Here is a 115,343-nt window from a genome sequence, read left to right as displayed (position 1 = left end):
GGCGGTGCCGCGCTGATGGCGGTCGAACACGCACCGCTGAACAAGCGCGGCCTGTTCGGCGCCTATCCGCAGATTGGTGTTCCCGTGGGCATGATCCTGGCCACCGGTCTGCTGTTCTTCCTCAACAGCAGCATGTCCAAGGAGGACTTCGCCGCCTGGGGCTGGCGGGTGCCGTTCCTGCTGTCCATCGTCCTGATCGTGGTCGGATACCTGATCCGCCGGGCCGTGGCCGAGAGCCCGGTCTTCAAGGAGATGGCTGCCCGCAAGGAAGCGAGCAAGGCACCCCTCGGCGAACTCATTCGGAAGCACAAGAAGGCTGTCCTGTACTCCACCATGATCTTCATCGGCAACAACGCCGCCGGCTACCTGCTGATTGCCTTCTTCATCTCCTACGCCACAAGGATCCTGAAGATGCCCACCCCGCAGGTCCTGCTGGCCACCACGCTGGCGTCCTTCGGATGGCTGATCTTCACCCTGGTCGGCGGCTGGCTGTCTGACCGGATCGGCCGGGTCAAGACCTTCCTGATTGGTTATGGCATCGTCTTTGCGTGGATGATCCCGATGTTCGCGCTGATCGACACGAAGGACATCATGCTCTACGGCGTGGCATTGTTTGTCCTGACCATCGGGCTCGGACTGTCCTACGGTCCGATGTCCGCCATGTATGCCGAAATGTTCCCGGCCAACGTGCGCTACTCGGGCATCTCCATTGGCTACGCTTTCGGTGCCATCCTCGGCGGAGCGTTCGCTGCCACCATCGCGGAGTCGCTGCTGCTGAGCACCAAGTGGACCGGCTCGATCGGTATCTACATCATGATCCTGTGCGTGATCTCGGCCGTCGGCGTCCTGCTTGCCAAGGAGACCAAGGGCCGCCCCCTGGGAATCAGCCACCACTAGGGAGAAGGCGCCGCATCAGCGGATCTTTCGATGGCAGGCACGGACCGAAGGGTTCCGTGCCTGCCGTCCCTGTCGTGAAGGCCGGCGGGCTATTGCTCCAGCTGGCTGATGGCGTCCTCGTCCGTCAGCTGCTCGAAATGGCGGTAGAAGCTTCCCACGGCGCGGAACTTGCCCGGCAGGTGCAGGCAGAGGACAGCATCACAGACGGCGGACACGGTAGCCTCCGCCTCCACTGAACCGACGGGCGCCGCGGCCACCACGTGGGCTGCGCCGCCGGAACGGACCGCTTCGACCGCCGCCCTCATCGTGGCTCCAGTCGCGAGGCCGTCGTCGACCAGCAGGACCGTTTTTCCCTTGAGGTCATGCTTGATGGCCGGGTAGGTTTCAACCCGTCGGAGAAGCTCTGCGCGCTCCCTCTGCTCCACTTCATCCAGCCACTCCTGCCGGACGCCATGTTCCAGGACGCGGGACATGAGGGGCCTGTTGAGCAGGCGCACAACGCGCCCGTCTGACCACGCCAGGGCTCCGTACGCGGTCTCGTCATGGCCCGGGATTCCGAGCTTCCGGACCAGCACGGCACCGAGCGGCAGGTACAGGGCCTTCGCCGCGGCCGCCGCAACCGGGATTCCGCCGCGGGCGAGCCCCAGGACAATCGCGTCGGGACGTTCCCGGAACTGCGTCAGCACCGCAGCCAGACGCTCACCGGCATCCGTGCGGTCTTCAAAACGCGTGCTCATTGTTCCCTCTCCCGGCTGACTCCGCCCCGCTTCCAGCCTACCGTCTGCGGTGGCAGCACCGGGAAGTACCGGCCCGTTCCAACCCGGCAGGCCACAAGCATTCAGCAGCCTTCGGACGTGGTGCGGACGGGAGTTATGAAACCCCTGCGGGTCAAACCGCCAGGAAGTCTATGGCGCCCTGCTTGAAGGCCCTGCTGGTAATGGCGTTGGTGTGGTTTCTGCCCGGAAGCAGCAGTTGCTCGGCCATGGAACCTGCCGTCCTGGCCAGCTCGGCCAGTTGCGGCATGGTTGCGGCGCGCTCATCCTTGTCGCCGGCAACCAGGAGCATGGGCATGTGCGGGACGGCCTCGGCAGGATCGTAGGGCTCGTCCTTGATCGCTTCAACCAAGGAAAGCAGGGCAAAAATGTTGTTGCTGGGCAGCAGCATGGCCATCTTGAGCAGCCCCGCGGTGGACTCGTCCGCGATGGGAGTCCCGTCTGCAAGGTATCGCTGGGCCGCCACGAGGTCGAAAGCGGCCAGCGGGTCCGCGACGTTCGGACCGCCCAAGACCAACCGGTGGACGATCTCGGGCTGGGTGGCGCCGAATTCCCAGGCGAGCCTGGAGCCCAGCGAGTAGCCCACAACGTCCATCCCGCTGGCAGGGTCGCCGTCGTGCAATGGCCGGACGCCGGCGTCGAACGCGATCTGGAGCAGGTCAGCGCGGATGCGGCTGGGGGAGTAGGAATCCCGGTCCTCCGGGGCGCCGCTGCGGCCGTGTCCCGGCAGGTCCACGGTGATGACACGCCGGCCCGCCTCCAGCAGGGCCGGCACCCACCCGGTGTCCTCCCAATTGAGCTTGCTCGAGGAGGAAAATCCGTGGAGCAGCAGGATGGGCCGGAGTCCGGCGTCCTGCGCGGGATCGTGCACCCGCACGTACAGCTGGGGATCGGTGCCCTCAACGGTGTGGGAATGCATCTCGCCTGTGTGCCTGCCGCTCATGGTGTCAGTCCTCATCAAGTACGGCGCTCAGGCGGACCCGGCGCTTCGGTGCCTCGTCCTTCGGGACCGTGCCAACAATTCCGGCGGTGTTATCCGGCACCTCGAACACGATCAGGGGGTCGCCGACATTGATCCTGTCACCTGCCCCACCGAAGGTACGCACCACTTTACCTGCCTGCGGACTGGGCAGTTCAACAGCGGATTTGCTGGTTTCGACTTCCACCAGCGGCTGGTTCCGCTCCACGTGGTCACCGGGGGAAACCAGCCATTCGAGCACGGTTGCTTCAATGAGGCCCTCGCCCAAGTCGGGGAGCGGGAACGAGATTTCAGCCACGGCGGTACTCCAATACGCGTTGGATCCCGTTGAGGATCCGGTCGACATTGGGGATGTATTCGTCTTCGAGGTCGCCGGAAGGGTACGGCACGTCGAAACCGGTTACCCGTTCCACGGGCGCCTTGAGCGTGTCAAAGCAGCCCTGCGTGATCAGTTGCGCCACCTCCGCGCCGAGGCCGGAAGTCAGCGGTGCTTCATGGACGACGACGGCGCGCCGCGTCTTCGCTACGGATGCCACCAAAGCTGGCGCGTCGATGGGCTTGAGCCAGCGCAAATCCAGGACTTCGATGTCCACGCCGTCCTCAGCCGCCAGTTCCGCCACCTGCAGGCAGCGTGCCACCATCGCACCCCAGGCGACCAGGGTGAGGTGCCTGCCTGGCCTCATGACCTTCGCAGCGTCGGGAGAGCCGCCGTCGGCCTCGGCATTGGCGATATCAACCTCGCCCTTTTGCCAATAGCGGGACTTCGGCTCCATAAAGATCACCGGGTCCGGCCGCGTGGCTGCGTACTTGAGCAGGTGGTAGGCCTCGTGCGGGTTCGACGGAGACACCACCTTCAGGCCGGGAACGTGGGCGAACAGCGCCTCGAGGGATTCGCCGTGATGTTCGGGGGCGCGGATCCCGCCGAAGCTGGGAACGCGCAGGGTGATGGGCATCGGCAAGGTGCCGCGGCTGCGGTAATTCAGCCGGGCGATCTGACAGACGATCTGGTTGACCGCCGGGTAGGCGAAGCCGTCGAACTGCACCTCGGGGATGGGATGGAAACCAGCCATGGCCAGGCCCACGGACATGCCCAGGATGCCTGATTCCGCCAGCGGCGTGTCAAAGACCCGCTGCTCGCCGTGCTTGGCCTGGAGACCGTCCGTGATTCGGAAGACTCCGCCGAGCCGGCCGCAGTCTTCGCCAAAGACGACTGCCCTGGGGTTGTCCGCGAGGATCTCGTGAAGGGCCCGGTTCAGGGACTGTTGCATGGACAACTGCACAACTTCGTGTCCTGGATTTCCCTGACCCATGGAGGCCTCGCTTTCAAGGATGGAGTTAGACATGCTCCGACTCCTCCCGCCAGTTGGCAGCCTGGGCCTGCAGGGCAGGTGTGGTTTCCTGGAACACCAGATCGAACATTTCGCTGCCAGGGCGTGGTTGCAGCGCCTGAAGGCCTGAGCGGACCATCTCTTCTTCCGCTTTGGCCTTGGCGAGGGCTGTGGCGAAAAATGCCTCGCCGGCGATCCCCCTGGTGAGCAGGACCTGACGGAACCGTTCCAGCGGGTCCTGGCCGGCGTCGTCGTGCTCTTCCTGAAGTGAGCGATAGCGGCCGGGGTCATCGGACGTGGAGTGCGGGCCGCGGCGGTATGTCATGGCTTCGATGAGGACAGGGCCGTTGCCGGCACGGCAGTTCGCCAGCGCCTTCCGCGTCGCGTCCACTACTGCCACGACGTCGTTCCCGTCGACCTGGCTGGCGGGGATGCCATAACCATCCGCCCGGGCGGCCACGGAGCCGCCCGCCACCTGCCGTTCGGTAGGGACTGAAATGGCCCAGCCGTTGTTCTGGACGAAGAACACCACCGGCGCCTTCAGGACCGCCGCGAAGTTCATGGCCTCGTGGACGTCGCCCTGGGATGAGGCGCCGTCCCCGAAGTAGCTCAGGGCCACGCCGTCCTTGTGATCCAGGGTCTGGCCGTGGGCCCAGCCGACGGCGTGAAGCACGGAGCCGGCCACCACTGCCTGGATCGGGGCAAGCCGGGATTCGAGCGGGTTGTATAGGCCGCCGTGCCAGGTGGCCTTGTGCGTGGCCATGTAGGAGACCATATCCACCCCCATGGCACGGGCAACGCCCATTTCGCGGTACGTGGGAAACACGAAGTCGCGGGACAGGTCCACGGCGTACCCGCTTCCCACCTGGGCTGCTTCCTGGCCCAGTTCGGGGGCATAGCCGGGGATGATCCCTTGCCGCTGCCACGCGACGGCGGATGTGTCCAAGTGCCTGACCGTGACCATGAGGGAGTACAGCTCGCGGAGTTCGTCCGGGGTCAACGGCGCAGCGGGTTCACCGGGAGGCGGTGGAGGAAGAGTGCCCATGCCTGTGACCCTAGTCACCGTCGAAAGCCTAAACAATCAGCTCACATTCCACTGACCAAACTGCCAAAAGTTGCCGCCCTGTTGACCATGTTGCCTAGCAACTTGCTCATGTTGCGGCGCTCCCGTCGGCCCGCCCAACTGGGTAGCAGTAAGTGTCGTTATGAGCGTCCATAACGACATTTAGTGCTACCTACTTGGGCTGCCGTTCGCGGCTGGAGAGCCGGGCGCCGATCCGGCAGGCCGCGGCGAGGCAGGCCACCAGGGCGAACGTGCTGAGCAGCTGTGCACGGCTGCTTTCCGCACTGAAGCCGACGGCGAAGATCAGGCCCAGGAGAACCAGTCCGAGGATGGTCAATCCCGGATAGCCTTTCATTCGCAAGGGCAGCGCAATCCCGTCACGGTCTGCCCTGCGGCGCAGGATGAGCTGCGAGACAAGGGCCGTGCCCCACACCACCAGGCAGGTGGACCCCACCAGCTGGAAGAGGGCCGGGAGGATGCGTTCAGGGAACAAGAGCTCCAGCACCGTTGCGGCAAAACCAAAGGCCACGGAGACGCCAACAGCGAGCGCGGGCACGCTCGCCCTGCTCAGCCGGGACAGGAAGCGTGGTGCCTCGGCGCGTTCGGACAGCGAGTAGACCATCCGGGAGGCGCCGTAGAGGTTGGCATTCAGGGCGGAGAGAAGCGCGACGACGGCCACCAGCGTGATTGCCGTGCCGGCACCCGGGATCCGGGCGGCATCGAGAACGCCCGCGAATGGCGACGCGAGGCCCTCTGAGGTGGCAGGCAACACTGCTGCAATAACAAAAACCGAGCCGATGTAGAAGACCAGGATCCGCCACACCACCGTCCGGATGGCCTTGCCCACGCTGTGTTCGGGGTCCTCGGTCTCGGCTGCGGCAACGGAAACGATCTCCGTGCCACCGAAGGCGAAGATCACCACAAACAGGGCGGTGGCCACTCCGCCGAGGCCCGCCGGAGCGAAGTCTGTTGTGATGTTGGCCAGCCCCGGCGATGTGACGTCGGGAAGGAGGCCCAGCAGCAGGCTGGCGCCGACCACCAGGAAGAGCACGATCGCGGCGACTTTAAGGATGGCGAACCAGAACTCGAACTCGCCGAAGTTCTTGACTCCGGCGAGGTTGATGGTGGTGAACACAATCATGAAGATCAATGCAAGGGCCCACACGGGGATGATCGGCCAGACCGAGAAGAGGAGCCCTGCCGCGCCCAGGGCTTCGGCGGCAATCACGACGACGAGCTGCAGCCACCACAGCCATCCCACGGTAGCGCCCGCTGTCTTCCCCAGTGCGCGTTCGGCGTACACCGAGAACGCGCCGCTTGTGGGGTTGGCGGCAGCCATTTCCCCCAGCGCCCACATGACGAGGATGATGAGCGTCCCGGCCACCAGGTATGAAACAAGGACGGCAGGCCCGGCAGCCTGGACTCCTGCGCCGGAGCCCAGGAAGAGGCCGGCGCCAATCGCGCTTCCCAGCCCCATCATGGTGAGCTGGCGGGGTTTCATGGTGTGGCCGAGGTGGGTTTCCGGCCGCACGTGCGCGGACTTCATTGTCATGCCTTTTGAACCTTCTTGGGGTGTAGGTGGTGGTCCTCGTGGGACCACTCGAATTTACCGCCTCGCCCGCCGGCCAGCGTGCGGCCGTCGTGCCATCATGGACTCAGTTTGATTAGTCATCACGGCAAGGGGCTCACAGGTTGCCTTTTTCCGCTGGCCCCAGAAGGAAAATTGTATGAACGTGGACGCCTTAGACGCCAAAATTGTCCGATTCTTCACTGACTCGCCGCGGGCGTCGGTGCTCGAGGCCTCCAGGGTGCTGGGCGTGGCCCGCGCGACGATCCAATCGAGGCTGGACAGGATGACGGAGGCAGGGGTGATCAGTTCCTGGGTGCCGCAGCCCGATCCCGCCAGCTTTGGCTTCCCGGTGGTGGCCTTCTGCTCCCTGACCATCAATCAGGACCTCGGCCATGACGCGGTAGCGGAAGCGCTGGCTGCGATACCCGAGCTCATTGAAATCCACACGGTTTCGGGGAGCTCGGACCTGATGGCAAGGATCGCCGCGCGCTCCAACCCGGATCTCCAGCGAGTGCTCGATGCCATGATTGCCACGAAGACGATCCTCCGCGCCTCCTCGGTAATAGTCCTCAACACGCACTTCCAAGGGCGGACGCTCAACTTGCTGGAAGCGGCGGCTTCGACCGCCCCGGCCCGATAAGACGACCAGACGGGCTGCGGACCCTGCGGGCTGCGGACCCCGCGTGGGTCCAAGTTGCGAAACATTTTGATAAGCGCCCCGCTGGCCTTAGAATCAGTTCTAGTCATTATGACTTTAACTACCGTGGAGAGAGTGGGTGGAAAGCATGTACACCAGCGCAGCCAATGTGGCCGAACGCCGTACCGCGCCGCCGTCGCTCGCCATTTCCACGGTCATTTTCGCCCTCCGCCCCAGTGAGAAGTCCGGGCGCCCCACTTTGTGGATCCCGCTGGTCCGCCGCATCCGTGAACCATTCAAAGGGCTGTGGGCACTGCCCGGGGGGCCGCTGACCCATTCGGAATCCTTGCAGGACGCGGCGTCGCGCAACCTGCAGGAAACCACCGGCCTGGCGCCGAGCTACTTGGAGCAGCTCTACGCGTTTGGCGGTCTGCACCGCTCTCCAACCCAGCGTGTTGTCTCCATCGTCTACTGGGCCCTGGTACAGCCAACCGAGGCCGCCCTCGCCGACGAATCCGAAAACGTCAGGTGGTTCCGCGCCGACCGGCTCGGCGACCTGGCCTTCGACCACAACGCCATCGTCGACTACGCCCTCTGGCGGTTGCGGAACAAGCTGGCGTACGGCTCAATTGCCTACCACTTCCTGGGTGAGTACTTCACGCTGGCCCAAGTCAGGGAAGTCTACGAAGCGGTCCTGGACCGCCAACTGGACCCGGCCAACTTCCGCCGCCAGATCATCTCCACGCCGGAGATTGAAGAAACCGGCGAATACCTTCAGGGCGGAAAACACCGCCCGCCCCGCCTCTACCGCTTCACCGGCCGCCCCGGCCTTGACCCAGATAACAGGAGCACCCCATGAGCAGCGTCAACACAGCAATCCAGCTGATCACGCGCGAACAGGCCGAAAGCGCCGCACGCACCGCGTCCGCAGGCAAATCAACGTGCAGCCCGGCACTCGCCAAGGGGCCCTGGGACTACGATCTCGCCGAGGCCCTGGCCGGTGTGCCCGCCTACGGCCCGGGAGCATCCAGCGCCGACGTTGCCCCCGCCGCTACGCCCCGCCAGGGTCAGCTGCCCGAAGAATACAAGCTGGCCACCGACGCCGAACTCGACCAGCGGATCCGCGCGGCGAAAGCCACGCTGGGGGACCGTGCCGTGATCCTGGGGCACTTCTACCAGCGCGACGAGGTCATCCAGTACGCCGACTTCGTGGGTGACTCCTTCCAGCTGGCCAACGCCGCGCTGACCAGGCCCGACGCCGAGGCAATCATTTTCTGCGGTGTGCACTTCATGGCGGAAACCGCGGACACGTTGTCCCGGCCCGAGCAGGCCGTCATCCTGCCGAACCTGGCAGCCGGCTGCTCCATGGCTGACATGGCGGACACGGACTCCGTCGAAGAATGCTGGGAACAGCTTGAGGAAATTTTCGGCACCGAGCCCGACGCCGACGGCCGCGTACCGGTCATCCCCGTCACCTACATGAATTCCTCCGCAGCCCTGAAGGCTTTCTGCGGCGAGCACGGCGGCATCGTCTGCACGTCCTCCAACGCCCGCACCGTCCTGGAATGGGCCTTCGAACGCGGCCAGCGCGTCCTGTTCTTCCCGGACCAGCACCTGGGCCGCAACACTGCCAAGGCCATGGGCGTACCGCTTGAGCAGATGCCCATGTGGAACCCCCGCAAGGAACTCGGCGGCAACGACGAACTGGCCCTGCTGGATTCCCGTGTCATCCTCTGGCACGGATTCTGCTCGGTCCACAAGCGCTTCAACGTGGCCCAGATCGAGAAGGCCAGGATCGACTTCCCCGGCGTCAACGTCATTGTCCACCCCGAGTGCCCCATGGAAGTCGTGGACGCAGCCGACTCCGCCGGGTCCACCGACTTCATCAAAAAGGCCATCGCTGCGGCTACCGAACCCACCACGTTCGCCATCGGCACCGAAATCAACATGGTCAACCGGCTCGCCGCCGAATACCCCCAGCACACCATCTTCTGCCTCGATCCGGTGATCTGCCCCTGCTCCACGATGTACCGGATCCACCCTGGCTACCTCGCCTGGGTTCTGGAGGAGCTTGTGGCCGGCCGGGTGGTCAACCGCATCACCGTCGCGGACGCCGTGCAGGCGAACGCCAGGACAGCGCTCGAGCGTATGCTCGCCGCCAGGCCGTAATGACCGCCATCCCAGCCGTCGGACAGACCCCGGCCGCTGCCGACCGCAGCTCTGCCCCGCAGAAGCTGATCGTCGTCGGAAGCGGCATCGCCGGCCTGTACGCTGCCCTCCTGGCAGCGGACGCGGGCGTCGATGTAGTAGTGCTGACCAAGGGTGCGCTCGCAGACAGCAATACGTTCTACGCGCAGGGCGGGATCTCAGCGGTGCTGGACGAACCTGCGCCGGGCGACACCGTTGCTTCCCACATCGCAGACACCCTGACCGCAGGTGCCGGGCACTGCAATGTCGAAGCTGTGCGCGTGCTCTGCACTGAGGCGCGCAGGGACATCGCAGGCCTGGTGCGGTTCGGTGTGCGTTTCGACCAGGATCACGACGGCGGGCCCTCCCTTGGCCTCGAAGCCGCCCATTCCGCTCCACGGATCCTCCACGCCGGCGGCGATGCCACCGGCGCGGGGGTGGTCCACGCCCTCATCAACTCCGTGCTGTCGCAGCAGGGAACAGGAAAGATCAGGATTGTCGGGCAGGCTCTGGCAACCGAACTGATGATGGACGGCCACACCGTGTGCGGTGTCAGGTACCTCCACGGTGGCCGGAGCCTGAGCGTGCAGGGAGACGCTGTTCTGCTGGCGACGGGCGGCGCCGGCCAACTGTTTGCCCAAACCACCAACCCCGCTGTTGCAACCGCCGACGGACTGGCCCTCGCATGGCGTGCAGGCGCTGCCGTGGCTGACCTTGAATTTTTCCAGTTCCACCCCACCTGCCTGGTTCCGGCCCGGACCCAAAGCCCTGCGGACTCGGACCCGCTGTTGATCTCGGAGGCCGTCCGCGGGGAAGGCGCCATCCTGCTGGACGCCCTGGGCAGGCGCTTTATGCCCGAATACCATCCGGACGCCGAACTGGCGCCCCGGGACGTCGTGTCCCGCAGCATCGCCCTCCACCTGGCCAAGCTCGGGGATCCCAACGGCCACGTTTACCTTGACGCAACCGTCATCGAGGCTGCCAAGGGTGCAGGATTCCTCGCACGACGGTTCCCAACCCTCAGCCAGCGCACCAGCGAAGCCGGCGTCGACTGGACCCGCGAGCTTGTACCCGTGGCCCCGGCGGCGCACTACTGGATGGGCGGCGTCGCCACCGACCTCCACGCCAGAACCTCAGTTGCCGGGCTTTATGCCGCCGGTGAAGTTGCCTGCACGGGCGTCCAGGGTGCGAACCGGCTCGCCAGCAACTCACTCCTGGAGGGTCTTGTCTTTGGCCGGCGTGCTGTTGAGGCGTTTCTTGGGGGCAGCGCTGCCGTGCCTCCTTGGGAGTCGCCTGACGGCACTCCTCCGCGTGCTGTCTCGGCCGCTGGCGGCCTCCCCTTGACGCACGCTTCCGGAGCACCCTCAGGCGACCTTGAACAGTCCAGTTTGGGTGCTGGTCGGGAAATGCTTCCGGCCGACGCGTCTGAGTGGGGGACTGTCGTGCCCGAGCCAGAGCCGTTTTCGCGGGACGCGCTGCGGCGGTTGATGACTGCCAAGGCCGGGGTGCTTCGGAATGGCGTGCTCCTTGAGGAGGCGGGGGGCTTACTGGAGGCTTGGGCCGGCGTCGTGCGTCCTGAGGTGGTTCCCCGTGACGGGGACCCGCGGGCGCACGAGGACGCCAACCTGTTGCTTGCCGCCCGGCTGCTCGTGGCTGCGGCGCGGGAGCGCACCGAATCCCTGGGCGCCCACTACCGCAGCGACAGCCCTGCCGAAGCCGCCGACCTGCACGAAGAACTTGAAGAGACCTACACCCGCCCGAAAGCGAGCCTCGTCCATGACTGAATCCACGGTGTTTGACCTGGCCCTCCCCACTGCGCCGGTGCGGGAGATCCTGGAGCGGGCGTTCGCCGAGGACGCCCCTGCCGGTGACATCACCTCGCAACTGCTGATCCCAGCCGAAGCCAAGGCAACTGCCGTCCTGAACGCGCGTGTCCCCGGCGTCTTCAGCGGCGCCACCGTGTTCCGGGACGCCATGCTGCTCATCGACCCGGATACCGACGTCGAGCTCCTGCTCGCCGACGGTGACACGTTCGACGCCGGAACGCACCTTGCCCGGGTCAGCGGCCGGGCACGCTCTGTGCTGCTCGCAGAACGAGTCGCCCTCAACCTGGTGCAGCGCATGTCCGCCATTGCCACCAAAACGGCAGAATTCGTGAAACTCACGGAGGGCACCACTGCCCGGATCACCGATACAAGGAAAACCACCCCCGGGCTGCGTGTCCTGGAACGCTTTGCCGTCCGGTGCGGGGGAGGGGCGAACCACCGATACAGCCTGTCGGACGCCGTCTTGGCCAAAGACAACCACCTGGCGGTCATGACCGGCGGCGATCCTGCCAAGCTGACCGTGCTCCTGGCGGCAGCCAAAGCCCAGCTCGGCCACACCACACATTTCGAAGTGGAAGTGGACAGCATCGACCAGATCGAGCCGGTCCTGGCAGCAGGGGTGGACACAATCATGCTGGACAACTTCACTGTGGAAGAACTGCGTGCCGGTGTGGCACTGGTGGGCGGCCGTGCACGCGTTGAGGCAAGTGGGAACGTCAACCTGCAGACGGTGGCCGGAATTGCCGCCACGGGCGTGGATGTCATATCCATTGGAGGGCTGACCCACAGTGTGGCGGCGCTGGACCTGGGCCTGGATGTTGAGCTAAGCGTCGGATGAGTGCATCGTGATTTTCCTCGACGCCGCCGCCACCACCCCGGTCCGCCGCGAGGTGCTCGATGCGATGTGGCCTTACCTTACCGGAGAATTTGGCAACCCCTCCAGCCATCATTCACTGGGCGAAGCTGCCGCCGCGGCGCTCGCGGACGCCCGTGCCGCCGTCGCCAGTGTCCTGGGCTGCCGGGCCGGGGAGGTGACTTTTACCTCGGGCGGTACCGAGGCGGACAACCTTGCCGTGAAGGGGATAGCCCTGGCACGGCAGGCCTCGGATCCCCGGCTCAACCGTGTGGTGGTCAGCGCCATCGAACATCCAGCCGTGGAGGAGTCGGCACGCTACCTTGAGCGGTTCCACGGGTTCGCCGTCGACGTGGTTCCCGTTGATGCGACGGGACTGGTCACGCCCGAGGCGCTCGCCGCCGTGCTCGGCCCTGAGACCGCTTTGGTCAGCGTGATGTACGCCAATAATGAAGTGGGTACCGTCCAGCCGATTGCAGATTTGGCAGCCCTGGCACGGGCACACGGCATCCCGTTCCACACTGACGCTGTCCAGGCCGCAGGCTGGCTTCCCCTGGACGTCAAAGGGCTGGGGGTGGACGCACTGAGCATTTCAGGCCATAAGCTCGGGGCGCCGAAGGGCTGCGGCGTGCTTTACGTCCGAGGCCGGACCCGGATTGAGCCGCTGGTCCACGGCGGCGGACAGGAACGCGGACGCCGCTCGGGCACCGAGAACGTGGCCGGAGCCGTGGGGCTGGCCACAGCCCTCACTCTGGCCCAACGGGACCAGGTCGGCCTTGAGGAGCGCGTGGCAGGGCTGCGTGACGGCTTCGTCGGCGCTGTGCTCGACGGCGTGCCGGGGGCCGTCCTGACTGGCCATCCCACCAAACGCCTGCCTTCCGTGGCGTCATTCTGTTTCCCCGGTACCAGCGGGGAGTCCGTCCTTCTCGAACTGGAACGGCAGGGCGTGGTGTGTTCCAGCGGTTCGGCGTGCGCTGCCGGCTCGGACGCGCCGTCGACGGTCCTGACCGCGCTGGGCATCCCTGCCGAGGTGGCGCAGACGGCGGTGCGGTTCAGTTTTGCCTCATCCGTCAGTGCCGCGGACCTGGAGGCCGCTGCCCAAGCCGTGCTGGCCGCCGTCGCGAGCGTCCGGACCCTGGGCCGGGCCTAGGCTCCGCCCCCAACTAAGTAGCAGCAGATGTCGTTTTGACCGCTGAAAACGACATTTGCTGCTACTTAGTCGCCAGGGCGCGACGCGGTTCAGGGAAAGCGTCAGATGTGCCGGGCGCGGCGGAAAATCCAGTGCCGGAGCATGGTGAACCTGACGGCCGTCGCCAGGAAACCGGACAGCGTGGTGGTCCAGAGTTCGTCGGCAACGCTTGCCTCCGGTTTCAGCCAATGCAGGACGCCCAGGCTGCTGCCCGTGATGAACAGGGCTACCGCAATAACGATGAGACCGTTCAGGTGGTCCCGAGCCATCCGGCGTTGCCCGGTGATTTTGAACGTCAGCCTGCGGTTCATGGCCGTGTTCAGCAAAGACGTGGCGACCAGCGCTGCGGCATTGGCCAGCTGTGGGCCCAGCCAGGGGCGTAACAGGGCATAGAGCCCCAGCGAAGCGGCCGTGCAGACGATGCCCACTCCGGTGAAGCGGATGAGTTGGCGGACGACCGGGAACCGTAGAATCCCCCGGTAATGCCTGGTGGCGGGAGCCCGACGGCCTTCGTGAACGCCCGGCTGCTGCGTCTGCGGGGCGGCGGGCGCAGCAGGGGATTCCATGGGTCAAGCCTGACACATCAGGCCGCGGAACCCTCCCAAGGCGCTGCCTTCACAGGGTTGGTGAGTTCGCCAATGCCCTCCACCCGGCAGGTGACCGTATCGCCGGGAGCGATGGGCGCGCACTCTGCCGGGAAGCCGGTAAGGACCAGGTCTCCCGGGTGCAGGGTCATGAAGGATGTGAGGTAGACGAGTATCTCGTCAACCTTCCAGCCCAGGTCCGCGCTGCTGGCGGCTCCCAGTGCCTCGCCGTTGTGGACGATGCTGATGGCTGCATCGGCGTCGTCCAACGCGGTAACGATCCACGGTCCCACAGGCGTGAAGGTGTCCTGGCTTTTGGCGCTGATCCAGAGCTCGTCCGAGTTTTGCAGGTCCCGGGAGGTCACGTCGTTGCCGATAGTGAATCCCAGCACTGCGGCGCGCGCATTGTCCGGAGTCAGTCCCCGCACCTTGCGGCCGATGACGATGGCCAGCTCCGCTTCGGGGTCTACGTGGCCGGCATCCGTTGCCAGCTCGATGGCGTCGCCGGGGCCGATCACGCTGGTGGCGGCTTTGTGGAATGCCTGCGGGGGCAGCTCACGGCCCGCACTGCCCGTGTTGTGGGCCATGCCCAGCACATTGGCCGGGACGCTGGGCGCAAGGAACTCGAAGCCCTCCTGGTGCACCCGGTCTCCGGGCTCCCATCCGGGGCGCGGAGTGCTCGACGCATTCGCCGGGGAACCCGGGAAGGGAGTGTCCACCACCGTCCAGGTGGCTCCGGCATCGCTGGCGAAGTCGGCAGCACTGTTGGCTACAAAGAACTGCTCGCCTGGTGTGGCGGGGGAGGCCGGACGGACTCGGGCAAGTCGCAGCTGGGTCATGGGCATTCCTTGAGAGATGTGCGACGGCGGCAGGCGCCTGCTTGCTGGACAGTCAGGTCAGTACAGTTCGCCGGCCGGGATCTCGACGGCGAGGCGGTTCGAGGGGCCGGCCAATGGGCACGCCCACGCCTCGTTGTAGGCGCAGGAAGGGTTGTATGCGAAATTGAAGTCAAGGACGAATTCCGCACCGGGTCCGCTGCCGTGAACACCGTGGAAAGCGCCCTTGATGGTGTCGATCAGGTAGCGTCCTGCACCGTAACTGCCTCCGGGCTGACCTGCCGTTGCGTCACGGAACGGTACAAAGATGCCGCCGCCGTACCCCACAAGCTTCCACACGGCGAGCTGCCCCATCTCCGGAAGGTCGAACGTTCCCAGCCGGACAAAATTGATGACGCCATCCGTGGCGGTTTCCACTGACATTTCCCGGCCGGCGCCCTCCAGCGTCAGCGGCACATGGAATCGGTAGATGGGATCGTAGTCTGCCGTCCTGAGCCCTGAGAAGCGTGCCTTGTCCTGGGCTGTCAAAGCAGATGCGGGATGCGTGGCGAACATCCGGTCGCGTTCGTGCCGCCAATACGAATGGGCCTCCGCAGGGCTCTCTACCGAAATCTTCCGGACCATTTCATACAAAGCGAACGTCCGCAGGCGCCAATCTGCAATGTCGATGGCGGAGATGTCCGCCGGGCTGTCATCCGCCACGCCATACTGCTCTTCCGCCATAGCCACCAGCCTAGTGCCTCGGAGCGCGCTTCCGTCGCGGCGGCGGCACCCGGCGCTACGCTGGCTGCATGACGCGCAAGAGGACAGTGTTTGGGTTTCGGATCATGGCTCTGCTGGTGGGCGGCGGTCTGGCCGCCGGGTGCAACGCGCCAGGCCAGGCTCAGCCGTCCTGGACCGCGGAGCCGGAGGCGTCCCCGTCAACTTCTTCCCCTACCGGGACGGTCACGCCGTCGGGCGATCCGACGGCGACCCAGGAGTCCGGCTCCCCGTCGCCTGGGGCGGCGGCAACGTCAGCTGCATGGAAGACCTTCGCGGATGCCGGCAAGAAAGTGAGCTTTGAGTTGCCGGAGGAATGGATCGCACAGTCTGTGACCCCTGAGGAAGGGACGCTGGCCGGTGCACTGAAGGTGGAGGTAAAGAAGCCGGACGGTACCGTTGTTGCGGCGCTGCGGACGGGACTGCCGCCGTCGGCCCCTGAATGCGCGGAAGCTGCGCGCCGGCCCTACACCGTGATCAGCAGCCTGCCCGTGGACCTTCCGGCGCTGACAGGCGAAGGGACCATCGCCCCGCACGTGGTGTTCAGGGTGATCCAGGGCTACCGGTATTTCGGGTCCTTCGGGATCACGAACATTGTGGGCGGCGCCGACGGCCAGGCGTGCGAACTGCGCAACGTGGTCCGCGGCCCGGCTGGCAAGGGCGATTACTCCTTCGGGGACCTGCCGGTGCTCAAGGCGTTCGCGCCTGATGAAAAGGTTGCACCGGCCAAGGCCTTTGACACCCTCGACCAGGCGGCCAAGTACGTGGACGAGGGGACCGAATTCGCTAACGTCCAACGGATGCTAATGTCTCTGGAGATCAAGAACTAGTCCTGCCGCCGGCCCACCCTGCCGGGCCGAGTGGAGACTGGCCAGCCGCTTCCACACACCCCGGAGATCCATGGACCGCTCTGTTTCCGCACGCCTGGTTTTCAGGACCGTAGCCGACACCAAGGTTGCGCTGGCCATAACAGTGGCCAGGAACCCCGGCTACACCTCCTTTGAGGAATCCCTGTCAGTTACGGCGGACGGGGCGCAGGTGGCGCTGACGGAACTGTCAGACCACCACGGCGGCAGGATCCACTACATGGAATTCCCGGACCCGGCCGAGGTGACTGTTGAGTATTCGGCCTCGGTGGGCGGCCAGGCCACTCCGGAGGACGCGCCGCTGGAGGACCTTATCCGCTACGTGCGCCCCAGCCGTTACGCCGAGTCGGACCGGCTCCTGCCTACCGCCTATGCCGAATTCGGCGGACTCCACGGCGAGGAACTCCTGCAGGCCGTGCGGAACTGGGTTTACGGCGAACTAAGGTACATCAGCGGATCCTCGCGCGGGACCGACGGTGCGGTGGAAACCCTCCTGCACCGCCGGGGAGTCTGCCGGGACTTCGCCCACCTTGCCATCGCCCTGCTGCGGTCCAAGGACATCCCCGCGCGGTTGACGGCTGTCTATGCACCGGGACTGAGCCCGATGGATTTCCACGCTGTGGCCGAGGGCCACATCAACGGTGCGTGGCACGTCATCGACCCCACGGGGCTGGCCCCGCGGGAATCGATGCTCAGGATTACGGCCGGCCGCGATTCCGCCGATACCGCATTCCTCTCCACGGTCGGCGGCAGCCTCACCCTGAACCAGATGAGCGTCACCGCCGTCGTGAACGGCAGCCTGCCGGTTGAGGATCCAGGCAAGCTCGTGGTGCTGCGCTAGCGGACCGGGACCCGGCACCGCGTCAAGTGGCGCCGGGTCCTCGGAATCACTGTTAGTGGCGTGCGCCTACCGAATGGCGCAGCTTCTCGGTGAGCCGCTTCAGTTCCTTCTGCTCCGCCGCGGTCAGGGCCGGCCCCAGGAGCCCGGAGATATCCCGGACGTGTTCCCGGCCAATGTCCTTCTGCAGCTCTGCGCCGGCTTCGGTCAGCTTCAGCAGCACCCCCCGGCCGTCGTCCGGGGCCGGCATCCGTGCCACCAGTCCGCGCTTTTCCAGCCGCTCCACCAGCCTGCTGAGGCTGGACTGGCTGAGCAGGACGTTGTCGTTGAGCTCGTTAAGCCTCAGCCAACCGGACGGACAGCGGGAAAGCGTGAACAGGACGTCGTACTCGTTCAGCGCCACCTTCCTGAAGGCGGGCCCGGCCTGGAGCTTGCGCATGACCGCCACCTGGGCCCGGAACAGGGACTCCCAGGTCTCGGCGGCCAGCCGGACCGGTGATTCGCCGTCGGTTGCCATCACGCCTCCGAAGGACTTGTCTCGGTGCTCTGCGCAGCCAGCAGCGTGGCAACCCGGCCGGCATGCGTGGGCGGGTCCGGGACGTGCGCGGGCTTGAGGGCTGCGTACTCCTTGCGCAGGACCGGCAGGACCTCCTCACCGAACAGGTCAAGCTGTTCGAGCACGGTCTTCAGCGGCAGGCCGGCATGGTCGATCAGGAACAGCTGGCGCTGGTAATCGCCGAAGTACTCACGGAACGTCAGGGTCTTCTCGATGACTTCCTGGGGGCTGCCCACGGTGAGCGGAGTCTGCGAGGTGAAGTCCTCCAGCGACGGGCCGTGACCGTAGACCGGCGCGTTGTCGAAGTACGGCCGGAACTCCTTGACGGCATCCTGGGAGTTCTTCCGCATAAAGAACTGGCCGCCCAGCCCCACGATCGCCTGGTCCGCCTTGCCGTGGCCGTAGTGCTCGTAGCGTTCGCGGTACAGGCCAATGAGCTGCTGGTAGTGCTCCTTCGGCCAGAAGATGTTGTTCGCGAAGAACCCGTCACCGTAGTACGCGGCGACCTCGGCGATCTGGGGTGTGCGGATGGAGCCGTGCCAGACGAAGGGGGCGACGCCGTCGAGCGGGCGGGGTGTGGAGGTGAAATTCTGCAGCGGGGTCCGGAACTTTCCGGACCAGTTCACCGTGTCCTCGTCCCAGAGCCGGCGCAGCAGGCTGTAGTTCTCGATGGCCAGTTCCACGCCGTCCTGGATGTTCTTGCCAAACCAGGGGTACACCGGGGCTGTGTTGCCACGGCCCAGTACCAGGTCCACGCGCCCGTCGGCCAGGTGCTGGAGCATCGCGAAGTCTTCAGCTATCTTGACCGGATCATTCGTGGTGATCAGTGTCGTGGCCGTGGACAACGTGATCCGCTCGGTCTGTGCTGCGATGTAGGCGAGTGTGGTGGTGGGGGAGGAGGAGAAGAACGGCCGGTTGTGGTGCTCGCCGATGGCGTACACGTCCATGCCGATTTCCTCGACCTTTTTGGCGATCGCCACGGACGCCTTAATGCGCTCGTTCTCCGTGGGGGTCTGTCCCGTGGTGGGGTCAGTAGTGATGTCGCTGACGCTGAATACGCCGATCTGCATGATGTGCCTTCCGTTCTGGATGTCCGTGGTGGCTTATCACCACTATACCCGATTTAGATGCATATGCATCTATCGACGGGTACAACACTTCCCGGGCGGGATTATTCCCTGGATGTCCGTGGCGGTTTTAGGCAGGGTCTCCAGGTGCGGCGCGGCGGCCGCTGACCTTGGGAACCATTCCGGTGGTCCAGTCGCGGAACTCGTCGTCGACGTCGGTTGCCGGGCCCAGCTCCGGACGCTCATGAAGAGCCCGGAGCAGTGCCTTCTTCTCGCGCCGCCCCTCCACCAGCCGGTACAGGACGGGGACCAGGACCAACGTGAGGGCGGTGGATGACACCAGCCCGCCGATCACCACGACGGCGAGCGGCTGGGAGATGAAGCCACCGCCACCTGTCAGGCCCAGCGCCATGGGCGTCAGAGCGAAAACTGTGGCCAATGCGGTCATCAGGATGGGACGCAGGCGCTGGCGGGCGCCGTGGGTGATGGCGTCCGCCACTGACATCCCCGGCCGGCCGTCACCGGGTTTCCGGTACTGGTTGATCAGGTCGATCAGCACGATGGCGTTGGTCACCACAATTCCCACCAGCATCAGCATGCCGATCAGGGAGGGAAGACCCAGCGGCACCCCGGTTACCAGCAGCAGCGCGACGGCCCCGGTGGCCGCGAACGGGACGGATACAAGCAGGATGAGTGGCTGAACAAGGGATTTGAAGGTGGCCACCATGATCACATAGACAATGGCGATGGCGGCCAGCAGGGCCAGCCCGAGCTGCCGGAAGGACTCTGCCTGCTGGGTGGTTGCCCCGCCCAAAGTGGCCGTGACCCCGGCCGGCAGCTGAACATCATCCAGGCGGGTTTGGACTTCGGCGCTCACGGCGCCAAGGTTGGATCCCGACGGCGTCAGGGAGACTTTCGCCGTCCGTTGCCCATTGCTGGCGGTGATGGAGATCGGAACCTCGACCTGTTCCACGGAGGCTATGCTGCCCAAGGTGGCCCGTCCGCCCGGAAGCGGGATGTTGCGGACGGCCTCGACACTGGTGAAGCGGGTCCCCTCGCCGATTTGCACGGGGAAGTCGTCAGTATCAATCCGCACCGTTCCTGCCGGGACCGGGCTGATGGTGGAGGCAAGCACGCCGGCAACCTGTTGCTCGTTCAGTCCGGCGGCCACGGCCTTCGCACGGTCAACCTTGACCTGGACAACGTTTTGGCTCGCTGCCAGGTTGGTGGCCACCTCGCTGGTGCCCGGTACTCCGCTCATCGCTTCCACCATCGCGTCGCTGGCGGCGCGGAGGTCGGCCGACGTGGCAGCGCGGAGGGTGATGTCCACTGTGGACGATGTGCCGAAGCCACCCTGCTGCGTGCCTACGGAGATCTTGCCGGCGTCGGGGACGTCAGCGAGCCGCGTGCGGACTTTCTCCTGCAGCTCCGCCTGGTCCGCTTTCTCATCCGTGACCACGGTGAAGGTCGAATTGGAGGCGCCGGAGGATACTAACGCGGCGAAGCCCGCCTGGGCATTGCCGGAAGTGACCTGAACAGTCTTAATGCCTTCAATGCCGCGCAGCACTCCTTCCACCCGGACAGCGGCGGCACTGGTCTCGGAGAGGCTGGTGCCGCCCGGCAGGACCTGGCGCACAGTCAGGCTGTTTTGTCCGGACTGGCCCAGCAGGTCAGTGGCCAGCAGCGGTGTCATGGCGCCCGTTGCTACAAGCACCAACCCAGCAGCGATCAGTGTGACAACCGGATGCTTCTGGGTCTTGGTCAGGATGGGCAGGTAGCCACGCTGCAGCCTGCTTCTCTGCTCGGCTTCCAGCGCCTTTGCCCGGACGGCCGCGGCGGCTTCGCGTGCGGCGGGGGACCCGGGGACAGCGGCCGACGGCGACTTCAGGAACCAATAGGCGAGCACGGGAACAATGGTCAGCGACACCAGCAGGGAGGCCAGCAATGCCATCGTGACGGTGAGCGCGAACGGGCGGAAAAGCTCGCCGGCGAGTTCGCCAACAAACGCGATGGGAAGGAAGACGGCCACCGTGGTCAGCGTTGAGGCGGTAATCGCCCCGGCAACTTCGCGGATGGCGGTCAGGATGGCGGTCACCTTGTCCTCACCGTAGGCGAGGTGCCGTTTGATGTTCTCGATCACCACAATGGAGTCGTCCACCACGCGGCCGATGGCGATGGTCAGGGCACCCAAGGTCAGGATGTTCAGGGAGTAGCCCGTCGCGGACAGCCCGATAAAGGTGATGAGCAGCGACAGCGGGATGGACACGGCTGTGACCAACGTAGAGCGCGTGGACATCAGGAACACCAGGATGACGGCGACGGCGAAGCCCAGGCCCAGCAGGCCCTCAGTGGTCAGGTCCTTGATGGATTTCTCGATGAAGGGTGCCTGGTCGAACACCTGCGTGAATTTGGCGTTGGATCCCAGCTCCGCCTCAAGGTCGCCGATGATGCCGGCCACGGCGTGGGAGATGGCGACGGTGTCGCCTTCGGGCTTTTTGGTGATGGCAACCGCCAACGTTTCCTTGCCGTCCGTGCGGGAGATGGACGTCCGTTCATCGTCTTTGAGCGACACGTCCGCCACCGAGCCGACCGTGGCAGGCGCCTTCGTGCCGGCAAGGGGCAGCGCTTTGATCGCGTCGAGGGAGTCCACCGGACTGCCGATCTGGAGGGAGAGGGTCTTGCCCTCTTCCTCGATGGTTCCGGCAGGAATAAGCGCCCCGTTGTTGGACAAAGCATCGCGGATCGCCGGAATGGTTGCTCCGCTGGACACCATGGCGTCCGCGCGTGGCAGGATCTGGATGTGCTGGGTGGCGCCGCCCGTTACATCGGCGCTGCGGACGCCGTCGATCTTCTGCAGCCGTGGGACGCTGAGCCGCTGCAGGTCGGCATTAAGCTCGCTCAGTGATTTGTCCGACGAGACTGCCAGGAACAAGATGGGGAAATCGCTGATGCTGCCGGCGATGGCCTGCGGCTGGACGTCCTCCGGCAGCTGGCGTTTGGCGTTGGAGATGGCCCGGTCTATCTGGTTCCGCGCACGATCGAGGTTGGAGCCGTACGTGAACGTCATTGAGATCTGCGAGACACCCGTGCGCGACGTTGAGGACGTTGACTCCAGGCCTTCGACGCCGTTCAGCGCCTTCTCCAGCGGCTCGCTGACCTGCTTGTCCACTACCTCCGGCGAGGCCCCGGGCATCGCCGACAGCACTGTGATCTGCGGGAACTCGATGGAAGGAATCAGTTCCTGCTTCAGCGAAGACATGGTGATCACCCCGAACACCGACGCGAAGACGGTGATCAGGGCGATCAGCGCCCGGTTCGCCAGTGAAAGTTGTGCCAGCCGGAACATCGCATGGTCTCCTGAAGGGGTTGGCGGACTGGTACGGACATCGACTGCTGCCCGCCGACCCCGGCGAGGTCAACGGGTCGCGGAAACGCTCTCCAGCTGAAGGGCCGCGGCAGTTGCCTTTTCAAGCTCCGCCGCGAGCTCCGGGTTGCTGTCCAGCTTGGTTCCGTAGCCGGGCATCATGTCCTTGAGCTTGCCCTGCCAGCCCTTGAAGTTCTTGGGGAAGGCCTTCTGCAGCAGTTCAATCATGATGGGCACCGCGGTGGAAGCCCCGGGTGAGGCACCCAGGAGCGCCCCGATGGAGCCGTCACGCCCGGCAATGACTTCCGTGCCGAACTGCAGCACGCCGCCCTTCTTCGGGTCCTTCTTAATAATCTGTACACGCTGGCCCGCGGTGATCAGTTCCCAGTCGCCGTCTTTGGCCTCGGGGTAGTACTCGCGGAGCGCCTCCACCTTGTCGCCGTGGCGCTTCGCCACCTCTTTCACGAGGTAGGCCGTCAGGTCCATGTTGTCCTTGGCCACGGCGAGCATGGGAATGATGTTGCTCGGCCGGATGGACAGCGGCAGGTCCAGGTAAGAGCCGTTCTTCAGGAAATTCGTGGAGAAACCGGCGTACGGGCCGAACAGCAGGGAGCGCTTCCCATGGACGTAGCGCGTGTCAAGGTGCGGCACGGACATGGGCGGAGCGCCCACTGAGGCCTGGCCGTAGACTTTGGCACTGTGCTGGGCCGCGATCTTTTCGTCGGTGCAGCGGAAGAACTGGCCCGAGACCGGGAAGCCGCCGAAGCCCTTGCTTTCCGGAATCCCTGAAGCCTGCAGCAGGTGCAGGGCACCGCCGCCGGCACCGACAAACACAAACTTCGCGTGGATCCTGCTGTGTTCCCCGGAAGCCGGGTATTTGAGCGAAAGGTCCCAGCCGCCGTCGGACGCCCGGGAAATCCCGGTCACGTCGTGGCCGTAGTTGATGTCGACGCCGTTGTTCCCGAGGTACGTGGTCAGCTCGCGGGTGAGTGCACCGAAGTCGACGTCGGTGCCCTCCGCTGCGCGGGTGGCAGCGATGCGCTGCTTCGGGTCGCGGCCCTTGACGATCAACGGAGCCCATTTGGCGATCTGGGCGTGGTCCTCGGAATACTCCATGCTGCGGAACAGCGGGTGCGGCTTCAGTGCCTCGTACCGGGTCCGCAGGAATTTGGTGTTGTCCTCGCCAATGACGAAGCTCATGTGCGGGACGGTGTTGATGAAGCCCTTGGGCGAACCGATCAGCGACTGCTCCACGAGGTGGGCCCAGAACTGGCGGGAGAGCTGGAACTGCTCGTTGATGAGCAGCGCCTTGGTGGGGTCCACCGAGCCGTCTTTGGCTGCGGGGGAGTAGTTGAGCTCGCAGAGTGCGGCGTGCCCGGTGCCGGCGTTGTTCCACGGACCGGAGCTTTCCAGTCCGGGCTCATCGAGGCGCTCGAAGAGGGAGATGGTCCAGGTGGGTTCAAGCTGCTTGATGAACGCCCCAAGTGTGGCGCTCATGATGCCGCCGCCGATCAGGACGACGTCGGCATTTTTGGTCTTGGAAATAAAAGTCACAGTGAGTCTCCGATAGCAGCGGCTCTGGCTGTCACAGAATATCCCCGCGCCACCCTCTTACTGAAATTGGACGGCTGCGTCAAGGCTTTAGTTGGACCTTGGTGAAAACTTCGTTTAATACCGGTGAGGCCGGGTAGCTGGCCACGCGGTCAGAGAGGGCCAATGCGGAGATGGGGAATGCGATGGGAACAGCCGGGACCGAGGCAGCGATCTGGACATTGATGGTGTGATATTGCTCATCACGTTCCTGTCCCTGTGGCATGCTGCGGGCCCGGTTGATCTTTGAGAAGACCTGGGGATCCTGGTAGCCGAACTCGCCGTTTTTCTCGCCGAACAGGGGGCCAACGAAGTTGTCGGCGTCGGCGTAGGCGCCATTCCAGCCGAGCAGGTGGAGGGCGTGGTCGCCCGGGGACTGGACTTTCTGGAGGTATCCGTTTGCCCAGTCCACCGGTACAGGCTTGATGTTCAGTCCGACGGCGGTCAGTTGCCGGCTGATCTCCGCGTAGACCTTCTCTGGCGTGGGGAGGTAAGGCCGGGTGGCGTTCAACGGATAGTAGAACTTCAGCTCTTCGCCGTCATATTCGGACTCTTCGAGGTACGTCTTTGCCTTGGCGGGGTCGTGGCCCAAGGAAGGCGCCTCGTTATTGAAGCCGCTGATTTTCGGCGGAACAAATTGCGTTGCCTGGGCGGTGTTGTCGATAAAGAACTTGCGGATGAGGGTGTCTTTGTCGATCGCCATTTCAACCGCCTGCCGCACCTTCACATCCTGGAGGGCAGGGACTTCCTGGTTCATGCCGACGTACATCACGGAGAACGGGTCCCGCTGCACAATCTGCATGCCCCGTTTGACCAGCTGGTCAAAGTTTCCCACCGTGACGGCGTCGTAGCCGTCGATCTTGCTGTCCAGGAGCGCTTGCATGCGGGTCTGGGGGTGGTCGTAGGTCAGGAAGTTGATCGTGGCGATCTGCCCGCGGTTGCCCCAGTAGTCCTTGTTGCTGACCAGCGTGACGCTGGTTTCGTCCCAGGCGCCCAACTGGAAGGGCCCGGTTCCCACCGGATTCGTGGCAAAGCCTGACAGAGGCTGTCCGCCCCGGTCCCTGTCCAGGACATCGGCAGTCCCGGCCGCCAGTGCTGTGGGCGATGCCATGGCGAAAGCCGGCAGGGTCAGGGCCTGGAGGAAGGCGGTGAAGCGCTGTGTGAGGTCGATCCGGACAGTGTCAGCGGAAAGGGCGGTGCAGCTTTTGAAGATGGACAGCGATGCCTCATCGGAATGGGCCTTGAACACACCCTTGAAGGAGCTTCCCGGTGCCTGTTGCCGGAGAGCCACCGGGAACGCGAACCAGCGGTTGAAGTTGGCGCAGACGGCATCGGCATTAAAGGGGGTTCCGTCCTGGAACGTGACTCCGCTGCGCAGTTTGAATGTGTAGGAGCGGCCTTCGTCGGATTCGGTCCACTCGGTTGCCAGCAGCGGTGTGGGCTTGCCCGTAGTCTGGTCCACTCCGACCAGGCCTTCGAGGATCTGGCGTGTGATCCGGTGCGACTCCACGTCGTTGGACAGGGCGGGGTCGAGCCCGAGCGGCTGGGATGCTGTTCCGAACCTGAAGGTAGCTGTGGGCTCAGGGCCAGTGGACGGCGTTGAACTTGTGGGCGATGACGGGGAAGGGCCCGGAACTCCGGTGCAGGACGTCACTCCCAGTGCCAGGAGAACGGCGCTTGTCTTGATCACCGTTCGTCGCGATGTACTGCTGGGCACTCGTTGATCACCTCTGGGCTGCTGGCCGGCTCCGCGGTCTGCGGGCCCCAGCCCAGTCTAGTTGACGGACCAGGATGATCCTGGAGACGCAGCTGGGCCCGGCCTGTACAGGCCGGGCCCAACTATTGCACGGAGCCGCCGGGGGAGTCACGCCCCGCGGCTCCGGTTTGCCCGGTGTCGCTGGTGCCCGTGGTTACTTGGGCATCAGCACCGAATCGATCAGATAGACCGTGGCGTTGGCAGTCTGGACGCCGCCGCAGATCACGCTGGCGCCGTCAACCATGAGGGCGTCCTTGCTGCCGGTGACCGTTACGGAGCCGCCTTGGACCGTGGCGTGGGTGCCGGCGATCTTGTCGGGGGTGATCTGGCCGGGGACCACGTGGTAGGTCAGGATCTTGCTCAGCAGGGCGTCGTCCGTCTTGAGCGTCTCGATCGTGGCGGCGTCGATCTTGGCGAAGGCGTCGTCCACCGGAGCAAAGACCGTGAATTCGCTGCCGTTGAGCGTGTCCACCAGGTCAACCTTGGGGTTCAGCTTTCCCGAGACCGCCGCCGTCAGGGTGGTAAGGATGGGGTTGTTCGAGGCTGCAACAGCCACGGGATCGAGCGCCATGCCCGCAACAGAGCCCGCGCCGGTGGGAACCTTCTCGGCGTAGCCGGCACAGCCGGCGCCGACCAGGTTCGCAGCCGGGTCCATCGGGGCAGCGGAGCTTGCCGACGGTGACGGAGCCATGCTGGAGGATGAAGGCGTGGAGGCCGGTGCCGACGATGACGTTGCCGTGGTGGCGGAGCCGCCGCAAGCGGTCAGGCTGAGCAATGCGGCAGCGGCAACGCCTGCGACGGTGAAGGTTGTGCGTTTGATTGACTGCATTTCGGTTCTCCTTGTTAGTGCCGATCGTTGCCTTTGCGGACAGCTTGCCTGCCGCTTATGGCCTTTTCCGACGTGGTGGGCACCTGCCTTGGCTGGTGTCTCACTGTGTATTCGGGTGGTGCCTCGATGCGGATGGGTGGATCTCAAGGAGTTTTTTTGCGGTTGGGCGCCGAGGGACTGAAACTTGCGAAAGCCCGGCGTCGGGCGGACTTAACGACGGAATCCCGGGCCGTTGGGCCCGGGATTCCATGGTTCATGACGTTCAACAGTGCGCAAGGGGGGACTTGAACCCCCACGCCCGAAGGCACAGGAACCTAAATCCTGCGTGTCTGCCAATTTCACCACTCGCGCTTGGCTGCCGCGGCAGAAACCTGCGACGGCGGATGCCAGGTTCCATTGTAGCGCCGGCCGGCGGTGGGTCCGGTCAGTCGCCGGACCCGTCAGGAATCAATTTTGAGGTCACGGCGCAGTTTGGCAACATGACCGGTCGCCCGGACGTTGTACTGCGCCACGGCAACCTTGCCCTCAGTGTCCACCACGATGGTCGAACGAATCAGCCCCTGGTAGGTCTTTCCGTAGTTCTTCTTTTCCCCCCAGGCACCGTAGGCCTCTGCCACGGCGTGGTCTGTATCCGAGAGCAACGGGAAGCTGAGTCCTTCTGCGGCGGCAAACTTTGCCAACTTCTCCACCGGGTCCGGGGAGATGCCCAGGACTTCATAACCGGCCGCCTGCAGGGAAGCCAGGCTGTCTCGGAAATCGCACGCCTGCTTGGTGCAGCCAGGCGTGGACGCGGCGGGATAGAAGTACACAATGGTGTTGCGCCCCCGGGTGGAAGCCAGGCTGACGTCTTTACCTTGCGAGTCCTTCAAAGTGAAGCCAGGTGCTTCGGTGCCGGTCATGAGTCTGTCAGCCACAATTAATCTCCTAGTTGAAGGCGGGACATACCAGCTTAGTAAGCGTGCTGGACCGGGGCGAATCGTCACTTGGCTATACTGCTGGTATGCCTGATATGGATCATTGGCCCACTGGGCGCCTACTGTCCACTGCGGCCCGTCTCGTAGAACACTCCTGGAACGAAAAACTCGGCGCCATTGGATTGACACACGCCGGTGTTATCGCGATCGAAGTGCTTGCGGCCCAGGGCCCCATGACGCAGGCGCAGCTGGCCCAGTACGTCCGCGTCCAGGCGCAGACAATGGGCAAGACGCTCAGCAGGCTGGAGACGCACGGACACATCGCCCGCGTCCGCAGCACCTCGGACCGCCGTAGCCATGTTGTCTCTTTGACGGACCGTGGACGCGAGGCTGTCACCGCAGCAGTGGAGATGGAACGTTCGGTGCTTGCTGCCGCGTCCATTGATCCAGACGTCCTGCGCCAGGAGCTACAGGCTGTGGTGCGGGAACTTGCCAGCCAATTTGCTTCCCCTGAAGCCAAGGCACTGGCGGACGGTTCCCCAGTGGGGTAGCCGCATCACGGCCTCCATGCGCAATCACTGGTTCCTCAGTGGTTGCGCGTTTTTCTTTTAATCTTTGAACCAGGATCGCCAGCCGCTGCGCTTCCTCGCGCGGCGGTGACCCTGCGCCGTGCACATTAAGGAACTTCTTGTACTACCGCTCCGCCGTCACCATCGCGCTTACTGCCATCTCCGGTTTGGTCCTTGCCGGTTCCCTTGCCGGCTGCGATGCCCCAGCCCATGCCGAACCAAGGGTTTCCGGAACCGAAGCCGCCGCTGCCCTCGCCCAGCTGGAAACCATCCCGGTGAAGGGGCGTGCTCCCAAGACCGGCTACAGCCGTGAGGAGTTCGGTCCCGCCTGGGCGGATGTGGACCGCAACGGCTGTGATACCCGCAACGACATCCTTGCCAGGGATCTTGAGGGCGAGACGTTCAAGCCAGGAACACAGGACTGTGTTGTCGCGTCCGGCACGCTGGATGACAGCTACACCGGCACCAGCATCAGGTTTGTCCGCGGCGACACTACCAGCTCAGCGGTCCAGATCGACCACATCATCGCGCTGTCGGACGCGTGGCAGAAAGGTGCCCAGCGGCTCAGTGCTGACCAGCGCAGGCAACTGGCCAACGACCCGCTGAACCTCATGGCCGCGGACGGTCCCACCAACAGCGCCAAGGGAGACAAAGACGCAGCGACGTGGCTTCCACCGAACAAGGCGTTCCGCTGCGAATACGTTGCCCGCCAGACGGCCGTGAAGGCAAAGTACCAGCTGTGGGTTACCCCAGCCGAGCATGCTGCGATCGCGGGGATCCTGGGCACCTGTGAGTAAGGGCGCCTGCGGGTCTTCGTGGCTTGCCTCGGCTGGCACCGGACGGTGGCCGCAGCATGACGACAGATAAGGTTAATCCCGTGGGGACCAAGGACGAACCTTTCAGAAGAGCGCTTAACCGGCCGTACTACTACGGGTACGCCAGGACGGGCAAAACTGTGTACGCGTACACGAAGCAAGAGTGGGGCATTGGGGCCGGCTCCGGCGGAGGCGATCACAAACTGATCCGCTCCTTCTACTTCAGCCTCCTGGCAACGGCTCTCATCTTTCTCCCTGCCTCGCTGGCCTGCCTGGTCTTCGGCCTCCTTGCGCTGTTCAAGATGCCGCTCATGACACTCGTCATGGTTTTCTTCGGGCTCATCTTCGGCCTCGGGGTCCTCCAGGGATACTTTAACGTCCAAGAAGAATGGCGGGGGAGGAAGGCCCGGAAGCTCAAAGGTCTCCCGAAGCCCTGGTGGCAGGCTGCTGATGACCACGCCTACGAGTGGTTCCTCACGCACCCTGATTCCCGCATCCAGATGACCCTTGACTATTTCCCTCATTCCGCGAAGCTCCGGAGGCAGGAGGTGGCCCGATGACCCTCCCGAAAGACTGGGACGAGAAATAGGGGCCACGTGAGTCTGCGCCACGCGGTGTCTTCAACGTGGCCCGCGGCTGCGATAGCTGGCGGCGCCGTCGGCTGATCGGCCCAGTTATCAGCCCGAAATATCCCTCGACCTGATCGATGGGCAAAGCAAAACCCCGCCTTCGTGGCTTGTGGCCATGAAGACGGGGTTTTCTTGGTGCACCCCCCGGGACTTGAACCCGGAACCCATTGATTAAGAGTCAATTGCTCTGCCAATTGAGCTAGAGGTGCATCTCTTGTTTTGATCTCCCCGGGGCTTTTATTTCCCGGTTGATCTCCGCAACGACATGAAACTCTACACGAACTTTTGGCCCATGTGAAATCGGGGTGGCGGGCGGTTGGCAGCATCACGCCGAAGGCGTCAAAACCAGCACAAAGTCGGGGTTTTCGTTGTTCGTCAGCAGCCAAAAACGTCCGTCCGGAGCCTTGATGACATCGCGGATCCGGCCATATTCCCGTGTGAAATAGGCCACAGGATTTCCGGCTTCCTCGCCTTCAAGCGGAACCGTCCACAGCCGCTGGCCGCGCAGTGCCCCGAGGTACGCTGTGGCGCCAACAATTTCCAGCCCGCTCGGGGAGGATTCAGCCGTGGATGGCCACACCACTTTCGCGTCGCGGTATCCGTCCCGGTGCGGTGCCCCAGTGACCTGGGGCCAGCCATAATTGGCCCCCGGAAGGATCAGATTGAGTTCGTCGTTGACGTCCGGGCCGAATTCGCTGGCCCAGAAGCGCCCTTCACTGTCCCAAGCCAGCCCCTGGACGTTCCGATGGCCGAGACTGTAGACGGCATTGCCGAAAGGGTTGCCCGGCGCCGGGCGGCCTTCGGGCGTCAACCTCAGGATCTTTCCACCCAGCGCATTCGGGTCCTGCGGCTGCTCCCGGCGCTGCGAGTCGCCGGTCCCCACATAGAGGAGGCCGTCTGGTCCAAAGCGGATCCTGCCGCCGTTGTGCGTTGATGCTTTCGGGATGCCGGTGAAGATGACCTCCGGAGAGCCGATGGCGAATTTCCCGTCGCCGTCTGCCCTGAGGACCGCACGGGCAATCCGGTTGTCCCGCTCGGCCGTGAAGTAAAAGTAGAGCAAATTGTCCGAGGAAAAAGAGGGGGAGAGCGCGAGTCCGAGCAGGCCGCCCTCCCCGCCGGGAACTACTCCGGGAACCTCTCCGATGGTGGAGGACCGCCCGTCACGGACCACCTTGAGCAGTCGGGAATCACGCTCCGAGATGACGGCCGTTCCGTCCGGCAGGAACACCGCTGCCCACGGGATCTGGAGCCCGAGGTCAAGCCGCTCCACCACAGCGGGCGCTCCCGCGGTGCCGCCGGTACCCGCACTCGTGCTGACTGTGGTGGGCGGCCCATTGGCATCACCTGTGCAACCGGTCAGGAGGAGCCCGAGGCAGACGGTCCACGCCGCAGGGGCGCGGCCGAACCTACTGGGACCGGGTCCGCCGCGGGGCCCGGAAGCCGGCAGCTTCGGCGTGGGCAGCTGATTCGAACCAGACTCCTGCGCGGGTCTGCTCATACTCCGGGTGCCCCTCTTCGTAATAGACCATGGAGTCCGCGTCGCCTTTGACGGTGTAATCGGCCGGGCCGCTGCCGTCGGGGGACGGCGACGCCGACCCCTCACCATACGGGCGGTCCGCCGCCAGGTAACCCGCGGGTTCGGGGATTGATTCCGAGCCGACGGACGTGGGGGACTCTGCCTGGATGGCTTCGACCTCATCCACTTCGCCTGGACTGGCCTGGACGCGGGTGGATTCGGCCTGTTCGGCGGCCGCCGGCTCGTCCACCACAACCTCGGCTGCTGCAGATTCAGCACCCGGCAGCGTGGGCGCGTGTGGCCCGGTGTACTCGGGGCGATGGACCGGCCCGGACTGGCCTGCTTTGCCGGCGTCCGTGGGACCCCCGGCTGCACTACCCGCCGCAGGGGCGGTTGGGGCCGCTGTAGTCGGGGCCGCTGCATGGGAAGCGGGCGTTCCGCCGGCCTCAGACCATTGGGTCTCCCACTCGCCCTGGTCGCTGCTGACCTGAGATGGACCCGAAGCCTGGGCTGTGCCCGCGGACTGCGCGGCCCCTCCGCCCTGGGCTGCTTGGGCGCCGTGAACCTCAGTGGCGCCGTCAACAGCAGGCGGAACAGGGGCTTCCGGCATATCCCCTGCGTCCGGGGCGCCTGTTGGTGCAGGGGCTGCAAATGTCTCCGCGGATGTGGTCCCCGGTCCGGCTTCCGTCCGTTCCGGCGCAGGGGAGTCCTGTTCGCCAACCCGGCCGGCATCAGAGGGTTCGGGCAGCTCGGAGGCGTCATCCGCCGTCGTCGGTGGCACAGGGTCGGACGGCCGTCCAAAGCCTGCGGCAGTGGCGATCCCAGTGGTACCCGCGGCTTCCGCGGAAGCCGCGGCACTCCCTCCCGCCAGGGCGCCGTCCGCGCGGAAACCGGCCGGAGCTGCCGCTGACCTGTCGTCCTCGCTGGTGGACTTGGTGGAACTGCCGCGGTTCAGCAGCCACCAGACGACACCGACGATCAGCACGATCAGAATGATCCAGAAGACAAAATCCATATCAGGGCCCTTCAGTCCGGATGGCAGGGTTGCCGTTCACCTGACGGTACGTCGGGGCAAACGGGACTGTCTAGGTCTTCGGCAGGGAGCAGCCCGTCCGGCGGACAGTGAAGACGGCCCGAACAACGCAGCGTCAGTCCAGTAGCCTCTCTACATGGACTTCAAGAGGCTGCGGATTCTGCGCGAACTTGCCGACCGGGGCACTGTGGGCGCCACGGCCGAAGCCATGCACGTCACGCCATCGGCTGTATCCCAGCAGCTCAAAACCCTGCAGGACGAGCTAGGTGTGGTCCTAATCGAGAAGGCCGGCCGGGGAGTTCGGCTGACCGAAGCCGGGCTGGCGATGGCCTCGGCCGCTGCGGATGTCTCAACAGCAATGGCCAGGGCGGAGGCCACCATCGATACGTACCGGCACGGCTGGCAGGCCCATGTGCGGGCCGCGTTTTTCCCCAGCGCGGCGGAGATGTTCCTGCCAGGACTCCTGCACCGGGTCAAGGCCATCGCCGGCTTGCAGTTTGAGGCCCATTTCGAGGACCCGGGAGTGGACGGTTTCGCAGGCCTCGCCGCCGACTATGACATCGTGCTGGCGCACAGCGTGGATGGCCCGGACGTGTTTTCCTCCCACGGGCTGATCGTGGTCCCGCTACTTAATGAGCCCTTGGACGTTGCCATGCAGTCAGGGCACGCCCTGGCGTCGAAACCCAGGCTGACCGCCCGGGATGTGGTGGGTTATCCCTGGATGGGGGTCCCCGAGGGGTTCCCCTTCGACGCCGTGCTGCGGCAGATCGAAAAGCAGGCCGGATCCACCGCGGTCCGGGCGCAGCTCTTTCCGGACCTGCGGGTGCTCGAAGCATTGGTCAGCGCCGGACACGGCCTTGCACTGCTGCCGCGGTACACCGCGGTGGCAAACCAGGACCGCGGGTTTGTGCTGCGGCCGCTGGTGGGTGTGACGGCACGCCGCAGCATCGTGGCCCTCGCCCGGCCCGACGTCGCGGCACGGACCACCATCCGGAAGGTCCTGGACATGCTCCAGCAGGAAGCTGAGTCGGTTGCTGCTGGCCGTGGCCCGAGTGATTTCTGACACGTTGCGGGGGAGTCCCCAAGCTCCGATCTCAATATATGAGACGAGAGTCCACTATTTGATCGAAATATTCATGGAATTGGGCTTCACGGACCCTTCCGTGTCGTTGGCCTCCCAATCTGAGTCATAGACTTTGACGCATGAGTGAGGACACCCAGATCGCAACTGAAAACAAGCCTGACATCAAGCCCCGAAGCCGGGTCGTCACCGACGGAATCCACGCCGCCCCCGCGCGCGGCATGTTCCGAGCGGTCGGCATGGGGGACGACGACTTCGCCAAGCCGCAGATCGGCGTTGCGAGCTCCTGGAATGAAATTACTCCCTGCAACCTTTCCCTGAACCGTCTGGCCCAGGGCGCCAAGGAAGGCGTCCACGCAGGCGGCGGGTTCCCGATGCAGTTCGGCACCATCTCCGTCTCGGACGGCATCTCCATGGGCCACGAAGGCATGCACTTCTCCCTGGTTTCCCGCGAAGTCATCGCCGACTCCGTGGAAACGGTGATGCAGGCCGAGCGGATCGACGGCTCGGTCCTCCTGGCCGGGTGCGACAAATCCCTTCCGGGCATGCTGATGGCAGCTGCCCGCCTGGACCTCGCCAGCGTGTTCCTCTACGCCGGCTCCATCATGCCTGGCTGGGTCAAGCTCGAGGACGGCTCCGAAAAGGAAGTCACCCTCATTGACGCTTTCGAGGCCGTGGGGGCATGCGCCGCCGGCAAGATGAGCATGGAAGACCTCACGCGGATCGAAAAGGCCATCTGTCCCGGCGAAGGCGCCTGCGGCGGCATGTACACGGCCAACACCATGGCCTGCATCGGCGAAGCCCTCGGTATGTCCCTGCCGGGCTCCGCTGCCCCACCCTCGGCAGACCGCCGTCGTGATGACTTTGCCCGCAAGTCCGGTGAAGCAGTGGTGAACCTCCTGCGCAAGGGCATCACCGCCCGGGACATCATGACCAAGAAGGCGTTTGAGAACGCCATCGCCGTGACCATGGCTTTTGGTGGCTCCACCAACGCTGTGCTGCACCTGCTGGCCATCGCCCGTGAAGCCGAAGTCGAGCTCTCCCTGGACGACTTCAACCGCATCGGCGACAAAATCCCGCACTTGGGAGACCTCAAGCCCTTCGGCCGCTACGTCATGACTGACGTGGACAAGATCGGCGGCGTGCCGGTCATCATGAAGGCACTGCTCGACGCCGGCCTGCTGCACGGCGACTGCCTCACCGTTACCGGCAAGACCCTCGCCGAGAACCTCGAGTCCATCAACCCGCCGGACCTCGATGGCAAGATCCTGCGCGCCTTGGACAACCCGATCCACAAGACCGGCGGCATCACCATCCTGCACGGTTCGATGGCACCCGAAGGCGCCGTCGTCAAGAGCGCCGGTTTCGACGCAGACGTCTTCGAAGGTACGGCCCGCGTGTTCGAGCGCGAACAGGGCGCCCTTGATGCGCTGGACAACGGCCAAATCCACGCCGGTGACGTCGTCGTCATCCGCTATGAAGGACCCAAGGGTGGGCCGGGCATGCGCGAGATGCTCGCCATTACCGGTGCCATCAAGGGTGCAGGCCTCGGCAAGGACGTGCTCCTGCTGACTGACGGCCGCTTCTCCGGCGGCACTACGGGCCTGTGCATCGGCCACGTAGCGCCGGAAGCCGTCGACGGCGGCCCCATCGCCTTTGTCAAGGACGGCGACCGGATCCGGGTCGACATCGCAGCCCGCAGCTTCGACCTGCTGGTCGACGACGCAGAGCTCGAAGCACGCAAGGAGGGCTGGGAGCCGCTGCCGGCCAAGTTCACCAAGGGCGTCCTTGCCAAGTACGCCAAGCTGGTCCACAGCGCCTCCACCGGCGCATACTGCGGGTAGTACACCGCAGCCGGTCGCCTGAACCCAACTGGGTAGCAGCAGATGTCGTTATGGGCCCTCAAAACGACACCTGCTGCTACCTAGTTGGGAGGGCGGCCGATTGGTGGACAATGGAGTCCACATGGTGAGATGCGTATCGTCGTCGTTGACATGCATCTCACGCAGAGGGAAAACTGATCGCATGATCGCATTCGTTACCGCCGGCATCGCTGCAGATGCAGTCGTCGTCCTTACCAAGCGCGTGGCACATTAGCCCCGGGTAACGAACCGTCACGCGCAACCCCTCGAAGAGCCACAAGGCTGAGGGGTTTTTTTATTTCCCGCAGTTCCCAAAAATACAGATGATCCACAAGGAAGAGTCCGATGAGCAAAGGATCGCCGATCAGCCCCTCGCTGATGGCTACAAAGTCCGCTGGAGCCCCCAAGGCCCCGGAACGCGCCGACCGAACGGCTGACCATGCCGCAGTCGTCGCTGATCTTGCCGCTGTCTCTCCTGTCCTTGGGCCGAACAACGTTGTACCCCCAACGGTGATGACCGGCTCGCAAGCTATCGTCCGCTCGCTCGAAGAACTCGGCGTCGACGATATTTTTGGTTTGCCTGGTGGCGCGATCCTGCCTACCTATGACCCCTTGATGGCCTCCAGCATGAATCACGTACTGGTCCGTCACGAACAGGGAGCCGGCCACGCCGCGCAAGGCTATGCCATGGTTACCGGCCGGGTGGGCGTTTGCATTGCCACCTCGGGCCCTGGTGCCACCAACCTCGTTACCGCCATCATGGACGCCCACATGGACTCGGTGCCCCTAGTGGCCATCACCGGCCAGGTGTCCAGCGGTGTGATCGGCACCGACGCGTTCCAGGAAGCCGACATTGTGGGCATCACCATGCCCATCACCAAGCACTCTTTCCTGGTGACCGACCCCAACGACATCCCGCACGTCATGGCTGAGGCGTTCCACCTGGCCTCCACCGGGCGTCCGGGGCCCGTGCTCGTTGATGTCGCAAAGGACGCCCAGCAGGGTCAGATGACCTTCTCCTGGCCGCCAAGGATCGACCTCCCCGGCTACCGGCCCGTGACTCGCGGACACAACAAGCAGGTCCGCGAAGCAGCAAAGCTCATCGCGGCGGCTACCAAGCCCGTCCTGTATGTCGGCGGCGGCGTCGTGAAGGCCCATGCCTCCGCGGAACTCCGCGAGTTGGCCGAGCTGACAGGCGCCCCCGTGGTCACCACACTGATGGCGCGCGGTGTTTTCCCGGATTCGCACCCTCAGCATGTGGGCATGCCTGGCATGCATGGCACGGTGTCGGCCGTCACTGCCCTCCAGCAGTCCGATCTCCTCATCACCCTGGGCGCCCGCTTCGACGACCGCGTCACCGGCGTACTCAAGACGTTCGCGCCGAACGCCAAGGTGATCCACGCGGACATCGATCCCGCCGAAATCTCCAAGAACCGCACGGCCGACGTCCCCATCGTGGGCTCCGTCAAGGAAATCATTCCAGAGCTCACCGAGGCCGTACGCTCGCAGTTTGAGGCCACCGGCACTCCGGACCTCACTACGTGGTGGGCGTTCTTGAACAACCTCAAGGAAACCTACCCGCTGGGCTGGACGGAACCGGAGGACGGGCTTTCCGCCCCGCAGCGCGTCATCGAGCGCATCGGCGCACTCACGGGCCCCGAAGGCATCTATGTGGCAGGCGTGGGCCAGCACCAGATGTGGGCTGCGCAGTTCATCAAGTACGAACGTCCGCATGCCTGGCTCAACTCCGGCGGCGCCGGCACAATGGGCTACGCGGTTCCGGCTGCCATGGGCGCCAAAGTGGGTGACCCGGACCGCGTGGTCTGGGCCATCGACGGCGACGGCTGCTTCCAGATGACCAACCAGGAACTGGCCACCTGTGCGATCAACAAGATCCCCATCAAGGTTGCAGTGATCAACAACTCCTCGCTGGGTATGGTGCGCCAGTGGCAAACCCTGTTCTACGAGGGCCGCTATTCCAACACCGACCTGAACACGGGCCATGAGACCGTCCGGATTCCGGACTTCGTTAAGCTGGGTGAGGCGTACGGCTGTGCCTCGTTCCGCTGCGAGCGTGACGAAGACATCGACGCAACCATCCAGAAGGCCCTCGAGATCAACGACCGCCCCGTGGTCATCGACTTCGTGGTGAGCCCCGACTCCATGGTGTGGCCGATGGTGCCCGCCGGAGTAAGCAACGACCAGATCCAGGTTGCCCGCAACATGACCCCGGAATGGGAAGAGGAGGACTGATCATGAGCCGCCACACACTGTCCGTTCTGGTCGAAGACAAGCCCGGTGTACTGACCCGCGTCGCGAGCCTGTTCGCACGCAGGGCCTTTAACATCAATTCCCTGGCCGTCGGCCCGACGGAAGTCCCGGGCATGTCCCGGATGACCGTCGTCGTCGATGCCGACGGTGACCTCATTGAGCAGGTCACCAAGCAGCTCAACAAACTGGTCAACGTGATCAAGATCGTTGAGCTGACCTCCGAATCTTCCGTACAGCGAGACCACATCCTGGTCAAGGTACGTGCGGATGCCGCGACTCGCCTGCAGGTGACCCAGGCTGCAGACCTGTTCCGTGCTTCAGTGGTTGACGTCTCCACAGACTCCGTGGTCATTGAAGCAACCGGCCACCCCGAAAAGCTCACCGCACTGCTGTCAGTGCTCGAGCCCTTCGGCATCCGCGAAATTGTGCAGTCCGGCACCTTGGCCGTTGGACGGGGATCCCGCTCCATGAGTGACAGGGCCTTGCGCAGCGCTTGAAACTGGCGGGGTCCGTCCCGCTATGCAGCGCAATGCCCGTGCAGTACCGCAACACCACAGACTGTCTACCCAGAGAAACCACTCAAGAGGAGTTACCCAAGTGACTGAAATGTTCTACGACGACGACGCCGACCTGTCGATCATCCAGGGTCGCAAAGTTGCGATTGTCGGCTATGGTTCCCAGGGCCACGCCCACGCGCTGAACCTGCGCGACTCCGGCGTCGAAGTTACCATCGCCCTGAAGGAAGGCTCTTCCTCCATCGCCAAGGCTCAGGACGCCGGCTTCACGGTCAAGAACGTGGCCGACGCCGCCGAGTGGGCAGACGTCATCATGATCCTGGCACCGGACCAGCACCAGCGCTCGATTTTCAATGACTCCATCAAGGACAAGCTGACCCCGGGCAAGGCACTGGCCTTCGCACACGGCTTCAACATCCGCTTCGGCTACATCGAGGCCCCGGAGGGCGTTGACGTCATCCTGATCGCCCCGAAGGCTCCCGGCCACACCGTGCGCCGCGAGTTCGAAGCCGGCCGCGGCATCCCCGACATCATCGCCGTTGAGCAGGACGCATCAGGCGCTGCATGGGACCTGGCCAAGTCCTACGCCAAGGCAATCGGCGGCACCCGCGCCGGCGTCATCAAGACGACCTTCACCGAAGAAACCGAAACCGACCTCTTCGGTGAGCAGTCCGTCCTGTGCGGCGGCGTCTCCCAGCTGGTCCAGTACGGCTTCGAAACCCTCACTGAAGCCGGCTACCAGCCGCAGATCGCCTACTTCGAGGTGCTGCACGAGCTCAAGCTCATCGTTGACCTCATGTGGGAAGGCGGCATCGCCAAGCAGCGCTGGAGCGTTTCCGACACCGCAGAGTACGGCGACTACGTTTCCGGCCCGCGCGTCATCACCCCCGAGGTGAAGGAAAACATGAAGGCTGTCCTCGCGGACATCCAGAACGGCGCCTTCGCCAAGCGGTTCATCGAGGACCAGGACAACGGCGGTGTGGAGTTCAAGGCCCTGCGCGCCAAGGCAGAGCAGCACCCGATCGAAGCTGTCGGCCGTGAACTTCGCGGTCTGTTCTCCTGGCAGCAGCAGGACGAGGACTACGTAGAGGGCTCAGCAGCCCGCTAAGGTTGCGCCCCCACGCGCCCTTCACGGCGCGCCAGTGAGGCCGGGTTCACACTTAACAATGTGAGCCCGGCCTTTCCGTCAGCCTAGACTTGACTTATCCCCAGGACTGCAACGCAGAGGATCAACCGTGTCAAAACCCGTAGTACTGCTCGCCGAAGAACTTTCGCCCGCCACGATCGAGGCCCTGGGCCCGGACTTCGAGATCCGCCAGACGGACGGCGCCGACCGGTCCCAGCTGCTCTCCGCCATCGCCGATGTGGATGCCATCCTGGTCCGCTCTGCCACGCAGGTGGACGCCGAAGCCATCGCCGCAGCGAAGAACCTGAAGGTCATCGCGCGTGCCGGCGTCGGCCTGGACAACGTGGATATCAAGGCTGCAACGCAGGCAGGTGTGATGGTGGTCAACGCCCCCACCTCGAACATCGTCTCCGCCGCGGAACTGACGGTAGGCCACATCCTGAGCCTGGCACGGCACATCCCGCAGGCCAGCTCCGCCCTTAAAGGCGGTGAATGGAAGCGCTCGAAGTACACGGGCATCGAACTCTTCGAGAAGAAGATCGGCATCATCGGCCTCGGCCGCATCGGCGCCCTGGTCGCCGCCCGCCTGCAGGGCTTTGACACCGAAATCCTCGCCTACGACCCCTACATCACCTCGGCCCGCGCGGCGCAGCTCGGCGTCAGGCTGGTCAGCCTCGACGAGCTCCTGAGCCAGTCCGACTTCGTCACTATCCACATGCCCAAGACCCCTGAAACCGTTGGCATGCTCGGCGCGGACGCCTTCACCAAGATGAAGTCCACCGCCTACGTCGTGAACGTCGCCCGTGGCGGCCTGGTGGATGAGGAAGCCCTCTACGCCGCGCTCCAGGACAAGCAGATCGCCGGCGCAGCCGTGGATGTCTTCGTCAAGGAACCCAGCACCGATCTGCCGTTCTTCACCCTGGATAACGTCATCGTGACTCCGCACCTGGGTGCCTCCACCGATGAGGCCCAGGAGAAGGCTGGCGTTTCGGTCGCCAAGTCCGTGCGCCTGGCGTTGGCCGGAGAATTGGTTCCGGACGCCGTCAACGTCGCCGGCGGGGTCATTGCCCCCGACGTCCGCCCGGGCATCCCGCTGATCGAGAAGCTGGGCCGGATCTTCACCGCGCTGACCCACGCCTCGCTGACCCAGATCGACGTCGAGGTTGCCGGAGAAATTGCTGCGCTGGACGTCAAGGTCCTCGAACTCGCAGCCCTGAAGGGCATCTTCGCCGATGTCGTGACCGAGCAGGTCTCCTACGTCAACGCCCCGGTCATTGCCGAACAGCGCGGCATCAACACCCGCCTGATCACCACGCCGGAAGCAGAGGACTACCGCAACGTCCTGACCATCAGGGGTGCGCTGAGCGACGGCTCACAGATCTCCGTTGCGGGTACCCTCACCGGGCCCAAGCAGGTTGAGAAGCTCGTGGGCCTCAACGGCTACGACGTAGAGATTCCCATCAGCGAGCACCTTGTGGTGGTGGCCTACTCCGACCGTCCCGGCGTGATCGGCACCATCGGTCATATCCTGGGCATGAACAACATCAACATCGCCGGAATGCAGGTTGCGCGCCAGGCGGAGGGTGGCCAGGTCCTGGCCCTTCTGACGATCGACAGCTCCGTGCCGCAGCAGGTGCTGGACGCCATCAAGGCAGGCATCGGCGCCGAAATGGTCCGCGAAGTGGACCTCGAGGACTAGCATCCCCAGCATGTGAACTACGCGTGACCTCGACTTAACGTCGGCCACGTATGATTGGCCGGTCTGCTTACAATGGCTAGGTCCTGATTCAGGACCAGGCCGGCAGGCCGGCCAATACTTTACGCACACCAGGCAGGAAACCAATCCTCACGTCCGTCAACCGCGGATGATGGTGTGCGCACGCAATCCAGGTTTCAGGGAGCCCAATGAACGCCGTCCAGAGGTTCATCAGAAGCAAAGTGCTGCTGCTGACCGCGGCCATCTTGATCGCAGCCATGTGCTTGTCGGTCCTCGTCCAAGGCCAGTCGCAGGCCGCACTTAACAGGACCGTGGATGAGAACTCACGCGGACTTTACGATGTTCTGGTCCAGGCCAAAGCGGGATCCGGCGCGCTGATGCAGCCGGAAATCGCCAGCGGCAGCGGGGGCATCAGCTTCGAACAGCTGGAGTCCATCCGCGACCTGACAGGCACGTCGGTGGCAGCGCCGATCAGCCTGGTCTCGCGAGTGACCCAGAACCTTGAAGCACCGCGGTTGGACGCCATGGACTACCTCGGCTACAACGCCGGGCTCGCCGGTACCGCCACAGCGGACCAGGCCGCGGGTGCGACCTCACCGGACAAGTGGCCGGCCGCAGAATCGGTCCTGAGCGACACCGCCAAGAAGTACCGCCTCACGGCCAGCGCCGTCAGCTCCGACGGCGTCTCCGAGCAGACCCTCTTCAAATCCACGGCGGAAGGCAGCCTCGGCAAGGCCAAGCTCGTGGAGGAACAGGCCGCCGGAGGAAGCAGCATCCGCATTGCCGCCCCCAAGGACGAAACCGGGATCAAGTTCCCTGACCCGGCCGGCGGCTCCGAGCACAACCTCTTTAATCTTTCCGTGTCGCTGCCCTTGTCGCCCGAGGTAACGGAGTCCGTCGTCGCCGTCGATCCTGTGGCCGAACGTGCGCTGCTGGGTTCGGCTGGTGACTTCCTGGCTCCGTTGGAGAAGGCGCCGCCCGCCGATGCCCGCAACGCCGGGGCCATTGGCCGTCACTTCGAAAGCCTCTTCACCAACGGCATCAGCACGGAAGAGCTGGCGGAGGGCCCTGACTTCCTGGGCGTTAAGCTCAAGTACTGGGCACCCCTGATGACCCAGTACCAGCAGGCAAAGCGTAACGGACAGCTCACGGCGGACTCACAGGCCATCCCCCTGATTGTCCGTTCGGGCACATCCCTGGACCTGAAGTACAACGTCAAGATCGAAGAGATCGACGACTCCGGCAAGGTGGTCAAGGAGGTCGGGACTGCCTCCCGTTCCCTGGACAAGGACTACCTTCCGTTCGTGTCCAAGGATCCCTTCGCGCTGTCCTGGCCCGGTTCAACCGATCACTCGTCCGTCCTTGGCAACCAGGGCAACTTCAACCAGGGCCTTTACACACCGGCCACCTGGAGCACCGACTTTGCCGCCGCGCCGAAGTACACCGATGGCGAAACCGCGGCCAACGGCGCCGTCGAAAAGTCGGCCGTTCCCGGAGAGTGGGTGACCGTTAACAGGCTGCCTGAGAAGACACCGTCCGGCGGTCCGGTGGATCAGACCCAGCGTGAGCCCGTGGATGAGCGCTCGTACCGCGAAAACCTGGAGACGGGGGAGAAGCTGGCGGCGCCCCTCGCGATGGTCTACGGAACCTTTGACCCGTCAGCTGTGGCAAAGGCAGCCGGCGACGTCAACCGGCTCCCACTGGGCGGCTACGACCCCACGCCGTTCACCCTGACCAAGGACGCGGACGGCAAGGACGTCACGGCTACCGAACTCGAGCCCTCCCTCAGCGCCACCGGCCTGGCGAGCCAATCGGCTGGTGCAATCACCGACTACTACGGCCTCGCCGCTGCCCGCGGTTATAAGGACAACGCCGCCGTCATCGACGCTGTGCGGGTCCGGGCCAAGGCCCCCGGAAGCTGGAAGCAGGCACAGCCCGACGTCGAAAAGCTGGCCAGTGAGATCCGCGAGATGGGCCTGGAAGCCACTGTTGTTGCCGGCTCCGCCCGCGAGGATGCCAGCATCTTCGTTCCCGGCTACTCAAAGGACGGCGCCGGCAAGGAATCGGCCCTGGGTACCGTCCAGCAGTCATGGGTACGGCAGAACGCCGCCGACGCCGTTTCCGGTTCGCTGACCGGAACCAACGTCACCCTGTTGTTCCTGACGCTTTGCGGAGCTGCCCTGCTGACAGGTGCCTCCACCGTCAGCTACATCCGCAAACGCAAGAGTGAAGCCGGAACCCTGCGCGCCATGGGTTGGACCCAACGGCGGATCCGCAGCTGGGTGCTGGAGGAATTCGGCGTTGGTGCCGCGCTCCTCGCCGTGGCGGGAATCGTCCTGAGCGTTGTGAGCTGGAGCCTGACAACGGTCATCGTGTCCGCATCAGTCCTCGTGCTGTATGCGGCAGCAGCCTTCTTCGCGGCGCAGCAGCTGCGGCACCGTGACGTTGTGGACCAGGAACCGCAGCACGACGAGCGCCTGATCCCGGTGGATTCTCCCTTGACGTTCGCCAACAGGCAGCTCAGCACCAACAAGTTCAACACGCTCTCGCTGGCCGTGGCCGTGGGTGTCTTCGGGGCCGCTGTTGGCGGCTTGATCGCATTGCTCATCGACATCCCACGGGCCGCCGGCGCAAGCGCACTGAGCGGACTCGCCGCCGCCAGCGTCGCTTTCCCCAGCATCCTTTTGGCCCTTTCGGGCGTGATTGTGGGACTCGTGCTCACTTTGGTGACCGGACGGTTTGAGCTCAACGCGAAACGCCAGTACCTTGGCATCCTTGAAGCCATGGGCTGGAATCCGGACATGCTCCGCCAGGTCCGCCTATTCGAAAACGCGCTGGTGGGCACGGTGGCGCTGCCGCTGGGCGTGCTGGGCGCGCTGGGCATTGGGCTCCTCCTTGCCCCCTATGCCGCCCTGTGGGCCGGAGTCGCCGGCCTCGTGGCTGTACTTTGCTGGATACCGATTGCAACGAAAGTGGTCCAATGACAAACGAGACGAATGTTCACCGGAGCCGGAGGTCCGGCTCGGTTGAGGCGCCCCTGCAGACCCGTGCCAACACCATCGTCAAGGCCTCGGACCACGGGACCCCGCTGGAACTGAGCGACATTACCATTCGGTATGGCGGGGGCAAGGGCGGTGCGGAAGCTGTCAGCGTTGTCGAAGGCTTTGACCTGACGCTTCACGCCGGCGAGATGCACTGTGTCGCCGGCCGAAGCGGATCCGGCAAGACCAGCATCCTGACCGTGGGCGCGGGGCTGACGCTGCCGACGTCGGGCCGTGTCTTCTGGGAAGGCGATTCGCTCGAAAGCATGGGCGACGACGAAATCGCCGACCGCCGTCGGGCCCTGATCGGCTACGTGGACCAAGGCGGGGCACTGATCGACGGCATGAGCGCGCTGGAAAACGTGCTGCTGCCGGCCGTGCCTGACGGCGAGGTGGAGCAGCGCCGCGACATGGCCAAGGACCTGTTGGACCTCGTTGGGCTGGGCCGCCGGATGAGGCACCGCCCCGCACAGCTCTCGGGCGGCGAACGCCAACGTGTGGCCATTGCCCGTGCGCTGATCCTGGGCACCCGTGTCCTGGTGGTGGACGAGCCGACCGCAAGCCTGGACAGGGCATCCGCCAACCGCATCATCAGCATCCTCAAAGACACCACTAACGACGGAATCGCAGTGCTGGTCGCTTCACACGACCACGAACTGGTCCGCCTGAGCGATACGCTGACTGAACTTATCTAGCCCGTCCCTTCGCACCAAAGGTACCGTCCGCACGTGACTGCTCCAGAGAAAACCCCGTTCTACATCACCACTGCCATCACGTACCCCAACGGGGTGCCCCACATCGGCCACGCGTATGAGTACATCGCCACCGATGCCATGGCGCGGTTCAAGCGGTTGGACGGTTATGACGTGATGTTCCTGACCGGCACGGACGAACACGGCATGAAGATCGCCCAGACGGCCGAAAAGGAAGGCATCACTCCCAAGGAGCTGGTGGACCGCAACGCCGAGGTTTACAAGGCTGCGCACTCTGCCCTGGGTATCACCTATGACCGGTTTATCCGCACCACGGACGAGGACCACTACGCCGCCTCGCAGGCCATCTGGAAGAAGATGGAAGCCAACGGCGATATTTACCTGTCCAAATATGAGGGCTGGTACTCCGTCCGCGACGAAGCTTTCTACGTTGAGGACGACACCGTGGTCAAGGACGACGGCGTGCGCTACTCGAAAGAGACCGACACAGAGGTGACCTGGACTGCGGAGGAGAGTTACTTCTTCCGGCTGTCCGCCTACCAGGAGCGCCTTCTGGCGCTGTATGAGGCACAGCCCGAATTTGGCGCGCCGCAGTCCCGGTTCAACGAGGTCATCAGCTTCGTAAAGCGCGGCCTCGAAGACCTGTCCATCAGCCGAACCACCTTCGACTGGGGCGTTCCCGTCCCCGGCAACGACAAGCACGTGATGTACGTCTGGGTGGACGCCCTCACGAACTACCTCACCGGTGTGGGCTACCCCGATGTCGACTCGGAATCGTTCAGGAAATTCTGGCCCGCCGACGTCCACGTCATCGGCAAGGACATCTCGCGCTTCCACGCCATCTACTGGCCAGCCTTCCTGATGAGCGCCGGGCTGGAACTGCCCAAGCGCGTCATGATCCACGGCTTCCTGCACAACAACGGCGTCAAGATGTCCAAGTCACTCGGCAACGTCGTGGCGCCCGCAGATTTCGTGGCGCAGTACGGCCTGGACCAGGTACGGTTTTTCTTCCTCCGCGAGGTCCCGTTCGGCGCCGACGGCAGCTACAACCACGAAGCCATCGTGGGGCGCATGAACTCCGACCTCGCCAACAACTTCGGAAACCTGGCTCAGCGGTCACTGTCCATGGTGGCCAAGAACTGCGAAGGCAAGGTACCGGTACCCGGTACATTCACCGCTGCGGATACGGCGATCCTGGAGCAGGCCAACGGGTTGCTCGAGGCGGCACGGGCCGCCTTCGAAAAGCAGGAGTTCAGCCGCGCCCTTGAGGCCATCTGGGCCGTCCTGGGAGACACCAACGCCTACTTTGCGGACCAGGCGCCCTGGGTCCTGCGCAAGACCGACGTCGAACGCATGAACACAGTGCTGTACGTGACGCTGGAAGTGCTTCGGATTGTGGCTATCCTCGCGCAGCCGGTCATGCCCACTGCCACAGCTGCGCTGCTGGATACACTCGGCCAGCCCGACGGCGCGTCCCGGCAGTTCTCCGCGCTCACCACACCGATCGCGGCAGGAACGCCGCTGCCCGCTCCGGCCCCGGTTTTCCCCAAGTACGAGGACCCCACCGAGGCCTAGCATCACGGACGCTCTCTCACTTCCTTTTCCGAGGTGAGAGAGCGTTTGTCGTTAAGGTGCAGGAAGTGAGAGAGGGCCGCCCCGAAACGTGCAGGAACCGGGAGAGCGTCGGGGGTTTCGAATAATGAGACGGTTTGACCAGAATGTGGATGACTTGGCTACCCTGAAATCATGAGCGCATCCACCATCAATCTCGCTGTCATTCCCGGTGACGGCATTGGCCCCGAGGTCATTGCCGAGGCACTGAAGGTCCTCGAAAAGGCCGTCGCCGCCGAAGGTGTTGACCTCGAGCAGCACCACTACAAGCTCGGGGCCGAACACTGGCTGGCCACGGGGGAGACCCTTCCGGATGAGGTCCTGGAGGACCTGCGGACGCGCGACGCGATTCTCTTCGGCGCGGTTGGTGCAGCACCCGGCGACACCCGGATCCCGTCCGGCATCATCGAGCGGGAGATGCTGCTCAAGCTCCGCTTCAGCCTGGACCACTACGTCAACCTGCGGCCATCCCGGCTCTTTGGCACGGTGGGGAGCCCACTGGCCAACCCTGGAACCATCGATTTTATTGTCGTCCGTGAAGGAACCGAGGGCCCCTACGTCGGCAACGGCGGCACGCTGCGCGGCGGCACTCCGCACGAAGTAGCCACCGAGGTCTCACTGAACACCGCTCACGGCGTGGAGCGTGTAGTCCGGGATGCCTTCCGCCGTGCCAGCGCACGCGAACGCAAGCACGTCACCCTTGTCCACAAGCACAACGTCCTGGTCTTCGCCGGCCACCTGTGGAAGCGGACCGTTGAGGCTGTGGCCAAGGAATTCCCCGAGGTCACCCACGACTACCTGCACGTAGACGCGGCCACGATCTTCATGGTCACCGATCCGTCGCGCTTTGACGTGATTGTCACAGACAACCTCTTCGGTGACATCCTGACGGACCTCGCCGCGGCCATCACCGGCGGCATCGGGCTGGCCGCCTCGGGCAACATCAACATGGACCGCACCGCGCCCTCCATGTTCGAACCCGTGCACGGTTCCGCACCGGACATCGCCGGGCAGCAGAAGGCGGACCCCACCGCCGCCATCCTGTCAGCGGCACTTCTGCTGGACCACCTCGGCTACACCGAGGCGGCCCGGAAGATCGAAGCGGCGGTCATCACCGACGTCGAAAACCGCGACGGCGGCTCCCGCACCACCAGTGCCATCGGAGATGCCATCGCTGCAGCGCTCTAGGCCGTGCCCTAGAGACTCGGTTAACCGGCGTAAGCTAGTTTCGAATCACCAAATGCTGCCCTGGGGTTCAAGGATGAACCACATCCACAGGCAGCCGATCGTGGAGGAACCATGACTCAGACCGCCCATGGCGTCGAATTCAACCAGCAGCCCTCGGCAACCCCGAAGTCCGCTGAAGAGCGTGCAGCCATCCTGGCCAACCCAGGGTTCGGCAACTACTTCACCGACCACACCGCCATCGTCGACTACAGCGTCGACGAGCACGGCGAGGGCGGCTGGTACGACCCCCGGGTCGAGGCCTACGGACCGATTTCGCTGGACCCGTCCGCGGCAGTTTTGCACTATGGCCAGGAGATCTTCGAAGGTCTCAAGGCCTACCGCCACGCCGACGGATCCATCTGGACGTTCCGCCCTGAAGCCAACGCCGCCCGCCTGAACAAGTCCGCCCGCCGGTTGGCCTTGCCGGAGCTTCCCGTGGAGTACTTCCTGGGCGCCATCCGTGAGCTGGTTGCCGCAGACAAGGAATGGGTTCCGGCCGGCGATGGCGAGGCCCTGTACCTGCGTCCGTTCATGATCGCCACCGAGGCTTTCCTGGGTGTTCGTGCGGCGCGTGAAGTGTCGTTCCGCGTCATTGCTTCCCCGGCCGGCAACTACTTCGGCGGCGAACTGAAGCCCGTTTCCATCTGGATTTCCCGTGAGTATGCACGCGCAGGCCGCGGCGGCACGGGAGCGGCAAAGTGCGGTGGCAACTACGCGGCCTCGCTGATCGCCCAGCAGGAGGCAGAGGCCAACGGCTGCAAGCAGGTCCTGTTCCTGGACCAGTTCAATGACAACGCCGTTGAAGAGCTCGGCGGCATGAACGTCTTCTTCGTGATGAAGGACGGCTCCCTGGTCACTCCAGCCCTCACCGGCACCATCCTCGAGGGCGTCACCCGGATGTCAGTCATCCAGGTGGCCAAGGACATGGGACGCGACGTCACCGAACGCAAGATCACACTGGACGAGTGGCGTGACGGCGTGGCCTCCGGCGAGATCACCGAGGTGTTCGCCTGCGGAACCGCTGCTGTTATCACTCCCATTGGCGTGCTGAAGGACGCCACGGAGTTCATTGGCTCCGAAGACGCCAAAGCGGGGGAGACCACCATGGCCATCCGCGAGAAGCTTTTGGGCATCCAGACCGGCGCCCTGCCAGACACGCACGGCTGGCTGACCCGCCTGGCCTAGACGGGATACAGCGCAAGAGAAAGGTACGACGGCGGCTGGCCGGCACTGCGGTACGTCAAGCGCAGTGCCGGGCAACCGCCGTCGTTCTTCCATTTCTGCAGGCAAAGCCGGCCCCGGGCATCAGCGCCGCGCGGCCTTCCGGGCAGCGTTCTTGAGCGCCTTGCGGGACACCGGCTTCAGGGCCTTGCGGGCAGCTTCGTCCTTGAGGGCCTGGTTGCGGCGGGCGTCTACCATGTCGTTCCACAGCGTCGTTGCGAAGGTGCCGCCATCCTGCGCGTACACATCATAGGGATAGCCCGCAAAAATGGACGGCGTGGTGTTGCCTGTGGGCAGTTCCCTGCCCGTTGCCTTCGCGACGGCATCCGCGACGGCCCAGGTCCGCGTCAGATGGTGGACCAGGTTTTCCTGGACAAAAACGTTCGCATCGCTGGAGGCAGCAGCGCGTCTGAGGAGTGCAGCCAGGTCATCAGCCAGGAAGGTGGCCGCCTGTTCTTCGACGGGTGTTGGACGTGACCGGAAATCCTCCGCGACGCCTTCCACCGCCTCGCTCCAGTCGGACGTCCCGCGGAACGTCCGCCATGTGGGAAACCACACGATGGCTCCAGTCGCGTAGTTATGGATGTGCTGCAGACCGCTGTTTTTCTCGGTGGCAGCGTGGTCATGGCCAGCTGAGTCAGCTTCGGCGATGAGGTCTGCAATGGTGCGGGGTGTGTCGCTCATGTGTCCGGTTCCGGCTTTCCTGATGGAGATCTTGTGCTCTTCATGGTGGTCAACCCGGTTTGTTGGCTGTTCTATTCCGGCGGCGGGACCGGTGCCGGGGCCGCGGCTGGTGCAAAGATGGGTTTGTGACTTCAGCTTCCAGCCCTGGCCTGCAGCGCAGCTCTGCCTTGACGCAGTTCGTCCTTGCCCCCAATCCAGGACCCATGAGCCTGGAGGGCACCAACTCCTACGTATTACGGGGTGGCGGTAGCCCGTCCGCTGTTGTCGTGGACCCCGGCCCGCTGCACGAACAGCATCTTCAGGCGCTGGCGGCTGCTGGACCCGTCGAACTCATCCTGGTCACGCACCGGCACGCGGACCACACGGCCGGTTCAGCCGCGCTGCATCAGCTGACGGGCGCGCCGGTCCGAGCCGCCGAACGCGCGCACTGCCATGGCGGCGGGTCGCCCCTGCTGGACGGCGAGACTATCCTGATGGCGGGCCTGGAAATCCGCGTCGTGGCCACACCCGGCCACACCTCTGATTCCGTCTGCTTCCACCTTCCCGACGACGGCGGCCGCGGTTCCGTGCTGACCGGCGACACCATCCTGGGCCGCGGCACCACCATGCTGGACTACCCGGACGGGACGCTGGGTGACTACCTTGCCTCGCTGGACAGGCTGGAAGCGCTGGGCGCCGCAACGGTCCTGCCTGCCCACGGGCCAGTGCTGCCGTCCCTGGAGGCGATCGTCCGCGACTACCGAGGCCACCGGCACGAACGCCTCGACCAGATCCGGGCCGCACTGGACCGGCTGGGCCGCAACGCCGCCGTCAGTGACGTCGCCGACGCCGTGTATTCCGACGTCGGACCATCTGTGCGGCGTGCGGCCGAAATGTCTGTCGCAGCGCAGCTGGACTACCTGCGCGGAGGCGCCGGGCACCGTTGAATGCGCCGGGCCGCACGGCCGAAGACTGTAGGCTGGGAACCATGCGTATTGCCAGGTTTGTAGTCGATTCTGATCCCCTTTACGGCATTGTGGAGGGCCAGCCAGGCAGTGAGGAAATCACTGTCATCCACGGTGACCCGTTCTTTAACGGCGTGGAGCGTACGGCGGTCCACCACAAGCTCGAAGACGTCCGCCTGCTCGCGCCGATCATTCCCCGCAGCAAGGTGATTGGCGTTGGCCGCAACTTCGTGGAGCATGCCCATGAACTCGGCAACGAGGTGCCTGCCCATCCGCTGCTCTTCCTGAAGCCCAACACGTCCGTAGTGGGCCCGAACGACCCCGTTGTGCTGCCTGAATTTTCCGAGGAAGTCTCCTTCGAGGCCGAGCTGTGCGTGGTCATTGGCCGGATCTGCAAGGACGTCCCGGAGGAACGCGTCGACGACGTCATCTTCGGGTACACGTGCGGTAACGACCTCACCGCCCGGGATGTCCAGAAAACGGACCTGCAGTGGGCGCGTGCCAAGGGCTTTGACACATCGGCACCGCTGGGGCCGTGGATCGAGACCGAACTGGACACCGAGGACCTCCAGATCCAGGGCCGGCTGAACGGCGAGCTGCGGCAGGACGGCAGTACCAGCCAAATGATCCGCAGCGTCCGGGAACTGGTGTCCATCGTCTCGCAGGCATTCACCCTGCTGCCGGGGGATGTCATCATGACTGGAACTCCTGCCGGGGTGGGCCTGGTGCAGGCCGGCGACCGCTATGAAGTGGAGATCGAAGGGATCGGGCGGCTGTCCAACCCCATCGTGCGCCGCTGACGGTCCGCCCAACCCAAGGGTCCCGGGACGGAGCAGCAGGGCAGGCAGCAGGCGGTAAAGTTGGAGCCACTATGACTACTGCTTCTGCGTCGAACCCTGCCTCCGTCCCCACCGTTACCGCCGACACCCCCGTGCGTGTCCGGTTCTGCCCCTCACCCACCGGGACGCCGCACGTGGGCCTGATCCGCACGGCCCTGTTCAATTGGGCCCACGCCAAGCACACCAAGGGCACGTTTGTGTTCCGCATTGAGGACACGGACGCAGCACGCGACTCGGAAGAGAGCTACCAGCAGTTGCTGGAAGCCCTGAAATGGCTGGGGATCACTTGGGAAGAGGGCGTGGAGGTCGGCGGTCCGCACGAGCCGTACCGTCAGTCTCAGCGGCTGGACCTCTACAAGGACGTAGTCGCCAAGCTCCTTGAAGCGGGTTACGCCTACGAGTGCTACTCCTCGCCGGAGGAAGTCGAGGCACGCCACCGTGCCGCCGGACGCGACCCCAAGCTCGGTTACGACAACTTTGACCGCGAACTCAGTGAAGATCAGCTCGCGGCGTTCAGGGCCGAGGGCCGCCAGCCGGTCCTGCGCGTCCGGATGCCTGACGAGGACGTCGTTTTCACTGACCTGGTCCGCGGCGACATCACGTTCAAAGCCGGAAGTATTCCGGACTACGTCATCGTTCGTGCTGACGGATCCCCGCTGTACACGCTGGTGAACCCCGTCGACGACGCCCTGATGGGGATCACGCACGTGCTGCGCGGCGAGGACCTCCTGTCCTCCACTCCCCGCCAGGTGGTGCTGATCCGCTACCTGATGGACATCGGCGTCGCCAGCTACCTGCCGCTCTTTGGCCACCTCCCGTACGTGATGGGTGAGGGGAACAAGAAGCTGTCCAAGCGTGACCCGCAGTCCAACCTGTTCCTGCTGCGCGACCGTGGATTCATTCCCGAAGGCCTGCTGAACTACCTCTCGCTGCTCGGCTGGAGCCTTTCGGCCGATGAGGACATCTTCACCGTGGACCAGTTGATTGAATACTTTGACGTCAAGGACGTACTGGCCAACCCGGCGCGGTTCGACATCAAAAAGGCCGAGGCCATCAACGGCACCCACATCCGCATGCTCGACCCGGAAGACTTCCGTGACCGGCTTGTGCCGTACCTGCGCACTGCAGGCTTCGTGGGGGAGCAGCCCACAGCGCGCCAGGAAGAAATCCTTACCGAAGCCGCGCCGCTGATCCAGGAACGCATCACGTTGCTGGGCGAGGCGCCGGAGATGCTGGGATTCCTGTTCAAATCAGACGATGCCATCGACGTCGCCGACGACGCCCGCAAGGGCATGCCGGAGAATCTCAGCGAGGTCCTCGCGGCCGCCATCGCGGCGCTGGAGCCCATTGCGGAGTGGAACCCTGAGAACATCCAGGCCGCCCTGAAGCAGGCCCTCGTGGAGGACTTGGGGATCAAGCCACGGCTGGCGTTCGGTCCGGTCCGGACAGCCATCTCCGGGCGTCGGATCTCGCCGCCCTTGTTCGAGTCCATGGTGATCCTCGGCAAGGACTCCTCCCTTGCCCGGCTCCGCACCTTCCGCGGCTGATGGCTTCTCCCGGCCAGCGAGCTGACGGTTTCCTTGAGACGCCGTTCGGCACCATCAGGGGGGTTCTCTTCGACATAGATGACACCCTGGTGGACCTTGAATACGCCATGACCACCGCCCTGCGCGAGGTCAGCGAACACCTCCTTCCTGGCCTGGACCAGGCCGGCTGGGAGCGGTTCGGCAGGATCTTCACGCACGAAACCACCCACTACTACGACCGCTACCTGGCCGGGGAACTGACCTTCAACGACCAACGGCTGCTTCGTGGCCGCGCGGCCCTGGGCCATTTCGGCGTGGACCTTGCCGACGGCGAGGAGGCCCATCAGTGGCTTTCCGCTTACGGGCGCGTCCAGCCGGGGTATGTGAGGGCCTTCGAGGATGTCGTCCCGCTTCTTGAAGCCCTTGATGCAGCCGGTGTTCCCTACGGCGCGGTGAGCAACAACGTCCATGACTACCAGCGGGCCAAGCTGGACGGCGCCGGCCTGGACAGGATAAAGCGCCTGGTCGGAACGGACACCGTGGGCGTGGCCAAGCCGGAGCCTGCGATCTACCTTGAAGGCGTCCGCCTCCTTGGCACGCTCCCCGCGGACACCCTGTATGTGGGAGATAACCGGATGCTGGATGCGGAAGGTTCGACGGCGGCGGGCCTGTTGGGCGTTTGGCTCAACAGGGTGGGGGAGCCGCGGCAGGGCTATGCCGGCCACGAGGTCACGTCCCTGGCAGGGTTGCTGGGCTGACCCCTTGCCTTGCCGGCTGCCGCCGGACACGTGTGATCCACGTAACGGCGGCTCGATTTGTGCGGTGGAAAAGTCTCGGGTAAAGTAATTACTCGTGCTGAGGCGCCGGGAGCGCTGGTTTAGACCAACGGATCCGGCCCGAAAGTTCCATTGGGATATGGTGTAATTGGCAACACTACGGTTTCTGGTACCGTCATTCTAGGTTCGAGTCCTGGTATCCCAGCTCTGATAAATCCACGGATTTCCGCGGAAAATCAGGGGTTTCAAAGCGGTTCCGCCGATTTGAAACACGGGCTGAGTGTATGAAATACTCACTTAGCCTGAACGGCAGAGATGCTGTTTTGGAAGTACGCGGCCCCATCGTATAGCGGCCTAGTACGCTGCCCTCTCACGGCGGTAACGCGGGTTCGAATCCCGCTGGGGTCACCTCTGAACGGTCCCGGGCACTAGCCCGGGGCCGTTTCTCGTTTCCCCAGGGTTGCCGAACTATGGCTTCGCCGCGCTTCGCTGCACTACTGTGAACCCCATCACTTATTGGGGGAGCGGGCATGCTTGGACACCGGTTTGACGAGGGCAAAAACTCATTAAATGCGCTGAGGCTGATACTCGCTGCCCTAGTGATCGTGTCCCATTCCTGGTGGCTCGGCGGCTACGGCGCTGAACCGCAACCGGGTGGCATGAAACTGGGCACGTGGGCCGTCATCGGATTTTTCGGAATTTCGGGATACCTGATCACCCGGAGCCGAGTACATTCGAGGTCGGCGGTGAGTTACTGCCGCGCAAGGTTTCTTCGGATATTTCCCGGTTTGGCCGTCTGCGTTGCGGCGGTGGCCTTTGTGAGATCGTCTGCTATATGTTCATCGGACTCGCGTTTGGAATCTTCCGCCTGGAACTGGCGCGAGTGGCAGTACTTTTCCTGTTTGTCCTCGGTTCCGCAGCTGTTTTCGCCGTCGACGCCGGATGGCTCGCCTCACCGACTCCCTACGACTGGCCGTTGATCCCGGTTGTCACCTTTCTGGCGGGTTCCCTGGTGTACCTCTTTCGGGAGCGAATTCCCGCCACGCCCATCACGCTTGGGGTATGCGCCGTCACGATGCTGGTCATTGCCGGGAAAGGGTTTGTCTCGTCGCTGATCCACCTCCCACTGTGCGTCCTTGTGCTGGCTGGTTCCCTCTACGTGCCTTTGGCGGCCGTGGGATCCCGCTATGACATTTCCTATGGTGTCTACATTTACGGTTGGCCCGTCCAGCAGTTCCTGGCTGCCCAGGGCGTCCATACTGCCGTTCCGCCATTAGTGTTCGCTGGCGCCTCCCTGCTGGCCGTTGCCCCGCTGGCGTGGCTTTCCTGCCGCTACGTGGAAGGGCCGGCGCAGCGTTGGCGCCGCTCGCGGGACACCCAGCGAAGGCTTGCAGAACTGGCATGATGATGCTGTGACCACCGACAACCAGCCCGACCGGCCAGATCGTCCTCCGGCCACGCCAGCGGCCGCTGGCGTGGATCTCCTTGAGGCCGTACGGCTGGAACTGTCCAAGGTCACCTTTCCCCTCCTGACACCGGGTGCTGAACAGGCCAGGATGGAGCTCAGGAATGCCATCGCACAGCTTGATGACTACATCCTTCCCCGGTACCGGAGCCTTGAGGCGCCCCTCCTTGCCGTCGTTGGAGGTTCCACCGGCGCCGGAAAGTCAACACTCGTCAACGCCCTGGTCGGGCATCCCGTCACGCGTTCAGGGGCTATCAGGCCCACCACAAGGCAGCCCACCCTGCTGCACCATCCGGCCGATGCCGGCTGGTTCCAAGGGAAACGGGTCCTGCCGAGCCTCAACCGGATCCGTGGCACCGTATCTTCGCAGCCAGTCCCGGCCAGCAGGGCCGGTGCTGTCCCGGACCCGTCGGCCGTCACGTCGCTCGTGCTGGTCGCGGACAGCGCCGTTCCGCAGGGCATTGCCCTGCTTGATGCGCCGGATGTCGATTCCATTTCCGAGGACAACCGCAGGCTGGCCGGACAACTGCTCGCTGCCGCGGACCTGTGGGTGTTCGTCACCACGGCGAACCGCTACGCCGACGCCGTTCCGTGGAAACTGCTGCTGAACGCGGCCTCCCGCGACATCCTGGTGGCCGTGGTGTTGGACCGTGTACCGGCCGAGGCAGAGGCAGAAGTTTCTGCGGACCTGCGGAGCCTGCTGGGCAGGGAAGGCCTGGGTTCGGCGGGACTGTTCATCATTGCCGAGACTGACCTTGACGCGCTCGGCATGCTCCCCCCTGCCGCAGTGGAGCCTCTCCGTACCTGGCTGCACAGCCTGGCCGCTGACGCCGCAGGCAGGGGACAGATTGCCCGGCGGACCCTCAACGGAACCGTGAAGGCATTGGCGGGCCGGATTGGCAGCGTGGCGCGGGCGCAGGACGAGCAGGAGCAGGCTGCGGCGGGGCTCAGGGCTGAAACCCTCACGGCCTATCGTGATGCGGAAACGCGGATCCTTGATGCGACGAAGGATGGCGCCCTGTTGCGGGGAGAGGTCCTTGCCCGCTGGCAGGACTTCGTGGGAACGGGGGAGTTCTTCCGCAGCCTTGAACAGGGCATCGGGCGCCTGCGAGACCGGGCGGGCGCGTTCTTCCGCGGCGAACCTGCCCCGGCCGTCAAGGTCGAGGCCGCCATCGAATCCGGGCTGCAGGCTGTCATCCTCGATGAGGCCGCCAACGCTGCCGAGCAGGCAGACAAGCGGTGGCGCGCAGACCCGGCAGGCCGTCAGTTGCTCGGAACCGAGGACCTCTCAGGGGCAGCTATGGATTTCCCCGGAACCGTGGCGGCGGAGATCCGGGCCTGGCAGGCGGACCTGATGGAACTGATCCGGACTGAAGGGCAGGAAAAACGTACCCAGGCCAGATGGTTGTCCTTCGGGATCAACGGCCTCGGGGCAGCGCTGATGGTCGTGGTGTTTTCCATGACCGCCGGGCTCACTGGCCTGGAGGTGGGCGTGGCCGGCGGCACCGCCATCGTGGGCCAAAAGCTGCTGGAAGCGGTCTTCGGTGAAGACGCGGTCCGCCGGCTTGCCCGGAAAGCACGGGAGGATCTCCACCAGCGCACCCGGAAGCTGCTGGCGGAGGAGCAGCGAAAGTTCCTTGACCGGCTCCCCGAGGTGCCCGCTGACCGGGCTCTGCTGGCCCGCCATGTTGAAGCCCTGACGCGGCTTGCGGACACCGCATGAGCCGCCACACCGCTGCCCGTGTCTCGTCGCAGCTGGACGCCCGCCTTGAAGCCCTCAATAGTGCCCGTGAACTCGCCGAGGGCGTGCTGCCCGACGATGTCTTGCAAGACGTGTTGAGGCTGCTGGAGCGCGCCACGTCCCGGCGGTCCCTCTCCGCCGACCACACGGTTGTTGGCTTTTTCGGCGCCACCGGAAGCGGCAAGTCATCGCTCTTCAACGCCGTCAGCGGCGCCGAAATCGCGACGGCGGCCGTTCGGCGGCCAACCACCACCGAACCTTTGGCAGGAGTCTGGGGAGCGGAAGGCAGCGAACCGCTGCTGGACTGGCTGGATGTTCGCAGCCGGCACCATGCCGCGCCCGTGCCCGGGTTCGCGGATGAGGAAACCGGGCTGATTCTCCTCGACTTGCCGGACTTCGATTCCACGAGGGCAGCCAACCGTGAGATCGTGCAGCGGATGGTGGGCATGGTGGATGTCCTGGTTTGGGTGCTCGATCCGCAAAAATACGCCGATGCCGCGGTTCATAACGGCTTCCTTGCACCGCTGGCAGCGCACGGTTCCATCACCCTCGTGGTGCTCAACCAAACCGACCGGCTGCCGGAGAGGGACGTCCAGCCCGTGCTGGAATCATTGAAGGGAATCCTCGCCGTGGACGGCCTGGGGCAGGTCGAGGTGATCGGTGCTTCTGCCGTCACCGGCGCAGGGGTGGACCGTGTCAGGGCCGCTATTCGGCACGTGGTGGTGCGGCGGCAGGCGTCTTCACAGCGACTCACAGCTGACGTGTCCCGCGCCGTCGCACGGCTGCGGGACGCCTCCGGAGCCGGCGAGGCCGCCGGTGTCCGGCCCGGGTCTAAAACGCGACTTGCGGATGCGTTGGCCTCGGCTGCCAACGTGCCCCTGGTGGTGGGAGCCGTGGACCGCTCCTACCGCCTGGAAGCGGCCCGCCGCACCGGGTGGCCGGTGACCCGCTGGCTGCTGAAATTCCGGCCTGACCCCCTGCGGCGGCTTAACCTGCGTAGCAGTGCCCCATCCGAACTCGGCCGCACGTCGCTGCCACCCGCCGGGGCGCCCGAACGCGCGCGGACGGATGCCGCCGTCCGCCAGTTCGGCGACGACGCCAGCGCGGGCGCGCCCGGCCCGTGGCGCGCTGCCATCCGGGATGCTGCCCGTGAAGGCAGGGAGCGGCTCCCGGACGCCCTCGACCAGGCCATTGCGGGCACGGACCTGCTCGCCGCGCGGAAGTCCTGGTGGTGGCCGGTCTTCAACCTGTTCCAGTGGCTTGCCCTGCTGACCGTTCTCGGCGGCCTCGGATGGCTGGGAGTGCTGGCTGGGCTGGGCTACCTCCAGTTGCCTGTCCCCGACGTGCCGCGGGTTGAAGGCTGGCCGATCCCAACCCTGATGATTGCCGGGGGAGCCGCCCTGGGAATTTTCCTGGCGCTTACGGGGAAGTTCATCGGGGCCGTAGCCGCCCGGGCCCGGGCCACCACGGCCAGGAAGCGCCTCCGTGCCGCCGTCGGAGAGGTTGCCCAGGCCTTGGTGGTGGAACCTGTTGACCTTGAGGTCAGCCGACACAGGTCATTCAATACCGCTCTGGACAAAGCGGGGGCGGCGTAGCGCCACTGCCCGCCTGGGTCCGCCGCTTCAGCTGGTGCCTGCCTATGAAAGAGCTGCGGCTGCCTCCCGCACCTTGATCAGGGTCCGCAGGTTCCGGGTGGTGGTAGTTGCCTTGTACTTTGCCTTCGATGAGACCTTGCTGAAGGGGCTGTCCAACGTGCCACCCGCACGTGCCAGCCAGGCCAGGGCTTCCGGTCCGAGCCTTTTCTGTTCTGTACCTTCCAGGGCCGCCCCGGCCGCATCCAGTTCATCCAGCATGGCGGTGTCTGAAGCCAGCGTGACATAGGTGTGGGTGGATTTGTCGTCATCCGGGTACGGGCACGCGTCCACCAGTTCGGACACTCTCTGTGCGGTGAGGACAACCACCCAGGCGTCATAGCCGAATGATTTCCGCAGGCAAGCCTCGAAGTCCTTCTTAACGGCGGCGGGTCCCAGTTCGCTGGCCAGGACCACGTTGCCGCTGGCAAGAAGGGTCTTGACGCCGTCAAAGCCCGTGGCTTCCAGGGCTGCCTTGAGATCCGCCATCTTGATATTGATCCCGCCCACGTTGATGCCGCGGAGGAACACTGCGTAGCTGTTCATGCTGAAAGCCTAAGCCGCGGCGGCGCGTCACCTGCGGGTAGGCCCTAGTCGTTGTTCTTGCGCAGGGCTTCGGTGAGGATGCGGCCTGCGTTGCATACCACTTCGGCGTGCAACCGGCCCGGCTGGCGGGTGAGGCGTTCGATGGGGCCCGAGATCGACACTGCGGCAATGACACGGCCGGACGGTCCGCGCACCGGTGCGGAAACTGAGGCAACCCCCGGCTCACGTTCGCCGAGGCTCTGCCCCCAGCCCCGCCGTCGTACTCCTGCCAGCACCGTGGGCGTAAAGCGCGCGGATTGGAGGCCTTCGAGGAGCCGGTCATGGTCTTCCCACGCGAGCAGGACCTGGGCGGCCGAGCCGGCCTTCATGGAGAGCTGCGTGCCCACCGGAATGGTGTCCCGCAGGCCGATCGGACGCTCCGCGGACGCAACGCACACACGCCAGTCGCCCTGGCGCCGGAAGATCTGGGCACTTTCGCCTGTGGCGTCGCGCAGCTGCATCAGTACAGGTCCGGCGGAAGCGATCAGGCGGTCTTCTCCCGCGGCGGAAGCCAGCTCAACGAGCCTGCTCCCGAGCACGAACCGGCCTTGGATGTCACGGCTGACCAGCCGGTGGTGGACCAGGGCAAGGGCAAGCCGGTGGACGGTGGGCCGGGCGAGGCCGGTGGCTGCTACGAGCTGGGCCAGGGTGGTAGGCCCGGCCTCAAGTGCGTCCAGCACATGGGCCGCTTTATCAATGACACCGACTCCACTAGAATTGTCCATGTAATGATATTGCCGTCTCAATATCTGAGATGCAAATGTTTCGGCTGGCGATTTGCACAGCCGCCCTGATTCAGTGGACCTTAACAGCCAACAGCAGTGAAGGGAGATGGCCGTGGCAAAGACACTGGCCGAGAAAGTCTGGGACGCGCACGTGGTGCGCAAAGGCGACGGCGAAGGAGCCAACGCCCAGCCCGACCTTCTCTTCATCGACCTCCACCTCGTTCACGAGGTGACCTCCCCGCAGGCTTTTGAAGGCCTGCGCCTGGCCGGCCGCAAGCTGCGCCGCCCGGACCTCACGATTGCCACGGAGGACCACAACACGCCCACACTGGACATCGACAAGCCCATTGCCGACCTGACCAGCCGCACCCAGATCCAGACGCTGCGCAACAACTGCGCAGAGTTCGGCGTCCGGCTGCACTCCCTTGGTGATGCCGAACAGGGCATCGTCCACGTGGTGGGTCCCCAGCTTGGCCTGACCCAGCCAGGCATGACAGTGGTCTGCGGCGACTCGCACACCTCCACGCACGGCGCGTTCGGCGCGCTCGCGATGGGCATCGGCACCTCCGAGGTGGAGCACGTCATGGCCACGCAGACGCTGTCCCTGAAGCCGTTCAAGACCATGGCCATCAACGTCGAGGGCACCCTCCGCCCGGGCGTCACGGCAAAGGACATCATCCTCGCCGTCATCGCCAAGATCGGCACCGGCGGTGGCCAGGGCTACGTCCTGGAATACCGTGGCTCCGCCATCCGGGCGCTGTCCATGGATGCCCGCATGACCATCTGCAACATGTCCATCGAAGCCGGGGCCCGCGCCGGCCTCGTCGCGCCGGACCAGACTACCTACGACTACATGTACGGTCGCCCGCACGCCCCGCAGGGTGCCGAGTGGGACGCCGCCGTCGAATACTGGAACACGCTGCGTACCGATGACGACGCCACGTTCGACGTCGAGGTGGACCTCGACGCCGACACGCTTGAGCCGTTCGTCACCTGGGGGACCAACCCTGGCCAGGGTGTGTCGCTTTCCGGGTCGGTGCCGTCCCCGGATGACTTCGGCGACGAGAACGCCAAAGCCGCCGCTGAGCGTGCCCTGCAGTACATGGGCCTGGCCGCAGGTACGCCCATGAAGGACATCCGCGTTGACACTGTCTTCCTCGGCTCCTGCACGAATTCGCGGATGGAGGATCTGCGCGCTGCGGCAGACATCATCCGCGGCCGCCAGAAAGACCCCAACATCCGCATGCTGGTGGTACCAGGCTCGGCACGCGTCAGGCTGGAAGCCGAAGCTGAGGGCCTGGACAAGGTTTTCAAGGACTTCGGCGCCGAGTGGCGCTTCGCCGGCTGCTCGATGTGCCTGGGCATGAACCCGGACCAGCTGGAGGTGGGGGAGCGTTGCGCCTCAACGTCCAACCGCAACTTCGAAGGCCGGCAGGGCAAGGGCGGACGCACGCACCTCGTCTCCCCGGTGGTGGCAGCAGCCACGGCCATCCGCGGCACGCTGAGTTCGCCGTCGGACCTTGATCCGGCCCCCGAGTCCGCCGCCATCCGCACCGACGCAGCCTAGGAGACCGATATGGAAAAGTTCACCACCCACACGGGCATCGGCGTCCCGCTGCGCCAAAGCAACGTTGACACGGACCAGATCATCCCTGCCGTCTACCTCAAGCGGATCACCCGCACCGGCTTCGAGGACGCGCTCTTCTCCGCCTGGCGCAAGGACCCTGCCTTCATCCTGAACCAGGCACCGTTCAACGCCGGTTCCGTACTGGTGGCCGGACCTGATTTCGGCACGGGCTCCTCCCGTGAACACGCCGTCTGGGCGCTGAAGGACTACGGCTTTAAGACCGTCCTGTCGTCACGGTTCGCGGACATCTTCCGGGGCAACTCCGGCAAGCAGGGGCTGTTGGCCGCTGAAGTGGCCCAGGACGACATCGAGCTCATTTGGAAAGAGCTCGAGAACGCACCGGGAACCGAAGTGACGGTTGACCTGGTTTCCAAGACTGTGATCTGCGGCAACATTGTGGCGCCGTTCGAGATCGACGACTACACACGGTGGCGTCTGCTCGAAGGCCTCGATGACATCGGCCTGACGCTGCAGCACGAAGAGGACATCACCGCCTACGAGGCCACCCGCCCCGCATTCATGCCGAAGACGCTCCCGGCCCGTCTGTCCTGAACAGCCGGACCGGCCAGCCGATAAGCCAGGCCAAGGAGGACGCCACACCCTGCCGGCGGCGCCCGCGCATTTCGGTTCGGTAACGCGACCTCCTATGCTTAGCTGGAGCCTTTGCAAGGACTTGGGGGCGAGTAATCGTAAGGAAACCGGTATATGAGTAGTGTTCTGACAATCCGCGGCGGAGTCCCGCTTACAGGCCGCGTCAGCGTCCGTGGGGCCAAGAATCTTGTTCCCAAGGCCATGGTGGCGGCGTTGCTGGGCAACGAACCCTCGGTGTTGCGGAACGTTCCGGAGATCAAGGACGTGGAGGTAGTCACCTCCCTCCTGCAGCTGCATGGCGTGACCGTCGTCAAGGACCCCGTCAACGGGGACCTGACGCTCGATCCCAAGGCGGCCAAGACCGCTCCCAGCACGGCCATTGATGCCCACGCCGGCGATTCTCGGATTCCCATCCTGCTGTGCGGACCGCTGATCCATGCGATCGGTGAGGCCTTCATTCCTGACCTGGGCGGTTGCAAAATCGGCGACAGGCCCATCGACTACCACCTCAATGTCCTGCGCCAGTTTGGCGCGGTCGTGGAAAAGCGCCCGGGCGGCATCCACATTTCGGCGCCCAAGGGCCTGCACGGTGCCAAGATCTCGCTGCCGTATCCGTCCGTTGGAGCCACCGAGCAGGTGCTGCTCAGCGCTACCCGCGCCGAGGGCATCACGGAGCTCTCAGGTGCGGCGACGGAACCCGAAATCATCGACCTCATCGCGGTGCTGCAGAAGATGGGCGCCATCATCAGCGTCCAGACTGACCGCACCATCCGCATCGAAGGCGTCCGAGACCTCGGCGGCTACAACCACCGTGCCCTCTCGGACCGCAACGAATCGGCGTCGTGGGCATCAGCCGCGCTCGTGACGCGGGGCGACATCTTTGTCGAAGGTGCTTCGCAGCGGGACATGATGACCTTCCTCAACACCTACCGGAAGGTGGGCGGTGGGATGGACATCGGCGAGGACGGCATCCGTTTCTACCATCGGGGAGGCAAGCTCAACCCGCTGGTCCTGGAAACGGACGTACATCCCGGCTTCATGACCGACTGGCAGCAGCCGCTGGTGGTGGCGCTCACCCAGGCCGAGGGCGTGTCGATTGTCCATGAGACGGTCTACGAGAACCGCTTCGGCTTCACGGACGCCCTCATCCGGATGGGTGCCAGCATCCAGGTGCACCGCGAATGCCTGGGCAGCGTGCCGTGCCGGTTCGGCCAGCGCAACTTCCTGCACTCAGCCGTTATCTCCGGACCCACCCAGCTCAAGGGAACCGACATTGACGTCCCTGACCTGCGCGGCGGCTTCAGCCACCTCATCGCAGCCTTGGCCGCTACCGGCACCTCCCGCGTGACCGGAATCGACATCATCAACCGCGGCTATGAGCGGTTCACGGAAAAGCTGGCAGGCCTCGGCGCAGATTTCGACATCACCACAGCAAAGTAGCGGGGGGCACGTGAAGGAAACGGCCAAGAGCCAGGCCACCTTTGTGGTCGTTGCCGGCATTGTCAGGCCGGTGATGAACCTGCTGATGAACAAGAAGTGGGAGGGCATTGAGAAGCTGCCCGCCGGCGGCTTCATCGCAGCACCCAACCACTGCACCGAAATCGATCCCCTCATCGTGGGCCACCTCCTCTATAACAACAAGAGGGCGCCCCACTTCCTCGCCAAGGCCGGACTGTTCAAGGTGCCGGTGCTGGGCTGGGTCCTGCGGGCCACGAAGCAGGTCCCGGTGGAACGCTCGACGGCGGGAGCCAACCGCTCCTTGCAGGTCGCCCAGGAGATCGTCGCCGAGGGCGGCGCGATCATCATCTACCCTGAGGGAACCTTGACCAGGGACCCGGACCTGTGGCCGATGAAAGGGCACACCGGCGCGGCCAGGCTGGCGCTCGAGGGCGGCATTCCAGTGGTGCCGATCGCCCACTGGGGCGCCCACGAGGTCTTCCCCCGCTATGCCAAGCGGTTCCACATGTTTCCCCGCAGAACCTCCACGGTTGTTGTGGGTGATCCGGTGGACCTCAGCCCCTACACTGGCCGTCCGCTGGACAAGGCCACACTGACGGCGGCCACCGAGGCGATCATGGACGCCGTGACGGCTTTGCTGGCTGGCATCCGCAACGAAGAGCCGCCCGTCGAGCGGTGGGATCCCGCCAAGCACAAGCAAGCGAAACACGGGCGGTTTGTGGAGCGGGGACCACGGGCCGCAGGTGCTGGCCCTGCCGCTGGAACCGCAGATGCGGCTGGAACGTCGACTGGCGACGAGGCGGACGCCCTGTGACCGGTGACGGGCGCCGCCCCGGCTCAGCCCGCTCGGTTGCGGTCCTCGGTGCCGGTTCCTGGGGAACCACCTTTGCCAAGATCCTGGCCGACGCCGCCACGGCCGCGGGCGACGAACGGCAGATACGGGTCTGGGGCAGGCGCGGGGAAGTCGTGGAGCAAATCAACGGCATACACCGAAACATCCAGTACCTGAAAGACATCGCCCTGCCGGAGACCATCACCGCCTCCACGGATGTGGGCGAGGTCCTGGCAGGAGCGGACCTGGTGGTCCTGGCGGTACCTGCGCAGTCCCTGCGGCTGCAACTGCGCGAATGGAAGCCACTGATCGACCATCAGGCCATGGTGGTTTCCCTGATGAAGGGGCTCGAGCTCGACACCGACGCCCGGATGAGCGAAGTCATCAGCCAGGAACTCGGCATCCCGGCGGACCGCATCGCTGTGGTCTCGGGCCCGAACCTGGCCATGGAAATCGCCCGCGAGGAGCCAACGGCGTCAGTTGTCGCGTGCAGTGATTCCGCTGCTGCCGGGTGGATCGCTCGCAGCTGCACGGCGCCCTACTTCCGCCCGTACACCACCGCCGACGTCGTGGGCGTGGAAATCGGTGGCATCGTCAAGAACGTCATCGCGCTGGCTGTCGGTATCTGCGAGGGTAAGCAGATGGGGGACAACACCAAGGCTTCCGTGATCACCCGGGGTCTGGCTGAAACGTCACGGCTGGCCCTCGCCCTCGGCGGCGAGGCCCAGACCATGGCCGGCCTCGCAGGGCTGGGCGACCTGGTGGCCACGTGCTCCTCGCCGTTGTCCCGGAACCACACAGCGGGCCGCCTGCTGGGGGAGGGCCTGACGCTGGACGAGGTTGCCCAGAAAATGACCCAGACTGCCGAAGGAATCAAGTCCGGCCAGGCCGTGCACGAACTGGCCGGAAAGCTCGGCGTCGACATGCCCATTACCGCTGCCGTTGTAGCTGTCCTGGCCGGCAAACTGTCCGTTGACCAACTGGGGCCGCTTCTGCTGGCCCGGGAACTGAAACCTGAAGGCGATTACTGACCATGTCCGAAGACAACCTGAAAGCGGCCCCTCCCGCCAAACCGCGGGTGGCCGTGCTGTTTGGCGGCCGGTCCAGCGAACATGCAGTGAGCTGTGTGACCGCTGCCGGAGTGCTTGCCGCCATCAACAAAGACAAATACGAGGTCATCCCCATCGGCATCGCCAAATCGGGGCAGTGGGTCCTTGCCTCGGGGGACACCGCCCAGTGGTCACTGTCGGCGTCGTCGCTGCCGGAAGTTCCACCGTCGACCGAAACGGTGACGCTCGCCGAGATCGGCGGCGAGCACCAGCTGATCGTCGCCGCACCCAACGAAGTTCCGCAGGAACTGGGGACGGTCGACGTCGTATTTCCACTGCTGCACGGTCCGTTCGGTGAGGACGGCACCATCCAGGGACTCCTGGAACTGTCCGACACCCGCTACGTCGGCGCCGGGGTCCTCGCCTCAGCCGTGGGCATGGACAAGCACTACATGAAGGTGGTCTTTGAGGCGGCCGGCCTCCACGTCGGACCCTACATCGCTGTCACCGACCGGCAATGGCTCAAGGACGCCGAGTCAGTCCGCAAGCAGGTGGACCGCCTCGGGTTCCCGGTCTTCGTCAAGCCCGCGCGGGCCGGATCCTCCATGGGAATTTCCAAAGTGGACTCATTGGAGGGGCTGGACGCCGCCGTCGAGGAAGCCCGCCGCCATGACCTCAAGCTGGTCATCGAAGCCGGCATAGTGGGCCGCGAAATCGAATGCGCCGTCCTGGAAGGGCGCGGGACGGCAGCACCGCGGACTTCCATGCCGGGTGAGATCTCCGTGGCTGGCGGCAGCCACGAGTTCTACGACTTCAACGCCAAGTATGTCGAGGATGACGCCGCTGCACTCAGCTGCCCGGCGGACATCCCGGAGGAAGCAATCGCCCGCGTTCGAGAACTGGCAGCTGCGGCGTTTGATGCCGTGGGAGCCGAAGGACTGAGCCGGGTTGATTTTTTCTACACCCCTGAGGGTGAGCTGATCATCAACGAAATCAACACCATGCCCGGCTTTACACCGAAGAGCATGTACCCCCAGATGTGGGCGGCTTCGGGCCTGGACTATGCAGAGCTCATTGACGAACTCATTTACTTGGCACTGAACCGGAAGACCGGCCTGCGCTGACGTTCCGGGCGCGCCGCGCGGACGCCGGGCCTGTCATTCCAGGCCAGGCCCGGCGTGGCCTACCCGGTGGACGGCAGGTTCTTCAGCTCTTCCTGCCCGACGCAGTTCCCTGTGGCGGGGATCTTTGCCGCCGCAGCCGACAAGTCAGCAAGGACTGTCGCGGAACTGACGGCCTCCTGATCCTTGGTCAGGAGGATTTCGGTGGCTGGTTCGCGGCCGAAGGTAGTCAGGGTCCACGCGGTGTCGCCCTCCTTGATGACCCAATCCACGCCGTTGACGCTGACGCAGCGGTCCGTCGTCGGTCCCGGAACGTTGACGCCACAGCGCAGGATTACTTGCGAGGGGTCGCCCCACGCAGCGGTTGCCTGGCTGTTGGTTTTCCGCAGGCCCGCGTCCCCGATGGCATCAGGCAGTGCCACCATCATGGGTGCGCAGGCGGGGTTGGCTGCGTCCTGCGCCGCGGAAACATCCACTACCGGGGAACACGCCGCCAAGCAGAGTCCCACAGCGAGAACGGACACTACTGCACCGGAAGCCCTGCTGTACGCCGTCGGGATGGGCATGGCTGGTGCGGGTAAAGGGGCGGGGCGCATCAACCCATCATCTCCATTTACCGTTTGCTGCGCCAATCCTTGGATTCGCCTAATCAAAGGCTTGGATCAGTTTTTGCGCAGGTATCCCCGCGATGCCCGTGGTTCCCCTAGGATGACTGCATCACTTCTGGTCTCACCCCTAAGCGAGCACTCTTGAATATTCTGCGTCGGACGGCCCTGGCCGTGTCCGTTATCGTGCTGTCGTCAGCCCTTCCCCAGTTCGCGTTTGCGGCGCCGGCTGATCTGTCCGTGCCGGCGGGCGTTTCCGCCGTGGCGGATCCGGGTCCTGTGCCGGTGGACGACTTTGTCCGCCCCGACGTTCCTCCACGGCACATCGAATCGGAATACACGTATGTTGACCAGCCGCTGGCGGGGACCATCAAGACCACCCTCGTGACAGTGAAGCTTGCCGACAAAACGGTAGAGGAGACCAACGCCGCGGTTCCCATGGCGGCCGCCCAGGCTTCCCTGAGTGCGGCAAGCGCGTACTGGTCAACGCAGACTGTGGGCAGGGTGAACATGTCGCTGATCAAGGCCGAGACGGCCCGGCCGTCGGCGGCGCGCTCCACCCAGTCGCCCAACGAAATCGTTGACATCGTCTCGCGCGAGCTGGGATGGACGCAGACGTCCTACACCGCGCTGGTGATGTACATTCCGGGCGCCTATCTGACCAATGGCGCCGCCGGCATGGCTTTCAGCAACGGCTCCGTGGGCGGCCGGATCATCATGCCCCAGAACGGCAGGCTCAGCACGCCGGTCCTGACACATGAATTCGGACACGCTCTGGGGCTTGACCACGCGAACAGCCTCCAGTGCGGCAGCGGGATCTCCGACGTCGCCCCGGGACCGTACGGGGGATTCGCGGATTCGTCATGCAGCATCAAAACCTATGGCGACAACCTGGATGTCATGGGCATCTCGCACTACGACTTCATGCCGGCCATAGGTGCCCCGTTCTGGGAGATGGGACGCTTCGGCAACGGCAACGAGATTGCCGACGCCGGCACTGTCACCGCAACAAAGTCACTGACGCTTAAGCCGTGGGCCGGGACGGGTGCAGCCCGCGCCGCCAAGTTCACTGACCCGAAATCGGGCGAGGTCTACTACTTGGAACTGAGGGCACCCGTCGGATACGACGTGGGCAAGGCCATTGGCGGGAACCGGGGCGTGAAGATCTCGCAGCAGGGTTCGGGAAACTCGTCCATATTGCTGCCTCCTTCGACTTTTCCCATCAGCGGCAACTACAGCTCCACCCAGGCGTGGCAGGCCGGCACAACCTTCAAGACCCATGCGGGGACGAAGGTGACCATAGATTCGGTGAGTGACACCTCGGCGACCGTGACGCTTCGTCCTCCGGGCGCGCCGGGTATCGGCGCTATCGATGCCGTAGAGCTGCAGCGTGACAGCTCGGCGGTGAAGCTGGTGGTGCGGGGCTGGGCATACGACGGCGCCAAACCAGCGGAATCAAGCGACGTGCACGTCTATCTGAAGACACCTGACGGAGTGGAGCGCAGCTACGCAGTGCCGGCGAACCAGCCGCGGCCGGACGTTAACAGCGTGATGCAGGTGACCGGTCAGCACGGTTACTCCAAGACTTTTGACGTCACCGCGGCCGGGCCGTACCGGGTGTGCGTGTACGCAATGGGAAGCGTCGAAAACACATACCTTGGCTGCAGGACGGTGACAGCGGAAGCGTCGCCGCCGCCGCTGGGTGTGCTTGACTCATTCAGCTACGCCGTGGAATCCGGAAAGGGTGTTCTCAAGGCTCGGGGCTGGGCTTTCGATGCCGGCGCTTCCTCTGCCAGCATCCCCGTGCATATTTATCTCAGCGGCCCCAGCGGCCAGAGTGCCCACGCCCTGACTGCGAACGGCTCCCGCCCGGACGTCAACTCCGTGTTTTCGATTTCCGGAGCCCATGGATTCAGCCTGAGCACGCCGGTGACACAGGGCGGCCGTTATACCGCGTGTGCCTATGGCCTCTTTGTCGCCCCGCTCTCGCAAGGCAACAGCTTCCTTGGTTGCAAGGAAATCCTGTTGCCGGCGACTCCAGCGCCTGCCGGATTTGTGGATAGCGTCTCCCTGCGCAAGGTTGACACGAAAGCCTACCTGTCGGTCTCCGGGTGGACGGCAGACCTTGGCTCCCCACTGGCCTCCATCCCAGTGCATGTCTACGTCACGTCACCCGATGGAAGCGTCAAAGGCCAGGCATTCACCGCCGACCGGCCGCGCGCTGATGTAAACAGTGCGCTCGGCATCACTGGCAACCACGGTTTCGAGCCATCGGTGGAGATCCAGGGAGCCGGCACCTACAGGGTCTGTGCCTACGGGATACCGGTCAGCTTACTGGCGGAGGGCAACAGTCTCCTGGGGTGCCGGAGCATTAACGTGCCGGCCACGCCTGCGCCCGTGGGGTCCTTCGATTCGCTCGTCGTTGAGTCCGGGGCTGCCGGGTCGGTGCTGGTGTCCAAGGGCTGGGCCTATGACCCGGCCTTCACCTCGGCCAGTATCCCCGTGCATGCATACCTCACGGCGCCAGACGGGGCGGTGAGTGCTGTCGCCTTCACCGCGGATGTGCCCCGCCCCGACGTCAACAAAGTGATGGGCATACCGGGAAACCACGGATACACCGTTTCGGTCCCCCTTGCACAACGCGGCAAATACACCCTCTGCACCTGGGGACTGGCCGTGTCATCCCTCTCTGCTGGAGTAACACAGCTGGGCTGCAGGGCGATAAACTACTGACCAAATGACTAAAACTATCGACGTCGGTTCTCCTCGAAGAATGGCGCCCCAGGAGACGAGGACGGCTCACCCGGCGGTCAAAATTGGCATCAGGGTGTTGGTAAATGCAGTGGCCGTGGCGGTCCTCGGGCTGTTGACTTGGGGAAGGCTTCCGCCCCTGGCCCGCCAGACCGTCTGGGCTGAGGACGGCGGAGTGTTCCTCCGCGACGTACTCAGCAATGGACACTTGAGGAGCATCCCGCTGCCGTACGACGGGTACCTCCATGTCATCCCGCGCACGCTGGCAAGCCTGGCCCACGCCGTCGTGCCGCTCCAGGGCTATGCGTTGGCCATGTCGCTCCTGAGCTGCCTGGCTGTTGCGGCCATTTCCGTAGCGGTTTTCCACCTGTCACGTTCGGTTGCAGAGTCCGTTCCCGTACGGGTCATGATCGCAGCGATCCCTGTACTGCTGCCGATCGGGCCGCAGGAAGTACTGGGGAATGCAGCGAACCTCCACTGGTACCTCCTCTGGCTGATGCCTTGGCTGCTGCTTTACAGGCCCAAGTCGCGTCCGGCAGGGGTAGCGATGTTTGTTGGCGCCTTCCTTACGGCGGCCAGCGAGATCATCACCGGTATGTTCTTGCCGCTGGCCGTCTGGGCTGCGTTCCGGCGTCGCAATTTTGCAGCGCCCGCAGGTCTGGTGCTGGGGGTCGGATTGCAAGTCCTGGCCACCTTGACCAAGCCGCGTTTCAGTGGTGCAGCCCCTTCCGATGCCGTGGATGTCATTTCAGTATTTCTAGGGTTCGGGCTGTTGCCGATCGGTTCCATCTGGCACGCGGACAGCAGGACCCTGGCGTCGAACATTGTCTCTTACGGGGGTTGGGCGCTCTTCATTCCCTGCCTGCTGGTGGTTGCCCTTCTCACGTACACCCTCGTTGCTGGCGGCCGCGGGCTGAAACTCACCGCACTCGGCGCCCTGGGAGCTTCGGTGCTGTGCTGGGTGGCGTCCGTCGTGCTGAGCGGTAACACCATGTTTAACTACGCCACGTACACCGAGGCTGACTGGGCCACAGGGTTCGGCTATATCCGCTATGCGGCGGCGCCGGCGATGTTCCTCCTCCTGCTGGTGCCATTGGCTGTCGCAGCTGCCCTTGCGAAGGGACATGTCAACCGGAGGGCTGCCTTCGCGGTCACCGGGATGTTCCTTGCTTTCCTCTTGGTCAGCTACCTGCCAGCGTCCACCGTGCGTCAGGCCGGCCCCTCCTGGTCAGCGGGCGTCAGCGACGCCCGGGTGGCCTGCGAGGCTGATCCCAGCCTTGCCACTGGGACTGTGCTGATAGCGCCCGTGACGTGGAAGTTTGCCCAGGTCCAGATTCCCTGCAGCGAGCTCCGTTCTCCGTGAGGAGTGCGGAGCGCAAGCTGGCACCGGCAACGAATGTCGGTGCTGCGCTGTAGCGTAGTGGCGTGCCTGTAAATGCTGTGCCTGGGAATGCCCCCACCGAAAAAGCCCTGCCTGAAAAGGCACTGCCCGAAGAAGCTGCGCCTCAGAAAGCCGCCCCTGGAGAGGCCGTGACTGTCGCGGAACTGTCCGAGTCCGATCTTCTGACCCGGATATTCCCCCGGCTGGCGATGGACAGCCGCCATGCCGCTGCCACGCTGCTGGGTCCGGGGGACGACGCCGCGATCGTTGCCGCCCCGGACGGCCGGACGGTCATCAGTATCGACACACAGGTGCAGGACCAGGACTTCCGGCTTCAGTGGCCCAACGGGTACCGCACCACCGGCTTTGACGTGGGCTGGAAGGCTGCTGCCCAGAACCTCAGCGATATCAATGCCATGGGCGCCACCGCAACGTCCATGGTGGTCAGCCTAACCCTTCCGCGGGACACCCCGGTCAGTTGGGTGGAGGATCTTGCCGATGGCCTGGCAGCCGGAATCCGGAAGCTGGGCGCTGACTCCTGTTCTGTTGCCGGCGGTGACCTCGGGCGTGGCCGGGAGATTTCGGTCAGCGTCGCTGTGCTGGGCACCCTGAGCGGCGGATCGCCGGTGCTGAGATCTGGAGCCTGCCCCGGCGATGTGCTGGCACTTGCCGGTACGGTGGGGCGGGCGGCGGCTGGGCTAGCCCTCCTGGAGTCGGACGCAGGCATAGAGTCACTGACTCCGGAACAGCGCAAACTGGTGGCACTTCAGTGCCGGCCGGTGCCTCCTCTTGCCGCAGGTCCGCTGGCACGGTCAGGCGGCGCAACGGCGATGCTGGATATCTCCGATGGGCTCCTCCGGGACGGGGCCCGCCTCGCCCGCTCCAGCGGCGTCGTCCTGGACCTGGATCCGCAGGCGCTTCGGCAACTGTCCGAAGGGCTGGAACCGGCGTCGGACCTTCTCAATGCCGACCCCATGGAGTGGGTGCTGGCCGGAGGAGAAGACCACGGACTCCTGGCCACATTCCCTCCCGGCGTTCAGGTGCCTCCCGGATTCACTGCGATAGGCTCAGTACAAGCCTTGGGAGAAAGCGAAAGCCCGGGCATCAAAATTGCAGGCCACGCCGCGGACACCGGGGGATGGGATCACTTTGCACACTAAGGTTGCCGCCAACGCGCAAGCGATGAAGCGGTGGTTGGGCAAGGCTGAAACGGCTCTTGGCAACCACAGCGACCGCCTTAACGCCATCAATATCTTCCCCGTGGCGGACGGTGATACCGGCACCAACCTCTATCTCACAGTCCGGGCGGCCTCCCGCGCGCTCCAAGGCGTCGGGCCGGGCAACGGCAGCACCAGCCTGGATTCCCGGCAGCCCGACGCCGGACAGGCGGACGTCGGAGCTGTCCTGGCAATGGCCGGACAGGCGGCCTTGGAGCAGGCAAGGGGCAATTCGGGCACACTCTTTTCCGTCTTTCTCTGCGCAGCCGCGGAGCCGCTGGCCGGCCACACCAGGCTGACGTCCACCCTGCTTGCCGCCGCCCTCAACCGGGCACAGATCAGGGCCTGGTCAGCATTAAGCGACCCCGTCCCCGGGACCATGCTCTCAGTTATGGAAGCTGCCGCCCGTGCTGCTGCCGCGGTGGATGCCGGTCAAAACGGCGACGACAGCAACCACGCTCTTGGCTTGTCGCTGGACGCCGCGGTTGAGGGCGCCCTGGCGGCAGTTATCCGCACGGAGGACCAGCTGGACGCCCTGCAGGCGGCGCACGTCGTGGACGCCGGCGGTGTGGGAATGCTCCTCATCCTGGATTGCCTCCGATCCGCCGTCCTGGGGGAGGAACTGCAAAGCGAGCTCCTCGACGGGCTGCACGGCTACGACGTCCAGGACCCTCATATTCACACCAGCATGCCTGACGACGACGGCGTGGAAGTCATGTGCACCATCAGCCTCTCGCCGCTCAACGCGGCCACCCTGCGGCAGCGGCTCGATGAGATCGGCGAGTCCGTAATCATGAGCCAGGTGGGTTCTTCGGCTGAGGCTGACGGCAATTACCGCTGGCGCGTCCACGTCCACGTACCGGATGCAGAACTGGCCGTCCGGCTCATCCGTTCCTTGGGGGATCCCACGCAGATCACGGTCAGCGAGCTCGCCCTGCCGAGAGACCCCGACACCGACCCGGTGAACTCCAGTGGGCATGAACGCTGAATTCGACTTTGACCTAGGACGCCTCGTCGGCAGACGCTCCGCCGGCGTCATCGAGAAACACCTTGGCCTGACTACCGTCGGTGCCTTGCTGAACTACTTTCCCCGGCGGTACCTGGACCGGGGCGAGCTGACCCCTATCAGCGAGGTTCCCCTGGATGAGGACGTCACTCTCATAGCCCGGGTGGTGTCCAACAGCACCCGTTCCATGAAGGCACGCCGCGGCACCATTACCGACGTCGTGATTTCCGACGACGACGGAACGCCGGGGCTCCGGCTGGTCGGGGGCAGCGATTACCGCGGCAAAGTCCCCGGCACGCTCAAAGTCAGCTTCTTCAACGGTTACCGCGCCAAGGCTGAACTGCTGCAGGGGCGGCGGGCACTGTTCTCCGGCAAAGTCACTCGCTATGGTGGCTTGTTGGGGCTCACGAATCCCGATTTCCTTTTGCTGGACGAGGACCCCTTCACGCAGGGGAAGGACCCGGAGTCGCTGGCCCTGATGCCCATTCCGGTCTATCCGGCTACGGGCAAACTCACCAGCTGGGCCATCCAGAAAGTTGTGCGGGCATTGCTCGAAACGGCCGACCTCGACGCGCTGCCGGACCCAATTCCGCCTGCCGTTGCGGCACGGGAAAAGTTCCTGCCGGTCGCTGAGGCATACCGGCTGATCCACGCACCGGAATCCACGGCGGACTGGCAGCGTGCCCGGGATCGGTTCCGCTACCAGGAAGCGCTGGTCCTGCAGTCGGCATTGGCCAGGCGCCGGGCCCAGTTGGCCGCCGAAGAGGCCACCGCCCGGCGTCCTGTCCCGGACGGCCTGCTCGCTGCCTTCGACCGGCAACTCCCGTTTACCCTGACTGCCGGCCAGGCCTCCATCGGCAAGACACTCTCCACTGAACTTGCCCAGGACGGCCCCATGAACAGGCTCCTGCAGGGCGAGGTGGGTTCGGGCAAGACCGTCGTTGCACTCCGGGCCATGCTGCAGGTGGTCGACGCCGGAGGCCAGGCAGCACTCCTCGCCCCCACCGAAGTCCTCGCCGCCCAGCACTTCGAATCGATCAGGCGCACCTTGGGCCCGCTGTCCCGGGACGGGCTTCTTGGCGGATTGGGCAACGACGCCGTCCAGGTAACGCTCCTGACTGGATCCATGCCCACTGCGGCCCGCAAGCAGGCCATGCTGGACGCCGCTTCCGGTACGGCCGGGATCGTCATCGGCACCCACGCCCTGCTCAGCGGCAACGTGTCCTTCTATGATCTCGGCCTGATCGTCGTGGACGAGCAGCACCGGTTCGGCGTCGAGCAACGGGATGCCTTGCGGGCGAAGGCAAGCAAACCGCCCCACCTGCTGGTCATGACAGCCACCCCCATTCCCCGAACCGTGGCAATGACAGTTTTTGGGGACCTTGAAACGTCTGTGCTTGATGAGCTGCCCGCGGGCCGGGCCCCCATCTCCACCCACGTGGTGGGCCTGGCCGAGAACCCGGGCTGGGTAGGCCGCATTTGGTCCCGGTCGCGGGAGGAGATCGACGCCGGGCACCAGGTTTATGTTGTCTGCCCCAAAATTGGGACTGACGACGACGGCGACTTCAGTCCCGGAGAAGCGGAACCAACGGCGGCGGACCTGGAAGAGGGCGGCGCGGCGCGCGAGCTCGCATCGGTGACGTCCGTCGTCGAGCAGCTCCAGCAGGAGCCGGCCTTGGCTGGCGTGCCCTTGGCTCCGCTTCACGGGCGCCAGGACCCTGCGGTCAAGTCGGCGGCCATGGCTGACTTCACGGCCAACCGAACCAAGCTTTTGGTCTCCACCACGGTTATTGAGGTGGGCGTCGATGTCCACAACGCAACCCTCATGGTGATCCTCGACGCCGACCGTTTCGGTATTTCCCAACTCCACCAGCTCCGTGGGCGTGTGGGCCGCGGCGGACACCCCGGCACGTGCCTCCTGGTGACGGCCTTGGAGCCCGGCCATCCAAGCCGTCGCCGGCTGGACGCAGTGGCCGCCACCACTGATGGTTTTGAACTCTCCCAGGAAGACTTGAAGCTGAGGCGTGAAGGGGACATCCTTGGCGCCTCACAGTCAGGTGTTCGGTCCACGCTGAAACTCCTCAGAGTGCTGGAGCATGAGGACGTCATAGCAAAGGCACGGGAGGACGCCCAGAAGATCGTGGGTTCGGATCCGTCCCTTCAGCAGCATCCGCAGCTGGCGCACGCCATCGATGGATACCTCAATCCCGAAAAGGAGGCGTTCCTTGAACGCGGATAACGCGGTTAACGCGGCGACAGCCGGCACGGCGGCGCGGAACAGGAAGTGCCCGGCATGAGCAGGATCATCGCGGGAGCTGCCGGTGGCACGCCCTTGGTCAGTGTTCCCGGGTCACTGACCAGGCCCACGACGGACCGGGTCAAGGAAGCCCTGTTTTCACGGCTGGATGCCTTCGATGTCATCTCCGGCGCGCGGGTCCTTGACCTGTACGCCGGCTCAGGGTCGCTCGGTGTGGAGAGCGGCAGCAGGGGCGCCGGAACCGTTGACCTTGTCGAATTCGATGCCAAGGCGAGCGGTGTGTGCCAGCGCAACGCGGACCTGGTCAACGGCGTCGTGGGGCGCAAAGTCGTCACCGTGCACCGCTCCAGGGTGGAGTCGTTCCTGGAGCGCGCCACACTTGACGACAACTGGGACCTGGTCTTCCTGGATCCGCCCTACCCGCTGGACGAGCCGGCCCTGTCCGCCGTGCTGGCCAAGCTTAATGCGCACCTTGCGCCGGCCGCCGTTGTGGTGGTCGAACGCTCGTCGCGGTCGCCGGAACCAGGTTGGCCGGTGGGAATGGAACGTTTTGCCGAGAAGAAGTACGGGGAAACGCGCCTCTGGTTCGCGGAGCCCTCGGTTCCGGATGCGATTCAGGTCGAGGAAGAACTTGACGAGCACGCAGACGCCGGCGGCAATTGAACGCCGGTGGTCAAAAGTCCGGTCACTGAAACTCAGCCTGCGAGGCCGTCCAGTTCAACGCCCGCCAGCACTTTGGCCGGGTGAGGTCCCCGCGCGGTCAGTTCCACTGACCAGTTCCGGGGCCACGGGAATTGTGTACCGGCGAGGATGATGTTGCCCGGGTAGCGGCCAGCGAACATCCCGGCCTCAGCGAAGGCCGCGACATCCTCCATGGCCCGGCGAAGGGCAGCGGCCTGGCTGCGCACCAGGGTGAGTCCGGGTTCATCCCCCACGTTGACGATCAGCAGGCCGTCTGCTGTGAGCCGTGCGCGGGCCTCCTCGTAGAAACCGGTACAGGCGATGTGCTCCGGGGCGTCCGGTCCGGAGAAGATATCCAGGATAATCACGTCGAACCGCAACTCCGGTGCCAGTCCGGCCAGGGCCTCACGGGCGTCGGCGATCACAGGATGCAGGTCCGTGCCGTCCGGCAGCGGCAGCTGTTGAAGGACGAAATCCAGCAGTTCGCGCTCCAATTCAACGGCATACTGGACGGATCCTGGCCTGGTGGCTTGGATGTAGCGGGCCAGGGTCAGGGCACCGGCCCCAAGATGGAGCGCCTTGATCGGCTGCCCCTCCGGAGCTGCCAGATCCACCAGGTGGCCGATCCGGCGTAAGTACTCGTAGAAGATTTCCTCGGGATGGTCCACATTGACGTGGGACTGCTCGGCACCGCCAATGCTCAGGATGTATGCGCCATCGATGAGGTGGTCCGCTTCGATGGAGGCATGTTGACCCGTGGTTCGCAGGAATCTGGTGGCCGCATGCCGGCCGTCCGCAGGCATCAGAGCCTTCCGCTGAGGCTGGCCAGCCGTGCGGCGGCCTCTTCCAGGACTTCCACTTTCTTGCAGAACGCGAATCGGAGCAGGCTGCGTGTCCGTTCAGCGCCGTCGGGGTGGCAGAAGACTGGCACCGGGATTGCCGCCACTCCTACGAGTGCTGGAAGCCGGCGGGCAAGGTCCACCGAGTCTTTGATGCCCAGCGGGGCGGTGTCCACGTTCACGAAGTAGGTGCCCTGCGGGGTGAAGACTTCGAAACCGGCCGCACGGAGCCCCTCACTGAGGATGTCGCGCTTGTGACGCAGCGTGGCAGAAACTCCGGCGTAGAAATCATCCGGAAGGGCCAGTGCCGTTGCGATCGCCGCCTGGAACGGCGTCCCCGAGCTGTACGTCAGGAACTGTTTCACGGTACGGACGGCGGACACCAGACGCTCCGGTCCGGTCAGCCAACCGATTTTCCAGCCAGTAAACGAGAAGGTCTTGCCTGCGGAGGAGATGGTCAACGTCCGCTCCGCAGCCCCGGGCAGTGTGGCGACCGGAATGTGGCTCACGCCAAACGTCAGGTGTTCGTACACCTCATCGGTGATGATCAGGCAGTCATGCTTCGTGGCAAGATCGACGACCCGCTGAAGCACCTCCAGCGGGAAAACGGCACCCGTGGGATTGTGCGGATTGTTGAGCAGCACCACACGCGTGCGGTGGCTGAAGGCCGCTTCGAGGGCGGCCATATCCGGGAGGAAGTCAGGGGCGAGCAACGGAGCAGTCACGTGGGTGGCCCCGGACAGCCCGATCATGGCGCCGTACGAGTCATAGAAGGGCTCGAACGTCAGCACCTCGTCGCCCGGACCGGTCAGGGCCAGCAATGAAGCGGCAATACCCTCGGTGGCTCCCGTCGTGACGATGACCTCCGTCTGAGGGTCCGGGGCCAAGCCGTAAAACCGTTCCTGGTGGGCCGCGACGGCCTCACGAAGTTCAACGGTGCCCTTCCCCGGAGCATACTGGTTTGCGCCGGCGCCGATGGCTGCCTGCGCGGCAGCCCGGATCTCTGCCGGCCCGTCCTCGTCCGGGAACCCCTGGCCCAGGTTTATCGCGCCGGTCTGCAGGGCGAGCGTGGTCATCTCTTCAAAGATGGTGACCCCCAGCTGGCCGTCCTGTCCGAGCAAGTTGGCCCCGAGGGCTGCGCGCTGCCACGGAGCAGGTGCGGTGGGTAGAAAAAGGTCCCGTGGTGGATGCATTCAGTCATGGTATCCCGGCGTCCGAATGCGGTAGGTTCGGTGCATGAGACGCGCTGTCTGCCCAGGATCCTTTGACCCCATCCACAACGGCCATCTCGAGGTAATCGCCCGGGCGGCCGGCCTCTTTGACGAGGTCATCGTGGCTGTATCCACCAACTATGCGAAGAAGTACCGGTTCAGTCTTGGGGACCGGATCGACATGGCTCGGGAGACCCTTGCATCCTTGAAGGGGATTGTGGTTGAGCCCGTCGGTGAAGGGTTGTTGGCTGAGTATTGCCGCCAGCGTGGAGTGTCTGCGATTGTGAAGGGACTTCGGTCCTCGTCGGATTTTGACTATGAACTCCCCATGGCCACCATGAACCGCCAGCTCAGCGGAGTCGAAACAGTGTTCCTGCCCGCGGAAGCCCATTACCTGCACCTGTCCTCCACCCTCATCAAGGAAGTTGCGTCCCTGGGCGGCAGCGTTTCGGACTATGTGCCGCGCTCGGTGCAAAAAAGGCTGCTGGCTGGCGAGTCTTCGTCCGATCAGCCGCCGAGAGGGTAGGCTAGTCCGGTACTCGGCGGCCTTCGGTGGCCTGGTTTGAGTCCATACGGGTCTTCAGGCTAAGATGGTACGTCGGTCATATGTTCAACAGGAGTTCTCATTAAGCGAGATGCTAGTTCGCCCTTGGCGTTCGACGTCAAGGACCTCGGGCGCAGCCCGGGAAGCATGCGGACACTGAAGGAACATGTACCCGCACCAAGTGATCTTGGTGTGGCGCTCATTGGCGTTCAGGAAGGCTCGGATGTTGAGCTGGATCTGAGGCTTGAGGCCGTACACGAAGGAATTCTGGTATCAGGAACCGCAGTCGCTGCAGTAACGGGCGAATGCGGCCGATGCCTGGATCCCCTTGCGTATGACCTTGAGGTCAATGTGCAAGAACTTTTCTTCTACGAAGGCGTCCTGCTTTCGGATGAAGAAGACGATGAAGAGCAACGTCGAGTCGAGCACGATCTAATCGATCTTGAACCGGTGTTGCGGGACGCAGTTGTAACCATGCTGCCGTTCCAGCCGGTGTGCCGGGAAGACTGCCAGGGCCTTTGCTCCGAATGCGGAGCTCGCCTGGAAGACGAGCCGGGGCACCACCACGAGGTCTTGGATCCTCGCTGGGCTGCCCTAGCTGATATGGCTAAGCCTGACCGGCAAAATTGATTTGTACGTGTTTGTCTAGAGAGAAATGAGTTAGCCGTGGCTGTTCCCAAGCGGAAAATGTCTCGCTCGAATACCCGCGCCCGCCGCTCCCAGTGGAAGGCAACTGCCCCCCACCTGGTGAAGACCGTAGAGAACGGCCAGGTCACCTACAGCCTGCCGCACCAGGCAAAGGTCGTCACCGACTCGGCTGGCACTGCGCTGTTCCTTGAGTACAAGGGACGCAAGGTCGCAGACGTCTAATTGGCCATTCAGGCTGAGATGATGTCTTCAACTGAAGAGCTTCTGAAGCGTCTCGGTGTCTCCATTGACGCCGGGACGCTTCGTCTTGCTCTCACGCACCGTTCCTACGCCTACGAAAACGGCGGAATCCCTACCAACGAGCGGCTGGAATTCCTGGGTGACTCCATCCTGGGCTTCTCCGTCACGGATGCCCTGTACCGGGACAACCCGTCGCTGCCGGAAGGGGACCTGGCGAAACGACGCTCCGCCGTCGTCAGCACACGGGCCCTGGCCGGCATTGGCCGCAGCCTCGGCATTGGCGACTACATCTACCTGGGCCAGGGCGAGAAGCTCACGGAGGGCAAGAACAAGGCCTCCATCCTGGCGGACACCATGGAAGCACTGATCGGTGCCACTTACGTGTCCAACGACATCGAGACCGCGCGCCAACTGGTCATGCGCCTGATTGGTCCACTCCTTAAGGACGCGGCCGCCCTCGGCGCCGGAACGGACTGGAAGACCAGTATCCAGGAATTGGCAGCCAGCAGGCAGCTCGGCAGCATCCACTACGCGGTGGAAGGGGCCGGGCCGGATCACGCCCGCACCTTTACGGCCGTCCTGGAGATCGGCGGCAACGCCTATGGCAAGGGTTCCGGTCATTCCAAGAAGGAAGCCGAGCAGGAGGCCGCCGCCGATGCCTGGCGCGTGCTCTCCGGAGCTTCCCGCACGGAGGCTGCGGACGGCTCCGCGGGCTCCGCTGCCTCCGTCTAGGCTGACCTGTGCCGGAACTCCCGGAAGTGGAAGTAGTCCGCCGCGGACTGGTGAGTTGGGTCCGCGGCCGCAGCATCACCTCAGTTGACGTGCTGGACCCCCGATCCATCCGCCGCCATGCGCTGGGCACGGAGGACTTCGTCGGCAACCTGGAAGGCGCCACAGTGGCGGATGTAGTCCGCCGCGGCAAGTTCCTCTGGATGCCGTTGCTGGATGCAACGATGACTGGCTCTGCGCAGGCCACGCCTGCCATCGCCCTGATGGCCCATCTGGGCATGAGCGGTCAGCTCCTGATGCAGAACACTTCTACACCCGATGAAAAGCACCTCAAAGTCAGGCTCCGGCTCAGTCCGCGCGACGGCATGCCGGAACAGCTCCGTTTTGTGGATCAGCGGATTTTTGGCGGGCTGTTCGTCACCGGCATGGTTCCTACGGACGACGGCGGCCCCGGGGGCCTCGCTGAATCCCCGGTTCCGCTCATCGCCGAGGAGGCATCCCACATTGCCCGAGACCCCCTTGACCCGGCGTTTTCTTTTGAGCTTTTCTTCACCCGGCTCCGCAAACGCAGGACCGGCCTGAAACGCGCCCTGCTGGACCAGGGACTGGTTTCGGGGATCGGCAACATCTACGCGGATGAGGCCCTGTGGCGGGCCAAACTGCACTACGCCCGTCCTACCGACAAGCTGCGGCGTGCCGACGCGGCCAGGCTCGTGGACTGCGCCCGTGAGGTCATGCTGGACGCGCTGGCGGCCGGCGGGACAAGCTTTGATTCGCTGTATGTGAATGTCAACGGCGCCTCAGGCTACTTTGACCGCTCCCTGAATGCCTATGGGAGGGAAGGCCAGCCTTGTGGGCGGTGTGCCGCCGTCGGACTTAATTCGCCGATCCGACGCGAGCAGTTCATGAACCGGTCGTCCTACACTTGCCCGGTGTGCCAGCCGCGACCGCGGAACGGGCGCTGGTAGCTCGGGGCCCGCAAGCAGACGTCTCAGCCGGCCGCATCACGGCAGGACAACTGCCGCAAATCCGAGGAAACCCGCAGTGACGCAGTAGATTTGGGGACAGCAAAGCACCCGCTTCAGCCACTGAGGAGACCAGAAACACCTTGCACCTCAAAAGCCTTACTGTCCGGGGGTTCAAGTCGTTCGCGTCCGCCACGACCTTCGATTTTGAACCCGGTGTCACGGCAGTGGTGGGACCGAACGGTTCCGGAAAGTCCAATGTTGTGGACGCCCTCTCCTGGGTCATGGGTGAACAGGGGGCCAAGACGCTGCGCGGCGGCAAAATGGAAGACGTCATATTCGCGGGAACCTCAGGGCGGCCTCCGCTGGGCCGGGCCCATGTCTCCCTGACCATTGACAACGCTGACGGGGCATTGCCGATTGAGTACAGCGAGGTCACCATCTCGCGGACGCTCTTCCGTACCGGGGGATCTGAGTACGCCATCAACGGTGCCAGCTGCCGCCTGCTCGATATCCAGGAACTGCTTTCCGACTCCGGTCTCGGCCGGGAAATGCACGTCATCGTGGGCCAGGGGCAGCTGGACAAGGTCCTCCACGCCACCCCTGAGGACCGCCGCGGCTTCATTGAGGAGGCCGCCGGAATCCTGAAACACCGCCGCCGCAAGGAAAAGACCGTCCGCAAGCTCGAGGCCATGCAAGCCAACCTCCAGCGCCTGACCGACCTCACCGGTGAAATCCGGCGGCAACTCACGCCGCTGGGCAAGCAGGCCGACGTCGCGCGCCGGGCCCAGCGCGTCCAGTTCGACGTCCGGGACGCGCGTGCTCGGCTCCTGGCAGACGACCTCGTCCGCCAGCAGGCAACCCTCGATCAGGACGTGGCGGATGAGGAAGCCCTGAAGGCACGCCGTGCCGTGGTGGAACAGGAGCTGGAGTCCGGGCGAAGGAAACAGGCCGCCATGGAACAGCTCGCCGCGGAAGCAACACCGCTGCTCAATGCTGCGCGCGATACCTGGTATCGGCTGTCCACAGCGAGGGAGCGCCTCCGCTCCCTTGGTTCGTTGGCCCAGGAACGCGGTCGGTTGCTTGGCGCGGTGGACGCTGAACCGTACTCGGGAAGGGATCCCGAACAACTCGAACGGCAGGCTGCCCGAGTCCGGGACGAGCTGGCGGAACTCGATCGCCAGCTCCTGGACAGGCGCAGTGCCCTGGAAGCAGCGACGGCCGCCAAATCCGACGCGGAAAGCGCCGCGGCCGCCGAGGAGAAACGGCTGACGGCCGTCCTCCGCGCGGCGGCGGACCGGCGGGAGGGCCTGGCGCGGCTTGCCGGCCAGGTAGGCGCCGCACGGTCAAGGGTGGAGTCTGCCCAGGCTGAACTTGGCAGGCTTCGCGAGTCACTCGCCGCCGGGCAGGAGCGGCGTCGCAAGGCCCAGACCGAGTTCACCGCTTTGGAAACCCAGGTAGCAGGGGTCGAGGAAGGCGAGGAAAGCCTCGACGCCGACTACGAGGACGCCGCTGCCGAACTGGACGCGGTGAATGAGGAGATCGCCGGCCTGGCAGCGGCCGAGGGGGAGGCTGTACGCGAACGCGACGCACTCGTAGCCCGGCGGGATGCCCTCCAGCTCGGACTTAACCGCAAGGACGGCACGGCGCGCGCACTGGACTCCGGGTTGGACGGCCTCGTGGGCACCCTGGCTGCGGACCTCGCCATCAGCCCCGGCTACGAGACGGCGATAGCGGCGGCACTCGGCGACGCCTCCGAAGCGGTTGTGGTCCAAGACCCCGCCGTGGCTGCCGCCGTGGTGCAGTTCCTCAGGGATGACGACGGCGGGCGAGCCTCCCTGCTGCTCGCGTCAGTTCCTGCCCTGCCGGACGCAGGGGTTCCCGCCACCGGGACACTGCCGGAGGGTGCGCGCTGGGCCGTTGACCTCATATCCGCCGCGGAAGGCAGCCGCCCTGCCGTGATGGCGCTCCTCGCCCGCGTGGCGGTGGTTGAAGACCTCAATGGTGCTGGCCAACTGGTTGCTGAGCGGCCTGAGCTGACGGCGGTGACCCGGGCCGGGGACGTCTTCACCGCGCTGACTGTGACTGGCGGCTCGGCGAAGGCGCCGTCCCTGCTCGAGGTCCAGGCCGCCGTCGACGACGCCGAGACCAGGCTTAGTGCGGTCACTGCCGACCTGGAGCGGAACCGGTTCGCACTGGCGGGCGCCCAAGCCCGGCGCGCCGAAGCCCAGGTCCGGGCCGAGGCCGCCCTGGACCGGCTGCACGAATCAGACGCCCGGCTTGCGGCTGTCGCTGAACGGCTGGGCCACTTGAACTCCGTCCTGCGCAGCGCCGTGGGGGAGAGCGACAGGCTGGCAGCGTCGCTCGCCAAAGCAGAGGCCAACGTGGCCATTGAGGAACAAGCGCTCGCAGCCATCACTGAACGCCTGGCCGCCGCGCAGCAGGCACCGGCCGAAGAGGAACCCTCCACCGAACAACGCGATGCCTTGGCCGTGGCAGCGTCTCAGGCACGGTCCGCGGAAATGGAAGCCAGGCTGTCGCTCCGCAGCGCGGAAGAGCAGCTGATGGCCACCCGCAACCGGGCCGCGTCGCTTGAGCGGGCCGCGGCCACTGAACGCAGGGCGCGCGAGGAAGCCGCCGAACGGGCACGCCGCCGCCGTATCCAGGCCCGGCGTGCGGCCGCGGTGCAGTCGGGTGTGGAGCTTGCCCTGCGCTTTATCGACGTGTCGGTGGAGCAGGCCCGGCAGGAACGCGACCTCGCCGAGGAGAACCGCGAGCAACGCGACCGCGCCCTGCTGGAGATCAGGACCGCCAATGACGCCTTCACCAGCGAACTGGCGGAACTGACAGACTCGGTCCATCGCGACGAGCTGGCCCGGGCCCAGCAGCGGGCGCGGATCGAGGCCCTCGAAACCCGTTCCATCGAGGAACTCGGCATCACCCCGGACCTGCTGGTGGCGGACTTCGGCCCGGACGTTCCTGTGCCCGTCCCGGCGGACGAAAACCAGGACAAATGGGCCGCCCTCAGGGCGCCGGTGGATGATAACGGCGCCCCGGTCCTTGAAGGCAAGCCCTACGTCCGGGAGGAGCAGGAGAAGCGGCTCCGGAAGGCCGAACGGGACCTGTCCGCCCTCGGCAAGGTCAACCCACTGGCTCTTGAGGAATTCGCGGCGCTGGAAGAACGGCACCAGTTCCTCAGCACCCAGCTGGAGGACCTCAAATCCAGCCGCAAGGACCTGCTGGATATCATCAAGGAAGTGGACGACCGCGTCCAGCGTGTCTTCGCTGAGGCCTTCGAAGACACCCAGACGCAGTTCATCCGCGTCTTTGCCAGGCTCTTTCCCGGCGGCGAGGGCCGTCTTGTCCTGACGGATCCCTCGGACATGCTCACCACCGGCATCGAGGTGGAGGCACGCCCGGCCGGCAAGAAGATTAAGCGGCTATCCCTGCTTTCGGGCGGAGAACGGTCCCTGACGGCTGTGGCCCTGCTGGTGGCGATCTTCAAGGCCCGCCCCTCGCCCTTCTACGTGATGGACGAGGTGGAGGCCGCCCTCGACGACACCAACCTGGGCCGGCTCATCACCATCTTCGAGGAACTCCGCGAGTCCAGCCAGCTGATCGTGATCACGCACCAAAAGCGGACCATGGAAGTGGCTGATGCCCTGTACGGCGTCACGATGCGGGGCGACGGCGTCTCCACCGTCATCAGCCAGCGCCTGGGCGCCGAGGTGTAACTGCCCCGATGTCCGGCCACACGTGTGTGACATCGGGGTCAAACGCGTGTGAGAAGCTAGGGGAGTGAATGACATCCTTCCCATTATTCTGTCCATTGTTGCTGCCCTGGCGGTTGTTGGCGGGCTGATCCCGGTCCTGTTGAAGACGCGGAAGAACATCACCCAGTACCCGGGGACGCGCGACGCCAACGATCCCGAGACGCTGAAGGGAACCGGCGGAACACTCGTTGAGGACGCACCTGCGGTCCCTGCCGACCGAAAGGCCCCCGCCGGCGTCGACCTTGACGGGCTGGAAACCACTGAGGTCCCCGACACCGTGGCGGGCCTTGAAACCATCCAGGTCGAGACCCCCCTTCCCGTCGCTGGCCGCCTGACCCGCCTGCGCGAACGCCTTGTCCGGTCGAACAACATCCTGGGGAAGGGCCTGCTGGCACTGCTCTCCAGCGATAAGATTGATGAGGATGTCTGGGACGAAGTTGAGGAAACCCTCCTTCTGGCAGACCTGGGAACCGAACCGACCATGCAGCTCGTGGATGCCCTGCGGGAACGCGTCAAGGTCCTTGGCACCCGGACCCCCGAGCAGGTAAAGGCGCTGCTCCGCGAAGAACTCATCAAACTGGTCGATCCCACCATGGACCGCAGCCTGAACACCACCAGGCACGCCGACAAGCCCGCCGTCGTGATGGTGGTTGGCGTCAACGGCGTGGGCAAAACCACCACCGTAGGCAAGCTCGCGCGCGTACTCGTCGCGGAAGACAAAGACGTGCTCTTGGGTGCAGCAGACACCTTCCGTGCGGCGGCCGCGGAGCAGCTGGCCACCTGGGGCCAGCGCGTGGGAGTTCCCACCGTGAAGTCCGACGTCGACGGTGCGGATCCGGCGTCTGTCGCCTATGAGGCGGTCAAGGCTGGCATCGACCAGGAAGTCGACGTCGTCATGATCGACACCGCCGGCCGCCTGCAAAACAAGGTCGGCCTGATGGACGAACTCGGCAAGGTCAAGCGCGTCATCGAAAAGCTCGCCGAGGTTGACGAAGTGCTGCTCGTCCTGGATGCCACTACCGGCCAGAACGGGCTCAACCAGGCCCGGGTCTTTTCCGAGGTGGTCAACATCACCGGCATCGTCCTGACCAAGCTGGACGGCACCGCCAAGGGCGGAATCGTCGTCGCGATCCAGAAATCGCTCGGTGTTCCAGTCAAGCTCATCGGTCTCGGCGAGGGCGCGGACGACCTCGCCCCCTTCGAGGCCGAGGGATTTGTCGACGCCCTGCTGAACTGACTCCTACTTCACTTGAGGGGTGAGATCCCGCCGCTTAGCCCGGCTATTGCGGTGGGATCTCACCCCTCAACGCGTTTAAGCGGTTCGCGCGTCACTGACCAGCTGGCCGCGGCCACGACCAAGACAGCACCCGTGACGCCGAACGCCCAGCCGTAGCCCAGCCGGTCGGCGAGCACCCCGGCCAGGATTGGACCCGCAATGGCGCCGATATCCGCCGTCATCTGGTAGATGGCCAGGACCTTTCCCCCGGAGCGGCCGTTTCCGATGACGTCGGCCACCGCGGCCTGCTGCGCGGGTCCCAGCAGCCCGGAACCGATGCCGGCCAGCGTGGAGGCCACCAGGAACCAGCCCAGTTCATGCGTCAAGCCAATGGCTGCAGTGGCCAGGCCGGTGACAAGCAGTCCTGTCACCATCATGGGCTTGCGTCCCAGGGAATCGGCCAGGCGGCCGGAGAAAGTCAGGGCCGCTGCGTTGCCCGCGGCAAATACCGCCAGCGCAAGCCCTGCAGCCTCTGGGCCTGCACCGAGGGCCGCGACAGCAAACAGCGGAACCGTTGCCATCCTGACACCGAACGTCGCCCACCCGTTCGCAAAACTGGACACCAGCGAGGACCGGTAGACGCCGTCGCGGAGGGCGTCTGCCAGGCGCATGTCAGGATTCCGCGGCTGCCCCCGGCCGGCCTCCCTGCGCTCATGGCTGAGCTGTGTTTGGACGACGGCGGCCGCGACGACCAGGGCCGCGGCGTACGCGAGGAAGGGCACCCGCAGCCCGAAGCCTGCGAGCAGGCCTCCGACGATAGGGCCGCAGACGTTCCCCACCAGGAACGCCGAGGCGTAGGCGCCGGACACCCGGCCGCGGCTTTCCGGAGGTGCCAGGCGGATCACCAGTGCCATGGATGCCACGGTAAACATGACTGAACCGATGCCGCCAAGCCCCCGGAAAAGCAGCAGTTGCCAGTAGCCCTGCGCAAAAGCGCACGCCGCAGTGGACCCTGCCACGATCAGCAGTCCTGCCACGTAAACCGGCCGTTCACCCCATCGGCCAATCAGGGCGCCTCCGGCCGGAGCGAAGACCAGGCGCATCAGGGCGAAGATTGCCACGATCACCGCAGCCTCGGTGTTTCCGACGCCGAAGGTTGTGGCGAATTGTGGCAACACAGGCGCAACAAGCCCGAATCCGAGGGCAATCAGGAACGCCGCGGCCAGCATCACCTTGATGTCGCGCGGCAGCTTGTCCTGCCCCGACCGCCGCAGGCCGGGAATCCGCGACGTGGCGCCGCTCACAGGGGGTCTGGACGTCATGGGGCCGGGGTCCTTGCGCTTTCGTATGAGGGTTGCTTGCAAGAGTGATGAAACATAACCGTAACAAGCCAGATATGCACCATTTACTTCCTAGAGGTTGTTGTAACAAACGCGCAATCTAAATCCTCCGTGGGCGAAACACAGCGAGACCAGACTCTTCATAGGACGCAAAAGGCGTTGGCAGGCGGAGAGATCCGCAGTATCGATCTGAGAGAGGACGTGCACCATGGAACTTACCGCAGGTCACGTATGGCTCATGGTGGCGGCAGCGCTCGTGCTGTTTATGACACCGGGGCTGGCATTTTTCTACGGCGGCATGACGCGCGCCAAGGCCGCACTGAACATGATGATGATGAGCTTCATCTCCATCGGCATCGTCAGCGTTGTCTGGGTACTCTGGGGTTACTCCATGACTGGCGGTGAGGGCTTCCTGCAGATTGTCGGAAACCCCTTCGCCAGCTTCGGCCTTGAAGGCGTCAACACGGCGGAAGCGCCCGAAGGCCTCATCCTGGTCGGCTACGGAGCAACCTTCGCCATTATTACCGTGGCCCTGATCAGCGGAGCCATCGCGGACCGCGCCAAGTTCGGTGCCTGGTCAGTCTTCGTCCCCATTTGGGTCACCCTCGTCTACTGCCCGCTTGCCTATATGGTCTGGGGCGGCGGTCTCTTCGGTGAGGAAGGCGCGATCGGCCAGGCGCTCGGCCCGGCCATCGACTTTGCCGGCGGCACCGTGGTTCACATCAACGCCGGTGTGGCCGCGCTGATCCTCGTGCTGATCATCGGCAACCGCAGGGGATTCGGCAAGGACCCGAACCACCGCCCGCACAACATTCCGTTCGTGATGCTCGGGGCTGCCATTCTGTGGTTCGGCTGGTTCGGCTTCAACGGAGGCCTGGCCGCCAGCGCTGAGCAGGGCGGTCTGATCTGGGTCAACACCCTCGCAGCACCTGCCGCGGCCATGATCGGCTGGCTCATCACTGAACGCATCCGCGACGGCCACCCGACGTCCCTCGGTGCTGCTTCGGGCGTCGTTGCCGGCCTGGTTGCGATCACCCCGGCCTGCGCCAACGTCAGCCCTGTCGGTGCCCTCGGCCTCGGCGTCGTGGCCGGCGTCGCATCCGCCCTTGCAGTTGGACTCAAGTTCCGCTGGGGCTTCGATGACTCCCTGGATGTTGTGGGTGTCCACCTCGTTTCGGGCATCATCGGAACCGTCGCACTGGGCTTCATCGCCCTCCCCGCCGATGGTGTGGGCGGCGGCCTCTTCTACGGCGGCGGCATGACCCAGATGTGGGCACAGTTGGCAGCAGCCGGCATCGCCATCGCCTACTCCGCAATCCTTACCGCGATCATCGCGTTTGCCATCCACAAGACGATGGGCTTCAGGGTCTCGGATGAGCAGGAAGTCGTTGGTGTTGACCTCAGCCTGCATGCTGAGACCGCTTACGAGTTCGGTGTGGGCGGCCACGGAGGCAGCTTCCAGCCCCTTCATGAACTGATCACCGGCAAGGGTGCACCGGAACAGGGCGCAAGCGCCGATTCCAAGAAGACTGAATCAGCAACAGGCAAGGAAAGCGTGGGGGCATGAAACTGATCACAGCAATCGTCAGGCCGGAGAAGCTCGAGGCCATCCGGGAAGGCCTGGAAGCCTATGGCGTCCAGGGACTGACGGTCAGCGCGGCAAGCGGGTACGGCCGGCAACGCGGCTACACGGAGGTGTACCGGGGAGCTGAATACAACGTGGACCTCCTGCCGAAGATCAGGGTCGAGGTGCTGGCCACGGATGAGCAGGCCGACGACATCCTGGACGTCATCATCGCAAGTTCCAATACGGGACGCGCAGGGGACGGCAAGGTCTGGACCATGGATGTATTCGAAGCGGTCCGGGTCCGCACCGGCGAACGCGGCGTCGCCGCCATCTAGCCCCGTCGGGCAGTCAGCAGCACCACCAAGAAGCACGGAGCGGGCAGGAACCTGGAAAGGTTACCTGCCCGCTCTGGCGTTTGCCCTCTTACTTCCCCTGCACCGGCCCGGACCAGCCTGCGGGACCCGAGGACCCGGCGTCGTACTCCTCCACTGGCGCCGTGCCGCGCGCCCAGGCTTTGAGGACCGGCTCAACAATCCGCCAGCAGTCCTCGGCGGTGTCGCCGCGGACGGACAGCAGAGGGTCCCCGTTGAGCACTCCCTCCAACACTTCGCCGTAGGGAAGCAGCTCGGAGGCGTTCAGCCCGGCGTGGAGGGTGGCACGGTCCAGGCTGAAAATGTCTCCGGGGCCGTTCACATCAACGTCCAGGTCCAGGGTGTCCGGTCCAAATCCGATCCGCAGCTGGTTGGGCGCGTCCAAGCCCGTGAAGCCGGCGGGAAGATGGGGTACAGGGCGGAACGTGACCACAGCTTCCTTGCGCTTCACGCCTAGCGCCTTGCCTGAGCGCAAGATGAAGGGGACGCCCTGCCAGCGCCAGTTGTCGATCTCCACGGTGACTTCCGCCAGCGTCTCTGTTTGCCGGCCAGGGTCAACCCCTGTTTCCTTGGCATAGTCCGGGACCTGCTTCCCGGAAAGCAGCCCGGCGGAATATCTCGCCCGCCTAGTGGACTGTGCGTACGGTGCCTTGATGCTGCTGGCACGTAGCACCATGGAGATGGCGTCACGAAGGTCTCGTTCGCCGATCGTGGCCGGGGGTTCGAGGGCCATCACCGCCATGATGTGCAGGAGGTGGCTCTGGATCATGTCGCGCAGGGCGCCGGCCGTGTCGTAATAGCGCGCCCGCCCTTCCAGTGCGAGATCCTCGTCGAAGATAATCTCCACCTTCTCCACGTGATCGCGGTTCCAGACTGGTTCCAGGAACGTGTTGGCAAAGCGCAGACCCAGAATGTTGAGCACTGTCGCCTTGCCCAGGAAATGGTCCACGCGGTGGATGTGGTCTTCCGGAACCAGTGCTGTGAGCGTCCGGTTCAGGGACCGGGCTGATTCCTCGCTGGAGCCGAACGGCTTCTCCATGACCAGACGCGTACCGGCGGGTACCTGGCCCGGCCTGAGGGTTTCGCAGGCCCGCTGGCTGACCTGCGGCGGAAGGGCGAAATATACGGCCGCCGGTGCGTCCAGCGACGCCAGCAAGGACGCGAGCGGCCCGTCCGCTGTGACATCCAGCTGATGGTAAGCCGTTCCGGCCTCCATGGCCGACAAAGCCTCGCGCCCTGCGGCGTCGGCGGACTCAGAGGCGGCGGCAAAGGCATCATGGACCCGCGCCTGCCACTGCTCCGCGGTCCACGCATCGGAGCCGGCCCCGACGAGTTTGAGCCCTTCGGCGCGACCCTTCGCCACGAGCCGGGCGAGTCCGGGCAGCAGCAGGCGGCCCGTGAGATCGCCGGAAGCGCCAAGAATGAGCAGGGTTTTTACAGTCGTTTGGCTCGTCACCTTGCCAGCATGCCATCTTGAAGGTCTGTCTTGGTACCCTAGATAGTCGAGTCCCGTCGCCGAAGCAGTTGGAAACAACAGCCGAGGCGCTGGTGTGCCGAAGGGCCGCCATCCGTCCATCCACTGAAAGAAGTGCACGGCGCGTGTTCAATTCACTCTCTGACCGGTTGACAGCAACCTTCAAGAATCTTCGTGGCAAGGGCCGCCTCACCGAGGCTGATGTCGACGCCACCGTCCGGGAGATTCGCCGTGCCCTGCTGGATGCAGACGTTGCCGTTCCGGTGGTCCGCGAATTCACCGCCCGCGTCCGCGAGCGGGCCCTTGGCGAAGAGGTCTCGGGCGCGCTGAATCCCAGCCAGCAGATCGTCAAGATCGTCAACGAGGAACTGGTTGAGATCCTCGGCGGTGAGACCCGCCGGATCCGCCTGGCCAAGACCGGCCCCACCATCATCATGCTCGCCGGCCTCCAGGGCGCGGGTAAGACCACCCTCGCCGGCAAGCTGTCCAAATGGCTCAAGGCACAGGGCCATAGCCCCATCCTGGTGGCCTGCGACCTCCAGCGGCCCAATGCCGTCACCCAGCTCCAGGTGGTGGGCAAGCGCGCCGGCGTCCCGGTTTACGCACCCCACCCTGGGGCCACCCATGAGCTGGAGCACCCCGCGGGCGATCCCGTAGCAGTGGCCCGCGCCGGTGTCGAAGAAGCCCGTCAGAAGCTCCACGACGTGGTGATCGTGGACACCGCCGGCCGCCTCGGCGTCGACGCCGACATGATGGAGCAGGCACGGCAGATCCGGCGGGCCATCGTTCCCAACGAAGTGCTGTTCGTGATCGACTCCATGATCGGCCAGGACGCCGTGAACACGGCGATGGCCTTTGACGAGGGCGTTAATTTCACCGGTATCGTGCTGTCAAAGCTCGACGGCGACGCCCGCGGTGGTGCTGCGCTCTCTGTTGCGTCGGTAACCGGCAAGCCCGTCATGTTCGCCTCCACCGGCGAAGGCCTGGACGACTTCGAGCTCTTCCACCCGGACCGCATGGCCTCCCGCATCCTGGATATGGGCGATGTCCTGACCCTCATCGAGCAGGCGGAAAAGAACTGGGACAAGGACGAAGCAGCCCGGATGGCGAAGAAGTTCGCCGACCAGGAAGACTTCACCCTGGACGACTTCCTGGCCCAGATGCAGCAGATCCGCAACATGGGCTCCATGAAGAAAATGCTCATGATGATGCCGGGTGCGCAGAACATCCGCCAGCAGCTCGAGCAGTTCGACGAGCGGGAAATCGACCGCGTCGAGGCAATCGTCCGGTCCATGACCCCGCACGAGCGCGTCGCCCCCAAAATCATCAATGGCTCCCGCCGGGCCCGCATTGCCCGCGGTTCGGGCGTCCATGTCTCCGAAGTCAATGGGCTGCTCGAACGTTTTGCCCAGGCCCAGAAGATGATGAAGAAGATGGCCCAGGGCGGCGGCATGCCGGGAATGCCGGGCATGCCGGGAATGGGCGGCCCAGGCGGCGGCGCACGCAAGGGGGCCAAGAATGCCCCGAAGAAGAAGGCCCGCTCCGGTAACCCGGCCAAGGCAGCCCAGGAGCTCAAGGACGCCGAGGCGCGGCGCGCCGGAGCGGCCAAGGCGCTCCCCACGGGTGCGGCGTTTGGCCAGCAGTCCGGTGACTTCGATCCTTCGCAGCTGAACCTGCCCAAGGGCTTCGACAAGTTCCTCGGCAAGTAATCGCATCGCCCAACTGGGTAGCAGCAGATGTCGTTATGAGCGCTCAAAACGACACTTGCTGCTACCCAGTTGGGATGTCGGAGCCGTGGAATAGGGTTGGGTCATGTTCAAGCAGCGGGTAGTGTTCGTGCACGGCGCCGGAAGCTTCGGCTCGGCAGCCTGGCCCCGGCAGCACGGCATGGCACTGACCTACGACGCCCTGTTTCTCCGGCGCCACGGCTTTGACTCTGTTGCTGAACCGGTCGAGTCCTCCTTTGCGGAGGACACCGCCATCGTTTTGAGATCCCTCGCCGACGACGGCAGGGGCGCCGCCGGTGGCCACGTTGTGGCGCATTCCCAAGGGGCGATCTCCGCCATGATGGCCGCCGTCGAGCGCCCCGACCTGGTGTATTCGCTGACGCTTGTGGAGCCGGCCTGCCTGTCGTTGACCGCGGAACTGCCGGCGACGGCGGCGCACCGGGAGCTCATGCAGCCCCTCTTTGATGTCCGCCACCAGCTGAGTGACGAGGATTTCCAACGGGAGTTCGTCCGCCGCGTCTATGCTGCAGATCTCCAGGAGCCCGCCACCCAGGAGGAACGACGCTCCGCCCGGCGGCTCCGGCTGCAGGCCCCGGCCTGGGAGGCGCCGCTGCATATCGTCCCGGGCGTGCCAACGCTGGTGCTGACCGGCGGCTGGGAGCCGCTGTATGAAGAGATCGCCGGATACCTCCGCGAAACCGGTGCCCTGCACCGCATTGCTGCGGGCGGGCACCGGCCCCAGGATTCGGCGGAAGGCGATCACGCCATCCGGGCGTTCGTGGGCGACGTCAGCCGCGGCCGGTCAGCCCGGGCCTCCTGACGCGTTAGCGCGAAGGCACCTCCAGGTCAGGCAGGTAAACCTTCCCGCCTGCCGCGAGGAACTCCTCGCTCTTTTCTCGCATCCCGGCCGCCATCTCCGCCAGGGCTGCCTGGGATTCAGCCGAGCCGTACTCATCCCGGATGTCCTGGCTGATCCTCATGGAGCAGAACTTGGGGCCGCACATGGAACAGAAGTGGGCGGTTTTGGCCGGCTCGGCGGGCAGCGTTTCGTCGTGGAAGGCTTCCGCAGTGACCGGGTCCAGGGACAGTGCGAACTGGTCCCGCCAGCGGAACTCGAACCGCGCCTTTGACAGGGCGTCGTCCCGCTCATGGGCGCCGGGGTGGCCCTTGGCCAGGTCGGCGGCGTGGGCCGCGATCTTGTAGGTGATCACACCCGTCTTCACATCGTCCTTGTTGGGCAGGCCGAGGTGCTCCTTAGGCGTGACGTAGCAGAGCATGGCGGTGCCGTAGCGGGCGATCTCGGTGGCCCCGATGGCGGAGGTGATGTGGTCGTAGCCGGGTGCTATGTCCGTGACCAGCGGTCCGAGGGTGTAGAACGGGGCCCCCTTGCAGAGCTCCTGCTGGCGTTCCACATTCTCCCGGACAAGGTGGAACGGTACGTGGCCGGGTCCTTCCACCATCACCTGCACGTCGAATTCCCAGGCGCGCTGCGTCAGTTCAGCCAGCGTATCCAGCTCGGCGAACTGGGCGGCATCGTTGGCGTCCGCCGTCGCTCCCGGGCGCAGCCCGTCGCCGAGGGAGAAAGCGACGTCGTATTTGGCGAAAATTTCGCACAGCTCGTCGAAGTGGGTGTACAGGAAGTTCTCCTGGTGATGCGCGAGGCACCAGCCGGCCATGATGGAACCGCCACGGGAAACGATGCCGGTGACACGGTTGGCCGTCAGCGGCACGTAGCGCAGCAGCACTCCGGCGTGGATGGTCATGTAGTCCACGCCCTGCTCGCACTGCTCAATCACGGTGTCACGGAAGATCTCCCACGTCAGCTTGTTGGCCTCGCCATTGACCTTCTCCAGCGCCTGGTAGATGGGCACCGTGCCGATGGGGACGGGGGAGTTGCGGATGATCCATTCACGCGTGGTGTGGATGTCATCGCCGGTGGACAGGTCCATCACGGTGTCGGCTCCCCACTGGGTTGCCCACTGCAGTTTGTCCACTTCCTCGGCGATGGAACTTGTCACAGCCGAGTTGCCGATATTGGCGTTGATCTTGACCAGGAAGGCCTTGCCGATGATCATCGGCTCGGATTCCGGGTGGTTGATGTTGTTGGGGATGATGGCGCGGCCCGCCGCCACTTCGCTGCGGACCAGTTCCACGTCACAGTTTTCGCGGAGGGCAACGAACTGCATTTCCGGGGTGATGACACCCTGCTTTGCGTAGTGCATCTGGGTGACTGTCCGGCCGTCGACGGCGCGGCGGGGCACCGGCTGTGCTCCCTTCCACTCTGCGGAGGCTGCGCCGCGGCGGACTGCCGACTTGCCGTCGTCGAGCAGGTTCCGTTCCCGGCCGCTGTAGGGCTCGGTGTCGCCACGGGCCGCGATCCATTCCGAGCGGAACGGGTCCAGGCCCACTACCGGATCACTTCCAGGGCCGGCGGTGCGGTAGGTCCGGAAAGGGCCGTTCGCCTCGCCGTTGGGCGATGGTTCCAGCGCAATTTCCGTTACCGGAACCCGGATTCCGGTGGCCTCGTCACTGATGAACGCCAACGAATGGGATTTCAGCGACTGGGTTTCAGTGCCGGCTTTCCCCTTGGCCGTCTCATTTTGGGCAGCAATCAGCCGTGTTTCTGGTGTACTCAATGAATACTCACTTCCTTCGCCGGCATTACCCGGACAGGTTCAACGGTCGCAGGCTGCGTCAGCCTGATCTCAGCCCCTGCAAGGGCTCCCGTGTGGTCTAGATGAAGCTACCACAGGTGCGGGAGGGCACTCCTGACCGTGACGTGGGCGGGCTCTTCCGCGGATTAGGCTGTTGCCATGGCCGGAATCATCGAATTCAGCGGAACAGTGCTCACCGGACCGAATGAGGAACGGCGGGGCCTCTGGTCCGTCGACGGCCGTCTCACGTTCCACAGGCCCCCCACGTCCCCCGATGCTGTGCTTGGGGGCTGGGTCCTTCCCGGGTTCGTTGATGCCCACTGCCACGTTGGCCTGGGACCCGGCGGCGTCGTCCCGGATGCGATGGCTGAAGAACAGGCCCGCACCGACCGCGACGCAGGCACGCTCCTGGTCCGTGATGCCGGGGCGGCAAGCGACACGCGTTGGCTGCAGCAGCGTCACGACATGCCCAGGCTTATCCGCGCCGGGCGGCATATTGCCCGGTCCCGGCGCTACCTGCGGGATTTCGCCGTCGAGGTGGAGCCGGACGGCCTGGTGGAGGCCGTGCGGAAGCAGGCGAGGGCCGGCGACGGCTGGGTCAAGCTCGTGGGGGACTGGATTGACCGCGACGCCGGAGACCTCGCACCGTCGTTTCCCGACGCCGTCGTCCGCGATGCCGTGCAGGCGGCCCACGACGAGGGCGCACGGGTGACCGCGCACTGCTTCGCCGAAGCCACCCTTGACCAGATGCTCGACGCCGGCATCGACTGCATCGAGCACGCCACTGGATTGCTGCCCCGGCACGTTCCCCGGCTCGCCGCCCAGGGTGTCCCCATCGTTCCGACGCTGATCAACATCGACACCTTCCCGGACATCGCCCGCCAGGCCGAAGCGAAATTCCCGCGGTACGCCGAGCACATGCACGCGCTGTGGGAACGCAGGTACGAGCGCGTGTACGAAGCCTTCGCAGCGGGTGTGCGAATCTATGCCGGGACAGATGCGGGCAGCGTCATCCGGCACGGACGGATCGCCGACGAAATCCTGGCACTGCACCGGGCAGGCCTCCCTCCTGCGGCGGCCCTGGATGCTGCTTGCTGGGGTGCGCGGACGTGGCTCGGCGCTGAGGGGATCTCCGAGGGTGCCAGCGCCGATGTGGTGTTGTGCGGGGAAGACCCCCGGCGCGTCCCCTCCACTGTCGCCACGCTCCGGCACGTCGTGTTGCGGGGCGAGGTGATCCGCTGACCGTTGAAGATCACGCATCGTACAGCTGGGAATAAATTGAAGCTTCAAGTAATTTAGAAGAGTAGAGGCCTCCGAGATCCGGCGGCCGTTGGACCGGGAGTTTTCGATGACCGCAGAATCCACCAGCCAGGACCTTCTACCTGCCGAGCTCACCATGGGCACGGTGATGCTGAAGGTCGGCGACATGAAGCTCATGACTGACTACTACCAGCGCGCACTGGGCCTGGACGTGGTGGCCGAACAGGACGGTGGCCTCTACATGGGCCGGCTCGGAAAGCCGCTAGTGCATCTGGCCGCCGCCCCCGGGCTGACTCTTCCTGGCAGGGGCGAGGCCGGGCTGTTCCACACGGCGCTGCTCTTTGAGGACCAGGCGGCACTGGCGGCCACAGTCGCTACGGCGGCCCAATATGAGCCCCGCTCGTTCACGGGCAGTGCGGACCACTTGGTCAGTGAAGCCTTCTATTTCAACGACCCGGAGGGCAACGGCATCGAACTCTACTGGGACCGGCCGCGCAAAAACTGGTCCTGGAATGGAACGGACGTGGTCATGGACAGCCTGGCACTGCCTCCGCAGCGCTACCTGCAGGAGCATCTGACCCAGGAATCCGTTGAGGGCCAGCAGCGGACGGCCGCCGGGGTGGGCCACGTCCACCTCCAGGTAGGCGACGTCCACACCGCCCACGATTTCTATGTCGGCACGTTGGGGTTCGAGAAGACGGCGGGCTGGCATGGCCAGGCGCTTTTTGTGTCCGCCGGGCGCTACCACCACCACATGGCCATGAACGTCTGGAACAGCCGCGGCGCCGGTCCCCGGAAAGATACCCTCGGCCTGGGGGAGGTGCTCATTGAGGTGCCGTCCGGAGACGACGTCGGCGCACTTGCCGATCGGCTGAAGGTCGCGGGGGTTCCCAGCCACCATACGGGGGCCGAGTTGCGCTTCGAGGACCCTTGGCGAAACAGCATCCGGGTCGCTGTGCGCTAAGCCGGGTGCGGCGGCCCGGAGAGCAAGGAGCCGTGTACTAGGCTGATTCCGAACGGCCGGGGCAGCTCTGCAGCTGCCTGCCAGAGCCGCACCGTCGACGGAATGAGGGCGATTCCCATGGGCTTCACCGAAATCTTTGTTTCAACCCACGACGCCGCGCTGAAGCGTGCCGGGATACTGGACGACGGCGGTTCCCCCGCCACACCCGGCCTTCGGATTCCCGGGATCAGTGACTTCGAAATTGAACAGCTCGGGGACCTCGCCGGCGCGGCCGTGCATGCCGGTGGTGCGGACTATGAACTGGCCATGGTGGATGTGGCCAGCGATTCACTGCTGGGTGTTCCGCCCGCCATGGTCCGGGCGCTCGCTGAGCTGCTCAGCTATGAGACCGAGGGGGAGGGCAATGTACTCGACGACGTCGCCGAAAAATGGGCGGCCCAGGACGACATGCCATTCGGGGCGGCCGAAGCCAGGAAATACGTGCAGCAGCTGGCAGAGCTGGCCAGTGGAATCGAGGATGCCGACCGCACCGGGCTGTACGTCTGGTCATCCTGAGCAACGTGGGAGCATCGCAGGTGTCCGGCGGATCGGTCCCAAGTCGAAATCCGGGCGCTGATCTGGCACAATAAACAGGTACTCGATCTGCGTGGCCCCTCTCTCCGCGTCTGGATCCTGTCCTTCGAACCCTCAAGTATGGCCCGCCCCACGGGTGCAGAACGCCGGGTTCACCCCTTTTCTGAAACAGGAGTGACCACAAAAGTGGCCGTAAAGATTCGCCTTAAGCGCTTTGGCAAGATGCGCGCACCGTACTACCGCATCGTCGTTGCGGACTCACGCACCAAGCGTGATGGCCGTGCAATCGAAGAAATCGGCAAGTACCACCCCACCGAAGAGCCCTCATACATCGAGGTTGACTCCGAGCGTGCCCAGTACTGGCTGTCCGTCGGCGCCCAGCCGTCCGAGCAGGTTGCCGCGATCCTCAAGATCACCGGTGACTGGCAGAAGTTCAAGGGCCTCCCGGGCCAGGAAGGCACCCTGAAGACCAAAGCTCCGAAGGCTGCCTTCGTTGCTCCGGAGAAGGGTTCCGTGATCATCCCGGAAGCGATCACCAAGAAGTCCAAGCAGTCCGACGCCCCGGCCGAAGCCGAAGCCGAGACCACCGAGGCTGAGTAGATTGCTGGCTGAAGCGCTCGAACACCTGGTCCGCGGAATCGTTGATTCCCCGGAAGACGTCAAGGTCACCTCGAAGAACAACCGCCGCGGGGACACCCTCGAAGTGCGCGTTCACCAGGACGATCTCGGACGGGTGATCGGCCGCCAGGGCCGCACGGCACGCGCACTGCGCACCGTTGTGGCGGCACTGGCTGACGGCGAGCCGGTAAGGGTCGACGTCGTCGACACCGACCGCCGCCGCTAAAGCGCTCGGCAACATCAGTTTTGCTCCGGCCCTTCCACCAACGGTGGAGGGGCCGGAGTGCTTTCACCACAACGCCTAACCCCAGCACAACCACGAACAGAGGACCAGATGCAGCTTCAGGTGGCACGAATCGGCAAACCGCATGGAATCCGCGGGGAAGTGACGGTCCAGGTGCTGACTGACGCCCCGGCGGACAGGTTCGTTCCCGGCACCGAGTTTGTGGTGGAACCTGCCTCGGCCGGCCCGCTCACTGTTGAAAGTGCGCGCTGGAACAAGGACATCCTCCTGCTTGCCTTCGAGGGAATCGAAACCCGCAACCAGGCCGAGACCCTCCGCGGCGCCAAACTGTTTATCGAAACCGAAGAGCTGGACGAGGACGACGACGAAGGCTGGTACGAGCACGAACTGGTAGGACTCGAGGCCCGGGTCGGCTCGCAGGTGGTGGGCAAAATCGCAGCCCTGCACACCATGCCCGTCCAGGACCTGCTGGTGGTCGAAGCCCCGGACGGTAAGGAAATCCTGATCCCGTTCGTGGAACAGATCGTGCCCGAGGTCAACGTCGCCGAGGGGTTTGTCCTGCTGACGCCGCCTGATGGCCTCTTTGACATCAACACCGACGAAGCCGGTGCGGCCGGGCCGGAGGACAACGCGTAGATGAGAATCGACGTCGTCAGCATCTTCCCGGAATACCTGGCGCCCCTGGAGCTGTCCCTCATCGGCAAGGCCCGCCAGGACGGCCTGCTGGACCTTCGCGTCCACGACCTGCGCGACTTCACCACGGACAAGCACCGCTCGGTGGATGACACACCCTACGGCGGCGGTGCCGGCATGGTGATGAAGGCAGAACCCTGGGCGCAGGCCCTGGCCTCCGTGGCCGCAACGGGTGGAGACAAATCAGCCAAGCCTGTGCTGATCGTCCCATCGCCGGCGGGGGAGCGCTTCAGCCAGGCACTGGCGCATGAACTGGCCGAAGAGGAACAGCTCGTCTTCGCCTGCGGACGCTATGAGGGCATTGACGAGCGCGTCATCGAATGGGCGGAGGAACACTTTACCGTGCGGCCCATGAGCCTGGGCGACTACGTCCTTAACGGCGGCGAAGTGGCCGTACTGGCCATGGTGGAGGCCATTGGCCGCCTGCTGCCCGGCGTCGTCGGGAACCCCGAGTCCCTGGTGGAGGAGTCCCACTCGGACGGGCTGCTCGAGTACCCCGTTTACACCAAACCCTCCGTCTGGCGGGACCGGGAAGTGCCGGAAGTGCTGCTGAGCGGCAACCACGGCAAGATCGCCCAGTGGCGCCGCCATGAGCAGTTTCGGCGGACGGCTGAACGCCGCCCTGACCTCCTGGAAACTTTCGACGCCGGGAAGTTACCCCGCGCGGACCGGACTGCTCTCGCCGACTTGGGGTACGACGTCGTCGACGGCCGTCTCCGGCCGCGGCCTGACGCGCCCAACTGACGGCGCCGCCCCGCCGGCGCCGATTGGCTGTAAGCCGCCGGATGTGGCAAAATTAGTCCTTGTGTCTGCTGGGTCCGCACCTGCCACAGGGGGAGCGCAACCAACAGCGGGACACCCCGGTGCCGCCAATCAGTGGCGGAACCGGACCACAAAACTTTCGACGGCAATTTCCGGCTCGCGCAAGCGCCTCCGGGCTTGGCCGCCGTGACCCAAAGTGAATGACCTGTGGCGTTCACCAGGAGTGGAATTATGCATATTCTCGATTCCGTAGATGCAGCCTCGCTGCGCACCGACGTTCCTGCGTTCCGCGCAGGTGACACCCTCAAGGTGCACGTGAACATCATCGAAGGCAAGAACTCCCGTGTCCAGGTATTCCAGGGCTTCGTCCTGGGCCGCCAGGGCGACGGCATCCGCGAAACCTTCACGGTCCGCAAGGTCTCCTTCGGCGTCGGTGTGGAGCGTACCTTCCCGGTACACTCCCCGATCATCGACAAGATCGAGCTCGTCAGCAAGGGCGACGTCCGTCGCGCCAAGCTGTACTACATGCGCGCCCTGCGCGGCAAGGCCGCAAAGATCAAGGAAAAGCGCGACTTCACCACCGCCAAGTAAGTCCCCCCGGACCTACAAGGCAGGGCCACAGCCGTACCAGGCCAGCGCCGGAGCCAACCGCCACAGCGCCTCAGGATACGGATTCATGGACCAGACAAAACGCCAGCCCAGAAGAATGGGCTGGCGTTTTGCGTTCCTGGCACTCCTGCTTGCCGTTGCCATCAGCGGACTCATCCGCTCGCTGTGGCTGGATGTCTATTACATACCGTCCGAATCCATGGAGCCGCTTTTGCAGGGCGGAGACCGCATCCTGGTCTCGAGGACGGACTTCCAGACGGAACCCGTCCGCCGTGGTGACGTCGTGGTCTTTGACGGACGGGGCTCGTTCGCCCCGTTGAACAGCGGGAAGGGGCCCCTGGCGGATGCGGCGGCGGCCGCCGCCCAATGGATTGGGCTCGTCGGAAGCGACACTACCTACGTCAAGAGGGTGATCGGCGTTCCCGGAGATACTGTGGTGTGCTGTGACACCGACGGAAAGATCACCGTGAACGGTGCGCCGTTGGACGAACCGTATCTCTTCCCGGGGGATGTGGCCAGCCGGCAGGCCTTCACCGCCGAAGTGCCGGAAGGGCGGCTGTGGCTGCTCGGGGACCACCGGTCCCTGTCCGCCGACTCCCGCAGCCTGCTTGGTGCCCCGGGCGGCGGAATGGTGCCGCTGGACAGGGTGATCGGCCGGCCCGTCCAGATAGTCTGGCCGCTTGATAGATTTGCTGCAGTAGCACGGCCGCAGCAGGCAGGACCAACAACAGAGGACGGACAGTAGATGCCCGAGAACCACGCCCGGATCCCCGATCCTGGCCATGACGGCGGCCCTGAAGCCCCCGCCGCCCGTGCTGCTGCCGAATCCGACGCCGCTGCAGCCGTTCCCGAATCCGCGCCGGCTAAAGCCGAGGGAGGCGCCCCCGCCAGCCCGGCCGCCGGGAAGCACTCTTCTGCTCCCCGGGCGGAGCCTTCGGCGCCGGGCCCCCTCTTTGTCTGGCTGAAGGAAATCGCCACGGTGGTGGTGATCGCTGTGGTGCTCTCATTCCTGATCAAGACTTTCCTGTTCCGCGCGTTCTACATTCCGTCCGAATCCATGGTCAGCACCCTGGACGTCAACGACCGTATTTTCGTCAACTTGCTCGTTCCCGAACCTTTCGCCCTCTCGCATGGCGATGTGGTGGTCTTCCGGGACACCCAGGGCTGGCTGGCTGCCGCCCCGGAGAAGACTGAGGGGCCGTTCACCTGGGTTCAGGACGGCCTGACATTTGTGGGCCTGCTGCCGGACGACTCGGAGCAGCATCTCGTCAAGCGCGTCATCGGACTGCCCGGAGACCACGTGATCTGCTGCGACGCCGGCGGTAAACTGACCATCAACGGAGCCCCGGTAGACGAGAGCTACGTCAACGCCGCAGAAATCCCGGAGATCCGCAACTTCGATGTCGTTGTTCCGGAAGGAAAGGTATGGGTCATGGGCGACAACCGCAACCACTCGGCCGATTCACGCGCCCACATGGAAGCCAACGGCGGCTTCGTCAACCTCGCTGACATCGAAGGCAAGGCGGCCGTCATCGCGTGGCCGTTGAATCGCATCAGCGTCCTCGACAACTACCCGGACGTCTTCAAGAACGTGCCCGCTGGAGGCTGAGGATGTCCGCAGCATTACCCCTCGCTCCAGCCAAGGCTGCTGCGCGGCCTGCCACCGGGCCACGTTCCAAGGCCCCCACCCTGCGCCACGAACGCACCTTCAAAGCCCTCGGTGCCCGGTACCTGGCCGGCGTGGACGAAGTGGGGCGCGGCGCACTGGCCGGGCCCGTGAGCGTGGGAATCGCCGTCGTCGACCTCCTTGCCCAAAAGCCGCTCGCGGGGGTGCGGGACAGCAAGCTGCTCAGCCCCGCAGAACGGGAACGCCTGGAACCGTTGGTACGCAAGTGGAGCGTGGCTTCGGCGGTAGGGCACGCCTCGGCGGCGGAGATCGACGCGCTGGGCATCATCGCCGCGCTCCGGTTGGCAGGTACCCGCGCCTGGATGGACGTCCTGGCCACAGGAATCACCCCCGACATCGTGCTCCTGGACGGCAGCCACAATTGGCTCTCACCGGCTGAGCAACCCTCACTGTTTGATGAGGCCCCGAGCGACGCCGGCTGCGCCGCGCCCGTCCATACCCGCGTGAAGGCAGACATGCAGTGCCTGAGCGTGGCGGCCGCCAGCGTGATTGCCAAGGTCGAACGTGATCAGCAAATGCGCCAACTGCACGCCGAATTTCCGGATTTCGGCTGGGACATCAACAAAGGCTACGCCACGTCCCTGCACCGCGATGTCCTCCGTGCCGCAGGCCCCACGCCTTATCACCGCGTGAGCTGGCGGCTGCTTGGCGGAGAACTCTGACGCCTGCCCTTCGCCGTGACGCCAGCGCCGCGCTCAATGGTGCAAGATGGAAGCATGAGTGCCGAGGATCTTGAAAACTATGAAACCGACATGGAGCTTCAGCTCTACCGTGAATACCGCGATGTCGTCGGGCTGTTCAGCTACGTTGTCGAGACCGAACGGCGTTTCTACCTGGCTAACCACGTGGATCTCCAGGCCCGCAGCGCCGACGGCGAAGTCTACTTTGACCTGACACTGCAGGACGCCTGGGTATGGGACGTCTATCGCTCAGCCCGGTTCGTCAAAAGCGTCCGGGTGCTGACCTTCAAGGACGTCAACGTCGAGGAGCTTCCCCGCAACGAGGAACTGGCGTTGCCCAAGGACGTTGACCTTGGCAACTGACGCCCCCGCTTCACGGCCTGCCAGAAGCCCTGCCTGATCGCCACTTGTCCTCAACACCCCCGGCGGCCGGCCGGGTTGCCCACATAGGCCAATAGGTCCCTGTCCTCCGCGGTCCTGCTCCTGCAGGCTGGTTTGCGGAGGTAGCAATGAAATCCAAAGACCTGTTAGGCAGGCGTGGCGAGGAACTCGCCGCCGTTTATCTTGAATCGCTGGGCATGCTGGTGGTCGATCGGAACTGGCGGTGCACCGAGGGCGAAATCGACATTGTCGCCCTGGACCGGGACGCCCTGGTGATCGCCGAAGTGAAGACACGCCGCTCGCTCGACTACGGCCATCCTTTTGAGGCTGTGGGGGAAGCGAAGCTGGCGCGGCTCCACCGCCTGGGTGCAGCCTGGTGCCGCGAGAGCGACGTTCGGATGCCGCTGCGGAGAGTCGATGTCATCGCCGTCCTGGACGACGGCGTTGGCGAACCCGTCGTGGAGCACCTCAGGGGAGTGGTGTAAATGACTTTGGGCCGCACCTACTCGGTTGCCCTCGTAGGGTTGAACGGGTACATCGTCGAGGTCGAAGCCGACATCGGACAGAGCCTCCCTGCATTTATCCTTCTCGGCCTGCCTGATGCTGCGCTCAACGAGGCGAAGGAGCGCATACGCTCGGCCACCAAGAATTCCGGGATTCCGCTGAGCCGGAGAAAAATCACCGCTAACCTGATCCCGGCCTCGCTTCCCAAGCGTGGTTCAGGCTTCGACCTCGCAGTCACCATGGCAGTCCTGCGTGCCGCGAACGACATCAAGCCAACCGAGCGCACTGTCTTCATAGCCGAACTAGGGCTGGACGGCCGGTTACGGCCGGTGCGGGGCATCCTTCCGGCAGTGATGGCGGCGGTGCAGGCAGGATATCCCGACATCGTCGTGGCTCAGGCAAACCTGGCCGAGGCCGCGCTGGTACCCGGCGCCAACGTCAGAGGCTACCGGACCCTTGCCAGGCTGGCACTGGACTGCGGCGCCGACCCGCAGGAACTGGTGCTGGACTTCGAACCCGACGACGCTCCAGATCCCAACGGGACGGAGGCAGGCTACGAAGCCGTTCCCGACATGGCCGACGTCTCAGGGCAGGGTGACGCCAGAAGGGCCCTTGAAGTGGCCGCCGCCGGTGCGCACCATCTGCTGCTCACCGGACCGCCGGGCGCCGGAAAGACCATGCTGGCGGAGCGGCTGCCAGGGCTGCTCCCGGATCTCGCCGACAACGAGGCCATGGAAGTCACCGCCATTCATTCACTCTGCGGGTTGCCTTCCTCTGCTGTACAGCTCCTCCGCAGGCCACCGTTTGAGAACCCGCATCATTCCGCCACTGCGGCCGCAATCATCGGAGGCGGATCAGGACTGCCGCGGCCAGGAGCCGCATCACGGGCCCACCGTGGTGTCTTGTTCCTTGACGAGGCCCCTGAGTACGAACGCCGGGTCCTAGATGCCCTTCGGCAGCCGCTGGAGAGCGGGGAGCTCGTGATCCATCGCTCCGCAGGGACAGCCGCGTATCCTGCCAGGTTCCAATTGGTACTTGCCGCCAATCCATGTCCCTGCGGAAAGGCCTCGGGTAAGGGCCTGGACTGTACGTGCACGCCCATGATGCGGCGCCGCTACCTTGCCAGGATGTCTGGACCCCTGCTGGACCGGGTGGACATCCAGTTGCAGGTGGAGCGTGTCTCCTTGGCGGACTTCGGCCAGGGCGGCATGGAAGAGGACACCGCTGCGGTGGCGCAGCGGGTGCGTGCCGCCCGCCGCAGGCAGTCCGAACGGCTGCACCCCCTTGGCCTGGAAACCAATTCGCAGGTTCCTGGCCGGATCCTGCGAGGCGAGCTCCGACTCCCGGCGTCATCGACCCGCATCCTGGACAACTCCCTGGAGCGCGGCGTCCTGACGGCGAGAGGCTATGACAGGGTGCTGCGGCTCGCATGGACCCTGGCCGATCTTGCCCATCGTGACAGGCCGGACCTCAATGACATTGGACAGGCCCTGGGCCTGCGGCAGGCTGCCTCGGCAGTGGCATAGGAACTGGACATGGACAACGAACGGATAACCCGTGCCTCATTGTCGCGGCTGATGGAGCCGCAGGATGCGGCAGGACTCGCGCTGGTCAAAGCAGCTGGAGCCACCGACGCGCTGCGGATAGCCACTGGCCAACTGGCCGCCGGACCGGCACTGGAACAGGAAATCACGGCGTTGCTGGCGGACAACGGAGCAGGAACCAGCTGGGCTGGGATGGGGGCGGCCCTGAAACGCTGGGCCCCCAGGATTCCGGACCTTGCACCCGAGCGGGATTTGGCTACTATGGCCCGCCTCGGAGGCCGGCTGATTGTCCCCTCCGATGAGTTGTGGCCCGCGCAGTTGGCGGAGCTCGGACTCCAGGAGCCCATCTGCCTGTGGTGGCGCGGCCTGGAACAGCCGCTCCCGGATGTTTCCCGGTGCGTGGCGCTCGTGGGCTCACGGGACAGCACCAGTTACGGCGCGTCCGTCACGGGCGACCTCGCATACTCGTTGGCCCAGCGTGGCTTTACGGTTGTGTCCGGCGGGGCCTACGGCATCGATGCCCACGCCCATCGTGCCGCCCTTGCCGGGGGAGCCGGCGCGGTACCCACCATCGCCGTGATGGCTGGCGGTGTGGACCGGTTTTATCCTTCCGGGAATGAGGACCTGCTCCGGGCGGTCTGTAACCAGGGAGCCGTCCTGGCCGAGGTTCCCCCGGGGTCGGCCCCAACCCGGTACAGGTTCCTTCAGCGTAACCGGCTAATCGCGGCACTTTCCGCTGTAACGGTGGTGGTCGAAGCGCGCTGGCGGTCCGGGGCCCTGAATACAGCCCATCACGCAGAGACCCTGTGCAGGGCTGTCGGTGCGGTTCCGGGATCCGTTCATAGTGCCAATTCGGCGGGGTGCCACCGACTGCTCCGGGACGGCGGGGCTGTCTGCGTCACAGATGCCGGTGAGATAGCTGAGCTAGCCTCACCGAGCGGCGAAGCCGTTCCGGAAGCCCGGACGGGACGCGCAGCAGAGCACGACGGCCTGACCCTTGAAGATCTGATCCTTCTTGACGCCTTGCCGCTCAGGTCCTCAACTTCTGTGGACAAACTATGTTCTGTTGCAGGGCTCAGCCAGGAATCAGTGCGGGCCGGCCTGGGAAGACTGGGACTCCTCGGACTGGCCCTTTCTGAACGGGGCGGGTGGAAGCGTGCCAAAGGGTCAGCCTAGATTGCTGTGTCCGGCCTTTATCTGCGAACAAATGCTGGGAGAGTAAGCATGTGGAGATTCAGGAATTGCCGCCGGCCCTTGCGCGGGCAGCCGAAGCCTTCGGCAAATATTTGGCGGGGGAGCGGGCCAGGTCCGAGCACACCGTCCGTGCCTACCTTGCTGACGTCCGGAGCATGCTGGCATACAGCGCGTCCGAAGGCGTTACTGACCTGCCCGGCCTTGAACTTGGCACCCTGCGGCGGTGGCTTGGTGTCCAGAGCGAGGCGGGGGCCGCCCGCTCCACACTCGCCCGGAGATCGGCTACGGCGCGGTCTTTCACTGCCTGGGCACTCCGGGAAGAACTCATCAACGAGGATCCCTCGCTTCGGCTGAAGGCCCCGAAAAAGGAAAAGTCCCTGCCCGGTGTCCTGCAGGCCCAGCAGATAACGAGGCTGCTGGCCAAGCTTGAGGAGGCTGCCCTGGAAGGAGCGCCGCTCGCCGTGCGCAACCGGGCCATGGTGGAACTCCTTTACGCTACCGGCATTCGTGTGGGTGAACTGGCCGGCATGGACGTCGACGACCTCAACCCGGACCGCCGAACGCTCCGTGTCATCGGTAAGGGAAACAAGGAAAGAACCGTTCCCTATGGAGTTCCCGCCGCGGTCGCCATGGATGACTGGCTCCGCAGGGGCCGGCCGCGGCTGGCCCAGGACCAGAGCGGAGCCGCGTTGTTCCTGGGATCAAGGGGCAACCGGGTGGACCAGCGGCAGGTAAGGGCAGTGGTAAAGGATCTCTTCGAAGCTTTGGGCGACACCTCGGCCACGGGTCCCCATGCCCTCCGACATTCAGCGGCTACTCATCTCCTGGACGGCGGTGCGGATCTGCGGGCCGTTCAGGAGATCCTGGGGCACAGCAGCCTCGCCACGACGCAGGTCTACACCCACGTCTCCGTCGACAGGCTCCGCAAGAGTTACCAGCAGGCACATCCCCGGGCCTGAGTATGCCGTCGGCCAGTGGCGCCCTTGGTTTCGGCTGGAAATGACGCAGAGGAAGGCCCCAAGGAATTGCAGTGGCGTAATTAGGCGGCGTGCGGCACAATAAGAGTCAAGTCCGGCAACTTTCAAGTCTCGCTTGAAGCTCAGTGCTTCGTGTGTAATGGCAAGTCCGGACACAGTTACATATTCAGGCAGGGATAACCGCAGCCGGCAGGAACACGGCACAGCGCATTTCATCCAGGCAGAGGTCGTTGGGGAAGACGTACCTACAGCTATGGAGGATGGAATGTCTGTTGCAATGACCCGCGGTGTGTTGTTCGTACACTCGGCCCCTACCGCTCTGTGCCCGCACGTGGAGTGGGCCATTGGATCCGTCGTGGACAAGCGAACGGATCTTGAGTGGACCCCTCAGCCTGCTGCGCCCGGAATGTTTCGGGCCGAGCTCTCCTGGACCGGCGCTCCCGGGACCGGATCGAAGCTGGCCTCCTCACTGCGCGGCTGGGCCCATCTCCGCTATGAGGTCACCGAGGAGCCAAGCCAAGGTGTCGACGGTGGCCGCTGGTCACACACGCCCGAACTGGGGATCTTCCACGCCACGACCGATGTTCACGGCAACATCATGGTCTCAGAGGACCGGATCCGGTACGCCTACGAGTCAGGCGCAGGTGATCCCTCCGCGGTTTACCACGAGCTGTCCTTGGCCCTTGGCGAGGCATGGGACGAAGAGCTGGAGCCCTTCAGGCACGCCGCCGAAGGCGCTCCCGTGCGCTGGCTCCACCAAGTGGGCTGACGCCCCCGAAAGGTGTTACCGCCGTCGGGCATCAAAACCGTTTCCATAGCAAAAACAAGGGCCCCGCCAACCGGCGGGGCCCTTGCTTTTCACTAGGAGATGCTAGACGCTGCGTACTGCGATCACGGCATTGTGGCCGCCGAAGCCAAAGGAGTTGCTCAATGCCACAATGTTCCCGGCCGGGAGGTCACGCGCGGACGTAACGACGTCGAGCGGGATTTCCGGGTCCTGGTTTTCGAGGTTGATGGTCACCGGTGCCTTGCGTTCGTAAACGGCGAGCACGGTCAGGACAGCCTCCACGGCGCCGGAGGCTCCCAGGAGGTGGCCCATCTGCGACTTGGTCGCTGAGACTGCCACATTGTCGATGTGGTTGCCCAGGGCGGCACGGAGAGCCGTGTACTCCGGCTTGTCGCCCACGGGCGTCGACGTCGCGTGGGCGTTGACGTGCACAACGTCCTCGGCCTGGATGCGGCCGTCGAACATGGCTGCCTTCAGCGCGCGGGTAGCGCCCAGGCCCTCGGGGTCCGGAGCCGTGATGTGGTACGCGTCGGCGGTTACCGACGTGCCTGCGAGCTCGCCGTAGATGCGTGCGCCACGTGCCAAAGCGTGCTCTTCGGCTTCGAGGACCAGCGCGCCGGCGCCTTCGCCCATCACAAAGCCGTCGCGGCCGAGGTCATACGGACGGGAGGCGCCCTCGGGGTCCTCATTCCGGCGGGACAGTGCCTGCATGGAGGCGAACGCCGCCAGCGGCATGGGGTGGATGGCAGCCTCGGCGCCGCCACACATCACCACATCAGCCTTGCCGGAACGGATCAGGTCGAGGCCAAGGTGGAGGGCTTCTGTGCCGGAAGCGCAAGCAGAAACAGGGGTGTGGGCGCCAGCACGGGCACCAAGGTCAAGGCTGACGGCTGCAGCGACACCGTTGGGCATCAGCATGGGAACGGTCATCGGAAGGACCCGTCGCGGGCCTTTTTCCTTCAGGGTGTCCCAGGCGTCGAGCAGGGTCCACACGCCGCCGATCCCTGTAGCGAAGGCAACGGCGAGGCGGTCGTGGTCGATTTCGGTGATACCGGAGTCGGCCCAGGCTTCCCGGGAGGCGATGACGCCGAACTGCGTGGAAGGGTCCATGCGCTTTGCTTCGACGCGGCTGAGGACGTCGAGGGCAGGGGTACTGCAGCGGGCAGCGAAGTGGACGGGAAGTTCATACTTGGCAACCCAGTCGTCCTCCAGGGTGCGGGCACCAGAGACCCCCTTTAGCGCGTTGTTCCACATTGTGGGTACGTCGCCGCCGATGGGCGTGGTGGCACCCAGACCGGTAATGACTACTTTGCGTGTCATGGGATCACTCTCTGTCGGTGGGCAGCCCGGGTCCGGTTTCTCCGGCGGGGTCCCGCGTGTGGGATGTAGGGCAGGTGGCTGCCGGTTTGATGCGGCTGGACTGCCGGTCCGGAGTTCCCGGTCCGGCAGTCCAGCCAAGCCGCAAGCGACTGGCGTTGTGGCTAGGCCTGCGCGCCGGCGATGAAGCTGACGGCGTCGCCGACGGTCTTGAGGTTCTTGACCTCTTCGTCCGGGATGCGCACGCCGAACTTCTCTTCGGCGTTGACCACGATGGTCATCATGGAGATGGAGTCGATGTCCAGGTCCTCGGTGAAGGACTTGTCCAGCTCCACAGCCTCGGGCGCGAGGCCGGTCTCTTCGTTGACGATTTCAGCCAAGCCGGCCAGGATCTCTTCGTTGCTAGCCATTGATGGCTCCTTTTCTTGTTATTGCCGGCAGGGGCTGCCGGAAACGGTTCAGACAGCGGATGCTGCCTGGGTGGGGCGTTCCTACGGAAGGACGATTACCTGGGCGCCGAAGACGAGCCCGGCTCCGAAGCCAATCTGCAGCGCAAGACCGCCGCTGAGTCCTGGGTTTTCCTGGAGCAACCGGTGCGTGGCCAAGGGGATGGACGCAGCCGAGGTGTTGCCGGCGTCGGCAATGTCCCGGGCCACGGTGACGGTTTCGGGAAGCTTGAGCTTTTTGACCATTTCGTCGATGATCCGCATGTTTGCCTGGTGCGGGATGAACGCCACGAGGTCCTCGGCCTGCACACCGGCAGCCTCCAGGGCCTGCTGCGCCACCTTCGCCATTTCCCACACAGCCCAGCGGAACACGGTCTGCCCATCCTGACGGAGCGTCGGCCACAGGTCCTGGGCTTCTTCCAGCAGCGCGAAGTCACCAGACTCGTCCGACTGGCGCGCTGCCTGGCTCAGGGCCCGGACATCGAGCATGGACCGCGTCATGCCAATGGCGTCCCACTTGCTGCCATCTGAACCCCAGACGGACGGACCAATCCCGGGTGTGTCGGATGGACCGATCACTACCGCGCCGGCACCGTCGCCGAGCAGGAAAGAAATGGTGCGCTCGTGGTTGTCGATGACGTCGGAGAGCTTTTCCGCACCCACGACCAGGACGTATTTGGCGGCGCCGGACCGCACCAGGGCATCGCCTTGGGCAATGCCGTAGCAGTAGCCGGCGCAGGCTGCTGAGATATCAAAGGCCGGAGCCGGCGTTGCGCCCAGCCGGTCAGCCAGGCTGGCAGCCGCCGACGGAGTGGCGTAGGGGTGGGTCACAGTGGAGACGATGACGGCGCCGAGCTGGGAGGCTTCGATACCGGCCTGCTTGAGGGCCTCCTGCGCCGCCCCTTCAGCCATGTCGATGACGCTGACATCGGCCGGAGCGCGGTGGCGCGTGACGATGCCGGTGCGCTGCCGGATCCATTCGTCCGAGGAATCAATCCACTGGCAGACGTCGTCGTTGGTGACAATGATGTCCGGTCGGTAAGCGCCGATTCCCAGGATGCGCGTGTTCTCCTGGACGGGCGCCTGCTTAAGCGTGGGAACGCTCATGCGTTGCCCTCCAATTCTGCGAAGAGTGCCAGTGCGGCTGAGAGGTCATCCGGCGTCTTGACGGCAACCGTCTTGACTCCGGGCATGCCGCGTTTGGCGAGGCCCGCAAGCGTTCCTGCAGGAGCCAGTTCAATGACTCCGGTGACGCCCCGCTGCACCATCGTATCCATGCAAAGGTCCCAGCGGACCGGACGGGAGACTTGGGCAATCAGGCTGTCGACACCGGCCACGCCGCCGGTTACGTCCTTGCCGTCGAAGTTGGAGAGCAACGGAACCCGGGGATCCTGCGGCTTCAGGGTTGGTTTGAGCGCCTCAAGGGCGCTTACCGCAGGGGCCATGTGCGAGGTGTGGAACGCCCCGGCCACCTTGAGGGGAATAATGCGGGTCTTGGCGGGTGGGTTCTCTGCCAGCGCCTTGAGCTGGTCGAAGGTCCCGGCGGCCACAGTCTGGCCCGCGCCGTTGACGTTGGCCGGAGTGGCGCCGGACGCTTCAATCGCGGCCCGGACCTCTGCAGGGTCCCCGCCTATCACAGCGCTCATGCCGGTGGGAGTGACTGCCGCGGCGGCGGCCATGCTGTTGGCGCGCTCCCGGACGAAAGTCATGGCTTCCTGTTCGGTGAGGATTCCGGCCAGGGCGGATGCGGTGATTTCGCCGACCGAGTGACCGGCGAGGATCACCGGGAGGGAGCTGAGTTCGACGTCGAAGAGGGACTTGGCCGCCACCAGGCCGGCCGCAACAATAAGCGGCTGCGCTACGGCGGTGTCCTTGATGGTTTCCTCATCCGAGGTAGTCCCGTGGGCTGTCAGGTCGATGCCTGCGATTTCGCTCAGGGAGGCCAGCTGGCCTGCTACCGAAGGCAGTTCCAGCCAGGGGGCCAGAAAACCCGGGGTCTGTGAGCCCTGTCCAGGGCAGACTATTGCAAGCACGTATCCAGCTTTCCAAATTACTGTGTGATTCAGCGGTGTTTCTCTGCACCAAGCTCACGGGGTCAGGTTGTAGGAAGTCTACAACGCCTCAGGTCTGATTCCGCGCCGGATGACGCTCGGTCGGTGCTTTCGGGGGCGCCGCGAGGCGGCCCACCACCAACGCAGCCTGAAGCACAAACGCCTCGCGGGGAAGGAGTGGATCCCAGCCTGTGACATCACAGACGCGCTTCAGCCGGTACCTGACCGTGTTCGCATGGACAAACAATTCCCGGGCGGTCGCCTCAAGCGAGTGGCCCAGCTCCAGGTACGTACCCAGCGTCTCCACCAGGCCATTGGAGGCCGCCACGAGGGGACGGTAGATATTCTTGACCAGTGACCGGCGCGCCGCGTCGTCGCCGGAGATGACGCGTTCAGGCAGCAGATCGTCGGCGGCTACGGGCCGCGGAGCCGAAGGCCACGCCCTGGCTGCCGTGAGGCCGGCAAAGGCGGACTGCGCGGACCCGCTGGCTTCCAGGAGCGAACTCGCCTCCGGCCCGTAGACCACGGGTCCCGGGGCAAACATCTCGCTGAGCTTGAGGTAGGCCGTTTCGCGGTCCTGTACGCCGCCAAGAATCAAAATCAGGCGGTCGCCCTGGATTCCCACCAAGGCGTCCTCGGCGTAGCGGCCAGCCAGCCGTCGCAGTTCGCTGACATAGCTGGCACTCGGTTCTGACGGAGAATTGCCCACCATCACCGTAAACCGCTCCTGGGCCTTCCAGCCCAGGGCAGCGATGCGTGAGCGCAGAGCGTCGGTGTTTTCGCCGCGCAGGATGGCGTCCACGATCAGCGCCTCAAGCCGGGTGTCCCACGATCCGCGGGATTCAGCCGCCCGTGCGTAGACATCAGCGGCGGCGAAGGCAACTTCGCGCGAATACCGGAGCACGGCCTCGCGGAGCGATGGCTGGTCGGCCTCGGGCGCAATCACGGGGACCTGGTCCTCAACTACTTCAACCACGATCCGGATGAGTTGGAGCGCCTTCTGGAGGCTGATGGAGCGCGTGAGTTCGGTCGGGGCGGTACCAAAGACGTCGGAGAGGATCCAGGACGGCGAACTGGGTCGCTCGTACCAGGTGACAAAGGCAGCGATGCCGTTTTGGGCCACCATGCCCAGCGCGGACCGTTCGTCAGAGCTGAGCCGGCTGTACCACGGCAGTGACTTTTCGAGCTGCCGCAGGGTGGTGGTGGACAGTTGGCCCACGCTCGCCCGGAGCTTTTTCAGGGTTTCGGATTTCTCCGGAGTCATGCTGCGCGAGGTCGGCTTGCGCTTCACGGGCGGGGGAGTTGGCTCTGGCATCCTTTGAGCATACGGTGCCTGCCCCGCAAGCTCCATTTGTGCAAAGGCTACAACCGACGTGGTGGTGCGTCACAGGTTTGTCCGTCGGGTAAACGGCTGGCCCGGGAACGACGACGGCGACCCTCGCCTTTCGGTGAGGGTCGCCGTCGTCGTTCATTGCAGCTGGCTGTGGGTCAGCTGCAGGCGGATCAGGAGTCGCCCCCCGCGTTGCCTGTGGAACCGGCGTTGACGTTGTGCAGGCGGTACTTTTCGATTGCCTTCGCCGGTGCCTGTGCGTCCACTTCTCCACGGCGCGCCAGCATCTCCAGGGAACGGACCACGATGGAGTGGATGTCGTTCTTGAAGAAGCGGCGTGCTGCTGCGCGGGTGTCGGAGAAGCCGAAGCCGTCCGCGCCGAGCGAGGCAAACTCGTTTGGCAGGAACTGGCGGATCTGGTCCGGGACGGCCTTCATGTAGTCCGAAACGGCCACGATCGGTCCGGTGGCACCAGCGAGCTGCTGGGTGACAAACGGGACGCGAGCGGGCTGGCCCGGGTTCAGGAACGCTTCTTCCTCGGCGGCCATGCCGTCGCGGCGCAGTTCGTTCCAGGATGTGACGGACCAGACGTCGGCGGAGACGCCCCAGTCCTCGGCCAGGAGCCGCTGGGCTTCCAGCGCCCACGGCACGGAGACACCGGAGGCCAGGATCTGGGTCCGGGGACCGTCGATCTTTGCCGGAGCCAGCAGGTAGATGCCTTTGAGGACACCTTCGACGTCGAGTTCTTCGGGTTCGGCCGGCTGGGTGATCGGTTCGTTGTACACCGTCAGGTAGTACATCAGGTTCCGGTCAGTGGAGTCCGGTCCGTACATCCGTTCGATGCCGTCGCGGATGATGTGGCCCATTTCGTAGCCATAGGCGGGGTCATAGGTGACCACCGCGGGGTTGGTGGCGGCGAGGATGGGGGAGTGGCCGTCGGCGTGCTGGAGTCCTTCGCCGGTGAGGGTGGTCCGTCCTGCGGTGGCGCCGATGATGAAGCCGCGGGTCATTTGGTCCGCTGCTGCCCAGAAGGCGTCGCCGGTGCGCTGGAAGCCGAACATGGAGTAGAACACATAGACCGGGATCAGGGGCACGCCGTGGGTGGCGTAGGCGGTCCCGGCGGCGGTGAAGGCTGCGACGGCCCCGGCTTCGTTGATGCCGGGGTGGATCAGCTGGCCCTGCGCGGATTCCTTGTAGGCCAGGACGAGGTCCCGGTCCACGGACAGGTAGTTCTGGCCCTTGGGGTTGTAGATCTTCGCCGTCGGGAAGAAGGCGTCCATGCCGAAGGTCCGTGCCTCATCGGGAATGATCGGGGCGATGTGCTTGCCGAAGTTCTTGTCCCGCATGAGGTCCTTGAGCAGCCGGACAAAGGCCATGGTGGTGGCCGCCTGCTGCTTGCCCGAACCGCGCTTTGCCACTTCGTAGGACTTGGCGTCCGGAAGGGCGATGTCAGCGTGCTTGGAGCGGCGCTCCGGAACAGATCCGCCCAGTGCGGCGCGGCGTTCCATCATGTACTGGATTTCCGGCGCGTCCGTGCCCGGGTGGAAATACGGCGGCTGGTACGGGTCCTTTTCGAGCTGTTCGTCCGTGACCGGAATCCGCAGATGATCCCTGAACTTCTTCAAGTCGTCGAGGGTGAGTTTTTTCATCTGGTGGGTGGCGTTGCGGCCTTCGAAGTGGGGTCCGAGTCCGTAGCCCTTGACGGTTTTGGCGAGGATGACGGT

102 protein-coding genes, 4 tRNA genes, 2 pseudogenes and 1 riboswitch (1 of these 109 running past the window's edge) are annotated in these 115,343 nt (G+C 64.8%); of the genes and pseudogenes, 73 read left to right on the top strand and 35 right to left on the bottom strand.

The genetic code is table 11. The features are described 5' to 3' along the window. Positions 1–897 carry the 3' portion of an MFS transporter gene (locus ACFC25_RS03630; RefSeq protein WP_337345888.1) on the top strand. 435 nt of this gene lie to the left of the window's left edge, so only the last 897 of its 1,332 coding nucleotides appear in the window; its start codon lies off the left edge, out of view; the stop codon is at positions 895–897. An 89-nt stretch (positions 898–986) separates the two neighbouring features. On the opposite strand, the gene ACFC25_RS03625 is transcribed toward ACFC25_RS03630, so the two are convergent. The 6 genes from ACFC25_RS03625 to ACFC25_RS03600 form a co-directional block, all read right to left on the bottom strand. Beyond that, a complete protein-coding gene (locus ACFC25_RS03625) occupies positions 987–1,634 on the bottom strand; it encodes a phosphoribosyltransferase (protein ID WP_376044073.1) in 648 nt (215 codons plus the stop codon). A 151-nt stretch (positions 1,635–1,785) separates the two neighbouring features. Further along, a complete protein-coding gene (locus ACFC25_RS03620) occupies positions 1,786–2,613 on the bottom strand; it encodes an alpha/beta fold hydrolase (protein WP_376044071.1) in 828 nt (275 codons plus the stop codon). 4 nt (positions 2,614–2,617) lie between these two features. Beyond that, positions 2,618–2,947, bottom strand: a complete 330-nt coding sequence (locus tag ACFC25_RS03615; RefSeq protein ID WP_337345891.1) for a biotin/lipoyl-containing protein — start codon at positions 2,945–2,947, stop codon at positions 2,618–2,620. Next, positions 2,940–3,992, bottom strand: coding sequence for an alpha-ketoacid dehydrogenase subunit beta (locus ACFC25_RS03610; RefSeq protein WP_376044069.1), 1,053 nt, complete (start codon positions 3,990–3,992; stop codon positions 2,940–2,942). The genes ACFC25_RS03615 and ACFC25_RS03610 overlap by 8 nt, the downstream gene beginning before the upstream one ends. Then, positions 3,985–5,022 carry a thiamine pyrophosphate-dependent enzyme gene (locus ACFC25_RS03605; protein ID WP_376044067.1) on the bottom strand — a complete coding sequence of 346 codons (1,038 nt, stop codon included), beginning with the start codon at positions 5,020–5,022 and terminating at the stop codon, positions 3,985–3,987. Before ACFC25_RS03605 ends, ACFC25_RS03610 begins: the two co-directional genes overlap by 8 nt. Before the next feature lie 190 nt (positions 5,023–5,212). After that, positions 5,213–6,592, bottom strand: a complete 1,380-nt coding sequence (locus ACFC25_RS03600; RefSeq protein WP_376044066.1) for an amino acid permease — start codon at positions 6,590–6,592, stop codon at positions 5,213–5,215. A 175-nt stretch (positions 6,593–6,767) separates the two neighbouring features. Between ACFC25_RS03600 and ACFC25_RS03595 the strand changes: the two genes are divergently transcribed. From ACFC25_RS03595 to ACFC25_RS03570, 6 genes are all read left to right on the top strand, one after another. Then, positions 6,768–7,250, top strand: coding sequence for an Lrp/AsnC family transcriptional regulator (locus ACFC25_RS03595; RefSeq protein ID WP_337345894.1), 483 nt, complete (start codon positions 6,768–6,770; stop codon positions 7,248–7,250). Positions 7,251–7,395: 145 nt separating this feature from the next. After that, positions 7,396–8,106 (top strand): NUDIX domain-containing protein, encoded by a 711-nt coding sequence (locus ACFC25_RS03590; protein ID WP_337345895.1) that lies wholly within the window; start codon positions 7,396–7,398, stop codon positions 8,104–8,106. Then, positions 8,103–9,416, top strand: coding sequence for a quinolinate synthase NadA (nadA, locus tag ACFC25_RS03585; protein ID WP_376044064.1), 1,314 nt, complete (start codon positions 8,103–8,105; stop codon positions 9,414–9,416). The genes ACFC25_RS03590 and nadA overlap by 4 nt, the downstream gene beginning before the upstream one ends. Beyond that, positions 9,416–11,218, top strand: a complete 1,803-nt coding sequence (nadB, locus tag ACFC25_RS03580) for an L-aspartate oxidase (protein ID WP_376044062.1) — start codon at positions 9,416–9,418, stop codon at positions 11,216–11,218. The genes nadA and nadB overlap by 1 nt, the downstream gene beginning before the upstream one ends. Further along, positions 11,211–12,098, top strand: a complete 888-nt coding sequence (gene nadC / locus ACFC25_RS03575) for a carboxylating nicotinate-nucleotide diphosphorylase (RefSeq protein WP_337345898.1) — start codon at positions 11,211–11,213, stop codon at positions 12,096–12,098. Before nadB ends, nadC begins: the two co-directional genes overlap by 8 nt. A 7-nt stretch (positions 12,099–12,105) precedes the next feature. Next, positions 12,106–13,263, top strand: a complete 1,158-nt coding sequence (locus tag ACFC25_RS03570) for a cysteine desulfurase family protein (protein WP_376044061.1) — start codon at positions 12,106–12,108, stop codon at positions 13,261–13,263. Positions 13,264–13,364: 101 nt separating this feature from the next. Here ACFC25_RS03570 and ACFC25_RS03565 read toward each other — a convergent pair whose 3' ends face one another. Genes ACFC25_RS03565 through ACFC25_RS03555 form a run of 3 tightly spaced genes read right to left on the bottom strand, consistent with a single transcriptional unit; the run spans position 13,365 to position 15,445 of the window. Beyond that, a complete protein-coding gene (locus tag ACFC25_RS03565; protein ID WP_337352149.1) occupies positions 13,365–13,868 on the bottom strand; it encodes a GtrA family protein in 504 nt (167 codons plus the stop codon). A gap of 17 nt (positions 13,869–13,885) precedes the next feature. Further along, entirely contained in the window at positions 13,886–14,725 is an 840-nt protein-coding gene (locus tag ACFC25_RS03560) for a fumarylacetoacetate hydrolase family protein (protein WP_376044059.1), read from the bottom strand. A 57-nt stretch (positions 14,726–14,782) separates the two neighbouring features. Next, positions 14,783–15,445, bottom strand: a complete 663-nt coding sequence (locus ACFC25_RS03555) for a DUF1684 domain-containing protein (RefSeq protein ID WP_337345902.1) — start codon at positions 15,443–15,445, stop codon at positions 14,783–14,785. A 68-nt stretch (positions 15,446–15,513) separates the two neighbouring features. Here ACFC25_RS03555 and ACFC25_RS03550 point away from each other — a divergent pair, with 68 nt between their 5' ends. Together ACFC25_RS03550 and ACFC25_RS03545 are read left to right on the top strand one after the other, a co-directional pair. Beyond that, positions 15,514–16,311, top strand: coding sequence for a hypothetical protein (locus tag ACFC25_RS03550; protein WP_376044057.1), 798 nt, complete (start codon positions 15,514–15,516; stop codon positions 16,309–16,311). A 70-nt stretch (positions 16,312–16,381) separates the two neighbouring features. Further along, entirely contained in the window at positions 16,382–17,188 is an 807-nt protein-coding gene (locus ACFC25_RS03545) for a transglutaminase family protein (protein ID WP_376044056.1), read from the top strand. Positions 17,189–17,240: 52 nt separating this feature from the next. Here the strand turns inward: ACFC25_RS03545 and ACFC25_RS03540 are convergent, their stop codons facing one another. The 8 genes from ACFC25_RS03540 to bcp all read right to left on the bottom strand — a co-directional run bounded on the left by ACFC25_RS03540 (position 17,241) and on the right by bcp (position 27,261). Next, on the bottom strand, positions 17,241–17,702 hold the full coding sequence (locus ACFC25_RS03540) for a MarR family transcriptional regulator (protein ID WP_337345905.1): 462 nt from the start codon (positions 17,700–17,702) through the stop codon (positions 17,241–17,243). Then, on the bottom strand, positions 17,702–18,811 hold the full coding sequence (locus ACFC25_RS03535) for an LLM class flavin-dependent oxidoreductase (protein WP_337345906.1): 1,110 nt from the start codon (positions 18,809–18,811) through the stop codon (positions 17,702–17,704). The genes ACFC25_RS03540 and ACFC25_RS03535 overlap by 1 nt, the downstream gene beginning before the upstream one ends. A gap of 127 nt (positions 18,812–18,938) precedes the next feature. Continuing rightward, entirely contained in the window at positions 18,939–22,154 is a 3,216-nt protein-coding gene (locus tag ACFC25_RS03530; RefSeq protein WP_376044054.1) for an efflux RND transporter permease subunit, read from the bottom strand. A gap of 69 nt (positions 22,155–22,223) precedes the next feature. Beyond that, complete coding sequence (locus ACFC25_RS03525; RefSeq protein WP_376044053.1) at positions 22,224–23,726, bottom strand: malate:quinone oxidoreductase; 1,503 nt, start codon at positions 23,724–23,726, stop codon at positions 22,224–22,226. Positions 23,727–23,805: 79 nt separating this feature from the next. Beyond that, positions 23,806–25,479: an ABC transporter substrate-binding protein gene (locus ACFC25_RS03520; RefSeq protein ID WP_376044051.1), complete on the bottom strand. Its 1,674-nt coding sequence runs from the start codon at positions 25,477–25,479 to the stop codon at positions 23,806–23,808. A 193-nt stretch (positions 25,480–25,672) separates the two neighbouring features. After that, on the bottom strand, positions 25,673–26,347 hold the full coding sequence (locus ACFC25_RS03515; protein WP_337345910.1) for a fasciclin domain-containing protein: 675 nt from the start codon (positions 26,345–26,347) through the stop codon (positions 25,673–25,675). A 269-nt stretch (positions 26,348–26,616) separates the two neighbouring features. Beyond that, a tRNA-Leu gene (locus tag ACFC25_RS03510) sits at positions 26,617–26,698 on the bottom strand. A gap of 89 nt (positions 26,699–26,787) precedes the next feature. Next, positions 26,788–27,261: a thioredoxin-dependent thiol peroxidase gene (gene bcp / locus ACFC25_RS03505; protein ID WP_376044050.1), complete on the bottom strand. Its 474-nt coding sequence runs from the start codon at positions 27,259–27,261 to the stop codon at positions 26,788–26,790. A 95-nt stretch (positions 27,262–27,356) separates the two neighbouring features. On the opposite strand from bcp, the gene ACFC25_RS03500 reads away from it, so the two are divergent. The 3 genes from ACFC25_RS03500 (at position 27,357) to ACFC25_RS03490 (ending at position 29,205) form a co-directional block, all read left to right on the top strand. Continuing rightward, positions 27,357–27,812: a MarR family transcriptional regulator gene (locus ACFC25_RS03500; protein WP_337345949.1), complete on the top strand. Its 456-nt coding sequence runs from the start codon at positions 27,357–27,359 to the stop codon at positions 27,810–27,812. A 137-nt stretch (positions 27,813–27,949) separates the two neighbouring features. Continuing rightward, on the top strand, positions 27,950–28,627 hold the full coding sequence (locus tag ACFC25_RS03495) for an HNH endonuclease family protein (RefSeq protein WP_337345912.1): 678 nt from the start codon (positions 27,950–27,952) through the stop codon (positions 28,625–28,627). A 56-nt stretch (positions 28,628–28,683) separates the two neighbouring features. Further along, positions 28,684–29,205 carry a hypothetical protein gene (locus tag ACFC25_RS03490; RefSeq protein WP_376044048.1) on the top strand — a complete coding sequence of 174 codons (522 nt, stop codon included), beginning with the start codon at positions 28,684–28,686 and terminating at the stop codon, positions 29,203–29,205. A gap of 202 nt (positions 29,206–29,407) precedes the next feature. On the opposite strand, the gene ACFC25_RS03485 is transcribed toward ACFC25_RS03490, so the two are convergent. From ACFC25_RS03485 to ACFC25_RS03475, 3 genes are all read right to left on the bottom strand, one after another. Further along, positions 29,408–29,483, bottom strand: a tRNA-Lys gene (locus ACFC25_RS03485). A 116-nt stretch (positions 29,484–29,599) separates the two neighbouring features. Next, positions 29,600–30,772, bottom strand: a complete 1,173-nt coding sequence (locus tag ACFC25_RS03480; RefSeq protein ID WP_376044047.1) for a PQQ-dependent sugar dehydrogenase — start codon at positions 30,770–30,772, stop codon at positions 29,600–29,602. Continuing rightward, positions 30,681–31,805, bottom strand: a complete 1,125-nt coding sequence (locus tag ACFC25_RS03475) for a hypothetical protein (protein WP_376044045.1) — start codon at positions 31,803–31,805, stop codon at positions 30,681–30,683. The genes ACFC25_RS03480 and ACFC25_RS03475 overlap by 92 nt, the downstream gene beginning before the upstream one ends. 154 nt (positions 31,806–31,959) lie before the next feature. Between ACFC25_RS03475 and ACFC25_RS03470 the strand changes: the two genes are divergently transcribed. From ACFC25_RS03470 to ACFC25_RS03420, 11 genes are all read left to right on the top strand, one after another. Next, positions 31,960–32,886 (top strand): LysR family transcriptional regulator, encoded by a 927-nt coding sequence (locus ACFC25_RS03470; RefSeq protein WP_337345916.1) that lies wholly within the window; start codon positions 31,960–31,962, stop codon positions 32,884–32,886. A gap of 140 nt (positions 32,887–33,026) precedes the next feature. After that, positions 33,027–34,748: a dihydroxy-acid dehydratase gene (ilvD, locus tag ACFC25_RS03465; protein ID WP_376044043.1), complete on the top strand. Its 1,722-nt coding sequence runs from the start codon at positions 33,027–33,029 to the stop codon at positions 34,746–34,748. A 363-nt stretch (positions 34,749–35,111) separates the two neighbouring features. Then, positions 35,112–37,019, top strand: coding sequence for an acetolactate synthase large subunit (locus tag ACFC25_RS03460; protein ID WP_337345918.1), 1,908 nt, complete (start codon positions 35,112–35,114; stop codon positions 37,017–37,019). Positions 37,020–37,021: 2 nt separating this feature from the next. Then, a complete protein-coding gene (gene ilvN / locus ACFC25_RS03455; RefSeq protein WP_055796055.1) occupies positions 37,022–37,534 on the top strand; it encodes an acetolactate synthase small subunit in 513 nt (170 codons plus the stop codon). Between the two features lie 22 nt (positions 37,535–37,556). Then, a complete protein-coding gene (gene ilvC, locus ACFC25_RS03450; RefSeq protein ID WP_337345919.1) occupies positions 37,557–38,660 on the top strand; it encodes a ketol-acid reductoisomerase in 1,104 nt (367 codons plus the stop codon). Between the two features lie 127 nt (positions 38,661–38,787). Beyond that, a complete protein-coding gene (gene serA / locus ACFC25_RS03445) occupies positions 38,788–40,377 on the top strand; it encodes a phosphoglycerate dehydrogenase (protein ID WP_337345920.1) in 1,590 nt (529 codons plus the stop codon). 206 nt (positions 40,378–40,583) lie between these two features. After that, positions 40,584–43,379: an FtsX-like permease family protein gene (locus ACFC25_RS03440; protein ID WP_337345921.1), complete on the top strand. Its 2,796-nt coding sequence runs from the start codon at positions 40,584–40,586 to the stop codon at positions 43,377–43,379. Further along, positions 43,376–44,131: an ABC transporter ATP-binding protein gene (locus ACFC25_RS03435; protein WP_131131755.1), complete on the top strand. Its 756-nt coding sequence runs from the start codon at positions 43,376–43,378 to the stop codon at positions 44,129–44,131. The genes ACFC25_RS03440 and ACFC25_RS03435 overlap by 4 nt, the downstream gene beginning before the upstream one ends. 33 nt (positions 44,132–44,164) lie before the next feature. Continuing rightward, positions 44,165–45,724 carry a methionine--tRNA ligase gene (gene metG / locus ACFC25_RS03430; protein WP_376044040.1) on the top strand — a complete coding sequence of 520 codons (1,560 nt, stop codon included), beginning with the start codon at positions 44,165–44,167 and terminating at the stop codon, positions 45,722–45,724. Positions 45,725–45,895: 171 nt separating this feature from the next. Further along, positions 45,896–46,948, top strand: coding sequence for a 3-isopropylmalate dehydrogenase (locus ACFC25_RS03425; protein ID WP_310161981.1), 1,053 nt, complete (start codon positions 45,896–45,898; stop codon positions 46,946–46,948). A gap of 111 nt (positions 46,949–47,059) precedes the next feature. Then, on the top strand, positions 47,060–48,172 hold the full coding sequence (locus ACFC25_RS03420; RefSeq protein WP_376044038.1) for a branched-chain amino acid aminotransferase: 1,113 nt from the start codon (positions 47,060–47,062) through the stop codon (positions 48,170–48,172). 120 nt (positions 48,173–48,292) lie between these two features. On the opposite strand, the gene ACFC25_RS03415 is transcribed toward ACFC25_RS03420, so the two are convergent. Then, positions 48,293–48,892, bottom strand: a complete 600-nt coding sequence (locus ACFC25_RS03415) for a hypothetical protein (protein WP_376044036.1) — start codon at positions 48,890–48,892, stop codon at positions 48,293–48,295. 125 nt (positions 48,893–49,017) lie between these two features. Between ACFC25_RS03415 and ACFC25_RS03410 the strand changes: the two genes are divergently transcribed. The 10 genes and pseudogenes from ACFC25_RS03410 (at position 49,018) to ACFC25_RS03365 (ending at position 57,778) form a co-directional block, all read left to right on the top strand. After that, the gene (locus ACFC25_RS03410) at positions 49,018–49,818 is read left to right on the top strand and encodes an MBL fold metallo-hydrolase (RefSeq protein ID WP_376044034.1); all 801 of its coding nucleotides are present in this window, start codon (positions 49,018–49,020) and stop codon (positions 49,816–49,818) included. Between the two features lie 41 nt (positions 49,819–49,859). Beyond that, entirely contained in the window at positions 49,860–50,636 is a 777-nt protein-coding gene (locus tag ACFC25_RS03405; protein WP_337348933.1) for a fumarylacetoacetate hydrolase family protein, read from the top strand. Positions 50,637–50,707: 71 nt separating this feature from the next. Next, complete coding sequence (gene gltX / locus ACFC25_RS03400) at positions 50,708–52,222, top strand: glutamate--tRNA ligase (protein ID WP_376044033.1); 1,515 nt, start codon at positions 50,708–50,710, stop codon at positions 52,220–52,222. Beyond that, positions 52,222–52,959 carry an HAD family hydrolase gene (locus ACFC25_RS03395; protein ID WP_337352137.1) on the top strand — a complete coding sequence of 246 codons (738 nt, stop codon included), beginning with the start codon at positions 52,222–52,224 and terminating at the stop codon, positions 52,957–52,959. Before gltX ends, ACFC25_RS03395 begins: the two co-directional genes overlap by 1 nt. A gap of 151 nt (positions 52,960–53,110) precedes the next feature. Continuing rightward, a tRNA-Gln gene (locus ACFC25_RS03390) sits at positions 53,111–53,182 on the top strand. A gap of 130 nt (positions 53,183–53,312) precedes the next feature. Then, positions 53,313–53,385 (top strand) — tRNA-Glu (locus ACFC25_RS03385). 122 nt (positions 53,386–53,507) lie between these two features. After that, positions 53,508–53,801: pseudogene (locus tag ACFC25_RS03380) on the top strand (acyltransferase family protein); the annotation flags it as partial. Between the two features lie 11 nt (positions 53,802–53,812). Further along, on the top strand, positions 53,813–54,382 hold the full coding sequence (locus tag ACFC25_RS03375) for an acyltransferase family protein (RefSeq protein ID WP_376044364.1): 570 nt from the start codon (positions 53,813–53,815) through the stop codon (positions 54,380–54,382). Positions 54,383–54,389: 7 nt separating this feature from the next. Next, the gene (locus tag ACFC25_RS03370; protein WP_376044032.1) at positions 54,390–56,165 is read left to right on the top strand and encodes a dynamin family protein; all 1,776 of its coding nucleotides are present in this window, start codon (positions 54,390–54,392) and stop codon (positions 56,163–56,165) included. Beyond that, positions 56,162–57,778, top strand: coding sequence for a GTPase (locus tag ACFC25_RS03365; protein ID WP_376044030.1), 1,617 nt, complete (start codon positions 56,162–56,164; stop codon positions 57,776–57,778). The genes ACFC25_RS03370 and ACFC25_RS03365 overlap by 4 nt, the downstream gene beginning before the upstream one ends. Before the next feature lie 42 nt (positions 57,779–57,820). On the opposite strand, the gene ACFC25_RS03360 is transcribed toward ACFC25_RS03365, so the two are convergent. Both ACFC25_RS03360 and ACFC25_RS03355 read right to left on the bottom strand, forming a co-directional pair. Then, positions 57,821–58,360: a DUF1697 domain-containing protein gene (locus tag ACFC25_RS03360; RefSeq protein WP_376044028.1), complete on the bottom strand. Its 540-nt coding sequence runs from the start codon at positions 58,358–58,360 to the stop codon at positions 57,821–57,823. 44 nt (positions 58,361–58,404) lie between these two features. Further along, entirely contained in the window at positions 58,405–59,124 is a 720-nt protein-coding gene (locus ACFC25_RS03355) for an IclR family transcriptional regulator (RefSeq protein WP_066292257.1), read from the bottom strand. Between the two features lie 112 nt (positions 59,125–59,236). On the opposite strand from ACFC25_RS03355, the gene leuC reads away from it, so the two are divergent. The 6 genes from leuC to ACFC25_RS03325 all read left to right on the top strand — a co-directional run bounded on the left by leuC (position 59,237) and on the right by ACFC25_RS03325 (position 65,805). After that, positions 59,237–60,691: a 3-isopropylmalate dehydratase large subunit gene (leuC, locus tag ACFC25_RS03350; RefSeq protein ID WP_337348926.1), complete on the top strand. Its 1,455-nt coding sequence runs from the start codon at positions 59,237–59,239 to the stop codon at positions 60,689–60,691. A 9-nt stretch (positions 60,692–60,700) separates the two neighbouring features. After that, the gene (leuD, locus tag ACFC25_RS03345) at positions 60,701–61,303 is read left to right on the top strand and encodes a 3-isopropylmalate dehydratase small subunit (protein WP_337348925.1); all 603 of its coding nucleotides are present in this window, start codon (positions 60,701–60,703) and stop codon (positions 61,301–61,303) included. Positions 61,304–61,456: 153 nt separating this feature from the next. Then, positions 61,457–62,782, top strand: a complete 1,326-nt coding sequence (gene murA / locus ACFC25_RS03340) for a UDP-N-acetylglucosamine 1-carboxyvinyltransferase (protein WP_337348924.1) — start codon at positions 61,457–61,459, stop codon at positions 62,780–62,782. Positions 62,783–62,792: 10 nt separating this feature from the next. Next, a complete protein-coding gene (locus ACFC25_RS03335) occupies positions 62,793–63,614 on the top strand; it encodes a lysophospholipid acyltransferase family protein (RefSeq protein ID WP_376044025.1) in 822 nt (273 codons plus the stop codon). Then, positions 63,611–64,663, top strand: coding sequence for an NAD(P)H-dependent glycerol-3-phosphate dehydrogenase (locus ACFC25_RS03330; protein ID WP_337348922.1), 1,053 nt, complete (start codon positions 63,611–63,613; stop codon positions 64,661–64,663). Before ACFC25_RS03335 ends, ACFC25_RS03330 begins: the two co-directional genes overlap by 4 nt. Before the next feature lie 2 nt (positions 64,664–64,665). Beyond that, positions 64,666–65,805: a D-alanine--D-alanine ligase family protein gene (locus ACFC25_RS03325; protein WP_376044023.1), complete on the top strand. Its 1,140-nt coding sequence runs from the start codon at positions 64,666–64,668 to the stop codon at positions 65,803–65,805. Between the two features lie 59 nt (positions 65,806–65,864). Here ACFC25_RS03325 and ACFC25_RS03320 read toward each other — a convergent pair whose 3' ends face one another. Next, positions 65,865–66,368, bottom strand: coding sequence for a DUF3515 domain-containing protein (locus ACFC25_RS03320; RefSeq protein WP_376044022.1), 504 nt, complete (start codon positions 66,366–66,368; stop codon positions 65,865–65,867). Between the two features lie 183 nt (positions 66,369–66,551). Between ACFC25_RS03320 and ACFC25_RS03315 the strand changes: the two genes are divergently transcribed. The 6 genes from ACFC25_RS03315 (at position 66,552) to rsmD (ending at position 75,682) form a co-directional block, all read left to right on the top strand. Further along, positions 66,552–69,140, top strand: coding sequence for a hypothetical protein (locus tag ACFC25_RS03315; protein WP_376044021.1), 2,589 nt, complete (start codon positions 66,552–66,554; stop codon positions 69,138–69,140). Positions 69,141–69,144: 4 nt separating this feature from the next. After that, the gene (locus tag ACFC25_RS03310; RefSeq protein ID WP_376044020.1) at positions 69,145–70,521 is read left to right on the top strand and encodes a hypothetical protein; all 1,377 of its coding nucleotides are present in this window, start codon (positions 69,145–69,147) and stop codon (positions 70,519–70,521) included. Between the two features lie 122 nt (positions 70,522–70,643). Next, on the top strand, positions 70,644–71,699 hold the full coding sequence (locus ACFC25_RS03305; protein WP_376044354.1) for a thiamine-phosphate kinase: 1,056 nt from the start codon (positions 70,644–70,646) through the stop codon (positions 71,697–71,699). A 22-nt stretch (positions 71,700–71,721) separates the two neighbouring features. Continuing rightward, entirely contained in the window at positions 71,722–72,744 is a 1,023-nt protein-coding gene (locus ACFC25_RS03300; protein WP_337348917.1) for a DAK2 domain-containing protein, read from the top strand. Continuing rightward, entirely contained in the window at positions 72,734–75,001 is a 2,268-nt protein-coding gene (locus ACFC25_RS03295; RefSeq protein WP_376044019.1) for an ATP-dependent DNA helicase RecG, read from the top strand. The genes ACFC25_RS03300 and ACFC25_RS03295 overlap by 11 nt, the downstream gene beginning before the upstream one ends. Before the next feature lie 54 nt (positions 75,002–75,055). After that, positions 75,056–75,682, top strand: coding sequence for a 16S rRNA (guanine(966)-N(2))-methyltransferase RsmD (rsmD, locus tag ACFC25_RS03290; protein ID WP_337348915.1), 627 nt, complete (start codon positions 75,056–75,058; stop codon positions 75,680–75,682). A 32-nt stretch (positions 75,683–75,714) separates the two neighbouring features. Here the strand turns inward: rsmD and ACFC25_RS03285 are convergent, their stop codons facing one another. Together ACFC25_RS03285 and ACFC25_RS03280 are read right to left on the bottom strand one after the other, a co-directional pair. Then, the gene (locus tag ACFC25_RS03285; protein ID WP_376044017.1) at positions 75,715–76,503 is read right to left on the bottom strand and encodes a spermidine synthase; all 789 of its coding nucleotides are present in this window, start codon (positions 76,501–76,503) and stop codon (positions 75,715–75,717) included. Then, positions 76,503–77,732, bottom strand: coding sequence for an aminotransferase class I/II-fold pyridoxal phosphate-dependent enzyme (locus tag ACFC25_RS03280; RefSeq protein ID WP_376044015.1), 1,230 nt, complete (start codon positions 77,730–77,732; stop codon positions 76,503–76,505). Before ACFC25_RS03280 ends, ACFC25_RS03285 begins: the two co-directional genes overlap by 1 nt. A 43-nt stretch (positions 77,733–77,775) precedes the next feature. Between ACFC25_RS03280 and coaD the strand changes: the two genes are divergently transcribed. The 7 genes from coaD (at position 77,776) to ftsY (ending at position 85,886) form a co-directional block, all read left to right on the top strand. After that, positions 77,776–78,276 (top strand): pantetheine-phosphate adenylyltransferase, encoded by a 501-nt coding sequence (gene coaD, locus ACFC25_RS03275; RefSeq protein WP_337348912.1) that lies wholly within the window; start codon positions 77,776–77,778, stop codon positions 78,274–78,276. A 123-nt stretch (positions 78,277–78,399) separates the two neighbouring features. After that, positions 78,400–78,924, top strand: coding sequence for a YceD family protein (locus ACFC25_RS03270; RefSeq protein WP_337348911.1), 525 nt, complete (start codon positions 78,400–78,402; stop codon positions 78,922–78,924). Between the two features lie 36 nt (positions 78,925–78,960). Beyond that, entirely contained in the window at positions 78,961–79,164 is a 204-nt protein-coding gene (gene rpmF / locus ACFC25_RS03265; RefSeq protein WP_009356569.1) for a 50S ribosomal protein L32, read from the top strand. A 21-nt stretch (positions 79,165–79,185) separates the two neighbouring features. Then, positions 79,186–79,914, top strand: a complete 729-nt coding sequence (gene rnc, locus ACFC25_RS03260; RefSeq protein WP_337348910.1) for a ribonuclease III — start codon at positions 79,186–79,188, stop codon at positions 79,912–79,914. Between the two features lie 8 nt (positions 79,915–79,922). Continuing rightward, complete coding sequence (gene mutM / locus ACFC25_RS03255; RefSeq protein ID WP_376044012.1) at positions 79,923–80,879, top strand: bifunctional DNA-formamidopyrimidine glycosylase/DNA-(apurinic or apyrimidinic site) lyase; 957 nt, start codon at positions 79,923–79,925, stop codon at positions 80,877–80,879. A 140-nt stretch (positions 80,880–81,019) separates the two neighbouring features. Further along, complete coding sequence (gene smc, locus ACFC25_RS03250) at positions 81,020–84,610, top strand: chromosome segregation protein SMC (protein ID WP_376044010.1); 3,591 nt, start codon at positions 81,020–81,022, stop codon at positions 84,608–84,610. Positions 84,611–84,674: 64 nt separating this feature from the next. Next, positions 84,675–85,886, top strand: a complete 1,212-nt coding sequence (ftsY, locus tag ACFC25_RS03245) for a signal recognition particle-docking protein FtsY (protein ID WP_337348907.1) — start codon at positions 84,675–84,677, stop codon at positions 85,884–85,886. Positions 85,887–85,945: 59 nt separating this feature from the next. Here the strand turns inward: ftsY and ACFC25_RS03240 are convergent, their stop codons facing one another. Further along, a complete protein-coding gene (locus ACFC25_RS03240) occupies positions 85,946–87,187 on the bottom strand; it encodes an MFS transporter (RefSeq protein ID WP_376044008.1) in 1,242 nt (413 codons plus the stop codon). A 226-nt stretch (positions 87,188–87,413) separates the two neighbouring features. Between ACFC25_RS03240 and ACFC25_RS03235 the strand changes: the two genes are divergently transcribed. Together ACFC25_RS03235 and ACFC25_RS03230 are read left to right on the top strand one after the other, a co-directional pair. After that, positions 87,414–88,772: an ammonium transporter gene (locus ACFC25_RS03235; RefSeq protein WP_376044007.1), complete on the top strand. Its 1,359-nt coding sequence runs from the start codon at positions 87,414–87,416 to the stop codon at positions 88,770–88,772. After that, positions 88,769–89,107, top strand: coding sequence for a P-II family nitrogen regulator (locus ACFC25_RS03230; RefSeq protein WP_015937412.1), 339 nt, complete (start codon positions 88,769–88,771; stop codon positions 89,105–89,107). The genes ACFC25_RS03235 and ACFC25_RS03230 overlap by 4 nt, the downstream gene beginning before the upstream one ends. Before the next feature lie 88 nt (positions 89,108–89,195). Here the strand turns inward: ACFC25_RS03230 and ACFC25_RS03225 are convergent, their stop codons facing one another. Then, positions 89,196–90,599 carry a glucose-6-phosphate dehydrogenase gene (locus tag ACFC25_RS03225; protein ID WP_376044004.1) on the bottom strand — a complete coding sequence of 468 codons (1,404 nt, stop codon included), beginning with the start codon at positions 90,597–90,599 and terminating at the stop codon, positions 89,196–89,198. Positions 90,600–90,742: 143 nt separating this feature from the next. On the opposite strand from ACFC25_RS03225, the gene ffh reads away from it, so the two are divergent. Then, the gene (gene ffh, locus ACFC25_RS03220; RefSeq protein ID WP_337348904.1) at positions 90,743–92,326 is read left to right on the top strand and encodes a signal recognition particle protein; all 1,584 of its coding nucleotides are present in this window, start codon (positions 90,743–90,745) and stop codon (positions 92,324–92,326) included. Positions 92,327–92,429: 103 nt separating this feature from the next. Next, a complete protein-coding gene (locus tag ACFC25_RS03215) occupies positions 92,430–93,164 on the top strand; it encodes an alpha/beta fold hydrolase (protein WP_376044002.1) in 735 nt (244 codons plus the stop codon). Positions 93,165–93,168: 4 nt separating this feature from the next. Here ACFC25_RS03215 and thiC read toward each other — a convergent pair whose 3' ends face one another. After that, positions 93,169–94,980, bottom strand: coding sequence for a phosphomethylpyrimidine synthase ThiC (gene thiC / locus ACFC25_RS03210; protein WP_376044000.1), 1,812 nt, complete (start codon positions 94,978–94,980; stop codon positions 93,169–93,171). Beyond that, positions 94,975–95,082: riboswitch (TPP riboswitch) on the bottom strand. Its footprint overlaps the gene before it by 6 nt. Positions 95,083–95,157: 75 nt before the next feature. Here thiC and ACFC25_RS03205 point away from each other — a divergent pair. The 17 genes from ACFC25_RS03205 to ACFC25_RS03125 all read left to right on the top strand — a co-directional run bounded on the left by ACFC25_RS03205 (position 95,158) and on the right by ACFC25_RS03125 (position 108,457). Further along, a complete protein-coding gene (locus tag ACFC25_RS03205) occupies positions 95,158–96,240 on the top strand; it encodes an amidohydrolase family protein (RefSeq protein WP_376043998.1) in 1,083 nt (360 codons plus the stop codon). Between the two features lie 106 nt (positions 96,241–96,346). Further along, on the top strand, positions 96,347–97,222 hold the full coding sequence (locus ACFC25_RS03200) for a VOC family protein (RefSeq protein ID WP_376043996.1): 876 nt from the start codon (positions 96,347–96,349) through the stop codon (positions 97,220–97,222). Between the two features lie 117 nt (positions 97,223–97,339). Next, the gene (locus tag ACFC25_RS03195; RefSeq protein WP_337348934.1) at positions 97,340–97,777 is read left to right on the top strand and encodes a hypothetical protein; all 438 of its coding nucleotides are present in this window, start codon (positions 97,340–97,342) and stop codon (positions 97,775–97,777) included. A gap of 204 nt (positions 97,778–97,981) precedes the next feature. Further along, a complete protein-coding gene (gene rpsP, locus ACFC25_RS03190; RefSeq protein ID WP_337348900.1) occupies positions 97,982–98,395 on the top strand; it encodes a 30S ribosomal protein S16 in 414 nt (137 codons plus the stop codon). A 1-nt stretch (position 98,396) separates the two neighbouring features. Beyond that, a complete protein-coding gene (locus tag ACFC25_RS03185) occupies positions 98,397–98,639 on the top strand; it encodes an RNA-binding protein (RefSeq protein ID WP_066292169.1) in 243 nt (80 codons plus the stop codon). A gap of 108 nt (positions 98,640–98,747) precedes the next feature. After that, the gene (gene rimM, locus ACFC25_RS03180; RefSeq protein ID WP_376043993.1) at positions 98,748–99,293 is read left to right on the top strand and encodes a ribosome maturation factor RimM; all 546 of its coding nucleotides are present in this window, start codon (positions 98,748–98,750) and stop codon (positions 99,291–99,293) included. Then, a complete protein-coding gene (gene trmD / locus ACFC25_RS03175) occupies positions 99,294–100,094 on the top strand; it encodes a tRNA (guanosine(37)-N1)-methyltransferase TrmD (protein ID WP_376043992.1) in 801 nt (266 codons plus the stop codon). It abuts the gene before it with no gap. A 249-nt stretch (positions 100,095–100,343) separates the two neighbouring features. Next, entirely contained in the window at positions 100,344–100,703 is a 360-nt protein-coding gene (gene rplS, locus ACFC25_RS03170) for a 50S ribosomal protein L19 (protein ID WP_337348897.1), read from the top strand. An 85-nt stretch (positions 100,704–100,788) separates the two neighbouring features. Continuing rightward, positions 100,789–101,466: a signal peptidase I gene (gene lepB, locus ACFC25_RS03165; RefSeq protein WP_376043989.1), complete on the top strand. Its 678-nt coding sequence runs from the start codon at positions 100,789–100,791 to the stop codon at positions 101,464–101,466. Then, positions 101,467–102,330, top strand: a complete 864-nt coding sequence (gene lepB, locus ACFC25_RS03160) for a signal peptidase I (RefSeq protein WP_337348895.1) — start codon at positions 101,467–101,469, stop codon at positions 102,328–102,330. It abuts the gene before it with no gap. A gap of 2 nt (positions 102,331–102,332) precedes the next feature. After that, the gene (locus ACFC25_RS03155; protein WP_376043987.1) at positions 102,333–103,070 is read left to right on the top strand and encodes a ribonuclease HII; all 738 of its coding nucleotides are present in this window, start codon (positions 102,333–102,335) and stop codon (positions 103,068–103,070) included. 54 nt (positions 103,071–103,124) lie between these two features. After that, positions 103,125–103,451: a DUF2469 domain-containing protein gene (locus ACFC25_RS03150; RefSeq protein ID WP_056335405.1), complete on the top strand. Its 327-nt coding sequence runs from the start codon at positions 103,125–103,127 to the stop codon at positions 103,449–103,451. Positions 103,452–103,597: 146 nt separating this feature from the next. Continuing rightward, positions 103,598–103,954, top strand: coding sequence for a YraN family protein (locus ACFC25_RS03145; RefSeq protein WP_337348893.1), 357 nt, complete (start codon positions 103,598–103,600; stop codon positions 103,952–103,954). Beyond that, on the top strand, positions 103,955–105,499 hold the full coding sequence (locus ACFC25_RS03140; RefSeq protein ID WP_337352111.1) for a YifB family Mg chelatase-like AAA ATPase: 1,545 nt from the start codon (positions 103,955–103,957) through the stop codon (positions 105,497–105,499). A 9-nt stretch (positions 105,500–105,508) separates the two neighbouring features. Next, positions 105,509–106,693 carry a DNA-processing protein DprA gene (dprA, locus tag ACFC25_RS03135; protein ID WP_376043984.1) on the top strand — a complete coding sequence of 395 codons (1,185 nt, stop codon included), beginning with the start codon at positions 105,509–105,511 and terminating at the stop codon, positions 106,691–106,693. Positions 106,694–106,743: 50 nt separating this feature from the next. Next, a complete protein-coding gene (locus ACFC25_RS03130; RefSeq protein ID WP_337348890.1) occupies positions 106,744–107,670 on the top strand; it encodes a tyrosine recombinase XerC in 927 nt (308 codons plus the stop codon). 283 nt (positions 107,671–107,953) lie between these two features. Then, positions 107,954–108,457 carry a DUF3145 domain-containing protein gene (locus tag ACFC25_RS03125; RefSeq protein WP_337348889.1) on the top strand — a complete coding sequence of 168 codons (504 nt, stop codon included), beginning with the start codon at positions 107,954–107,956 and terminating at the stop codon, positions 108,455–108,457. 102 nt (positions 108,458–108,559) lie between these two features. Here the strand turns inward: ACFC25_RS03125 and ACFC25_RS03120 are convergent, their stop codons facing one another. The 6 genes and pseudogenes from ACFC25_RS03120 to ACFC25_RS03095 form a co-directional block, all read right to left on the bottom strand. Next, entirely contained in the window at positions 108,560–109,795 is a 1,236-nt protein-coding gene (locus tag ACFC25_RS03120) for a beta-ketoacyl-[acyl-carrier-protein] synthase II (RefSeq protein ID WP_337348888.1), read from the bottom strand. A gap of 161 nt (positions 109,796–109,956) precedes the next feature. After that, positions 109,957–110,202 carry an acyl carrier protein gene (locus tag ACFC25_RS03115; RefSeq protein ID WP_009359314.1) on the bottom strand — a complete coding sequence of 82 codons (246 nt, stop codon included), beginning with the start codon at positions 110,200–110,202 and terminating at the stop codon, positions 109,957–109,959. A gap of 81 nt (positions 110,203–110,283) precedes the next feature. Further along, positions 110,284–111,345: a beta-ketoacyl-ACP synthase III gene (locus tag ACFC25_RS03110; protein WP_337348887.1), complete on the bottom strand. Its 1,062-nt coding sequence runs from the start codon at positions 111,343–111,345 to the stop codon at positions 110,284–110,286. Next, entirely contained in the window at positions 111,342–112,271 is a 930-nt protein-coding gene (locus tag ACFC25_RS03105; protein WP_337348886.1) for an ACP S-malonyltransferase, read from the bottom strand. Before ACFC25_RS03105 ends, ACFC25_RS03110 begins: the two co-directional genes overlap by 4 nt. 88 nt (positions 112,272–112,359) lie before the next feature. Further along, complete coding sequence (locus ACFC25_RS03100; protein WP_337348885.1) at positions 112,360–113,604, bottom strand: helix-turn-helix domain-containing protein; 1,245 nt, start codon at positions 113,602–113,604, stop codon at positions 112,360–112,362. A 188-nt stretch (positions 113,605–113,792) separates the two neighbouring features. Beyond that, positions 113,793–115,343: pseudogene (locus ACFC25_RS03095) on the bottom strand (pyruvate dehydrogenase (acetyl-transferring), homodimeric type); the annotation flags it as partial.

The sequence above is a fragment of the Pseudarthrobacter sp. NPDC055928 genome, assembly GCF_042270935.1.
Lineage (GTDB): Bacteria > Actinomycetota > Actinomycetes > Actinomycetales > Micrococcaceae > Arthrobacter.
This window is presented reverse-complemented; position numbering and strand designations above follow the sequence as displayed.

What these genes read in the sequence shown, in the direction of transcription:
- ACFC25_RS03625 (WP_376044073.1), bottom strand. Translation starts at nt 1,634, where the DNA reads ATGAGCACGCGTTTTGAAGACCGCACGGATGCCGGTGAGCGTCTGGCT.
- ACFC25_RS03620 (WP_376044071.1), bottom strand. Translation starts at nt 2,613, where the DNA reads ATGAGCGGCAGGCACACAGGCGAGATGCATTCCCACACCGTTGAGGGC.
- ACFC25_RS03610 (WP_376044069.1), bottom strand. Translation starts at nt 3,992, where the DNA reads ATGTCTAACTCCATCCTTGAAAGCGAGGCCTCCATGGGTCAGGGAAAT.
- ACFC25_RS03605 (WP_376044067.1), bottom strand. Translation starts at nt 5,022, where the DNA reads ATGGGCACTCTTCCTCCACCGCCTCCCGGTGAACCCGCTGCGCCGTTG.
- ACFC25_RS03600 (WP_376044066.1), bottom strand. Translation starts at nt 6,592, where the DNA reads ATGACAATGAAGTCCGCGCACGTGCGGCCGGAAACCCACCTCGGCCAC.
- ACFC25_RS03595 (WP_337345894.1), top strand. Translation starts at nt 6,768, where the DNA reads ATGAACGTGGACGCCTTAGACGCCAAAATTGTCCGATTCTTCACTGAC.
- ACFC25_RS03590 (WP_337345895.1), top strand. Translation starts at nt 7,396, where the DNA reads ATGTACACCAGCGCAGCCAATGTGGCCGAACGCCGTACCGCGCCGCCG.
- nadA (WP_376044064.1), top strand. Translation starts at nt 8,103, where the DNA reads ATGAGCAGCGTCAACACAGCAATCCAGCTGATCACGCGCGAACAGGCC.
- nadB (WP_376044062.1), top strand. Translation starts at nt 9,416, where the DNA reads ATGACCGCCATCCCAGCCGTCGGACAGACCCCGGCCGCTGCCGACCGC.
- nadC (WP_337345898.1), top strand. Translation starts at nt 11,211, where the DNA reads ATGACTGAATCCACGGTGTTTGACCTGGCCCTCCCCACTGCGCCGGTG.
- ACFC25_RS03565 (WP_337352149.1), bottom strand. Translation starts at nt 13,868, where the DNA reads ATGGAATCCCCTGCTGCGCCCGCCGCCCCGCAGACGCAGCAGCCGGGC.
- ACFC25_RS03560 (WP_376044059.1), bottom strand. Translation starts at nt 14,725, where the DNA reads ATGACCCAGCTGCGACTTGCCCGAGTCCGTCCGGCCTCCCCCGCCACA.
- ACFC25_RS03555 (WP_337345902.1), bottom strand. Translation starts at nt 15,445, where the DNA reads ATGGCGGAAGAGCAGTATGGCGTGGCGGATGACAGCCCGGCGGACATC.
- ACFC25_RS03550 (WP_376044057.1), top strand. Translation starts at nt 15,514, where the DNA reads ATGACGCGCAAGAGGACAGTGTTTGGGTTTCGGATCATGGCTCTGCTG.
- ACFC25_RS03545 (WP_376044056.1), top strand. Translation starts at nt 16,382, where the DNA reads ATGGACCGCTCTGTTTCCGCACGCCTGGTTTTCAGGACCGTAGCCGAC.
- ACFC25_RS03540 (WP_337345905.1), bottom strand. Translation starts at nt 17,702, where the DNA reads ATGGCAACCGACGGCGAATCACCGGTCCGGCTGGCCGCCGAGACCTGG.
- ACFC25_RS03535 (WP_337345906.1), bottom strand. Translation starts at nt 18,811, where the DNA reads ATGCAGATCGGCGTATTCAGCGTCAGCGACATCACTACTGACCCCACC.
- ACFC25_RS03530 (WP_376044054.1), bottom strand. Translation starts at nt 22,154, where the DNA reads ATGTTCCGGCTGGCACAACTTTCACTGGCGAACCGGGCGCTGATCGCC.
- ACFC25_RS03515 (WP_337345910.1), bottom strand. Translation starts at nt 26,347, where the DNA reads ATGCAGTCAATCAAACGCACAACCTTCACCGTCGCAGGCGTTGCCGCT.
- ACFC25_RS03500 (WP_337345949.1), top strand. Translation starts at nt 27,357, where the DNA reads ATGGATCATTGGCCCACTGGGCGCCTACTGTCCACTGCGGCCCGTCTC.
- ACFC25_RS03490 (WP_376044048.1), top strand. Translation starts at nt 28,684, where the DNA reads ATGACGACAGATAAGGTTAATCCCGTGGGGACCAAGGACGAACCTTTC.
- ACFC25_RS03480 (WP_376044047.1), bottom strand. Translation starts at nt 30,772, where the DNA reads ATGAGCAGACCCGCGCAGGAGTCTGGTTCGAATCAGCTGCCCACGCCG.
- ACFC25_RS03475 (WP_376044045.1), bottom strand. Translation starts at nt 31,805, where the DNA reads ATGGATTTTGTCTTCTGGATCATTCTGATCGTGCTGATCGTCGGTGTC.
- ACFC25_RS03470 (WP_337345916.1), top strand. Translation starts at nt 31,960, where the DNA reads ATGGACTTCAAGAGGCTGCGGATTCTGCGCGAACTTGCCGACCGGGGC.
- ilvD (WP_376044043.1), top strand. Translation starts at nt 33,027, where the DNA reads ATGAGTGAGGACACCCAGATCGCAACTGAAAACAAGCCTGACATCAAG.
- ACFC25_RS03460 (WP_337345918.1), top strand. Translation starts at nt 35,112, where the DNA reads ATGAGCAAAGGATCGCCGATCAGCCCCTCGCTGATGGCTACAAAGTCC.
- ilvN (WP_055796055.1), top strand. Translation starts at nt 37,022, where the DNA reads ATGAGCCGCCACACACTGTCCGTTCTGGTCGAAGACAAGCCCGGTGTA.
- ilvC (WP_337345919.1), top strand. Translation starts at nt 37,557, where the DNA reads ATGCAGCGCAATGCCCGTGCAGTACCGCAACACCACAGACTGTCTACC.
- ACFC25_RS03440 (WP_337345921.1), top strand. Translation starts at nt 40,584, where the DNA reads ATGAACGCCGTCCAGAGGTTCATCAGAAGCAAAGTGCTGCTGCTGACC.
- ACFC25_RS03435 (WP_131131755.1), top strand. Translation starts at nt 43,376, where the DNA reads ATGACAAACGAGACGAATGTTCACCGGAGCCGGAGGTCCGGCTCGGTT.
- ACFC25_RS03425 (WP_310161981.1), top strand. Translation starts at nt 45,896, where the DNA reads ATGAGCGCATCCACCATCAATCTCGCTGTCATTCCCGGTGACGGCATT.
- ACFC25_RS03420 (WP_376044038.1), top strand. Translation starts at nt 47,060, where the DNA reads ATGACTCAGACCGCCCATGGCGTCGAATTCAACCAGCAGCCCTCGGCA.
- ACFC25_RS03415 (WP_376044036.1), bottom strand. Translation starts at nt 48,892, where the DNA reads ATGAGCGACACACCCCGCACCATTGCAGACCTCATCGCCGAAGCTGAC.
- ACFC25_RS03405 (WP_337348933.1), top strand. Translation starts at nt 49,860, where the DNA reads ATGCGTATTGCCAGGTTTGTAGTCGATTCTGATCCCCTTTACGGCATT.
- gltX (WP_376044033.1), top strand. Translation starts at nt 50,708, where the DNA reads ATGACTACTGCTTCTGCGTCGAACCCTGCCTCCGTCCCCACCGTTACC.
- ACFC25_RS03395 (WP_337352137.1), top strand. Translation starts at nt 52,222, where the DNA reads ATGGCTTCTCCCGGCCAGCGAGCTGACGGTTTCCTTGAGACGCCGTTC.
- ACFC25_RS03375 (WP_376044364.1), top strand. Translation starts at nt 53,813, where the DNA reads ATGTTCATCGGACTCGCGTTTGGAATCTTCCGCCTGGAACTGGCGCGA.
- ACFC25_RS03365 (WP_376044030.1), top strand. Translation starts at nt 56,162, where the DNA reads ATGAGCCGCCACACCGCTGCCCGTGTCTCGTCGCAGCTGGACGCCCGC.
- ACFC25_RS03360 (WP_376044028.1), bottom strand. Translation starts at nt 58,360, where the DNA reads ATGAACAGCTACGCAGTGTTCCTCCGCGGCATCAACGTGGGCGGGATC.
- ACFC25_RS03355 (WP_066292257.1), bottom strand. Translation starts at nt 59,124, where the DNA reads ATGGACAATTCTAGTGGAGTCGGTGTCATTGATAAAGCGGCCCATGTG.
- leuD (WP_337348925.1), top strand. Translation starts at nt 60,701, where the DNA reads ATGGAAAAGTTCACCACCCACACGGGCATCGGCGTCCCGCTGCGCCAA.
- murA (WP_337348924.1), top strand. Translation starts at nt 61,457, where the DNA reads ATGAGTAGTGTTCTGACAATCCGCGGCGGAGTCCCGCTTACAGGCCGC.
- ACFC25_RS03325 (WP_376044023.1), top strand. Translation starts at nt 64,666, where the DNA reads ATGTCCGAAGACAACCTGAAAGCGGCCCCTCCCGCCAAACCGCGGGTG.
- ACFC25_RS03320 (WP_376044022.1), bottom strand. Translation starts at nt 66,368, where the DNA reads ATGCCCATCCCGACGGCGTACAGCAGGGCTTCCGGTGCAGTAGTGTCC.
- ACFC25_RS03310 (WP_376044020.1), top strand. Translation starts at nt 69,145, where the DNA reads ATGACTAAAACTATCGACGTCGGTTCTCCTCGAAGAATGGCGCCCCAG.
- ACFC25_RS03300 (WP_337348917.1), top strand. Translation starts at nt 71,722, where the DNA reads ATGAAGCGGTGGTTGGGCAAGGCTGAAACGGCTCTTGGCAACCACAGC.
- ACFC25_RS03295 (WP_376044019.1), top strand. Translation starts at nt 72,734, where the DNA reads ATGAACGCTGAATTCGACTTTGACCTAGGACGCCTCGTCGGCAGACGC.
- rsmD (WP_337348915.1), top strand. Translation starts at nt 75,056, where the DNA reads ATGAGCAGGATCATCGCGGGAGCTGCCGGTGGCACGCCCTTGGTCAGT.
- ACFC25_RS03285 (WP_376044017.1), bottom strand. Translation starts at nt 76,503, where the DNA reads ATGCCTGCGGACGGCCGGCATGCGGCCACCAGATTCCTGCGAACCACG.
- ACFC25_RS03280 (WP_376044015.1), bottom strand. Translation starts at nt 77,732, where the DNA reads ATGCATCCACCACGGGACCTTTTTCTACCCACCGCACCTGCTCCGTGG.
- coaD (WP_337348912.1), top strand. Translation starts at nt 77,776, where the DNA reads ATGAGACGCGCTGTCTGCCCAGGATCCTTTGACCCCATCCACAACGGC.
- rnc (WP_337348910.1), top strand. Translation starts at nt 79,186, where the DNA reads ATGTCTTCAACTGAAGAGCTTCTGAAGCGTCTCGGTGTCTCCATTGAC.
- ACFC25_RS03240 (WP_376044008.1), bottom strand. Translation starts at nt 87,187, where the DNA reads ATGACGTCCAGACCCCCTGTGAGCGGCGCCACGTCGCGGATTCCCGGC.
- ACFC25_RS03235 (WP_376044007.1), top strand. Translation starts at nt 87,414, where the DNA reads ATGGAACTTACCGCAGGTCACGTATGGCTCATGGTGGCGGCAGCGCTC.
- ACFC25_RS03230 (WP_015937412.1), top strand. Translation starts at nt 88,769, where the DNA reads ATGAAACTGATCACAGCAATCGTCAGGCCGGAGAAGCTCGAGGCCATC.
- ACFC25_RS03215 (WP_376044002.1), top strand. Translation starts at nt 92,430, where the DNA reads ATGTTCAAGCAGCGGGTAGTGTTCGTGCACGGCGCCGGAAGCTTCGGC.
- ACFC25_RS03205 (WP_376043998.1), top strand. Translation starts at nt 95,158, where the DNA reads ATGGCCGGAATCATCGAATTCAGCGGAACAGTGCTCACCGGACCGAAT.
- ACFC25_RS03200 (WP_376043996.1), top strand. Translation starts at nt 96,347, where the DNA reads ATGACCGCAGAATCCACCAGCCAGGACCTTCTACCTGCCGAGCTCACC.
- ACFC25_RS03195 (WP_337348934.1), top strand. Translation starts at nt 97,340, where the DNA reads ATGGGCTTCACCGAAATCTTTGTTTCAACCCACGACGCCGCGCTGAAG.
- rimM (WP_376043993.1), top strand. Translation starts at nt 98,748, where the DNA reads ATGCAGCTTCAGGTGGCACGAATCGGCAAACCGCATGGAATCCGCGGG.
- trmD (WP_376043992.1), top strand. Translation starts at nt 99,294, where the DNA reads ATGAGAATCGACGTCGTCAGCATCTTCCCGGAATACCTGGCGCCCCTG.
- rplS (WP_337348897.1), top strand. Translation starts at nt 100,344, where the DNA reads ATGCATATTCTCGATTCCGTAGATGCAGCCTCGCTGCGCACCGACGTT.
- lepB (WP_376043989.1), top strand. Translation starts at nt 100,789, where the DNA reads ATGGACCAGACAAAACGCCAGCCCAGAAGAATGGGCTGGCGTTTTGCG.
- lepB (WP_337348895.1), top strand. Translation starts at nt 101,467, where the DNA reads ATGCCCGAGAACCACGCCCGGATCCCCGATCCTGGCCATGACGGCGGC.
- ACFC25_RS03155 (WP_376043987.1), top strand. Translation starts at nt 102,333, where the DNA reads ATGTCCGCAGCATTACCCCTCGCTCCAGCCAAGGCTGCTGCGCGGCCT.
- ACFC25_RS03150 (WP_056335405.1), top strand. Translation starts at nt 103,125, where the DNA reads ATGAGTGCCGAGGATCTTGAAAACTATGAAACCGACATGGAGCTTCAG.
- ACFC25_RS03145 (WP_337348893.1), top strand. Translation starts at nt 103,598, where the DNA reads ATGAAATCCAAAGACCTGTTAGGCAGGCGTGGCGAGGAACTCGCCGCC.
- ACFC25_RS03140 (WP_337352111.1), top strand. Translation starts at nt 103,955, where the DNA reads ATGACTTTGGGCCGCACCTACTCGGTTGCCCTCGTAGGGTTGAACGGG.
- dprA (WP_376043984.1), top strand. Translation starts at nt 105,509, where the DNA reads ATGGACAACGAACGGATAACCCGTGCCTCATTGTCGCGGCTGATGGAG.
- ACFC25_RS03125 (WP_337348889.1), top strand. Translation starts at nt 107,954, where the DNA reads ATGTCTGTTGCAATGACCCGCGGTGTGTTGTTCGTACACTCGGCCCCT.
- ACFC25_RS03120 (WP_337348888.1), bottom strand. Translation starts at nt 109,795, where the DNA reads ATGACACGCAAAGTAGTCATTACCGGTCTGGGTGCCACCACGCCCATC.
- ACFC25_RS03115 (WP_009359314.1), bottom strand. Translation starts at nt 110,202, where the DNA reads ATGGCTAGCAACGAAGAGATCCTGGCCGGCTTGGCTGAAATCGTCAAC.
- ACFC25_RS03110 (WP_337348887.1), bottom strand. Translation starts at nt 111,345, where the DNA reads ATGAGCGTTCCCACGCTTAAGCAGGCGCCCGTCCAGGAGAACACGCGC.
- ACFC25_RS03100 (WP_337348885.1), bottom strand. Translation starts at nt 113,604, where the DNA reads ATGCCAGAGCCAACTCCCCCGCCCGTGAAGCGCAAGCCGACCTCGCGC.